The following is a 115,343-nucleotide window of genomic DNA, read 5'->3' on the forward strand; positions in this document are numbered from 1 at the left end:
TGTCGTTCGCCCTGGACCTGGCCGGTGTCGACAAGAAGCTGGTCGAGAGCAAGGTCAGCGAAGCGGCGCGCATCCTGGAACTGGGGCCGCTGCTTGAGCGCAAGCCCAAGCAGTTGTCCGGCGGCCAGCGCCAGCGTGTCGCGATTGGCCGCGCCATTGTGCGCAACCCGAAGATCTTCCTGTTCGACGAGCCCCTCTCCAACCTTGACGCCGCCTTGCGCGTGCAGATGCGCCTGGAACTGGCGCGCCTGCATAAAGAACTGCAAGCCACCATGATCTACGTGACCCACGACCAGGTCGAAGCCATGACCCTGGCCGACAAGGTGGTGGTACTCAACAGCGGTCGTATTGAACAGGTCGGGTCGCCGCTGGAGCTTTACCACCAGCCAGCCAACCTGTTTGTGGCGGGTTTTCTCGGAACGCCGAAGATGGGCTTCCTCAAGGGCAAGGTGACGCGTGTCGACAGCCAAAGCTGCGAAGTTCAACTGGACGCTGGCACCACCGTCAGCCTGCCGCTAAGCGGTGCCACCTTGAGCGTCGGCAGCGCGGTGACCTTGGGCATTCGCCCGGAACACCTGGAAATCGCTAGCCCTGGGCAGACCAACCTGACCGTCACCGCCGACGTTGGCGAGCGCCTGGGCAGCGACACCTTCTGCCACGTCATCACCGCCAACGGCGAGCCGCTGACCATGCGGATTCGCGGCGATATGGCCAGCCAATATGGCGAGACGCTGCAGCTGCACCTGGACCCGGCGCACTGCCATCTGTTCGACACCGAAGGCAAAGCCGTGACCCGCCCACTGCGCGCTGCCGCCTGATTTCGCGAGAGTTTGCTGATGAAACTGAATAAACAGAACCTCACCCAACTGGCGCCGGAAGTGAAGCTGCCGGCCTACGCGATTGCCGACACTCGCCAGGGCATTGCCCATATCGGCGTCGGTGGTTTCCACCGTGCGCACCAGGCGTATTACACCGATGCGCTGATGAATACCGGTGTCGGCCTGAACTGGAGCATCTGCGGCGTCGGCCTGCGCAGCGAAGACCGCAAGGCCCGCGACGACCTGGCGGGCCAGGACTACCTGTTCACCCTGTTTGAACTGGGCGATACCGACGACACCGAAGTGCGCGTGATCGGCTCGATCAGCGACATGCTGCTGGCCGAAGACAGCGCGCAAGCGTTGATCGACAAACTCGCCAGCCCCGACATCCGCATCGTCTCGCTGACCATCACCGAGGGTGGCTACTGCATCGACGACAGCAACGGTGAGTTCATGGCCCACCTGCCGCAGATCCAGCACGACCTGGCGCACCCCAGGGCCCCCAAGACCGTGTTCGGTTTTATCTGCGCAGCCCTCACCCAACGCCGCGCCGCCGGCACCCCGGCATTTACCGTGATGTCCTGCGATAACCTGCCGCACAACGGCGCCGTGACGCGCAAGGCGCTGTTGGCGTTCGCCGCCCTGCACAACGCCGAACTGCATGACTGGATCAAGGCCAATGTAAGCTTCCCGAATGCCATGGTCGACCGCATCACGCCCATGACCAGCACCGCCCACCGCCTGCAATTGCACGACGAACACGGCATCGACGATGCCTGGCCGGTGGTGTGCGAACCCTTTGTGCAGTGGGTGCTGGAAGACAAGTTCGTCAACGGACGCCCGGCGTGGGAAAACGTCGGCGTGCAATTCACCGACGACGTTACGCCCTATGAAGAAATGAAGATCGGCCTGCTCAACGGCAGTCATCTGGCGCTGACCTATCTGGGGTTCCTCAAGGGTTACCGGTTTGTGCACGAAACCATGAACGACCCGGTGTTCGTGGCGTATATGCGTGCCTACATGGACCTGGACGTCACACCGAACTTGGCGCCGGTGCCGGGTATCGACCTGACGGACTACAAGCAGACGCTGGTGGATCGCTTCTCCAACCAGGCGATTGCCGATCAGTTGGAGCGCGTATGTTCCGATGGTTCGTCGAAGTTTCCCAAGTTCACGGTGCCGACGATCAACCGGTTGATTGCCGATGGCCGCGAGACAGAGCGTGCAGCGCTGGTGGTGGCTGCCTGGGCGCTGTACTTGAAGGGCGTGGATGAGAATGGCGTGAGCTACAAGATCCCGGACCCGCGAGCGGAGTTTTGCCAGGGGCTGGTGAGTGATGACGCGTTGATCAGCAAACGGTTGCTGGGGGTGGAGGAAATTTTTGGCACGGCTATTCCCCAGTCGGCTGAGTTTGTGGCAGCGTTTGAGCGGTGTTTTGTGAGCTTGCGCGACAAGGGTGTGACCCAAACCCTGCAAATCCTCCTGAAAAAACTGGTTTAAAACTGTGGGAGCGGGCTTGCTCGCGAAGGCGGTGTGTCAGGCGACACATCGGTAACTGAACCACCGCCTTCGCGAGCAAGCCCGCTCCCACATTTTGATCGGGTTATCAGTCCATAAAATAATACTGCTGAGCAAACCCTCATGACCCAGCAAAACCTGTTCCTCGGCATCGACTGCGGCACCCAAGGCACAAAAGCCATCGTCCTCGACGCCACCAGCGGCAAGGTACTGGGCCTGGGCGCTGCCGCGCACACCCTGATCAGCGGCGCCAACGGCCGTCGCGAGCAATACACCCAGGAATGGCTGGATGCCTTTACCGAGGCCACCCACCGCGCCCTGCAACAGGCGGGCGTCGACGGCCAGGACATCCTCGGCATCGGTGTTTCCGGCCAGCAACATGGCTTGGTGCTGCTGGATGAACAGGGCCAGGTGTTGCGCCCAGCCAAACTGTGGTGCGACACCGAGACCGCCCCCGAGAACGACCGCCTGCTGCAACACCTGGGCGGCGAAAGCGGTTCGCTGGAACGCCTCGGTGTAGCGATTGCTCCGGGGTATACCGTGTCCAAGCTGCTCTGGACCCGCGAACAACACCCCGACGTTTTTGCGCGCATTGCGCATATCCTGCTGCCCCACGACTACCTCAACTACTGGCTCACCGGCCGCGCCGTCGCCGAGTACGGCGATGCCTCGGGCACGGGTTACTTCAACGTCCGCACGCGTGAATGGGATGTGGACCTGCTCAAGCACATCGACCCCAGCGGTCGCCTTGAGGCAGCGCTGCCGCAACTGATCGAGGCGCATCAAAGTGTCGGCACGCTCCTGCCGGCCATCGCCGAACGCTTAGGCGTCAACCCCAACGCGATCGTCGCCAGCGGTGGCGGCGACAACATGATGGGCGCCATCGGCACCGGCAATATCGCACCGGGCGTGATCACCATGAGCTTGGGCTCATCGGGCACCGTCTATGCGTTTTCCGATCAACCCAACGTCAGCCCCCAAGCGTCGGTCGCGACGTTCTGCTCATCCAGTGGCGGCTGGGTGCCATTGATCTGCACCATGAACCTGACCAACGCCACCGGGGTGATCCGCGAGCTGTTCGAGCTGGACCTTGACGCCTTCAACGCACTGGTCGACCAGGCACCCATCGGTGCCGAAGGCGTAAGCATGCTGCCCTTCCTCAACGGCGAGCGCGTACCCGCCCTGCCCCACGCCACCGGCAGCGTGCACGGCCTGACCATGACCAACCTGAGCCGCGCCAACCTGTGCCGCGCCGTGGTCGAAGGCACGACCTTTGGCCTGCGCTACGGCCTCGACCTGCTGCGCCAAACAGGTTTGCAGAGCCAGAGTATCCGGCTCATCGGCGGCGGCTCGAAAAGCCCAGTGTGGCGCCAGATGGTCGCCGATATCATGAACACCGAAGTGATCTGCACCGAACAAAGCGAAGCTGCTGCCCTGGGCGCGGCAATCCAGGCGGCGTGGAGCCAGTCCGGCGAGTCTCTGGCCAGCCTGTGCGACAAATGCGTGAGCGTCGACCCGGCCAGCCGGACCCTGCCGGTGGCGGCCAGCGTCGGCGCCTATCAACAGGCTTACGAGCGCTATCAGCAGCTTGTGGCAACCCTTTAAGAGCGAACGACTATGTATCTGGTGTGTGGTGAAGCGCTGTTCGATTTTTTCAGCGAGGAAGATGCCAGCGGGCAGGCTTCCAAGGTCAATTACAAAGCGATTGCCGGCGGTTCGCCGTTCAACGTGGCGGTGGGCTTGCGCCGCCTGGGTATTGAGGCCGGGCTGTTGGGTGGCTTGTCGACCGACTACCTGGGACGCCGCCTGTTGCAGGTATTAAAGGATGAAGGCGTGAGCGAACGGTTCCTGGTGGAATTCGCCGCGCCCACCACCCTGTCGATGGTTGCCGTGGGCGCAAATGGGTCACCGCAGTACAGCTTTCGCGGTGAAGGCTGCGCCGACCGGCTGCTGGAAGTCGCCCACCTGCCCGAACTGGGCGATGACATTCGCGGCCTGCATATCGGCTCGTTCTCCCTGGTGGTACAGCCGGTTGGCGACACCCTGCTCACCCTGGTCCAGCGTGAAAGCGGCAAGCGCCTGATCAGCCTCGACCCCAACGTGCGCCTGAACCCGCAGCCGGATATCCAGTTGTGGCGCGACCGCGTCGCCCAGTTGGTGCAGCATGCCGACCTGATCAAGGTCAGCGACGAAGACTTGCACTTGCTCTACCCCGACCAAGCGCCGGAGAGCGTGCTGCAGGGCTGGCTGCAACACCGTTGCCAATTGGTGTTCCTCACCCGCGGTGGCGACGGCGCCACCGTGTTCAGCCGCCAACATGGCAGTTGGTCTGCATCGGCGGTCAAGGTAGTGATGGCGGATACCGTCGGCGCTGGCGACACCTTCCAGGCCGCATTGATTGCCTGGCTGACCGAGCAACAGCTTGACTCAGTGGGCGGCCTGCAACAGCTCACGCGGGCGCAGATCGACGCCATGCTGGCCTTCGCGGTCCGCGCCGCCGCACTGACGTGCACCAAGACCGGACCGGACTTGCCGTATCGTCGTCAGTTGGACTGAACGCCGCGTTTATGAAGGTTTTGTCAGCCAGGAAAAAATTAATCGATGGTTAATCCCGCAAGTCGACAGTGAAGTTGTACCCACTTGCGGAGCACCCTCATGAAACTGCGCACTTTAATGCTTGGCGGCGCACTGGCCCTTGCAGCAATCTCGGGCCTGGCCCAGGCCGACAGCCAACAGACCAACATCAAACCCGTGCCTTACCAATACGGTATGCCGATGAATATCGCCAAAGTCATTTCGATGAATGAAGCCCAGACCAATGATTGCAAAGTCATCAATGCGGATATCAAGTTCGTGGACAAGGCGGGCAAAGTTGAAGACGTCAGCTATCGCAAGATGTCTGAAGCGTGTGACTTCCAGAATTGAACCGGTAGTAAACCCAGAGAACTCCTTGGGAAAGCCATCATCAAACATGTAGGACTTTTCCGAAAAAGCCTTAATTAATCAACAGTTAAGGTCAAAAGCCAACAGTGAGTTCGACCGCACTTCTTCCGCTCCCGGCGGAAGGTGCGGCCACTGCTTCATCACATCGATGAACCAGACCACTGACGGAGAACCCACATGAAACTGCAAAGCCTATGCTTGCATGGATGCGCCCTGGCCTTTAGCTCCCTGTCGGGAATGGCAATCGCCGAATCTAAGCCCGTGCCTTATCGCTATGGCATGCCTATGGATGTCCATAAGGTGATCGCCATGAACGAGCCACAAACCAGTGAATGCAAGGTGATCCAGGCTGATATCAAGTTCGTGGACAAGGCCGGGGAAGTGCAGCACGTGAGCTATAAAAAGCTGTCTGACGCCTGCCTGTTTCAGAACTGAAAACGGTGCTGACAAAGGGCAGCGCAATGACTGCGCACGCGGTATCCTTGCACGCTTGTCAAACGGCTGAAAGGATTCGCCCCGCAATGCGCTTTCATACGCTCGCCCTCTTTACTGCCCTGCTCTGCTTCGCCCTCGCCCTGGTGTGGGGCCTGCGTCCCGACTGGCTGCTATGGATGTGGAGCGTGGAATACTCAAGCGCCACGGGCTTGGTCGCTAGGCGCAACGCTGCACTGTTCCTGGCCATCGGCATCATGTTCTACCGCGCCCGCCACACGCCTCCCTCCGACGCACGACGCGCCATGACCACCGGATTTATCGCCGGTTGCCTGGTTCTGGCTGTCTTGGGGTTCGGTGAGTGGATCAATGGCAATGCCGGCCCCGGCATTCTACTGGCGGTGGCAACAGAAACCGTATTGGGCCTGGCGTTTATCCAGGCCCACAGGTCTTCGGTCACTCAAACTCAAGCTTCGGCCTAGTAGTAGGCTCGCCCTGCCGCTCTTCGCAGGGCGGGGGCATGGGTGTGCTTGAGGTCTTCACGCAACCCGGTGATCAGGTTGCAAATGGCTCGACTGCTGTCGAGTTTATCGGCGTTTATACCTTTGACTTCCAAATCCACTCGGTCACGGTCGCGGTCGTCATACACCTTGATCGTCAACGAAGCATCTTCGGCTTTGGTGCACTCGCACCGTTTGGGCAAGAAACTGGTTTCAATTATGCCGCGTAGTTCTAGTTCCGAAAGCATGGCCGACCTCTCCTTTCATGAGACTGCCAATCGATTTTTGTGGGTCTGGCGGGCACTTGCCCACCGCGTCTTGCCAGCCTTGGAAGACGCTCGCAACAACCAGCCTACTCGGCAAAATTCGATGTCGTTGTAACCTTTCCTCATAAGTCGCTGCGCTTGTTATATATCTAACGACGCTTCAAACATCCAATGAGTAAATCCTCGTCGAACAGCCGGGATTAAACGTTTAACCCTGCACTGGCTGCGACTCTTTCAGCAACATGTCGCAAACTATCAAAATTGATATTGGCACCGGAATTCACCGCTACCAAGGTCTGCCCATGAACACCTTCACGTGCCACGTACTTACGAATGCCCGCTACCGCCAACGCGCCGGAGGGCTCGGTGATAGACCGCGTGTCGTCGTAGATCAGCTTAATGGCGCTGCACAGTTCGTCGTTGCTCACGGTCACCACTTCATCCACCCAGTCGCGACAGATTTCAAAGCCATACGCGCCGATCTGCGCGACCGCCGTGCCATCGGCAAACCCATCGACACTCGCCAACACCACGCGCTCGCCAGCGCGCATTGCCGCCAGCAGACAACTGGAGCCTTCGGGTTCGACACCGATGATGCGCACTTCGGGGCGCAGGTATTTGACGTAAGCGGTGATTCCCGCGATCAGCCCGCCGCCACCCACCGGCACGAAGATCGCATCCAGTGGCCCCTGCTGTTGGCGCAGGATTTCCATGGCCACGGTGCCCTGGCCGGCGATCACGTCCGGGTCGTCGAAAGGCGACACGAAGGTACACCCGGATGTCTGCGCCAGTTGCAATGCATGGGCCAGGGCAAACGGGAAACTCTCCCCGCGCAACACGGCTTCGGCGCCACGGGAACGCACACCCAATACCTTCAGTTCCGGAGTGCTGCACGGCATGACGATACGTGCCTTGATCCCCAATTCCCGCGCCGCCAGCGCCACGCCTTGGGCATGGTTGCCCGCTGAGGCGGTGACCACGCCCCGGGCTTTTTCGGCTTCACTGAGCTGCACCAGCTTGTTGTAAGCGCCGCGAATCTTGAAGGAAAACGTCGGTTGCAGGTCTTCACGCTTGAGCAGCAGCGTGTTGCCCAGCAAGGCCGACAACGCCGGCGCCGCTTGCAGGGGCGTACGCACCGCCAGGTCATACACCGGCGCAGCGAGGATCTTTTTCACATAGTGTTCAAGCAGTTCCGTGCCGGCGGTTCGGGGCGTGGGACAGGTGCTCATGGGTGTCTCCTGGCTTCGTGTAAAGGGCGCTGGAGACGGAAAAACAAAACCCGCCTCTAGGGCGGGTTTGGGTGCAGCCGTGTGCTATCCCGCCAAATGAGGAATGGCGGTAATAATGCTCGGCTGGCTACGGAATGCTTGAAATGTCATGTCACGAAATTAACCGGCGATTGGCGGGCAAGTCAATGGCCAAGCGCCATTTAGCGGCTGGGGGTTCACGCTGAATATATGAAACGTATACGCTTTGTATATCAACATCCCACAGTGAATCCCATGGGCATCGTCAAGATCACCGACCAACTGCATGAACAATTGCGCCTGGCCAGCGCCACGATGGACCGTTCCATCAACGCCCAGGCCGAATTCTGGATCAAGATCGGCCTGCTCGCCGAGCTGAACCCCAGCCTGCCCTATAACGAATTGATCAACAAACTGTTGCTCGACAAACCCGACCTGATCCGGGGGCGCAGCTGATGATCAAGACTGCCGAACAACTCGCCGTGATGCGCGAATCCGGGCGCCTGCTCGCCCAAGTGTTCACCATGCTCGACGGTTTTGTGGCCGCCGGCCGCTCTACCCTGGAGCTGGACAGCGCCGTCGAAGCGTTCATCCGCAATGACCTCAAGGCCCGCCCCGCCAGCCTGGGCCAATATGACTACCCCTTCTCGATCAACACCTCGATCAATGAGGTGGTGTGCCACGGCATGCCCAGCGCGAAGGAAGTGCTGAAAGACGGCGACATCATCAACATCGACATTACCCTGGAAAAAGGCGGCTACATCGCCGACTCCAGCAAGATGTACATGATCGGCACCGTCGCGCCCAAGGCTCGCCGCCTGGTCGAGCAGACCTTCGAAGCGATGTGGGCCGGTATCCGCCAGGTCAAGCCCGGCGCACGCCTGGGAGATATCGGCCATGCGATCCAGAGCCACGCGCAAGCCAATGGCTACAGTGTGGTGCGTGAATACTGCGGCCACGGCATCGGCCGACAGATGCACGAAGAACCCCAGGTGCTGCACTTCGGCCGTCCCGGTACCGGGCTCGAACTGCGCGAAGGCATGGTGTTTACCGTTGAACCGATGCTCAACCAAGGCAGCTCCAAAGTGCGCAGCCTCAAGGATGGCTGGACGGTCGTGACAGAGGACAACAGCCTGTCGGCGCAGTGGGAACATACCGTGGCGGTGACGGCGCAGGGTTTTGAGGTGCTGACGCTGCAAACCATAGCCAGCGCCCACACTTGATCCTCAGCGTCTGCTCGTCCAGTTACCAAACCTGGCCTTGGCGTTTGAGTTCCAGGCGCCGTACGAACTCTTCCAGCACCAGTGCATACAGGTCGTCTTGCAGGTAGGCATCCTCAATCCCTGCATCCATGTTGGGGTTGTCGTTGACCTCAATCACCACCACCTTGTCGCCGGATTGCTTGAGGTCCACGCCGTAGAGGCCGTCGCCGATCAAGTTGGCGGTCTTCACCGCTAATTCAACTACGGCCTTGGGTGCTTCGTGGACGGCCAGCGTACGGCATTCGCCGTTGATGTCCTGGCCGATCGCCTTATGGTTGTAGATCTGCCAATGGCCCTTGGACATGAAGTATTGGCAGGCAAAGATCGGCTTACGGTTGAGCACGCCGATACGCCAGTCGTACTCGGTGTAGAAAAATTCCTGCGCCAGCAACAGCACCGAATGCTCGAACAACTCGGCGGTGGCCTTGAGCAACGCTTCCTGGCTTTCCACCTTGATCACGCCACGGGAGAAACAGCCGTCGGGGATTTTCAACACCAGCGGAAACCCCAGGCGCTCGCCAACCCGTTCGAAATCTTCCGGGCGCTCCTTGTAGAGAATCTCGGTAGCGGGCATACCCAGTTGATGGCTGTTGAGCAAGTCGGTGAGGTAGACCTTGTTGGTGCAGCGCAAAATCGACGCTGGGTCGTCCATCACCACCAGCCCTTCGCTTTCGGCTTTCTTGGCAAAGCGGTAGGTGTGGTTGTCGACGCTGGTGGTCTCGCGGATCAGCAAGGCGTCGTATTCGGCCAATCGGGCGTAGTCCTTGCGTTCGATCAGTTCCACATCGATGCCCAAGCCCTTGCCGACCCGTACGAAATTTTCCAGGGCCTTGGCGTTGGACGGCGGCAGTTGCTCCTGGGGATCGTGCAGGATTGCCAGGTCATAACGGGCCAGGCGGCGTGAGCGCGGTTGGCGCCAGATCTTGCGACTGAAGTTATCGAGGGCGTGGGCGAATTGATCTTCCTGATCATCACGCAACTTGTGCAACACCCCCGACTTAACGCCTTCGATGTGCCAGCCGTTATTCTTCCTGAACTCAACTAACAGGATCGGACACGGGAACGTTTCAAATAACTGACGGGCCAAATCCTGCAACGGCTCTATATTGGTTCGGCCAAAATAAAGTGTCAGGGTAAAGCCTTCGGTATTACTGTAAAGGTGATGACTCAAGGCTTTATCGAGGGTTTTATCCAGGTCATCCAGGGCCAGCCCGTACAGCGATTTTTTGGTCAACTCGCTGATGGTGCGCACCGACGGAATCACCTTGTGCCCACGCGCTTCGGCCAGCAGCGAGCAGTAGTAGCCGTGCCCAAGGTACTTGTAGCTGCGACACAGGTTGATCACCTGCACACGCTTGCCACTCTCGCTTTCCCGGGTCTGTTCCAGGTATTCCTGGGCGGTCACGATGTCTTCACTGGGGAAGTAGGAGGCCCAATCTTCCTTGCGCTCGACAATGATCACCACTTGACTTGAACTTCGGGGCGGCGCAGAAAAATAACCTTTGGAAGTTATTGTCGCCGCGACGGTTTGCTCGGATACTTCACGCCAATGACCTTGAACCGCCGACATAATATTTGATCCGCTTTAGAGAACTCGACCTTTTCTATTAAGCACGATCTTTTAGAGAAGTCCCGTTTCATTACGCAACTTTTACGGCGGTCATATGGCTCTTTTCTTTCGCGTTGCAACCCTCAGCGATGTGCCTGAATTGGTGGCACTGGAACAACACTGTTTCACCACAGACCGGCTCTCCACCCGCAGCTTTCAGTGGATGGTCAGCCGCGCCCACGGCCAGTTGCTGGTGGCGGACAATGACGGGCAATTGCTCGGCTATGCGCTGGCGCTGTTCCATCGCGGCACCTCGTTGGCGCGCCTGTATTCCATCGCCATCGCCGAGCACGCACGGGGGATGGGCCTGGGCAAGCAGTTGCTCAGCCGCATCGAAGCCATCGCCCTGGACCACGATTGCGCCTACCTGCGCCTGGAGGTCCGCACCGACAACCCCGGCGCCCTGGCCCTGTACGAGCGCAATGGCTACCGTCGCTTCGCCCTGATCAACGACTACTACGAAGACCACACCGCCGCCCTGCGCCTGGAAAAACGCATCCTGCAGCACCAGGTGGCGCGTCCGCAAAGCGTGCCGTATTACCAACAGACCACCGACTTCACCTGCGGCGCCGCGTGCCTGTTGATGGCCATGGGTGCTCTGGTGCCTGACCGCGCGACATTGCGCCGCGAAGAGCTGCAGATCTGGCGTGAAGCCACCACCGTATTCATGACCGCCGGCCATGGCGGTTGCAGCCCGCAAGGCTTGGCGTTGGCGGCTTGGCGCCGAGGGTTTGAGGTACGCATGCAAGTGAATGTGCGCGGGCCATTGTTTCTCGATGGCGTGCGCGATCAGCATAAAAAGGAGGTGATACGTGTGGTGCACGAGGCCTTCGAAGAGGAGCTGGCGGGCAGCGATGTCGAGCAAATACTCGGCGGCGCATTGGACCTGCCCCAAGTGCTACAGGACGGCGGACAGCCGCTGGTATTGATCAGCAGCTACCGCCTCACGCGCTCAAAATCGCCACATTGGGTGATAGTCACCGACTGCGACGACGACTTTGTCTACCTGCACGACCCCGACGTGGACCACAGCCAGCACCGCCAGCCCCTCGACTGCCAGCACCTGCCGGTCAGCCATGGGGAGTTCGAGCGCATGTGCCGGTTTGGCAACAACAAGCTGCGCGCGGCGGTGGTGCTGTTCAAGCCACCTGCTTGATCGCGGCCTTGGCTTCCAGTTCACGCACCAACGGCAATACACGCTTGCCGAAGTACTCCACTTCTTCCTGGAAATGCAGGAAGCCCGCCAGCACCAGGTCCACGCCCACGGCCTTGAGCGCGACGATGCGCTCGGCGATCTGTTGCGGCGTGCCGATCAGGTTTGTCTTGAAGCCGTCGTTGTACTGCACCAGGTCTTCGAAACTGGACTTGGCCCAGTTGCCCTCGCCTTCAGGTGACGCCTTGCCCGCCTGTTTGGCGGCGTCGCCGAATGCATTCACGGCTTCCGGGTCGGCTTTGTCGATGATCTCCGCGAGTACGGCGCGGGCTTCTTCTTCGGTGTCGCGGGCGATTACAAACGCGTTGACGCCGACTTTGACCGAATGGTTGTTCGCCGCCGCCTTGGCGCGGATGTCGTCGACCTGGGCCTTGATGCCTTCGGGGGTGTTGCCGTTGGTGAAGTACCAGTCGGACACCCGTGCGGCCATGTCCCGTGCCGCACGCGAGCTGCCGCCCTGGAACACTTCCGGCTGGCCAATGGGCTTGGGTTTGAGGGTGTAGTTGTTGAAGCGGTAGAAGTCGCCCTTGAAGGTGAAATCGTCTTGGGTCCAGATGCCTTTGAGGGCGCGGATGAATTCCTCGGAGCGCCGATAGCGCTCGTCGTGTTCCAGCCAGTGTTCGCCGATGGCTTGGAACTCACCCTTGAACCAACCGCTGACGATATTCACCGCGATACGGCCATTGGTGAGCTGGTCGATAGTTGCCAGTTGCTTGGCTGCCAGCGCTGGTTTCCAGGGGCCGGGCAGGATCGCCGCGATCACCTTGAGCGTGGTGGTTGCCGCCAGCAGTGCATGGCTGAACGCCACGGACTCATGCTGGTTTTCGGCGCCATAGCCGGCGGTGAAGCGGATCTGGGTGAGCCCGTACTCAAAGCCCGCGGCTTCGGCCAGTTGGGCCAGTTTGCGGTTGTAGTCGATGCCCCAGTGGGTGCGCTGCTCGATCTTGCTGACCACCAACCCACCGCTGACGTTGGGCACCCAATAGGCAAATTTCACGGGCTGCTGACTCATCGGACGGTACCTCACACATAAGGAATGTACGGGGTGCTTGAGCAGCAAGTGTGCCAGCGCGGGGCAAACGCCCACGCCACGGGGCCCGCCGAGAAGAACCGCCCCCATAAAGCCGCGAGCGCAAATGTCGTGGATTGCGTCGGTTTGTCCATCCACTGTTGCCCAGGCAACAGCTGACAGGGTGAATCCCCCGTAAACAGGGCCTCGGGCTCCCGGCACGGACCGTGCAATAGCGCCTGTCATTGATCACTGCCCAGGAGCCGTCACCCATGACCGAACACCACGTCATCAACCCGCTGTCCACCGGCGTCGACTACCCCGCACTGGCTGCGCGTTTCCGGCCGATATTCCAGCGTATCGCCGATGGCGCGTTAGAACGCGAACAAACCCGCGCCCTGCCCCACGAGCCCATCCAGTGGCTTAAAGAGGCAGGCTTCGGCGCGGTGCGGGTGCCGGTGGAATACGGTGGCGGCGGCGCCTCGCTGCCCCAGCTGTTTGAACTGTTGATCGAGTTGGCCGAAGCGGACTCCAACATCCCCCAGGCCCTGCGCGGGCACTTTGCCTTTGTCGAAGACCGCCTGAATGCGCTACCAAGCGCCGGTCGCGACCTGTGGTTCAAGCGTTTCGTTGACGGCGACATTGTCGGCTGCGCCTGGACCGAGATCGGTAATGTCGCGATCGGCGATGTGGTGACTCAGGTCAGCCCTGACGGCGACCAATGGACACTCAACGGTGAAAAGTTCTACAGCACCGGCAGCATTTTTGCTGATTGGATCGACGTCTACGCCCAGCGTAGCGACACCGGCGGCGATGTCATTGCCGCAACCCGCGCGCGCCAGCCTGGAGTGGTGCTCAGCGATGACTGGGACGGTTTCGGCCAGCGCACCACCGGCAGCGGCACCTCGCGTTTTACCGACGCAGTGGTGGAAGCAGAAAACGTGATCGACTTTGCCACCCGCTTCAAATACCAGACCGCGTTCTACCAGTTGGTGCTGCTGGCGAGCCTGGCAGGTATCGGTCGTGCAGCCGTAAGGGACGTGGCGCACGAGGTGCGCAGCCGCAAACGCATCTACAGCCATGGCAATGCCTCGCATGTCAGCCAGGATGCGCAGATCCAACAAGTGGTGGGCGAAGTCGCCGCACTGGTCTATGCCGCGCAAGCCAGCGCGTTGAAGGCAACGGAGCCGGCACAACGGGCGTACGTGGCGCGATTTGGTGGGGATGAGGCGGTTGAGCGTGAAGCCAACGTGGCCGCAGAAATTGAATCGGCCACGGCGCAGGTGGTGGTGTCGGAGTTGATCCAGCGTGCCACCACCGAACTGTTCAACGCATTGGGAGCCTCGGATGTGCGTCAGGGCAAATCCCTCGACCGACACTGGCGCAATGCGCGGACCGTGTCGTCGCATAATCCGGTGATCTACAAGGCGCGCATTGTCGGGGATTGGGTGATCAATGCTGCCGAACCGCCGTTTGTGTGGCAGATCGGTAATGGTCCAGCAAAAGCTTAAGGACGGTAGCGGTTATAAATGTGGGAGCGGGCTTGCTCGCGAAAGCGGTGTATCAGTGAAGGATATTTCGACTGAACCACCGCCTTCGCGAGCAAGCCCGCTCCCACATTTGAACGGTGTACAGCCTTAAAAGGCGAGTTTGTAGCCAATGGTCATCAACATGATCGCCAGGCACGGACGCAACACACCGTCCGGGACTTTGCCGGTCATGTGGCTGCCGAGGTAGATGCCCGGCAACGAACCCATCAGCAAAAAGCCCAACAGGTGCCAATCCATATTCCCCATGCTGGCGTGGCCCAGGCCCGCCACCAGCGTCAGTGGCACCGCGTGGGCGATTTCGGTGCCGACCAGGCGGCGGGTGGCCAGGAACGGGTACAGGATAAACAACGCCACGGTGCCGAGGGCGCCGGCGCCGATGGAGGTCAGCGCGACCATGGTGCCGAGGATCGCACCAGTCACCACGGTCAGCGCATTCAAGTTACGCGGGCTCATGTGGTAGTCATCGCCGGCATGGCGCTGGGCGAAGGCCAACAGGCTTTTCTTGAACAGAATGGCCAACGCCGTCAGCAGCAGCACCACACCGAGGGCCTGCTTGATCACCGCGTTCATTGCGCTGGGGTCGGTGTGCAGGCTGGCGAGGAACCACAGGGTCAGCAGCACGGCGGGCACGCTGCCCAGGGTCAGCCAGCCGGTGATGGTCCAGTCGATATTCTTGTTCTTGCTGTGTACCAGCACCCCACCGGACTTGGTGATGGCGGCGTACAACAGGTCAGTGCCCACGGCGGTGGCCGGGTTGATGCCGAACCACAACAGGATCGGGGTCATCAACGACCCCCCACCCACACCGGTCATGCCCACGATAAAACCAACGATCAGGCCCGCAACTACAAAACCAACGTTACCCACATCCATTACTGCTACCTGCGGCCTTATAAATTTCTGGCCGCAGGATAGCGATTTTTCTTATAACGACTTATATCAATATGATCTGACTTTATGCCTTTTACGTCAGTCGCTGACAAACATAAGCCTGGGTCTGATACGGAAACGCCACGGTGTCACGCCCGCGCAACTCCGGGTGGGTATCGATAAGCGCCTGCAATTGCGCGGTAACCGTGGCTTTTTGCGCAGCCGGCAGCGCGGCAATGAAGCTCACCGAGAGAAAGCGATCCATGATCACCTCCTGTGGGCTGCCCACATGGTGATAAGGAAAACACGTCATTTCAGGGTCAGAAAAATATTGGCCCGTGAAGGCCTCGCGCCAACGCCCGGTATGAAAACGCGGCGTATCACCTTCATAGGGCGTGATGATCTCGGTGATCGCCGCCACCCACCCCACTGATTCATCACGCACGTTCCACACCAACCCCAGGCGCCCATCGGGTTTGAGTACGCGGTGGATTTCCGCGAGCGCAGCCTCGGTGGAGAACCAATGGAAGGCTTGCGCGCAGACCAGTGCATCGGCACTGGCAGGCGGCAGGGGAATTGCTTCGGCGGTACCCTCAAGCAAGCGCACATCCGGCAGCAACCGGGTCAACTGCGCGCCCATCTGCGTCACCGGCTCGACGGCAATCAAGGTCGGCGCCAGGGTGCTGAGCAGGCGGGTGAACTTGCCGGTGCCAGCCCCCAGGTCGATGATCGTTGATTGCGCATCAATGCGCAGCGTGTCGGTGAGCCAGCCAGTGAGTTGCCGGGGGTAATCCGGCCGGCCTTGGGCGTAGGTCACGGCCTGGGTCGAGAAACCTTGTTGAGCAGACGTATGAACACCGGTCATTGCCAATCTCTCCTCGGGTAAAGCGGGGGCACAGTGTGCGCCCTCACAGATTTATTTTCTAATCGGTGCATCCAATCCCGCGCGCGCGGGGTAGTCCTTTCAGTTATCCCGCTGTTTTACTGAAATGGAGCAACACCCATGAACGCTAAAGCACTGTTCTGCCTCACCGCCCTGCTCGCTGCTGCACCCGCAGCGTTTGCCCAGACCGGCTTGCCCGACAACATCAAGGTGCCTGACGGGCACAAGGTCACACTGGAAACCACCGGCGTCGGCGAAATCACCTACGAATGCCGTGACAAGGCCAACGCCGCTGGCCAGACCGAGTGGACCTTTGTCGGCCCGAAAGCTGTGTTGAATGACCGCAGCGGCAAGCCAGTAGGTACCTACTTTGGCCCGCCGGCCACCTGGGAGGCCAAGGACGGCTCGAAAATCACCGGTACTCAATTGGCCGTGGCGCCGTCTAGCCCGGGCAACCTGCCCTATCAACTGGTCAAGGCCAACCCGGCTGAAGGCAAGGGGGCGATGAGTGGCGTGAGTTATGTCCAGCGGGTTGCGCTCAAGGGCGGTGTTGCACCGAGCAGCGCCTGCACCGTGGCCAACAAGGGCAAGCAGGAAGTGGTGAAATACCAGGCTGACTACATCTTCTGGGCCGCCAACTGAGCAAAGTCGGCTACCCTCCTGGGGTGCGTTGGTCTTTGGGGGATGTGCGTGTTTGATTATGAAGCCTGTTTGCTGGCGTGTGCCCGTGGCGATCAACAGGCCTTGCGCCGTTTATATGAGCAGGAAAGCAGCCATCTGCTCGGCGTGGCCTTGCGTATCGCCCGGGACAGGGCCCTGGCCGAAGATATCGTGCATGACGCGTTTATCAAGATCTGGCGCGGTGCCGGCAGTTTTGACCCCAGTCGCGGCTCGGCCCGTGGCTGGGTTTTCAGCGTGACCCGCCACCTGGCGCTCAACCTTGTGCGCAACGGGTACCGCGAAGTGCCGTTGGACGACCAGCACGAACAAGGCGCCACCGACACCTTTGAATTCAGCGCGCGCACCGGGCAGGTCCACACCTGCCTGGAGCAGCTCGACCCGGCTCGTCGCACGTGCATCCTGCATGCGTATGTCGACGGTTATTCCCACAGCGAAATCGCGTTGAAACTGGGCACCCCACTGGGGACCGTCAAAGCCTGGATCAAACGTAGCCTCGCCGCGCTGCGGGAGTGCATGGCATGAGTGAAACACTTGACGAACTGGCCAGCGAATACGTCTTGGGCACCCTGCCCGCCGAACAACGCAACGAGGTGGAGCAACGCCTCCAGCATGACGCCGAGCTACGTGCAGCGGTTGACGCCTGGGAACAGCGGCTGCTACCGCTGACCGCGCTGGCCGAACCCGTGCCGCCGTCGGCGCAACTGTGGCGACGCATCGAACACAGCACCGCCAGCGCCCGCAGCACACCCTGGTGGGACCTGCTGGCCGTTTGGCGTGGCCTGGCCGGCGCCGGGCTGCTAACGACACTGGTGCTGGCCGCGCTATTGCTGACCCGTCCACCCACAACCGAACCCAGCTTTGTGGTGGTGCTGGTCGCGCCACAGGACAAGGCGCCCGGCTGGGTGATCCAGGCCAGTAACCATCAGCAGATCCAGTTGATCCCATTGGGGGTGATGGAAGTCCCGGCCGACAAAGCCTTGCAGTTCTGGACCAAGGGTGATGGCTGGCAGGGCCCGGTGTCTCTCGGGTTGGTCAAGCCTGGGCAGACGTTGTCGGTGCCGCTGGATAAACTGCCGCCACTCACGCCGAACCAATTGTTCGAGCTGACCCTGGAAGACCCGCGCGGCTCACCCACCGGAAAACCTACTGGGCCGATCCAGGCCATCGGCCGAGCGGTCAAGGTGCTGTGATCAACCGACGTTGGGCAACCACACCCGGAAACGCGCACCGCCCAGCGGCGACGCCAAGGCTGTCAACGTACCGCCCTGGGCCTCCAGGGCGCGTCGGCTGATGGCCAGGCCCAGGCCGAAACCGCCAGTGGCCCGGTCACGGCTGCGATCAAGGCGGTAGAACGGTTCGAAGATACGCTCGCGCTGATCCAGCGGAATGCCGATGCCGTCATCGTCCACCCAGATTTCACACCCCTGGGCGCCGACCTGGACCCCCACCTGGATGCGCTTGTCGCAATAACGCGTGGCGTTGCGCAGCAGGTTCTGCAGGGCGCGGGCGGTCAGGCGTGGATCGAGGCTGAAGCGTTCGACGGCGCAGTCCAGCGCCACATCGATGACGATCTCGGGGTGTTCCAGCTCATCGTCGACACTGCCGAGCACGCTGTCGATAAACTCATCGAGCACCACTTCAACCCGCTCTGGAAGTTGCGCCGGGTTTTGCAAGCGGCTGTAAGACAACAACTCCAGCACCAGCTCATCCAACTCGCGAATATGCGCCACCAGGCTTTGCAGGCGCTCGCGGCTGGCCTGCGGCAAGTCTTCGGACAGCGCCAGCGCCAGGCCGAAATCCAGGCGCGTCAGGGGCGTGCGCAACTCATGGGACACTGCATTGAGCAGGTCGCGCTGCTGGTTGAGCAGCGTCTCGATATCGTCGGCCATGGTGTCGAACACCGACGCCAGGCTGCCAATGTTCGAGCTGGGCGGAATCTGCGTGCGCGCCTCCAGATTGCCTCGGCCCAATTGCGCGGCCGTGCTCTTGAGACGCTCCAGGTCACGCCAGTGGGGGCGCAACCACACCAGCAGACACGCGAGCAACGCCGCACCGATCAGCACGTTCATCGACCAGTACAACAGGTTCATGTCCAGTGGGTCCGGTGGCACGGTCAGCTTGACCACGAACTGCTCGTTGATCGGCGAGCTGATGTCCTCTGCCCACCCCCACTCCCCCAGGCGAATCACTGATTTGCCTTGGGCCAGCAGTTGTTCTTCGTGCGGTGTATAGCTGGCGTCCTGGCGCAGCAGCAGTTGCACTTTGAGCGGGGCAAAATCCTGGCTCAACTGCTCGGTAACCTGTGACCACCGCGACACTGGCGCACGCTGGTATTGCTTGACGATCAGCTTCTGCATGCCCCGCGATTGCTCGACGTTGTAGTCCAGGTAACGGTGTTCAAACAGCTGGATCACCAACTTGGGGATCAGGAAAATCGCCGCACTGTAGGTGATGATGGTGATCAGGTAGAGGCGCAGCAGTACACGAAACATCGATCAGCATTCCCACTCGGAGCGGCTGAACAGGTAGCCCTTGCCCCACACGGTCTTGATCTTGCGCGCCTCGCCGGCGTTGTCGTCGAACTTGCGGCGCAGCTTGGAAATGGCCACGTCCACCGAGCGGTCGGTGCCGTTGAACTCGATACCGCGCAACCGTTGCAGGATCTGGTCGCGGCTGAGCACTTCGCCGGCATGCCGCGCCAGTACCACCAGCAGGTTGTATTCGCCGCTGGACAGTTCCACCGGCTGCTCGCGCCAGGTCACTGTGCGCTCGGACAAGTCGATGCACAGGTTACCCATGATGATCTGGTCGTTGGCCACCTGAGGTTCGGACAAGCTGCTGCGGCGCAACAGCGTGCGCACCCGCGCCAGCAACACGCGTGGCTCGCAGGGCTTGGTGACATAGTCGTCGGCGCCCATTTCCAGGCCCAGCACCTGGTCGTGGCTGTCGTCGCGGGCAGTGAGCATCAGGATCGGCAAGCCCGCCGAATCTGCACGCAATAGACGGCACACCTGCAGGCCGTCGAGCCCCGGCAGCATCAAATCGAGAATCACCAGGTCCGGCGGGTTGAGCCGCGCGCGTTCGCGTACGTGATCGCCACGGCTGAGCACGCTGACGTGGTAGCCATTGCGTTCCAGATAGCTGGCAATCAGCTCGGACAGCGCGGCGTCGTCTTCCACCAGGAGGATGTTGGGCATGAAGGTGTTTCCAGAAAAATACAATTATTGGCAGTACACAAATCCAATGTGGGAGCGGGCTTGCTCGCGAATGCGGTGTTTCAGTCGATACATAGTTCACTGAACCAGCGCATTCGCGAGCAAGCCCGCTCCCACATTGTATCTTTGGTGTTGCAGTTTTTTTGTAAGGATATACATCCTCGGCGCACTATGCGCCGCACCTTACATTTCTTCACACACCACCTACACAGCTTCACAGCACCAAGGCGCAGGTGACTTTAGGATGCGCCAGTCATTATTGGGATAAGAGCATGTCGAAGAATCTGTTTGCGCCGTTTTGCCTGCTGGCCCTGACCCTCGCCCTCAGCGCTTGCGACAAATCGGCAGCCCAGGCACCGGAAGCGCCGCTGGCCAAAGTCCGTATCGAAACCCTGCAAGCCAAGCCTTTGTCCATCAGCAGCGAGCTGAGCGGGCGCATTGCCGCGCCGCGCATCGCCGAGGTGCGCGCGCGAGTGGCCGGCGTGGTGATGCAACGGGTATTCAAGGAAGGCCATGACGTGAAACAGGGCGACGTGCTGTTTCGTATCGATCCGGCGCCCTTCAAGGCCGACCTCGACAGCGCCGAAGCCAACTTGAGCAAAGCCGAAGCCAATGCGTTCCAGGCGCGCCTGCAAGAGCAGCGCTATAGCCAGTTGGTGGAAGACAAGGCCATCAGCGGCCAGGACTACGATAACGCCCGCGCCGCCGTGCGCCAGACCAACGCCGAAGTCGCCGCCAACAAGGCCGCTGTCGAACGCGCCAAGCTGAACCTGGGCTACGCCACCGTCACTGCGCCGATCTCCGGACGCATTGGCCGTGCGCTGGTGACCGAAGGTGCACTGGTGGGCCAGAACGAAGCCACGCCGCTGGCGATCATCCAGCAACTGGACCCGATCCACGCGGACCTGACCCAATCCACCCGCGAACTCAACGACCTGCGCCGTGCCTTTCGCGCTGGCAGCTTGAAACAGGTCGGCCAGGACCAGGCCAAGGCCACGTTGATCCAGGACGACGGCAGCCTGTACCCGCTGCCGGGCAAGCTGCTGTTCGCCGAGATCAGCGTCGACCCCGGCACCGGGCAGATCATCCTGCGCAGCGAATTCCCCAACCCCGACCTCGACCTGTTGCCCGGCAGCTTTGTGCGGGTGCGCCTGGAACAAGCGGTCGACAAGCAAGGCATCAGCGTGCCGCAACGCGCCATCACCCGTGACAGTGCGGGTATCCCGATGGTGTTGCTGGTGGACGCCGACCAGACCGTGAGCCAGCAACCGGTTGAACTGGGTGCAGTGGTCGAAGACCGCTGGGTGGTCAGCAGCGGCCTTAAAGCCGGTGACCGCATTGTCGTCGAAGGCCTGCAACATGCGCGCCCCGGTGAAAAAGTCCAGGTAGAGGAATAACCCGCCATGCCGCAGTTCTTTATTGACCGCCCGATCTTCGCCTGGGTGGTGGCCCTGTTCATCCTACTGGCCGGCGCACTGGCCATTCCGCAGTTGCCGGTGGCCCAGTACCCCAACGTTGCACCGCCCAAAGTCGAGATCTATGCGGTGTACCCCGGTGCCTCGGCGCAAACCCTGGACGAAAGCGTGGTCAGCCTGATCGAGCAGGAGCTTAATGGCGCCGACCACCTGCTGTATTTCGAATCCCAAAGCAGCCTGGGTTCCGCGACCATCACTGCCACCTTCCAACCTGGCACCGACCCGGAAATGGCCCAGGTGGACGTGCAAAACCGCCTCAAGGCCGTGGAGCCACGCCTGCCCCAGGCCGTGACGCAGCAAGGTTTGCAGGTAGAGAAAGTCTCCGCCGGCTTCCTGTTGCTGGTCACCCTCACCTCCAGTGACGGCAAGCTCGATGACGTAGCGCTCAGCGATTACCTGGCGCGCAACGTGATGAACGAGCTCAAGCGCCTGGACGGCGTGGGTAAAGCGCAGCTTTACGGTGCCGAACGTGCGATGCGTATCTGGATCGACCCGCAAAAATTGATCGGCTTCAACCTCACGCCAGCCGATGTGAACGCCGCCATCAGCGCGCAGAATGCCCAGGTGTCAGCCGGCAGCATCGGTGATTTGCCGGGCACCAACACCCAGGAAATCACCGCGGCGATCCTGGTCAAGGGCCAGCTCTCGACCCCGGCAGAATTCGCCGACATCGTGCTCAAGGCCAACCCGGACGGTTCTACCGTGCGCATAGGTGATGTGGCGCGGGTAGAAATCGGCAGCCAGGAATACCAGTTCTCCACGCGCCTGAACGGCAAGCCGTCCACCGCCGTCAGCGTGCAATTGGCGCCGGGCGCGAACGCCTTGAACACCGCCACCCTGGTGCGGGCAAAGATGGACGAACTGTCGCGCTACTTCCCGGCCAATGTGGAATACAAGATCCCCTACGACACCTCCCCTTTCGTAAAGGTCTCGATCACCAAGGTGGTCTACACCCTGCTCGAAGCCATGGCTCTGGTGTTTGCGGTGATGTTCCTGTTCCTGCAGAACGTGCGCTACACGCTGATCCCCACATTGGTGGTGCCGATTGCGCTGATGGGCACCTTTGCGACCATGTTGCTGCTGGGTTTCTCGATCAACGTGCTGACCATGTTCGGCATGGTGCTGGCCATCGGCATCCTGGTGGACGATGCGATTGTGGTGGTGGAGAACGTCGAGCGCATCATGGCCACCGAAGGCCTGTCGCCCAAGGACGCAACGAAAAAAGCCATGGGCCAGATCACCGGGGCTATCGTCGGTATCACGTTGGTGCTGGTGGCGGTGTTCCTGCCGATGGCGTTCATGCCGGGCTCGGTGGGCGTGATCTACCAGCAGTTCTCGCTGTCGATGGCGACTTCGATTCTGTTCTCGGCGTTCCTGGCGCTGACCTTGACCCCGGCCCTGTGCGCGACCTTACTCAAGCCCATTGCCAAAGGTGATCACCACGCCAAAGGCGGTTTTTTCGGTTGGTTCAACAAACGCTTCGAGCAACTCACCGACCGCTACGAAGGCTGGGTGGCCTACGCCCTCAAGCGCAGCGGCCGTTATCTGTTGATCTATGCCGTGTTGCTGGTGGGCCTTGGCTTGATGTTTACGCGCCTGCCCTCCTCGTTCTTGCCGGTGGAAGACCAGGGCTACACCATCACCGATATCCAACTGCCGCCCGGTGCCAGCAAGAACCGCACGGTCCAGGTGGCCGAGCAAATCGAGGCGCATAACGCCGGGGAACCGGGGGTGGGCGATACCACCATGATCATGGGGTTCAGCTTCTCGGGTTCCGGGCAGAACGCGGCGCTGGCGTTTACCACGCTCAAGGATTGGTCGGAACGCGGCAGCGATGATTCGGCGGCATCGATTGCCGACCGCGCCAACATGGCATTCAGCGAGCTCAAGGATGCGATTGCCTACGCAATTCTGCCGCCGCCAGTCGATGGCCTGGGGACCTCCAGTGGTTTCGAATTCCGCCTGCAAGACCGCGGTGGCGTCGGCCATGCTGCGCTGATGGCGGCGCGTACCCAACTGCTGGCTGCCGCCGAACAAAGCCCGATCCTGGCCAACGTGCGCGAAAGCGCCCTGGCCGAAGCGCCCCAAGTGCAGTTGGAGGTGGACCGCAAGCAAGCCAACGCACTGGGTGTGTCGTTCGCGGATGTGGGCAACGTGCTGTCTTCGGCAATTGGCTCGGCCTATATCAACGATTTCCCCAACCAGGGCCGCATGCAGCGGGTGGTGGTGCAGGCCGAAGGCGACCAACGCAGCCAGGTGGCGGACTTGATGAAGATCAACGTGCGCAACAACGCTGGCAAAATGGTGCCGCTGTCGGCCTTCGTCGAAGCCAAGTGGACCCAGGGCCCGGCGCAGTTGACCCGCTATAACGGCTACCCGGCAATTGCCATCAGTGGCGAGGCCGCGCCGGGCCACAGCACAGGTGAAGCGATGAACGAGATCCAGCGCTTGGTCAACGAGCTTCCGGCCGGGCTGGGCCAGGAATGGACCGGCTTGTCGTTGCAGGAGCGTTTGTCCGGCGCCCAGGCGCCGATGCTGCTGGGCCTGTCGCTGCTGATCGTGTTCCTGTGTTTGGCGGCGCTGTATGAAAGTTGGTCGATCCCGACCTCGGTGCTGCTGGTGGTGCCATTGGGGGTACTCGGCGCGGTATTGGCAGTGACCTTGCGCGGAATGCCCAACGACGTATTCTTCAAGGTCGGCTTGATCACCATCATTGGTTTGTCGGCGAAGAACGCGATTCTGATCATCGAGTTCGCCAAGGACCTGTACGACAAGGGCGAAGACCTGATCAGCGCCACCTTGAAGGCGGCACGGCTGCGCTTGCGGCCGATCATCATGACCTCGCTGGCGTTCATCCTCGGCGTGGTGCCGCTGGCGATTGCCACCGGGGCCAGTTCGGCAAGCCAGCAGGCAATTGGTACCGGGGTGATTGGCGGGATGATCACCGCGACGCTGGCGGTGGTGTTTGTGCCGGTGTTCTTTGTGGTAGTGATGAAACTCGTTAAAAAAGACCCAAGGTAGACGCGGTCAAATGTGGGAGGGGGCTTGCCCCCGATAGCGGTGTATCAGCTGAAATATTTTTCACTGACCCACCGCTATCGGGGGCAAGCCCCCTCCCACAGGGTTATTGGTTATATTCGAGATCAGCTACAGTCTGCTGACACCCAGCCAGCCGTGAGCCACCATGCCGTTCCTAGCCCGCACCCACCCTCGCCTCTCAGCCGCTGCCGTGCTCGGCATTGCCATAGGCCTACTGGCACCGGCCGACACGGTCGTCAGCAAAATCCTCATCGGTTGGAACGCTGGCGTGTGGACCTACCTGATCTTGATGCTATGGCTGACCATCCGCGCCAAAGCCCCAGACGTCAAACGCATCGCCGAGATCGAGGATGAAAACGCCGGGTTGGTGCTGTTTGTGGTGTGCATCGCCGCTATCGCGAGCCTGGCCACCATCACCTTCGAACTGGTCGGCAGCAAAGACCTTGCCACCACCGAACGCCTGTTGCACTACGGCTTCACCGGCCTGACGGTAATCGGTTCGTGGCTGCTGATCGGGGTGATTTTCAGCGTGCACTATGCGCGGCTCTATTACACCTGGAACGGCAAGGAACCCGCGCTTCGCTTTGCCGAAGGGCTACTCACACCCAACTATTGGGACTTCCTGTACTTCTCGTTCACCATCGGCGTTGCGGTGCAGACTTCGGATGTGGGGGTGGCCACGCGGGGTATGCGCAAGGTGGTGCTGGGGCAGTCGTTGATCGGGTTTCTGTTCAACACTGCGATCCTGGGCTTTTCGATCAATATCGCTGCGGGCCTTTTTGGCTAGGGCTGTCGGGGGTCAACCTGGCTGAGTACGTGGGCTTAGGAGGCGGGCGATTCCGACGAATGGGAGGAGCTACCTGTTAGTTCTGACAGTTGTCATTGGGCCGTATCTGGCGCGAAATGGACGTATCCAAAAGTTGAGTCGCCGGAGATTGACCATGTCCGCAAAGACCGCCCTGACAACTAACCTCCTACTGAACGGTAATTTCAGTGACGGTGGAAAATACTGGGATACGCTAGGCACGGTGGACTACACCAGACAATCCTGCCGGGTTATCACAGGGCAGGCCTCTCAACGTGTCAACGTTACACCGCTGGTTCCTTACAACCTGCGTCTTTGGACTCAAGTGCTGTTCAAGGGCCGCGGCGAACTGCTTATCCGACCAAACCCTCCTGCCACAGATGAACGCATCCTGTTGGATAGTTTTCATGTGTGGACCCCGCGAGATATCCGGTACATCCCACCTGCGGGCACGGTGTTTATCACCATCGCGGTCATCGGCAATGAGGGTGAGGTGTTTACCGATGAGATGCATCTATCGCAAGACGGCTCAACACCGGGTCAACCGGAGCTGATAGATAATGGAGATTTTTCTGCGTTCAATTCCCATTGGAATACCTCTGCTTCCCCCATTAACTCCCGTACTCATTTTGACGGGAGTACTTTTGAGGCCACAACACTGGGGCAGGCACGCCAGGATGTCAGCGTCACCGGCGGCCAGACCTACGCCTTTTCCGTACGATCACGTTGCGATTTCGGCGGGACGGGGCGTGTCGTGTTTCAACTGCAACCCTCTGGTACGTTGCCCACGCTCACAGTGACAGATGCCAGCTGGACGCTTCATCCGAGAGACTTGGTGATGCCGGCGGGTACCACAGGATGCAGCGTGATACTTATCGGTGACAACGGTGCAATCTTTTTTGACGATGCCTCAATGAAATTGAAAGTTTGATCCAAAATAACCACCCCCCTCCTCGTGGTTGTCCAGGCCAAGCACCAATGCCTTGCACGGGACCTGCAACACTTAGCCCAAGGAGACACTCCAATGACATTAGTTCTGCAACACCCCAAAAAAACCAAGCCACGTGTCGCCGTTCAGTATCTAAAGGGCGAAGTGAGTACGGTAGATTTTACGGCCAAGGTATTTACAAGCGAGCTGAAAAACGGCAAATGGCGGTTGGCCGGGAGCTACATTGAAACGCTGGCAACCACTAACAAGGTTCAACACGCCAGACCCAAAAGCTCTAAAAAATGCGAGTGCAACCCGCAAGCCTATACGGGCATTATCAATCAGGTAATCACTTACAAGATTCAACTCGACATACCCGAAAGCTACACAAAAGGCGTGTACAAACTGCAAGACCATCCGGACATTGTCATTACCTACACCACCACTGACCTGGACAATCCCCTTCTTAAATATATTGGAGAGGGCCTGCTCGATTTGGTTGTGGTTGATCCTGCCAATGGCCATATACAGGGTGGACTCTCGGGAGGAGTGACGCTGGAGGACGGTGATGGGTTGGTGCTGAACATTACCTTTTTGTTCAGCTTTGGCTGAATTCAAGTGTGTAGGGCCATGTCCCAAAAAACAAAAAGGAAGCATAAGCTTCCTTTTTGTTTACCTCAAAAACGCGTCACCAGGAATAACGTACCCCAACGTTCATGCCCCAAGGCTGATCCACATGCTTACCTTTGCTGTGTTCGAAGTCGGCATGTAATTGCAGGTTTTGTGACAGCGACACTGCCACCCCCGCGCCCAATTCGACACGTGAACCCGACAGGTCGTTGTTAAACACATGGCCATTGACCTTGGCTTTGTTAGCCTTGGCAAATTCATGGGCCACCGCCGTACGCAAGTAAGGCTGGACGATGCTGCCATTGTCCATGACGAAATCACGCCCCACCGTCACGCCCAACTTGCCCAGCACCGACTGTGTGTTCTGACCCTTGGCTTGCAGGCCATTGTCCAGCTTGTAGTCCTTGCCCTTAACGACGACCGTGGAGGCCTGGGCAAACGGCTCGACAAAGAACTCATTGTCCAACTTGATATTGCGGCCGACCTCCACAGATGCGCCGATGCCGTTAGTACCGTAGTTGCCTTTGGCTTGTGCACCATCACTCAAGCCGACCTTGGAGTCGTTCTCAAAGCGGTTGGCTTTCACTACACCGTCAAAGTAGTAACCGCTGTCGTCATCCATCCAGGTGGCATAAAGGCCTGCGTAGTAGCTCTTGACCGTGCCGGATGTGCCACGGCTCAAGTCCAGGTCCGAGTTGCTATGCCCCGCCATGACGCCCACCAGCCATTGGCTGTCTTCACTCAGCGGCGCGTCCGCACCCAGGGAGAAACCACGCTGGGTCTGTTTGAACCCCACGCCATTGGCGTCAGACACCGAGTATTTGTTGCCGTAACTGCGAACCCAACCACCGGCCTGGGCACCATTGTGACGCAGCTCGCCCATACGGCTGCGCAACGAGGTCATCTCGCCGTACCATACCGTCGGCGCAGTGTTGAACAATGCCAGCACCGAACGCGTACCTGGGCTAATGGTGCGAGCACTCGGATCCAGGAACCAATCGTTGCCATCCTGCTTGAGCCCATAGGACCACGCGCCAATGTCCACGGCGCCCCCGACCAGGGAAAACTCTGCGTCACCACCACCGGTATGCACAATGTGCACATCACCTGGGGACACCGGCTCCAGGCCACTGCTGGCCACCAACAAGCTGTGTTGCCCCGTGGCGTCACCCGCTATGTTCAAGAAATCATTCAGGCCAGCGGCAAAATCGGCGCCCATCACAAACGTGCCATTGCCACTCAAGGTGTCCAGGTTCAGTTGGTAGAACGCGTCGGCCTCACCAAACTTTACCGTTCCGCCCGCCAGATCCAGCGCGCCGACCATGCTGTTGCCGGTCAGGATCCAGAACGAATGATCACCAATGCTGAGGCTGTCGACGTTCAGCAGGGTGCCCGTGAGCGAGGCATTGTTCTGCAAACTCAGGTTGGCACTGCTGCCCGCTTCGACCAACACATTGCCATTGAGGTGGCTGTTGTTGACGCTCATGTTCGCTGTCGCGCCGCCCGTGACTTCAAGCAGGTTGCCGTTGCCGCCGATCAGTTGCGAGCCGTTGTTCACTTCAATGGTTGCAGTAGGGATTCGTCCTGGTCTCCCCGCCACCAAAATGGCCGCGCCCGTCTTGCCTTCTACCGTTGTCTGATCCAGCACCAGCGACCCATCACCGGTCACGCCTGCTGCGCGAGCAATTCGCACACCGTTCTGTTCGCCGACCAAGGTGCTGCGCAGAGCAAAGGCGGAACCGCCGTTCAACTGGAGCGCCGTACTACCAGCAGCAGTGCCTAGCACTTCGGTATCATTCAAATACAATTCACCATACTGGGTGACCGAAGCCCCTGCCTGGGCGCCTTTGATCGTACTGTTGAAAACATACGCCTGCGAGCCACCTGTCCCAGCAAGGTAGCGGTTGAGCACCAGACCGATCGATTGCGAGCCTTCTATATGGCTGCTGGTGATGGTGGCAACACTGTCCGTCAACTCAAAAGCAGCCGCAGTGGCACTGTTGGTTTGGACGGTGGCGTTAGCGACTGTAACGTTGGAACCTTCTTGGGCGACGATGCGCTCTACTGTACTGCCGGTGTTAACGCTCAGTTGCGCGCCAAGGCCACGAATAGCGCCGGTCGTTGCGCCATTTACGGTGAGTTCAGAGCCCGCCAAAAGGGCCCAGTCTTTTACCGCCTCGCCCGCGTCAATGATTTTCGACTCGCCTGGCCCTACTGGTTCCGGCGTAGCATGCGCCTGCGCTCCTACAGCCAATAACAAACCAAGGGAGGGAGCTTTGATGGCAGCACTTAAAGGTGAAAGTTTAAAAAAATGTTTAATGGACATGCTGTAACACTCGCTTTGACTGATATGCCTGAATCAATGGCATGGCTCGTTCCAAAGGAGTGGAGCCAGACCTGTAGAGGCCGCGAGGTTATAGTTGGATGGAGTAAGCGTAAGTAGGATAAATCTGAAGATCAAAATCGAAATTTGGGCCTCCAGAGAAAGAAAAAGAGTGTCGAAAAGAAATCTCCGACACTCTTTCAGCACATTGACCTGCCCACTCCCAAGCGCCTAAGGCAGGGGTGAAAGTTCGCACGGGTCATTGGACGAGTACATCCTGACCGGTATTACTGCCGGGACGGATCTGGCCCAAGTCCCGCCAAGATCAATGGAATACCGCAGCCAAGAGGACGCGTAGGGCGCCGTGTACCCCTCTAGAGGTTTCAAGAACGGAATGTACGGACCATATCGGAACACGAACCCATTGGCTGCCGTAGTCGGATCCAGTCTAATCGTCTGCGACCCCGTGGTGCCTGCAACAGCCGGTAGCGCCCCCGCCAACCCCAGCGACCCATGAAACTCAATAAGCACATCAACGCCATCAGCGAAATAGAGCGGTTGGGGTGGAATCTGCACTTCGATGTACCTGCTTGCCCATGGCAATGCAGGCCCGCCCATCACCCCAGTGCAGGTGATTCTTCCACGGGGGTCTTGGGACCAGGCAACCTTGTTCAGGAAAATCGCTTCGTCCATAACATGCTCAATAGCATCGTCGACCTCGACAGAGGTGGGCGGCGACAAATTGTCATTCATAGAGCCTGGCTCACTGACCGTGTAGAACAGGTCTTTGAAACCGTTGCCCAACGTCGCCAGCGCCGTCTTGTCCAGATCAATCACAAACGTTGCACCAGGCCCTTCGGAACCAAGGGATTTTTCACCAACCAGCAGCGATTTGCTGCCCCAGTACACCCGGATCTCGTCATTTGTGCGCGGCGATGGTGTCGTCCAGAGGACAATGCGTGCCTGAATCGGGCCAGCGTGATCGAAGTCCGCTTTCACCAAGTAATTAGGCGTTGGATCCGAGGCAGGGCCGAACAGTTGCGCCGGGTTGAAAAGAGGGTTTTCTCCCCCCGGAGTCGGTGGAGTGGGGCCGGGCGCCCACAAGTTCACATCAATATCGGTTGCGGTGGGCGGGGAGTCAGTGCCTCCGCTGCGGTGTATCTCATAAGTTGCCGGCGTGGTAACTGTCACTGTACTTGTGCCGAACTCATCGACAATTTTCTGCCTAGGAAACGGGATATCAAAATCGAATACGCCACTGAGAGCATTAGGACCATAGGTCTGACTGCCCCATTTGACCGTGTAATTATCACCCGGTTGATACGCATAGGACGGAATCGCCACTACCACACCCGCTTCCAACTCAGGAATGTTGATCAGCCCGTCAACAACCTTTTCACGCACGATCAACGGAAGCAGGACCAAGCCAGAACTGCGCTTGAGAATGCGCCCTTGTGTCCGTGACAACTCGCTACGGTTACCTGCGGCATCCAACAACATATAGACAAAAAACCAAATACCATCTAGCACGCTGGGATTTGCAAAGAATGTATTAGGCAAGTCGACGATGAGACCTGTTTGCGGAATAGGTAATGTAAACAAGGGAGGCCCGTTGTCTGCGGGGGTGTCCTGAGTCCACCAGCACATAAGCGTATCGCCCGCTTCCCAATCAGGGTAAGGGAATATCTCGAATGGAAAATCCGGGTTCGCATCGATAACGGGTTGAGTAATGATGTCGGCGCTGCTGGCCAAGAAGTCTGGAAAACCAACGATAGGAGGTTTCACCGAACTGCCCAAGCGCTTGAACGGTGCGAACAGGTCGATATCAGCCAGACCCACCTCTGAGAAGTCGGTAAATACCCCTCCCAGACCATTTTTAACCTTGTACCTGAACTCGTACTTACCATGACTTAGTATCGACATGGGGATAGTACGCTCAATGGTCGGGTCGGTTATCTGTACCGGAAAATGGAGGGTTGTGAGCTCCGTCCACGTGTCTATTCCTACCGGGCTCCATTCAATGGTGACATAGTCATCATCGTCCGGCGCCAGCCATGTATTCATTAAAAATTTCAGCCCATTATTGGCATCCAGATTCGGGCGGAAGATTTTTCCATCCACACCATTCAATGCGTCAGGGAACTCAGGCGGTGGCAAATTCGGATTATCGAAGCCGGCGATAACAACGTTTTTGCTTTTTTTAGTGGGCATTTCACTTTCTCCTTGCCAGGTTGATGCGGCGTAAAGATCAACATTTCAGCAACACCCACTGCTCGGCATCACAGATGCCGGGGATAATACAACTCAACGTAGATCATGCGTCGCCTAGAATGACGATAGACAGCACAAGTCGGTTTACTATTTTTCGGGGCCATTACCATTCGGCCCGCAATACACAATCGGATTGCTTGCAAAAACACGATCAAACTTTAAATAACGCGGCTGAATAGAACTACCGATCAATACATTCCCTCTCCAGACACTGAACTCCGCACTACCACCTGCACTGTTCTTCAGTGGCTGCGTGTTGGGGTAATAGGGAATGACAAAGATATGGGAGCCCGTTTGGTCATCCCCAACACTCCAATACTCTTTAAACTCCCCAACGGTTTCAGGTATTACCACCCCACCGCCGGCAAATCCGGTTGTTCCGATCCATTTCAAGCGTATTTCATCGCCGGGCCTGATGGCCGTGTGCTTATTGACGCTTATCCGTACACCATTCCAGATCTTTGGATTACTTTGGCAATTGAACCAGCCGTTTACGGCGTCCGGTGCATCGGGCCTTGGGAAGGACACCGGTGCAGTGATATCCACTTCAACCGGAGTAGGCACTGACAAATTGGTATTCAGCGAGCCAGGTTCGTTGACGGTATAGAACAAGTCTTTGAAGCCATTGCCCAATGACGCCAGTGCGGTCTTGTCCAGGTCAATCGCAATCGGCGCGCCGGGCGCTTCTGAGCCCAGGGTATGCTTACCTACCTGAAGCGATAGGCTGCCCCAGTACACCTTGATAATGTCGTTCATCCGAGGCGACGGCGTTAGCCATAGGATGATATGCGCGACGATCGGGCCAGCATGATCGAAGTCTGCTTTGGCCAAGTAATCGCGAGTCGGCTGCGACGCTGGGCCTTCTAAATGGACTCTGGGTAGTGTTGGGTTTACCTCTCCTGGCTTTGGCGGAGGGGGGCCTGGCACCCAGAGGTTTACAAAAATGTGAGTGGGCGTGGGCGGAGAATCCGAGCTGCCACTGCGCAGTATCGTATAGGTAGTCGCGGTTCTGACGGGCAAGGTACTGGCGCCGAAATCATCAATAATCAATTGAGTCGGGTAAGGAACTTCAAAATCGAATACACCGTTGAGGGGAATAGGGCCATGGGATTGGCTCCCCCACTTGATATTCGCATGGTCACCGGACTGGAACGCATACTGTGGAATTGCCACCCTGACACCGGCGACCAACTCAGGAATATCAATCAGCCCGTTCGGAATACGCTCCCTGACGATCAATGGGCCAAGCACTAAACCAGAGCCACGTTTGAGTATGCGCCCTTGAGTCCGGGACAACTCACTTTCATTGCCGGCGGCGTCAATCAGCATATAAACAAAAAACCAAATGCCATCCAATACCAGTGGGTCGGCGAAAAACGTAGTGGGCAAATCTATCCTAAGGCCTCCCGCGGGAATCGGCAGCGTATTTGAAGGAGGCCCATTGTCGGCGGGGTTATCTTGGGTGAACCAGTAACGAACCCGATCACAGTCCTCCCAGTCGGTGTAGGGCAACACCTCAAAGGGAAATACCGCATGTGCATTGATCAGTGCCTGAGTGATGATGTCCGCAGAGGTAGCGAGAAAAGCTGGAAACTTCACAATTGGCGGTTTTACGGAGCTGCCCGGGCGTTTGAACGGCGCATACAGGTCGATATCAGCCAAGCTGGCAAAAGAGAAATCTGTGAATGGCCCGCCCGTGCCATTCTTTACCTTATACCTGAACTCATATCGCCCATGATTGAGTATGGTCTCTGGAATTACGCGCTCAACGGTCGGCGTGGTGATTTGCACCGGAAAGTGCAACGTATCCAATAACGTCCACGTATTAACGCCAACAGGGCTCCATTCAATGACAACGTAGTCATCATCATCAGGTGCCGCCCATGTTTGCATCAAAAACCGCAGCCCTTTACTGGCGTTATATAACAGTCGATTAATCTTTCCATCTCGCCCGTTGAGTGCGTCAGGAAATTGTGGCGCGGTCAAGTTTGGATTATCGAACCCCGCCACAACCACATTCTTACTGGGCATTGGAATTTCTCCTGATCTGTCTGAGACGGCTGACGGGCAACGCTCTGGCAAAGAGGCGGGCGATGCTGGCGCACCCTATCCATCGCAGGCTTTGAAAGTTGGCATGGCTAACCCCACCAATTGAAAAAAGCGGTATCTGCAAAATTTTCAGATGGACTCTTGGGTAAAATTAAACGCTTGAAACGGCGACCTGAATACTGTCAGAACTCACAGGTAGATCTATCCATTCATCGGAATCACGCAGGTCCACTTCTTGACCGGCCCTATGAAATAGAGTTTTATGAAACCGGTTTCAAAGCAGCCGGATTCAACACCCAATAAGAAAGGCCCGCTACCGTGACTTCTTTTTCTGCCGCCCAACGCACCCGCGTCACCATGCTCGACGTTGCCCAACACGCCGGCGTCTCCAAGGCCAGCGTTTCGCGTTTTATCGGCGACGACCGCGCCCTACTCTCCGATGCCATCGCCCAGCGCATCGAACAAGCCATCGAACACCTCGGCTACCGCCCCAACCAGATGGCTCGTGGCCTCAAGCGTGGGCGCACGCGGCTGATCGGCATGCTGGTGGCGGATATCCGCAACCCCTATTCCATTGCCGTGATGCACGGCGTCGAAACCGCCTGCCGCCAGCACGGCTACAGCCTGGTGGTGTGCAATACCGACCGCGATGACGAACAGGAGCGCCAGCACCTGGCGGCGCTGCGCTCGTACAACATCGAAGGGTTGATCGTGAACACCCTCGGTCATCACCTCGACCAACTGCTGGAACTGCAACGGGAAATGCCGCTCGTGCTGGTAGACCGCAAGGTCGAGCCACTGCACAGCGACCTGGTGGGGCTGGATAACCCGGCGGCGGTGCGTATGGCGGTGGAGCATTTGCAACAGCAGGGTTATCGCGAGGTGTTGCTGGTGAGCGAAGCCACCGACGGCACCAGTTCGCGGTTCGAGCGTGTGGAAAGCTTCAAGCATGAAATTGCCAGCCGCCCGCAGTTGACCGGCGCGGTGTTGGAGTTGAACGCCGAACTGGATCACCACCTGCAAGTCTTCCTGGCCAAACCCGGCCCCAAGGCCGTGTTCTGTGCCAACGGTGTTGCGGCGTTGGCCTGTACGCGCGCGCTCAAAACCCTGGGCTGCAACCTGTTTGAAGATATCGGCCTGATCGCCCTGGATGACCTGGATTGGTACCCGCTGGTGGGTACGGGTATCACCGCCCTCGCCCAGCCGACCGAGGCCATCGGTGCCACTGCGTTCGACTGCTTGCTCAAGCGCCTGCGCGGCGATACCGAGCCGACGCGCACCCTGGATTTCCTGCCACAACTGATCATCCGCGGTTCCACCACCCCTTGTAGGAGCGAGCTTGCTCGCGAAAATCGCTAACGGTAACGCGGGCATCCTGAATGTACGCGGCGTGCTCAGGGTTTTCGCGAGCAAGCTCGCTCCTACAGAGAGCGTATTTTTTTGCACAAAAATGAAACCGGTTTCAGAGGTAAATAACAATGTACAAATACCCCGTCTCCATCAGCCTTTCCAGCTACGGCGCCGACTTGGTTCGCCAACAAGGCCAACTCAGTTTTGTCGAACTGCTCAAGGCCGCCGGTGCCCAGCGCATCGAGTGGCGTGAAGAGTTGCTCACCACAGAGCACCCGGCGCAATTGGCCCAGGCAGCCGCTCAACACCAGCTGCAATCGGTGTTCTCATCGCCCCTGGAGCTGTGGGTCGCTGGTCGCGCCCAGCCCAATGCTGAACTCGCCGCCACCCTGGACCGCGCACAAACCTTTGGTTCCCGCTGGCTCAAAGTCTCCCTCGGCTACTTCACCGACACCAACGACCTGGAAAGCCTGCACGCCCTGCTCGCCCGCCAGCCGGTGCAGTTGCTGGTGGAAAACGACCAGACCTTGCACGGCGGGCGTATCGAACCGATGCAGCGCTTTTTCACCGAAGTGGAGCGTCTGTGCCTGCCGGTGAAGATGACCTTCGACATCGGCAACTGGCAGTGGCAAGACCAGTCAGCCCTCACCGCCGCGCGCCTGTTGGGCCGGCATGTGGATTACCTGCACTGCAAAGCCGTGGCTCGGCGTGCAGACGGCAAGCTCGTGGCACAACCGCCCGGCGCCACTGACCTGCACCTGTGGGAACAACTGCTCAAGCACATGACTCAAGGGATTACCCGGGCTGTGGAATTCCCATTGCAAGGTAATGACCTGATAGACGTCACAGCGCAACAGGTCAACGCCCTCGCCGTCCTTGGCCAACCTCGCGTGGAAAGCGCCCATGTCTGAGATCGATATCCTCTCGTTCGGTGAAACCATGGCGATGTTTGTCGCCGAGCAAACGGGCGATTTGGCCCAGGTGGCGCAGTTTCATAAACGCATTGCGGGCGCCGACAGCAACGTCGCCATTGGCTTGTCGCGGCTGGGTTTCAACGTCGCCTGGCTCAGCCGCGTTGGCAATGATTCCCTGGGACGCTTTGTGGTCGACACGCTGCAAAAGGAGGGCCTGGATTGCCGGCATGTGGCGGTTGATCCGTTGCACCCTACCGGCTTCCAATTCAAGTCTCGCGAGGAGGCTGGCGCCGATCCGCAGGTGGAATACTTCCGCAAGGGCTCGGCGGCCAGCCATTTGTCCATCGCAGCGATCAGCCCGGCGCTGTTGCAGGCGCGTCACCTGCATGCCACCGGTATCCCGCCTGCGTTGTCCGAGCCTACCCGCGAGCTGTCCACCGAGCTGATGACGCAAATGCGCAAGGCTGGGCGCAGCGTGTCGTTCGACCCGAACCTGCGCCCATCGCTGTGGGCCAGCCAAGCCCAGATGATCCGCGAAATCAATGCCCTCGCCGCCCTCGCCGACTGGGTCTTGCCAGGCCTGGGCGAAGGTCGCCTGCTCACCGGTTTCGATGACCCGGCCGATATCGCCGCGTTCTACCTCGACCAGGGCGCTGAAGCCGTGGCGATCAAGCTCGGCGCAGACGGTGCCTACTACCGCACCCAACTGGATTCAGGCTTTGTCGCCGCCGTGCCGGTGGAAAAAGTGGTGGACACCGTAGGCGCCGGCGACGGTTTTGCGGTGGGCATGATCAGCGCCCTGTTGGAAAACCTCAGCTTCCCCGAGGCAGTACAACGCGGCAACTGGATCGGCAGCCGCGCCGTGCAGAGCCGCGGCGATATGGAAGGTTTACCCACCCGTTTGGAGTTACCCGTTCGATCCGTTGCCTAACCCACACCCTGTTGCCACAACTACAACAAGCTCAGGAGCAACCCCATGGAAACCGTGAAACTCGCCACCCGCCGTTGGTGGTACATCATGCCCATCGTCTTTATCACCTACAGCCTGGCCTACCTGGACCGCGCCAACTATGGCTTCGCCGCCGCCTCCGGGATGGCCGAAGACCTGATGATCACCCCTGGCATGTCGTCACTGCTGGGGGCGCTGTTTTTCCTCGGCTACTTTTTCTTCCAGGTGCCGGGGGCGATCTACGCGCAGAAGCGCAGCGTCAAGAAGCTGATTTTTGTCAGCCTGATTCTCTGGGGCGGCCTGGCCACCCTCACCGGCGTGGTCTCAAACGCCTACATGCTGATCCTGATCCGCTTTATGCTCGGCGTGGTCGAAGCTGCGGTGATGCCGGCGATGCTGGTGTACCTGTGCCACTGGTTCACCCGCGCCGAACGCTCGCGTGCCAATACCTTCCTGATCCTCGGCAACCCGGTGACCATGCTGTGGATGTCGGTGGTGTCGGGCTATCTGGTGCAGCATTTCAGCTGGCGCTGGATGTTTATCATCGAAGGCCTGCCCGCCGTGCTATGGGCGTTTATCTGGTGGAAATTGGCAGATGAACGTCCCAAGGACGCCAAGTGGCTAAGCGACGACGAAAAATCCGCGCTGGAAAGCGCATTGGCTGCCGAACAGGTGGGCATCAAAGCAGTTAAAAACTACGCCGAGGCCTTCCGTTCGCCCAAGGTGATCGTGCTGGCGCTGCAGTTCTTTTGCTGGAGCATCGGCGTGTACGGCTTTGTGCTGTGGCTGCCTTCGATTCTCAAGGCAGGATTGAAGATGGACATGGTCGAAGCGGGCTGGCTGTCGGCGCTGCCGTACCTGGCGGCGGTGATCGGCATGCTCGTGGTGTCTTGGGGCTCGGACAAGCTGCAAAAGCGCAAGCGCTTTGTGTGGCCGCCGTTGCTGATCGCGTCCATTGCGTTCTATGGCTCCTACGCGCTCGGGGCCGAACACTTCTGGTGGTCCTACACCCTACTGGTGATCGCCGGGGCCTGCATGTATGCGCCCTACGGACCGTTTTTCGCCATCGTTCCAGAAATCCTGCCGGCCAACGTTGCCGGAGGCGCCATGGCGCTGATCAACAGCATGGGCGCCCTCGGCTCGTTCGGCGGTTCATATCTGGTGGGGTACCTCAATAGCAGCACCGGCTCGCCCGGTGCCTCGTACCTGCTGATGAGTGGCGCGTTGCTGCTGTCGGTGGTGCTGACGATTTTCCTCAAGCCCGGCGCAAGTGACCGCTCACCGGCGTCCACCCTCGAATTAAAGGTCAAGACCGCATGAAAAAGTCTGTCGTGTTGTACAAAAAACTCTCCGCGCCGCTGATGGCCCGCTTGCATGAACAGGTAGACGTCACGCTCATCGAGGCACTGGACGAAACCGGCCTGGCCAAACTGCGCGATGCCCTACCGACGGCCCACGGCCTGCTGGGTGCCAGCCTGCGCCTGGATGCAAAATTATTGGACCTGGCGCCGCAGTTGGAGGCGGTGGCCAGTGTGTCCGTGGGCGTCGACAACTACGATATCGACTACCTGTGCGCGCGCGGCATCCTGCTCAGTAACACCCCCGATGTGCTGACCGAAACCACCGCCGACACCGGCTTTGCCCTGATCCTGGCCACCGCCCGCCGCGTGGTGGAGTTGGCCGACATGGTGCGCGCCGGCCAATGGCACAAAAACATCGGCCCCGCGCACTTTGGCAGTGATGTGCATGGCAAGACCCTAGGCATCATCGGTATGGGCCGTATCGGCGAAGCCTTGGCCCAACGCGGGCACTTTGGCTTTGGCATGCCGGTGATCTACCACAGCCACTCGCCCAAGCCGTTGGTGGAAAAACGCTTTGGCGCACAATACCGCAGCCTCAATGAATTGCTGCAACAGGCCGATTTTGTCTGCCTGACGCTGCCGCTCACCGCTGAAACCGAAAAGCTGATCGGCGCCGAAGAGTTTGCACTGATGGGCCCGGAGACGATCTTCATCAACATCTCGCGGGGCAAGGTGGTGGATGAGGCGGCGCTGGTGCAGGCGTTACAGCAACGAACGATACGGGCGGCGGGGTTGGATGTGTTTGAGCGTGAGCCGTTGGATCATGATTCGCCGTTGTTGCGTTTGAACAACGTGGTGGCTACTCCCCACATTGGTTCGGCGACCCATGAGACGCGGGAGGCGATGGCTAAGTGCGCGGTGGATAATTTGCTACAGGCGTTGGCCGGGGAAAGGCCAAAGAATCTGGTGAATGCCGCGGCCTGGAAGCAATAACCCCTGACACAACACAAAACCAATGTGGGAGCGGGCTTGCTCGCGAAGGCGGTATGTCAGTCACACCTATGCAAACTGATACACCGCATTCGCGAGCAAGCCCGCTCCCACTTTTTTGATCGCATTTCAGATTAGATGACGAACCTGGCCACCATCCCATTCAAATCCACCGCCAGGCGCGACAGCTCATGGCTGGCCGCGCTGGTCTGGTTGGCACCCGCTGCCGACTGGGTGGCCAGGTCGCGGATATTCACCAGGTTGCGGTCCACTTCGCGGGAGACCTGGGCCTGCTCTTCGGACGCGCTGGCGATCACCAGGTTGCGTTCGTTGATCAGGCTGATGGACTGGGTGATCTGCTCCAGGGCCACACCGGCGGCGCGGGCCATTTCCAGGGTGTTCTGGGTGCGCTGGTTGCTTTGCTGCATGGACTGAACCGCCTCACCGGTACCATTTTGGATGCCAGCAACCATCTTCTCGATCTCCTGGGTCGACTGCGCTGTGCGATGGGCCAGGGCTCGTACTTCGTCTGCGACGACCGCAAAACCACGCCCCGCTTCGCCGGCGCGGGCAGCTTCAATGGCCGCGTTAAGCGCCAACAGGTTGGTCTGTTCGGCAATCGCACGGATAACGTCCAACACCTTGCCGATGTCACGCCCTTGAGTGGCCAAGCCTTCGATCAGCACCGCCGTATTTTGCACGTCCTGGGTCATGGTCTGGATCGCACCGACGGTTTCCACCACACGGTCGCGGCCTTCGCGCGCAGCCTGGTTGGACTGGCCGGACGCCTCGGAGGTGGACACCGCATTGCGCGCCACTTCTTCCACCGCTGCGGTCATCTCGTTGACCGCCGTGGCCGCTTGGTCAATTTCGTTGTTCTGTTGTTGCAGGCCTTTGGAGGCCTCCTCGGTGACTGCGCTCAGTTCCTCGGCGGCGGAGGCCAACTGTGTGGCGGAACCGGCAATGTGCTGGATGGTCTGGCGCAGGTTGGTTTGCATGGCGGCCAGGGCTTGGAGCAGCCGCGCTGGCTCATCTTTGCCAGCATCTTCGATGGTTTTGGTAAGGTTGCCCCCGGCAATGGTTTCGGCCACTTCCACGGCTTTGCGCAGTGGCGTGACGATGCTGCGGGTGAGCAGCCAGGCCAGCAACACCGTAAGCAACGCAGCCGCAACCGACACGGCGATTACACCGGTGATGGCGCTTTCGTAGCTGTGCCCGGCTTCAGCGTCGGCGTCCTTGGCGTCAGCCGCATTGATGGCAATCAGCTTGTTCAACTGCTCGCCCATCAAGTCAGTGCCGTCCTTGATGCGGGTGTTGATCAGGTTGCGCATCTCCTCGACCTTGCCTTGCTTGGAGAATGCCAGCATCTCGGCCTGAGCCTGGAAGTAGCTATCCAGGGTCGTGACGAAGGTTTTGTACAACGTGGCTTCCTCAGTACCGGCGGGCAACGCCGCATAGCGGGCCTGGGCCGCCTTGACCTTGTCGGCCAGCGCGCTCATGCGGGTTTCAGCTTCTTGCAGGGCGGCAGGCTCGCGGTTCACCAGCACACGAAACGACAGAATACGCAGGCGCAGCACGTTTTCCGTGATGATGCCCAAGTTCGTCACACTGGGCACTTGGTTGGCACTCATGTCCACCGAAGACTGGCGGATCAGCGTCATGCGATTGACCGCAAACACCCCTAACAAAACCACTAACAACGCAATGAAGGCGAAACCGAGAAACGCGCGCGGGGCGATATTCAGCTGACGTAGGGACATAGGGGGGATGCTCTCAGAAGTAGTGTTTGCAAGCGTCCCTGCTGCGAAACGATCAGCCGGCGTCAACGCGCCGTCCTGACCTGTGGTCACCACTGTTGTCATTGGAATGTGGGCCTATACGAGGTATCGGCAGGGCTTGGGGTTTCCCGCAGGGCGTTGATAAATATTTTTTTACACTTCTGACGACTGGCGCTTTCTGGCATCCTGCGCCTCCCATTTCTGACCCGAGCCCGCATTTTGTCTGACGCTCAAGCCCCCCGCCCCCGTTATAAATCCGACCTGATCTACGGCCTGGAAGACCGCCCGCACTTCACCGCAGCAATTTTTGCAGCGCTGCAGCACGTGCTCGCCAGTTTCGTCGGCATCATCACGCCCACCCTGATTGTCGGCGGCGTACTCGGCCTGGAAAGCGAAGTGCCCTACCTGGTGAGCATGGCGCTGTTCGTGTCGGGGCTGGGTACCTTTGTGCAGGCGCGCAAGTTCGGGCCTATCGGTTCGGGGCTGTTGTGCCTGCAAGGCACCAGCTTTTCGTTTATCAGCGTGATCCTCAGCGCAGGGTTCATGGTCAAGGCGCGGGGCGGCGGCACCGACGAAATCCTTTCGACGATCTTTGGTATCTGCTTTTTTGCGGCGTTTATCGAAGTGGTGCTCAGCCAGTTCATCGGCAAGCTGCGCAAGCTGATCACCCCGGTGGTCACCGGCACCATCATCACCCTGATGGGCTTGTCGCTGATCAAGGTGGCGGTCACCGACATGGCCGGCGGCTTTGGCGCCAAAGACCTGGGCGCAGCCGGCAACATGGGCCTGGCGGCGCTGGTGCTGCTGACCATCGTGGTGCTCAACCGCTTCAGCAATCCGTTCCTGCGCCTGGGTTCGATTGTGATCGGCCTGACGTTGGGCTTTATCGTCGCCTGGATGATGGGCCGTGTGGACCTGGCGGCGTTGCCCCAGGTGCCCCTGGTCAGCGTGCCGGTGCCGTTCAAGTACGGTTTTTCGTTCGACTGGGTGGCGTTTATCCCGGTGGCGGTGATCTTCCTGATTTCGCCTTTGGAAGCGGCCGGTGACCTGACGGCCAACTCGATGATTTCCCAGCAGCCGGTCAAGGGGCCGCTGTATATCAAGCGCATCAAGTCGGGCTTGTTGGCTGACGGCCTCAACTCGGCAATGGCCGCGACCTTCAACAGCTTGCCGATGGTGACCTTCGCCCAGAACAACGGCGTGATCCAGTTGACCGGCGTGGCCAGCCGTTACGTGGCGTACTTCATCGCTGGCCTGTTGGTGCTGCTGGGGTTGTTCCCGATGATCGGCGCAGTGCTGCAACTGATGCCCAAGCCGGTACTGGGCGGTGCCACCCTGATCATGTTCGGCACCGTGGCCGTGGCGGGGATCAAGATTCTCGCCGAAGCCGGGCTGCATCGCCGCAATGTGCTGATCGTAGCCATCTCCCTCGGCATGGGCCTGGGCGTCGCTGCCGTGCCGGAAGTGCTGCGTGACCTGCCCAAGGCGCTGCACAACATCTTTGAATCGCCGATCACCGTGGGCGCGTTCTGTGCAATCCTGCTGAACATTTTCCTGCCGGAAGAGTTCATAGAGCTGGAAGAAGATGAATTTGATCCGGAGTCCTCTACCCTCAAAGTGATGCAGGACCCGGACGTCACGAAATAGGAGCACCTTTTATATGCGCAAGCTCATGGTTCTATCGCTACTGCTGCTGACCTTGAGCTCCTGCGCGCTGTTCCCCAACCGCGACCCGGTAAATATCACGGTGGTGGGCATCGAGCCCCTACAGAGCCAGGACCTGGAAGTGCGTTTTGCCGTGAAACTGCGGGTGCAAAACCCCAATGAAACGGCCATCGACTACAACGGCGTGGCCCTGGACCTGGACGTCAATGGCCGGCCGTTGGCGTCGGGGGTGAGTGATCAAAGCGGCTCCATCCCACGTTTTTCCGAGACGGTTCTGACGGTACCGGTGAGCGTTTCTGCGTTCACTGTGTTACGCCAGACCCTGGGCCTGAGCCAAACCCAAAGCCTGAACAACCTGCCCTACGTGCTGCGGGGCAAACTGGCCGGTGGCCTGTTTGGCACGATGCGCTTTATCGACCGTGGCACCCTGGACCTGCCAAACACTGCCACCTGGTGAACGCCATGCAACCGACGCTGTACACCGAGCGACTGATCCTGCGTCCATTGACCCTCGACGATGCCGAGGCCACCCAGCAGCAATTTCCCCATTGGGAAGTGGTGCGCTACCTCAACGCCGTGGTGCCTTGGCCCTACCCGGCCGACGGCGCGCGCAGCTATCTGGAGCACGTCGCGTTGCCCGCCATGGCGCGCGGCAAGGAATGGCATTGGTCGATCCGCCTCAAAAGCGCACCTGAGGTGCTGATCGGCAACGTCTGCCTGTCGGATACCGTGGACGACAACCGTGGTTTTTGGCTGGGCCCGCAATGGCAGGGCCTGGGGCTGATGACCGAAGCCAGTGCGGCGGTGACCGATTACTGGTTTGGCGTGCTCGAACGCCCGGTATTGCGTGTGCCCAAGGCAGCCCCCAACCTGGGTTCGCGGCGGATCTCCGAGCGTGAGGGGATGCGCCTGATCAGGACCGATGAGGGCCAGTTCGTTGAAGGCACCTTCCCCCGGGATATTTGGGAGATGACCCGCGAGGAATGGCTTGAACTCAAATCCCCCAGTCGATAAAGATCCAATGTGGGAGCGGGCTTGCTCGCGAAAGCGGTGGGTCAGTCGAAATATAGGTAACTGAAACACCGCTTTCGCGAGCAAGCCCGCTCCCACATTTGAACTGCGTTTAATCAGTGATGAAGCGAACTCCAGGCTTTTCCCGCTCATCCACCACCAACTCGAATACATCCGGCCGCGCATAGTGCCCCACCACGTCATAGTCATACCGCGCCCGCACCAGGTCATCGGTATTGATCTGCGCGGTCAACAACCCCGCCTCTCCCACCAAGGGCCCCGCCAGAATGTCGCCCATCGGCCCGACAATCACGCTGCCGCCAGCGATCAGCGGGCGCTCTGCCGGCCAATTGGCAATCTCCAGCCCCAGTTCTGCCGGTGATGCCTGCACCTGGCATGCGCTCACCACAAAGCAGCGGCCTTCGTGGGCCACGTGGCGCATGCTCACCTGCCACATCTCGCGTTCATCCACCGTGGGCGCGCACCACACCTCCACACCCTTGGCGTACATGGCGGTACGCAGCAGCGGCATCATGTTTTCCCAGCACACTGCGCCGCCGATACGTCCTACGGCTGAGTCGATCACTGGCAAGGTCGAACCGTCGCCCTTGCCCCAGATCAGCCGCTCGGTGCCGGTGGGCATCAGTTTGCGGTGTTTGGCCACTAGGCCGCCTACCGGTTCGAAATACAGCACGGTGCAGTACAAGGTGTTGCCACAGCGTTCGATCACACCCAGTACCAAGCTCGCGCCGGTGCGCGCTGACAGACCCGCCAATGCGTCGATCTCGGCGCCGGGTACGTCGATGGCATTGGCAAAATAACGGGCGAATGCTTCGCGACCTTCCGGCAGGCGGTAACCCAATTGCGTGCCGAATCCTTCACCTTTGGGATAGCCACCAAGCAAGGCCTCGGGCATCACCACCAATTGCGCGCCGCTGCGTGTGATTTCCCCTTCATAGCTGAGAATTTGCGCCAGGGTTTCGCCCTTACCGCCTGGCAAAGAACCGATCTGCAGGGCCGCCACAGTAGAAACAGACATCACGATGACTCCGAAAAAATGGGGTTGCCCATTCTCCAGCCAGCCTCGATCATGAATAAAGCCCACTTCACTGCTGAATGATATGAGCCAAACAAATATCGCCCAGGTCGATCTCAACCTGCTCAAAACCTTTGAAGCGCTGCACGATGACTCCAGTGCCAGCCGCGCGGCGTTGCGCCTGGGGGTAACGCAATCGGCCATCAGCGCCGGGCTGCGGCGCCTGCGCGAGGTGTATGGCGATCAATTGTTCGTGCGCACCGGCCGTGGGTTGGCGCCGACCTTGCGCGCCAACCAGCTGAAACCGGTGATTAGCGAAGCGCTGGAGCGCTGCCGACAAAGCCTGGCGATGGTCAATCCGGACAACCAGCAGTACCAGGGCCGCTCAGTGGTACTGGGGTTGTCGGATGATTTCGAGATTGCCTATGGTCGTCGGCTGATGGACGAAATCGCCCGGCGTGCGCCGAAGCTGAGGGTGATTTTCCGTCAGACCCACAGCCAGATTGTCGCGGGTGCCCTGCTCGACCGTAGCCTGGACCTGGCGATTACCGCCGGTGGTTTTGCCCAAGGCAGGCTGAGTCGTCAAGTCTTGGGGGAAGGTGATTACCGCTGCCTTTTGGACTCGGACCAGACAACCATCAGCCTGGACGAATTCGTCACCCGCGAGCATGTGCTGGTGTCATCCGGCGGGTTTATCGGGATTACCGATGAAGGCTTGGCAGCGCAAGGGCTGAGCCGCCAGGTGTGCGCGTCCACCAGCCACTTTGCCGCGCTGCCCTATTTGCTCAAGGGTAGCCAGGCGGTGGCGACCATTCCCGGGCATGCCGCGCAAGCCATTGCTGTGCTGACCGGCCTGCAGGTGTTGCCCTGCCCGCTGGCGCTGCCACGCTACCCGGTGGAGTTGGGCTGGCGCACCCAGGCGCAACTCGACCCGCTGCTGCTCAAAGTGCGTGAAGCGATTGTGGCGAGCTTTACTTCGCCGCCGCCATCAACTTGTTGACCTCGCTGCGCACCATGTTGGAGAACTCCGGCGGCGACATGCCGTCGAGTTCTGCACGCACCCATTCGGCCCACTTGCCTTTGCGCTTGGCGCGCTCGCCGAACAATCGGGCGGCTTCGCCCTTGGCCTTGCCCAGGTTGGTTTGCCACAGGTCGTAGAGCCGGGACTTTTCATCTTCCAGCTCGGCGCGTTCGGCGAGGGTCTTGTTGGCCAGATTGAAGCTCATGTTGAATTACCTGCTGCACAAATAGGCGACATCTTACACTGTAGGTCGAATTTTCCTGTTTCGGATTTCGCTCAAAACCAGCCACCAGCAAAAAAACTGCAACTTTTGCCGACGCCCGCCACTCCATTGTTCACTGTCACATTCACCTGCAAGGAGTTACCCAATGGCCCGCAAATCTGCCGCCCAAGCCGTCGAAGAACAAATCAAGGATCAGGCCTTCAGTGAACTGACGGCGTTGATTGAAGAGTCGGACAAACTGCTTAAAAGCAGCGCCTCCCTGGTGGGCGAAGAAGGCGAGACCCTGCGTGAACAGGTCGCCATCAAGCTCAAGCAGGCCCTGGACTCGGTGTCCAACGTGCGTGAACGCAGCAAGCCGGTGGTGGATGCCACCGAAACCTACATCGGTGGCCACCCGTGGCAGACCGTGGCGATTTCCGCAGGCTTTGGCCTGGTGGTGGGCCTGCTGCTGGGCCGTCGCAACTGAGTACAAATGGCTGCGCCCCGTGCGCAGCCTTTTTCAGGCGTTTGCCAGGTCGCGCAAGTGCTGTAATTCGTCAGCATCCACCAGTATCCCTTCCTGTTCGGCCTTGGCCCGTGCCCGATGTCGCCGGTCTCCCGGTAACCGTCGCAACCCCGCCGCATGCATCTGCCGCACCAATTCCTGGCTGCGCTCGGCGAACGCCTGGCCGCTGGTTTTGCTCGGGTCGATGACGATCAACAGTTGACCGGTCCATGGCGTACGCGCACCGGGATGGTCCGACCAGTCAAATTCAAATGAGAAGTTGCCCCCCGTCAGTGCTGCCGCGAGCAACTCGACCATCATCGACAGCGCCGACCCTTTGTGCCCGCCAAACGGCAGCAACGCGCCGCCTTCCAGGATGGCCTTGGGGTCTTGCGTGGGCTGGCCCAGGCCATCGACGCCCATGCCCGGCGGCAAGCGCTCGCCTTTGCGCGCCGCGATCTGCACGTCGCCATGGGCGATGGCGCTGGTGGCCAGGTCAAACACGATCGGCAAGCCATCGGCACGCGGTGCGGCGAAGGCAATGGGGTTAGTGCCAAACAACGGGCGGTCGGCGCCGTGGGGCACCACACAGGTCATGCTGTTGACCACGCTCAATGCCACCAGCCCCTGCTCGGCGAACGGTTCGACATCCGGCCACAAAGCCGCAAAGTGATGGGAATTGTGAATCGCCAGCAAGGCGATCCCGGCGCTGCGGGCTTTTTCTATCAGCAGCGCCCTAGCCGCTTCCAGCGCGGGCTGGGCAAACCCATTGCCGGCGTCCACCCGCACAAACCCACTGGCCACATCCGTGACCTGGGGCACTGCGCGGCCATTCACCCAACCGCTGGCCAGGGTGCTGATGTAACCGGGAATACGGAAAATACCATGGCTATGGGCACCATCGCGCTCGGCGCTGGCGCAGTTGTTGGCGAGGATCGCAGCCACCTCGGGTGATGTGCCATGGCACACGAATACCTGCTGCAGCAACGCCACCAGCGCACTGAAGCCTATGGAGACATTGGAACCCTCAACGACCTTGGACGGCGTAGACATCTGAAGCTCCGAATTATGATTGGAAGGGGCAACAAGACGGGTAATTCAAGCCCGTGATTAAACAACGCGCCCGCGGCCTGCTGTCAATCGACTTTGTGCAGGGGTGGTTTCTGCGGCAGCTATCTACCGCCTGAACGGCGCGATCGCTCCCTAACGTGCTGCTCTTCATTAATGCCGCCCTCGGCCCAGATAAAGAGCAAGTCATGGCCCATGTAACGCCGCCGTATTTTTTTGATGAGTACCTGCGCCCAATCACTCGCAAACACCCCACCGACCGCGAACGCGCACTGGGTTTGACCCTCAAGGATGTCAACTGGCTCGGCACGGTGTACATCGCCAACCATAGCGGGCGCCAGGATCGCGACGAACCGATGACCGTAGAAAGGCTGATAGTGGAAAGGCCCGGCATGCCTTCAATTGCACTTGCCGGCGCATTCATGATGAGCCCGACCCCTGATGAGAAAAAGGCTGTGCTGTACACCCCCTACGGCGGTATCGAGGTATTCGAGCAGCGGGACGAATGCCTTTCCGAGTTAACGCAACGCTTGAAAAACCCAACTCTATACATTGATTTAATTAGATTTTTACCCATAGGTCAGCGCAATGCGTTCACTCCTACAAGCACCTTCACCCTCACCACTGCCACGGTTGAGCACTGGGTGTTTCAAGACCAGCAAAAAACCATCATGGCCAATCAGGCGCACGATCTGCAACGCATGCATGAAGCGCTGCGCACCCTGCCCACGCTCCCCGAGTGGATCGATGCCGTGCTCGAAAGTATCGGGACAGGAACCTTATATTTTCAAGGCCTCCCCCTTAACGACACGCGGGTCAACAGTTTCATGGCCTCAACGGATGACTACCCAAACGACCTACCACGCTGGGTGGGCTCGGCCACCTTGGCAGAAACCCTGCTGCAGTACTATGCCAAGTCCGCGTGGCCAGAGGACCGTACACGCACCTTCGTCAACCCCAAGCATGACACCCGCAGTTTTACCCCGGCCCAACGCAAGCAAGACGTGGAGCGCTGGGAAAGCCTGGTGCAGCATGGCGCCGCCGTCCTCACCAAGATACTGAGCTTTTTGTTGGAAGCGTGGTGGCACTCCCCAATCACTCAAGACGAGTCTCACCCGGAACAGTCCCGCATGGAGTTCTTCGCACAGGTGATGAGCGACAAGTTCCGTGTGGACCTGCTGTTCAAGCGCCAGAGTGAAAGCAACATCCTTTCTTCAGAAGAGGCCCGCGGCTTGCTTGCCGTTTTTATTCCCGACCGGACAGCTCGTCGTGCCTGGAACACCACCTTGCATATCGAGAAGGTCAACATCTACGCGCCCTACCAGCATTATGTGGAGCTTGCCGCCACCTTGCTGATGAGTGACGAGCATGCCTACTTGTACACCCAGTCGCGCGGGCTGCAAGTGCTCAAGGATGTCGATGACTTGAACGACACGCTGTTGAGCATGCTCAAGGCCGCCGGGCATCAGGACGAACTGCTGAACTTCCTGTCCCTGGAGGAGCGCAGCGTGTACCTCGCCATGCGTGGCGTGCAGGTCAGCGGGCAACCGGTAGAGGGCAGTGTGTTCGGTGAGATGGTCAGGGGTATTTACGACAAGCACATCAGTAACCTGGAGCACGCGCTCACGCTGTTCCGCCGCAGTGAAGGCACGGTGAACCTGACCGCCCTGCTCGACTGCTCCCTGGACATACGCCATATGCTCGACAGCCGCCTATTGGAGCTTGATACCCAAGGGCGTTGGAGCCTGCACCCGGTCAACAGCGGCAACGGCCGACCGTCAACCGTGTCAGCCGAGCGCGCCAAGCTGCACTTGCAGGCGCTGACCGTGGATGAAGACAGCTTGCTCAAACTACGTGCAAAGCACCCCACCTTGCGCAGCCTTGCGACAAAAGCCCTGAACGAGGAAATGAAAAAGCGCTACCTGGAGCTGGATGCCAGCAACGTCTACATCAACACCTACCCCAGCGAAGCGCAGGACAGGGAAGAACGTCTGCCGCAGTCATCGGTGAACATGGTCGAGCATTTCATCCAATACCTGGCCAATGCCGCCGGGGATGTTGGCAGCACGCCTCGTATCGGTTTTTATGCCGCCCGTGATGCGGGTGCAGCCCTGAGCTGGAATGGCATCAATAGTCGCGTTTTCAATGCGGTGATCAAGCAGGTCGCAGCCTCTTTCGTCGAGCGAGACGTACGCATGCTGCCCAAGCGGTTCCTGAAAAACCACGATGACGTGATGGTCAAGGCCTTTATGCACGGCCTGCGTAGCGAGGCCGAGTTGCGCCAGCTCAATCACACCTTGAGCCCAGACCATTACGCGATCCTTGATACGGTATTGCGCCCGGACAGCATGACCCGCGACAAGCGCCATGGGCTGAAAGGCTTTTTGCCGGACGCCTTCGAGTTGACGGTGACGCTCAACGAGGGCAAAAAACTTCACCCGCTGGCCAATTGCTTTGTACTGACCGAGCGCGGCGGTCTCGACCCGCATCTCTCAGGCAAGGTGGTGCTGTGGACACCGCAGTACGGCTATGAGCCATTCACTTCGCTGATTACTCTGCGCCAGACACTCGAACAGCGCCTGAAGCACTCCAGCCAACGCACCGCACTGCTGATGAACCTGCCCATCAGCCTTCGTCCGCCTCACCAGCAGTACCTTCTGGGGCCATTACAGCGTATCGACGAGCATTTTTTACACAACCGCCAACAGAGCCAGCTCGCTCACCATCTCGATACCCTCGATTACTGGCTTGCCATGTCGCTGGGGCCAAAACAATTGCAAGACCGCCTGGATGATGAGATGGGACGAATGGCACCCTCCAATATCGGCAGGGCCAAAGCCATTGCGACCGCCATGGTTCAACAACAGGGCCTGCCCGCTTGGTTGGGTATGGCGTCGGTCGCGGATCAGTTGCTGCATGCCGAACTGCTTGAGCAATACCGTTTAAGCGCCCCCGACAACCTGGATTACCTGCACAGCCTGCCGACCTTGCATGAACACGTCGCCGAACGCTTGGGCGCCTTACTCCAGGCGCGCTTCCCCGACGATGCGCTGGCCCCTGAAAACATCCTTATCCCCGCACGTGTGCTGCTCAACGGGCACACCCAAAGCCTGGTCGATTTTGCCCAACGCCATTTGCCCGACCTGCAACCCGACAACCTCACACCCAAGGCGCGCGGTACCGCGCCCTTGCCAACCTCGCTGGATGGCCATTCGATTGTGCAACTGGTGCGCCAGCTGGACATCGGCAAAACCTACCGCGACTTGCTTACCACCCACCTCACCGCCGATACCGAAGACGCCCGCCAGCGCCGCGATCTGTTTTGCCAACAACTGCCCTGGCAAGTGCTGCGCCATGCCCATGAGGAATACCTGGAAGAACGTCTGAGCCCATCGTCCTGGGGGTTTATCCAGCAAATCTTCGATATGCCGGACGCCGTTGCCCGGGATGCCGTCATCGGCGCAACGGCGATGATCCGCCCGATGGAACTGATCGCCACACCTGGGGCGGTACCGGCGAAGGTGCAAGGTGTGTATGTGATCGGCCCAAAAGCCAACGCCACCGGCCCGCTGGTGCTCTATGCGCCTTATGCCCCGTTCAGCGTATTGAAGGAGTACGGCACCGAGGAAGAACTGCTGGACGATATCAACGCCGCTGGCCCGCTGCAGGAGTGGATCCTCCGCCAGTTGGGCGACCCCGATCAGGCGACGTTTCGCAATCGCTTCAAACAACCGACACGCCCGGAAGAAAAAAAACCTGAACCGGTCAACCTGGCATCGAACCCCATCATAGGTAACATCCTGCGCCAACTGTTCCACGACAATGCCGAGCAATTGCTGGACATGCTTTCCTGCCAATTCAAGGAAGGTGGCAGGCATCCGTGGGATGGCATGACCAGCCTGCTGCGCAAGGGCATTCCCATGGCACTGCAGTTTATTGGGGGCAAACTCAAATTCCCCCTAGTGGTATGGCGCAGCTTCAAACTCTTCGAGGCCAGCGCCGAAGACCTGCAAGAGCAGCGCTTTAGCGCCGGCTTGCGCAAGTTTATCCAGGGTGTGGCAACCATGGCCTCGCTGCGCAAGGAGCTCGATGCGTTGCTCCCATCTGACACCGGACCTGTACCGCCCGGCGAATCCGCTGCCCCGCCAGGCCCATTGCCGGCCACCACGGTCGACACGCTGGATATAACCAACCCGGTGCGCACGCGAATGCGGCGGTTCGAGGACATGACAGTGGCACTGACCGACCTGAAATTGGACCCACGCAGTCATGTGTATACCCAGCCGGTCAACAACCGCACCTACGTCCCTGTGGCCGGGCGGGTTTACCCGGTGACAAGAAGCGGTGACGGTTGGCGCATAAGCCTTGCCAGGGAACTGGGCCCGTTTGTCGAGCGCACCGCGCAGGGCCAGTGGGTGCTGGACTTGTCCGAGCGTGAACCCCGCTTCGGCCCAACGCTGTCGCGCTACAGAGGCCTGGCGGTCACCCGTAGAACAGAGCGCGACTCCATCAATATTGAAGCGGAAGGCATGCCGGCCATTCGAGGGCTGAGCCGGGATATGGGGCTCGCCATCGACAGGGCACTTACCACTGCGCTGTATTACACCAACACATGCCAACGCAACCTGACGTTGTTTGCTCAACAACGCGATCCCAACTCAACAGTCGGTCGGTTCTTGGGCGAAATGTTCGGCGTTGTTACCTTGAGCCCGGACCAGGCAGCAAGAATACAAAATCGCGTCGCACAGATCATGGCGGTGCTGACCGAGGAAGACTTGCTTGCCTTGAACTCTGATCGTTTCGTCTATGGCCGTGCCCGTTGGCCCGAGGATGATGCCTACGCATTTGTGATCCCGGAGGATGCAACGCGAAGAATTTACTTGCTGGACCCCTTTTTCGAGACGGGCATGGAAATCTACCAAGGGCTCCTGCAAGACAACGCCTTCGACGTACACGACCACGCACGGGCCGCCACCCTGATTCATGAAATCAGCCACTTGGCGTACATGACCGAAGACTTCGCCTACCTAGACACCGTGCGGCCCTTTGTGGACCTTATCCGGGTCAGCGACGCACAGGGACTGCGTCTGCATACGGCACTGTCCAACCTGCGAAGCACAGCGTTTTCAGTGCTCACACCGGCAACGATGCTGTTCAAGACCTGGGATAACTTGCAACAGCAATGGCACGATATTGGGCATACGGGATCGACAAAGGTGCGCGACAAGATATTGCATCTTACCGGCGCCAGGACACTGGACGATGCCCGGCACATATTCATGAGCAATATTGACCGCCGAATAGACATCATCCTGGGTAACGCAGACTCGGTGACCTTTCTGATTACGCACTTGGGAAGGCAGTTGGAACCGGGGGCCTGAACAGGCCCCCGGGAGCGTGTCAGTCTTTCTGATCGCGCAGCACATTGCCCGAGGCACCATCGATGCGCGCCTCGTACACCGTGCCGTCGGACTTGCGCCCTTTGACTTCCCAGTACCCTTTATCGTCGGCCTCAGCGGCGTAGACCTCGACATAACCGGCCTTGGTCTTCGCCACTTCAATCGCCTTCTCGATAGGGATCCAGCCGGCGCCCGGCTTATCGGCCAGCGCGGCACCTGCGCTGAGCAGGGCGGAGGTTGCACACAGGGCGACTAAGGTTTTCTTCAGCATGTTCGTTCTCCATTGTGGGAATGTCCTGAATGATTAGGAGGCGCCCAAACGAGAATAAGTTCCAATTGATGTGCAATCGCCATGATGGCTGTTCTCGCCACCTGCCTCGGAGGTTAGAATGCGGGAAATCAGGACGTTTAAATGACAGAAAAGTCTCTTTCAGAAGCCGAATATGACGCCATCACCGACGCCGCTGCGCATTGGTGCATGCGTTTGCATGCGCACGATTGCACCGCTGCCGAGCGCCAGGCTTTTGAACAGTGGCACGATGCCCATCCGCTGCACGCCTTTGAATACGCGGCGATGCTCGAAATCTGGGACGTTGCCGACCACCTGCCACGCGTTGAACCCACTGCAGTGGTGGTGCCGTTCACACCCCGCAGCCGATTGCGCACCTACGCCATCGCGGCGGCCATTAGCCTGGTTGCGTTGCCTCTCGCCGCGTTTACCGGCTGGGAAGCCGGCTGGTTGCCAAGCTCATACGAACACTATGACGCCGCCAACGGTTTGCGCCAGGTCACCCTGGGCGATGGCAGCCAAGTGGAGCTCAACCTGGGTACCGAACTGGTCTACAGCAACTACAAGGACCAGCGCCGCGTCACGCTGAAAAAAGGCGAAGCGTTTTTCAAGGTCAGCCATGACAGCGCCCACCCGTTTATCGTTCACGCGGGCGAAGGCCAGGTGCGAGTCACCGGTACCCAATTCAACGTCTGGAAATATGAAGACCACGTGCGAGTGATGCTGCTCCAAGGCTCGGTACAGATCTCCAGCGACCGAGTACACGGCAGCGTGCCTCTCACCCCCGGCATGCAGGCAAGCTACCGCCAGGGCGATGCGACGCCATCCGTGCAGGCGATCAATCCCAACGACACCGCCTTGGCGTGGCGCCAGGGCAAGCTGATCCTCGACAACCTGGCCCTGGCCGATGCGTTGCCCCTGATCAATCGGTACCTGAACAAACCGGTCATGCTGGCAGACGCCAACACCGGAGCGATTCGTATCGGCGGCATCTACAACATCACTGAGGTCAACAACCTCGTGCCCTCCTTGCCCAAAGTCCTGCCGGTCTACCTGACCCAGAACCAGGACGGCAATCCCGTACTCAACTCGATTCCGCGTAAAGCCCCCAAAAGCTGAGCCTTGCCCTGCTGGGCCGGGCCTTTTTTGCGCCTGCAGTGTCCATTTTTTTTACACACCCCTGCCCTGGACCGCCCACGTTGAGCGGATTCATCGTTTTGTCATGCGCGGTGTTTCAGTGCTGAGACAAACGGGTGAACCGTTTGCGCTGTGGTCAGGTCGGCGTGGATTCACAGGGTGCTGTCTCACAGCTGATACAGCGTTGCCATCACTTTGCCCTGCATTAATTGCAAGCCATTGAAAAACTAATACAAATAAAAAGCGGCACGCCTTCTGCTCTATCCCTTACAGCGCTGTTTAGGGTCAGCGCGAAGAATAAGGAATATTGCCGTGGTCACTCACACACAAGGTTCATTGAGCCTCCTCCTGATCAGCTGCGTACTGAGTACCAGCGTGAGCCTTCCAGTGCTCGCTGCGGGTGATGGTGTGATTGTGATCCAGCGTCAGGTGCAGGGTCACATGTATGGCCGTACCGCCGGCACCGACCCGAACCCCACTACCGCCAATGCCAACCCGTCCGGCCAAATCCTGCGTGCAACCAGTTTTGAACTGAACGATAGCGATATCGCCGGGATCAGCAGTGGCGCCAGCATCACTCGCACCATTATGCCGGGCGGCAACCTCCCAGGTTTCAGCAACAACGGCGGCGGGGTCGGCCTTGGCGCAGGCGCAGCAGCCAGCCACAGCGGCGGCAGCAGCATCTCCGGCACTGTCAACAGCGCGGTCTCCAGCGGACTCGCGCCCCTGAACAACATCGGTAGCATGGTCGGGGGGCGTTGAGATGAACCGTTCCTGGATATTTCTTGCACTGCTGGGCTGCGGGGCCGCGATGGCCGACAGCAGCACCAACAATGCAACCATCGATAACTCCGGCAAGCAGTACAACGGCGTAGTCACGATCAACCAGGCCGCCGGTGACCAGCAGCAACTGAGCAACAACGTTGCCATCGCAGTGGGCCACAACGCCCAGGCAAACATCAATGTCACCCAGAACATCAGCGGCGCACCCGCCGACCGCTCCCTGAACGCCAAGGCGTCGATCCAGGGCAACTCCTTCAGCAACGGCAACGGCGTACTGAGCATCAACCAGTCCGCCGGAGCCCAGAACCAATCAATCAATGCCGTGCGCATCAGCATCAATGCTGGCCCGCAAAGCATCGATGACAGTGTCATGTCGCAACAGAACGTTGCGCTTGCAACAGACTCAGGGTCGACCCCTACCACTGGCAGCCGCCAGGTCGTTACCAGCGACCAGGCCTTCACCGGCAGCCGTGGAGTGGTACAGGTCGTCCAGAGCGCCGGGGTGGGGAACCGAGTGGCTAACACCCTGAACTTACGACTCAACTGATGGAGCTGAGTCGGATAGCTAGACCGTACCAACACTTAACCAACTAAATAGAAGCAAGGAGAAACACCATGAAACCTACAATGGCTCTCAAACCACTGGTTTTCGCTCTGACTGCTCTGATGGCAATTGCTGCACAGGCCCATGGTGGTGGCGGTAGCACCCCTCCTCCAACCACACCGGCCCCGACTTCGGCCAGCGCCACCTCCAACGACGGCCAAAGCAACCATGGCAACGTGGTGCTCAATGACAAGACCAAAAACAACGCTTCGGCCAATGACTCGTTCAACCACAACAGCGGCGTGAACAACGCCAACGTTCTGAGCGGTGACAATAACCAAGGCAAAAACGACGTAGTCGTCCAAAATGCCGATGCTGATTTCGTGTTCGCCACCGTGAACTCCGCGCAATCGAACACCGGTAACCTGGTGATCAACAGCGGCACCAAAAACAATGCTTCGATCAACGACAGTGGCAACAACGCCTCGGGCATTCAACAGCTGAACGTTGCGGCGGGCACCTCTAACCAAGGCAGCAACAGCACTGTAGTTCAGTCGAACAAAGACGGTACTGGCGGCGCTGCAACCATCAATGGTGTGCAGGATGTATCCGGCAACCTCACTGTTAACCTGAGCAGCGGCCATGGCTGGAACACCAAGCCAGTCACCAACAATGCCAGCGTGAACAACTCGATCAACTACGGTTCTGGCGTGTTGAACTCCAACACTCTGGCGGGCAGCAACAACCAAGGTCAGAACAACGTAGTCGTGCAGTCCACCACTCGCTTCTGATCCAGATAGGGCCTTGGCAACAAGGCCCTTTTTTCATTCCAGTGTCCAACAGGTCATACGATCATGCGCCTCGTTGCCTTCCTCCTCCTGCTAGCACTCACCGGCCCGACCTGGGCAGGGAACATGGCGATTGTCATGCCCGGTGGTGGGTTGATCTACAAGAAGGTCGAGAGCATCCGCGAGCGCAAATTCGCAAACCTGGTGGAACAGAAAACCGATTTCAGCTGTGGCGCTGCCGCACTGGCGACCATCCTGCGTCAGGCCTATTGGATGGATGTGGACGAAGACCACGTTATCAAGGGCATGCTGGTCAACGCCGACCAGGACCTGGTGCGCACCCAAGGCTTCTCGATGCTCGACATGAAGCGCTATCTGGAAAGCATCGGCATGCGTGCCAAGGGCTACCGGATCAATGCGGACGTGCTGGTCACTGTCAAAGTCCCCGTTGTGGTGCTGCTGGATATTCGTGGCTACAAGCACTTCGTGGTGTTGCAGCGCGCCGACAAGGACTGGGTCTACATCGGCGACCCCGTGCTGGGCCACAAGCGTTACACAAAGGACGACTTCATCAAGGGCTGGAACGGCATCGTATTCGCCGTACTGGGTGAAGGCTACGACAAGGCCAACGCCCTGCTCTCTCCACCGACCCCACTGACCGCCAAGAACCAGCTGAACGAGTTCAGCCCTGTGCGTGACAGCGAACTGATGGACTTCGGATTCATTCAAAGCGACTTCTTCTAGAAAGAGGCGCAATAAGGGGCAGGACGCTCCAGGAGCAGACGATGAACACTTACCGTTGGCTGACGGTCATGTGCCTGGCAGCCTCAATGCCCGCTTACGCGTCATCGGCCTTCAAGCCTATCGAACTCAAGGATTCGGAAATGGCTGACCTGCGCGGGCGTTATGTAATGCCTGGGCGGATCATCAGTTTTGGCATTGTGATGAGCACCACCTGGACCAACTCCGCAGGTGACAGCATCACTGGCACCGCCAACATGCAGATCAACTCGTCGACCGTTACCCCGCAATTCTATGTCACCACCACCAGCACCACCGGCAACGGCTCTACCCCCAACACCGGCACCGGCACCGTCGTCGGCGGCGCAGGCCTGGGTAGCGGCCAGGGCGTGACACAAAGCGTGCGTGCGGCCGGCGACGGCAACACCGCCAACAACGGCGTAGACATCAATGTCACGCAAAACGGCTTCGCGGCAGCGAATGTCGTGCAGTCGGGCAAGGCATTGGTGGCCGGCCAGACCATCACCGGTGATAGCGGCGCTGGCCAAGTCAGTGTCTCGGCCAAGAATGGCGGGCTGCAAATGGCCGTCCTGGCCAGCAATAACCAGGGCAATGTGCTGCAGCAGATTGGGGGCGGCAACGTCAACCAAAGCACGCTGATCACCGGCAATCTCAACGCGATCACCAACCTCACACAGATCAACGTGGTGATGGGCAACAACAACCTCAACACCATCACCCGCAGCCTTAACCTTGATCAACTCAAAGGACTACGCACTATCGGTTATTGAACTACGCTGAGCCACGACACTTACGCATTAAAAAGGGACGGCTTACTTCATGCATCGATCTTTATCGTTACGTGCCGTGGTTTGTTTGAGTACGCTCCTACCGGCAACAATGCTGTATGCCGCGCCGGACGCCGATATTGAAACGCTTAAACAGGAATTGCTGGAACTCAAGCAACGTTACGAAGTGCAGCAAAAAGCACTGGCGGTATTGGAACAACGGGTCAGGCAAGTCGAAGATCAGCCTGCAACACCGGCCCCCAAGCGCTTGGCCAAGTCCCCTGCTGATTTCAGCAAAGGGACCACTGTGGCCGGCGCGCCGGGCGTAGGTGCGGCGGCGGCCTCGGGCGGTGCCGGCGGCGGCAGCTCCTATGGGCAAAGCCTCAAGGACGACTCGGCACCCGCGCAGAGCGTGAGCAACTTGTACAACGAGGCCAGCGGCTTTTTCGGCGATGGCAAGTTCAGCTTTGAAACCGGCATCACCTATGCCCGCTACGATGCGAGACAGTTGACGCTTAACGGCTTTTTGGCGCTGGACTCGATCTTTCTCGGCAACATCAACCTGGACCGGATCAAGTCCGATAACTGGACCCTGGACCTGACCGGGCGCTATAACCTGGATAACCGCTGGCAGTTCGACATTAACGTGCCGGTGGTGTACCGCGAATCGACTTACCAGTCAGGCGGCGCCAATAACAGCGGCACCACGACCTCCGAAGGGGACGTCACACGTGACCCCACCATTGGCGACGTTAACTTCGGCATTGCTTACAAGTTCCTCGACGAGTCCGACAGCCTGCCGGATGCGGTGTTCTCGGTACGGGTCAAGGCGCCTACCGGTAAAGAACCCTATGGCATCAAGCTGATCGCCTCGCCCAACAACGACAACCTCTACGTGCCGGAAAGCCTGCCGACAGGTAACGGCGTCTGGTCGGTCACACCGGGGATCTCCCTGGTCAAGACCTTCGACCCGGCCGTGCTGTTCGGTTCGTTCTCCTATACCCACAACTTCGAAGATTCGTTCGACGACATCAGCTCCAACGTCGGCCAGAAGGTGGGGGGCAAGGTCAGCCTTGGCGACAGCTTCCAAGTGGGCGTCGGTGTAGCGTTCGCGTTGAACGAGAAGATGAGTATGTCGTTCTCGGTGTCCGACCTGATCCAGCGCAAGAGCAAGCTCAAGCCTGACGGCGGGGACTGGCAATCGGTGGTTTCAAGCGATGCCAACGCGGGTTATTTCAACGTCGGCATGACCATCGCGGCAACGCCGAACCTGACGATCGTGCCGAACTTGGCAATTGGTATGACAGACGATGCGCCAGACTTTACGTTCAGCCTGAAATTCCCGTATTACTTCTGACGGAGTTCATAACAAAGGAAAAGCCCCGCAACGATAAGGGTCGTTGCGGGGCTTTTCGGTTTACCCGCCCTAGCGGATCTGGTGTTTGTGCAGCAATCGGTAGAACGTCGGTCGGGAAACCCCCAAGACTCGGGCCGCGACACTCAGGTTGTCGCTGTGTCGATTGAGCACATCGCACAGCGCCTGACGCTCGGCACGGTGCTTATAGTCTTCCAGTGTAGCCATCGGCGGTGAAATTGCCTGTTCAGCCTGTAATCCCAGATCAACGGCTTCAATCTGGCGCCCCTCGGCGAGCACCAGGCCGCGTCGTACGCGGTTGGCCAGCTCACGCACGTTGCCCGGCCACGGGTGTTTGCCCATGGCGTCGAGCGCTTCTTCACTAAAACTTCGAGGGCGGCGGCCGGTTTCCTGGCTGTAGAACCGGGCAAAGTGGTTGGCCAGCATCGCCACATCGCCATGACGGTCGCGCAATGGCGCGGTCACCACTTGCAGCACATTCAGCCGGTAATACAAGTCTTCACGAAACGTGCCTTTGGCAACGGCAGCCTCCAGGTCGACGTGGGTCGCAGCCAGCACACGCACGTCCACAGGAATGGGCTGGCTACCACCGACGCGCTCGATCTGTTTTTCCTGAAGGAAACGCAGCAAGTTGGCCTGCAGTTCCATCGGCAGATCTCCGATTTCGTCCAGGAACAGTGTGCCGCCGTTGGCCGCTTCAATTCGCCCGACCTTGCGCTGATGGGCGCCGGTAAACGCACCCTTCTCATGGCCAAACAGTTCGGATTGAATCAAATGTTCCGGGATCGCCCCGCAGTTGATCGCCACAAACGGCTTGGCGTGACGCTGGGATTTGCGATGCAAAGTCTTGGCTGCCAGCTCTTTGCCGGTACCGCTGTCGCCACGAATCAACACCGGGGACTCGGTGGGCGCCAGCTTCGCCAACAATTTGCGCAATTCACGGATGGAGCGGCTGTCACCCAACAGTTCATGTTCCGGCTCATCCACCGGGGTGCTGCCCTTGCCGCGCAGTCGTGCCATGCCGAAGGCACGGCCCAGGGTGACCTGCACGCGAGCCACGTCGAAAGGCAACGTGTGGAAGTCAAAAAACCACTCGCAGACGAAATCACCGACGTTTTGCAGGCGTAGCACATCCTGGCTGAGCACAGCGATCCACTCGGTGCCACTGCGGCCAATCAGCTCTTTGACCGCCTCCGGGCGTTCCAGGTGATAGGGCTGCAAGCGCAGTAAGCCGACGTCACAGGAACGGTCACCGACTGCTGCCAAGGCACAACTGTCGACCTCCCACCCGGCGGTGCGCAAACCGGGCAACAGCCCATGACAGTCGTCACACGGATCGACCACAAGCAAGCGGCGCTGGGGAGGTGTAACAATCATGACTATTCCTTGGCGCCAAAATTGTTAAAGTTATTTAGAAACAATGATTTGTGACGCCTGGCGCTAACACTAGCAAGGTCTTGACGCGACGCTTGTACCGTTTCGCTATAAGTGTGGGCAAAAAGCCACTTACCCGTGTTTTCAGCGAAAAAGTACCGCGGTGGCGAAACTTTCATTCAGCTTTCAAAACAGCCGCTTACATGACACCAATCAGAAAAAGTTAAAAAATATTGCACTAACATGTGACCCGTACCCCGCCATCGTGCATCAGTACAAGTAACCCGCCGCACGGTCAGCCCAACCGCCGGCACTCACTTGAATGGGCAATGAGAGAGACAACCCACATGAACGCCCCGCTCCGCATCAACGAAGCTCTTTTGATCGCAGACCGTGCCTTCCAGCCCTTTCAGTGCGTGGCCTGGCATGACGGCAATGGCGCCCTCAGCCTGAGCGTCATCGACCGCACCAATACCCGCATCGGCAGCAAACAACTGTCATCGAGCGCCTATACCGACCCGGCGCAATTGGAAGACTTGTTGTTGCAGGCCCGCGCCGAACTCGATAAAAGTGGCTACCGGTTGCAGTCCTGGGCAATGCCCAAGTAACTCACGCTGAGGTGGGTTCGACGTCTTCGGTAAAAAACACCGTTTCCGCAACTTCATGATCAATGTTCGAACGCAGGACATTGATCAGAAGTTCAGGGTTGGTGGCACGCCGTTTCAACTTCTCATAGCTAATGCCACGTTCGGTAAAGCGCTTTAGCAATCCCTGGCTAAAGTGATAACCGACATCACGCGCCTCCTTCCCGTCGTAGGTAAAATGAGCTTCCCAGAAGGGGCGGCCCGTGGCGCTCTCTCGGATTTCAAAGCGCCGAGCCAGTGGATCGTGCGTTGCCACCTCCACCACATCGATCAGCCATGACTTGTAAAGAATCAACAGGTTCTCGGACGAGGGTGGGCTACGCATGATCATGCGCTTGCGCGACAAGTTAGCCTGCTCCTGGAAACGCACGATTTCGTTATACAGCATGCCCGGCGAGTGTTTGAAAAACTCCAGCAAGTCCTGGTGTCTAGCCGAAGCAGCCGGCACTTTTAATGCATCGATCAACAGGTCTCGTTGCCTGATCATCTTGTTCGCGAAATTCACCCACTCGCTGCGCACTCGACGGGGCGACATGCGGGGAATGGCCTCAAGCGAAGTGATCTGGTCGAACTGACGGCCCGCGATACGCCAAAGTCGATTTGCTTCGCCGCCGATGTCCGCCAAGTGCTCATGGGCAGGCACATCGGGCGCGACCACCGGTTGCGGTTTTGGGACTTCCTGCCACACCGGCTCCTTGTCACTGCCCATACGCTTGAAGGACCAAACGCTACGATGATCGAACGGCTCAAGCACATCGACATATTCCTGTGGCTCCCCCCGTTCAACAACGCTGCGCCAATTGCCAACCACAAGACCTGCCAGGGCATCATCGATTATCTTCTTGGAGCCAGTAGCGGCCGTCCGCATCAGTGGCGCGGCTTCGTACACCCTATAGGCCGCAATCAAATCCGCTTCCAGGTCTTCCAGCAGGCTGCGCATGAAGCTGCGGTAGTTACCCATCGCCCAGGCATTGATGTAGCGCGGATACGTTCCCAACTGATAGGACAAGCGACTATTGGCTAGAACCAATGCGTCCAGCACATCGTTCAACACCCGCAATTGCTGTCCCAAATTGAAACGCCCCACAGTGAAGAGCTCGCGCCGACTCAGCAGTTTCAAGCTGCACAACGAGGAGACGTCTTGAATCAGGTCAAGGGTGGTGTCTCTGTAACAGGTGGCACTGGAATCGAAGCACATCAGCGCCAGGGTGCGCAGTTGCAACTCCTGCCATTTCAATGAAATCCGCCGCCCCGTCCAGGTGGGCAAGTCAAGGGCGGCCACCGACGTGTCGGCGAGACGACCATGGTGTTTCATCTCTTCAAAACGTTGTTCCGCCTCCAGGCAAGCATCAATGGCTTTATGTTGCAGCAACGCGTAGTCGGGCAACCTGGCAGCCACCTGCCGCAACGTCGCGGGTGTCAGCACGACCTCCGTGAGCTTCGACGCATCAAAGGATCTCACCTGGATCAGGTCATGCATCAACATCACGTTGCGCTTGCCGCCATACAGCGTCACCTGAACACGCCGCGCCTTGACGGCACCTGCGGAGATTGAATTCGACAAGGCGCTGAAATCCCGAACCAGCAACAATTGCCGGCGACGCACCAAGGCATCGAGCAATGTCGTCGCGCACCAGTGGGACGCGTCGGCCTTGAACAACTCATCGTCAATCAGCGCCAGGCTCCCAGGTTCGGCAAAGCGGCGCGTGATGCCCTCCAAGGTGTCATTGTCGGTAAAAACCAGGCTGTCGAACTGCTTGGTCAACGTGTCGTACTCAAGGTCCAGCTCAATCCGTCGCTGCTCATCGCTTTTTAGCTGACCAAGGCGCAGTTGCTCCAGTTGCAGGGCCTGCTTCAGATCTTCAGGCTGCTTCGGTTCGGGCGCGAACCCCCACAGACCCGTGCCCGCAGAGATCAGTGCAGGCCCCTCGCGGGTTGCCATTTCATCGCTGACCACCCGTACAACGCCGTCGTGCTCTTCAACCTTGAACCAGTCACCTGCAATATCGACGTACATATTGCCGTTGGCACGGTACAGCCCGCGGAAATTGCCAGTGTGAATACGCTGCGCGTAGGGCAGCACTCGCACCCGGTACAGCGCCAGCTCCGCCTGGCGAATCACCGAGAGACGGCTGTATAGACCACTCCAGGTCTGTTCCAGCCCCACATCGCCACGCACCAGCAGGGATGAAGTCTGTTCGGTGGGTAATCGCTCCTGGGCGGCACGACTGGTATTGCCCCCTTCGGTTAACCGTTGCGCAGGCTCCGACCAGCCCAGCTCGAAGGAGCGCTCAAAATCGGCCTCCTGGGAGATTGCCAGCAATGTGTCCGCTGCCACGGGCGCTTCAACCGCCGTGGAAATACGGCCTCGACTCAATAGGATCAAACCGATGTTCAGCAGCAGGTCCACGATTGAGCCGGCATTTGCTTGGGTATCATCAGCTGCAAGCTGAGACACATCTTGTACAATCGCCCACGCCGCAAGCAACCAGCCAGCGGCCTCGCCCGCGGGGCCACCATAGAGGCTGAGTATCAACGCCAGGCCCAAGCCGAAGTGGCGCTTGATCCAATCCCACAGACGTTCCATACCTGTCAGCGACTGCCTCGGCTCAAGGCCGGACATGGATTGCACGGCGCTGACGAACAACGCCTCCAAATAGTCCCCCTGCACCACGTCCTGTGCCAGGATGACGGGATTTTTCGTCCACACACCGACGTTGAAATCCAGAAACTGAAACATTTGCGGCCCAGGCGTCGGCAGGCCTGGCGCAAGATAGCGACTTCGCGCAGGCTCGGTCATCCAGGCCAGTACCTGGTATTGCAACGGTCCGGGCTGGCGGATGGCGCTGAGGATCGCGTCCCAACTGGAAAACTCGATGAGCTTCACCTGAGCCATCGGTCGATACAGCAGATGGCGGCCGGCATTGACGTCCAACGGGCCAATCACAAACATGTTATTGACACAGTCAGGCCCACCGTCACTGGTCTTGAATGCCAAGGGGCGCAGGACGATGGTTTGCTCATTGACCTTGCGTTCGCTTGCCCTGGGCGCGACCACCGCGACCACCGCGTTATAAGCCCAGGCCGAAAAAGCCTGCGGATACTTAAGGTGATACTCCAGTGCCAACATCGGCAGTTGCAGCCGCAGTTGTTCGATGAACCGAGCCTTGCGCCAATCGGCCTGCGCCTGATCCTTGAAGGTATCCACAATCAGTTGAGCAAAGCCGGCGCCGATACTGGCATTGGCCACCAGGCTCAGGGCATTCTCGACCGTCAACCAGCGTCCGTTGCCTTCAGGCTCGCCCGGGGCCAGGGACAACCGCTCTGGGTCCAATTCGCTCAAGCCCAGCCACGCGAACGCCGGCAATGTCCATGCAACTTGGACCAGCAACGGCGGCACAGACCAGAAGGGTTTTACCGTACCCGAGCGATCGGGCTCATCGAACCCCATCTGCAGCTTGATCGTTGTGGGGTCCAGCGCCGGTTCGTGCGGAAAATCCTTGGTTATCTGTGCAGACAAAGCGCTTGTGGCGAATGCCTCAAGGGACGCAATGCCCTCATCAAAAGGCTTCCAGCCAGGTTGGCGCAAGGTCGCCGCCAGATCCATGGTGTAGCGAGCCATGTCCATCTGTAACTGCGGCGGCGCCTGCAACAACCAGCGAGGCAATGCGGCGCGCAAGCGCGCCATCCGCGGTGAGTCGAAGCGCACCGTATCAAAATCACCGGTTACCACCCGCAGGGCACGCTCCAGTACACGCAACTCGCTGCTGTAGGGCCTGACCAAGGGTAAAAGCGCCCTGATGTCCGATAGCTGTTTGGCGAGGAACGTCAGGCTGAAACTGTAAAATATGTTGCCTTCAGGAGCATACAGGCGCCATTGCATTTGGTGCCCGGGGGCGATGTCGCTCAGTAGGCTGACCAACCCATCACCCAAGTTTTGCAGTGAGTCAAACACCTGGATGCCCCGCGCCAGGGTGAACAACAACACAATGGTGGTGTTCCCCCGCTGCCTGACTATTACCAGGCCGCGCAACATTTCCAGGTTGGCGGCCCCCGACTCGCCCCACTGGTCAACAATGTAGGCGCGCGTAGCAGTGGTGGGCCGGGAGGCGGCAGCTACGTCAATGATCATATCCAACTGTTCATGAGTGATTGGCGCGCTGCCGGCGGCCAACAGCAAGGCATTTTTCAGAAACTCCGCCAGCCATATGAATCGCACCATGCCGTTGGCATCCCGGGCCATCCAGTAGTCCACCAGTGCCTCCCGGTAATCCTCGAGCAACGTGGCGCCGCGCTGATTGATCACCTGCTCAAGGTCACTGTTCTGGACGTGCAACGGGATCGGCGAACCGTCATCTGGCTTCTGTACCAAAAACTGGCCCTGGCTGTAATCCACGAACTTCCCCGTGGCGCAACGCTCAATCAAGGCATCGACCACGGTCAGGCTGTTGTGGCCTTCAAGCTTGAAGGCTTTGCCATCAAACCTGTAAAGCGGCTCCATCAATACTGGTTGGGTCTGGTCGATGATGAGCCAGCGATAACGTTCGCCCAGGCTGCGCTGCAAGGTCTTGATCGCAACATCCTGCAAGCTGGGACACGCAAGAAAATAACGTCGCAGCACCTGCGCCTGGTACAGCGAGGGGGAACTGGGGGACAGGGAGGCTTCGGTGGTCATGGCACGCTTCCTTTAATACAACAGCGCCCCGAAAGTCGGGGCGCCAAGGTCGGCCATCAGTATTGAGGAAGTGCCAGACAGGCAGGCGGTAATGGGCTATTGCACGCCCGGGGACAAGATCAATCGTTCAAACGCTTGCGCCGCGCCGTCTTCGACGTTGCTGGCGGTAACCACACTGGCCTCGCGCTTGACCGCCTCTTCGGCCTGGCCCATGGCAATCGACAACCCGGCCACCTGGAACATCGCCGGGTCATTACCACCGTCACCGATGGCTGCCGTTTGTTCCAACGGCACGCCAAGGTATGCAGCGATTGTCTTCAATGCCTCACCCTTGTTGGCCAGCATCGCCGTCACGTCCAGATAGACCGGTTGCGAACGCGACACGTGGGCCAAGCCTTGTACCTTGGGCTGCAACTGCGCTTCCAGTTCAATCAGCCGCTGACTGTTGAGGCTAGCGCCGACGATTTTGTCGATGCGGTCCAGATACGGCTCGAAGCTATCTACAACCACCGGCCCGTAGCCCAATCCATCGGCTTCGCGCTGCACCATCAGCCCGGGTGGGTCGCGGCGCAACCAGTCACCGTCGGCAAACACCCAAGTTTCCACGTCCGGTTCGGCCGAGAACAGCGCCAGGGTCACCAACGCTGCCTCTGCTGGCAAATGATGGGCAACCAGGATGCTGCCATCCGGGTTGATCAGCGTGCCGCCATTGAACCCAGCCACCGGCACATCGATACCAAAGGTTTCGATCAGGTGCAGCATAGCCTTGGGTGGACGCCCACTGGCCAGGCTGAAAAACACCCCACTGTCACGCAAGGCGCGCACGGCATCGGCGGTGCGTTGGCTCAGGCGGTGATCCGGATGCAACAAGGTGCCGTCCACGTCACTGAGGATAAAACGGATGGGATGGATCGCTGCGTCACTCATCCGAGGCTATGCCAGGTACGGCCATCACGGGCCAACAATACATCGGCGGCGACCGGACCATCTTCCCCGGCCTTGTAGGCCTGGATCCCGTCATCTTCCTTCCAGGCATCGAGGAATGGCTGTACTGCGCGCCAGCCGTTTTCGATGTTATCCGCTCGCTGGAATAAGGTCTGGTCGCCGGTCATGCAGTCGTAGATCAAGGTTTCGTACCCCGTCGACGGCTGCATCTCGAAAAAGTCCTTGTAGGCGAAACCCAGCTGGATATTGGCCATGTCCAAGGTCGGCCCGGGCTTTTTCGCCAGCAGGTCGAACCACATGCCTTCATTCGGCTGGATCTGGATCTTGAGGTAGGTGGGCTTGAGTTCATCCACTTCAGTGTCACGGAACTGCGCATACGGCGCAGGCTTGAAGCAAATCACGATCTCCGTGTCGCGTACGCTCATGCGCTTGCCGGTGCGCAGGTAGAACGGCACGCCAACCCAGCGCCAATTGTCGATCATCACCTTGAGGGCGACGAAGGTCTCGGTGCTGCTATCTGGGGCGACGTTGGCCTCCTCGCGATAGCCGGGCAGCTGCTTGCCGCCGATTTCACCCGCGGTGTACTGGCCTCGCACCGAGTTGGCCCGTGCCTCCTCCAGGGACCAGGGACGTACCGCACCAATCACCTTGGCCTTTTCACCGCGTACGGCGTCGGCACCAAAGGCGGCCGGTGGCTCCATCGCCACCATCGCCAACAGCTGGAACAGGTGGTTAGGCACCATGTCGCGCAGGGTGCCGGTTTTTTCGAAGAAGTTGCCCCGGGTCTCCACGCCGACGGTTTCTGCGGCGGTGATTTGCACGTGGTCGATGTAATGGTTATTCCAGAACGCTTCGAACAGCACGTTGGAAAAACGGCTGATCAGGATGTTCTGCACCGTTTCCTTACCCAGGTAATGGTCGATGCGATAGATCTGCTTTTCGCTCATGACCTTGAGCAGGCAGGCGTTGAGCGCCTCGGCGGTGGCAAGGTCCGAACCGAAGGGTTTCTCGATGACCACGCGGCGGAAACCATCCTCGGTTTCCGCCAGCAGGCCGGCGCTACCCAGGCGCTGCACCACTTCACTAAAGAAACGTGGCGCGGTCGCAAGGTAGAACACGGCGTTGCCGGTGCCACTGTCGGCGATCTTCCGGGCGATGTCCGCATAGGTGCCGTCGTCGAGGAAGTCGCCCTCGACGTAGCTGATGCCCTTGGCCAGTTGGGCCCACAACTGTGGGTCCAACGCGTTATCGGCATTGCCTTTGACCTTGCTCGCGGCCTCGGTGCGAATAAAGTCCTCAAGCTTCTTGGCGAAGTCCGCGTCACTGACGGCGTTGTGATCAACACCCACAATACGCAGGCCATCGCCCAGCAAGCCGTCACGGCTAAGGTTGTACAGCGCCGGCATCAGCAGGCGCTTTACAAGATCACCATGGGCACCAAACAGAAACAAAGTGGTGGGCGGAGCGGGTTCGGCCTTTGGTTTCTTGCCGTTAGCGGTCATTTTTTGGAAGTCTCCACATGGCCGCCAAAGCCGAAGCGCATGGCAGAGAGCATCTTGTCACCGTAAGTGCTCTGCTGGCGCGAACGGAAACGGGCGAACAACGACGTGGACAGCACCGGCACCGGTACCGCTTGTTCCATGGCGGCTTCGATGGTCCAGCGGCCTTCGCCACTGTCGGCCACGGAGCCTGAGTAACCGTCGAGTTTCGGGTCGGTGGCCAGCGCATCCGCAGTCAGGTCCAGCAGCCAGGACGACACCACGCTGCCGCGACGCCAGACTTCGGCGATATCCGCCACGTTCAGGTCGAAACGCTGGTCTTGCGGCAGGTTTTCCGAATTCTTGGTCTTGAGAATGTCGAAGCCTTCGGCAAACGCCTGCATCATCCCGTACTCGATGCCGTTGTGGATCATCTTGACGAAATGCCCGGAACCCGCAGGGCCGGCGTGGATGTAGCCTTGCTCGGCGCGCGGATCGGCACTGGCAGACCGGTCCTTGGTCCGTGGGATGCTACCCAGGCCAGGGGCCAGGCTGGCGAAGATCGGGTCCAGACGCTGCACAGTCTCGGTGTCACCGCCAATCATCATGCAGTAGCCGCGCTCCAGGCCCCAGACGCCGCCGGAGGTGCCGACGTCGACATAGTGCAGGCCCTTTTCCGCCAGTGCCTTGCCACGACGTACGTCATCCTTATAGTTGGTGTTGCCGCCGTCGATGATCACATCACCGTCTTCCAGCAATTCGCTCAGTTCATTAATGGTGTTTTCAGTGGGGTCGCCCGCCGGCAACATCACCCACACGGCGCGAGGCTTTTGCAGCCCGGCAACCAACGCCTTGAGGTCGGCAACGCCAGTGGCGCCCTCCTCGCTCAGGCCTTTGACAAATGCTTCGTTACGGTCGTAAACAACGGTGGTATGCCCATTGAGCATCAGGCGCCGTGCAATATTCCCGCCCATGCGGCCTAGTCCGATAATCCCCAGTTGCATGTGCTGATGCTCCCAACTACTAAATAAATGTGTGACATAGTTTATAGCGCAATGAGGCTAATGAGGGTTAGTCAGGTGCAGATCCGTGTAGTTTCATGACAAAAAGTTGCCATCGTTTCACCATCACGGCTTAAAAAGTCACACGACCGCCAAAAATAAAAAAGTTCCATTGCCTCAAAAAAGAATTCAGAATTGCTTCCGACTGCTGCCGAGAACCTCGACTCAAGCGTTCTGGCACACCGCGACACACCGGCTATTTGCGAGGTAAGCAATGAGCACTGCACAGATGACCCGTCCTCCACAGACCCTCTACGTCACTATCCGTCGCGATGAATTGCGCCAATTGAAAGACGAGCGCGATCAACTGCAGCAGGAAGTCCTGCGCCTGCGCTCACACCTCCTGCAAGCCCAACTGGATCAACCGTCCGGCACACAGCCTGCGCTGTGCTAAGCCTTGTCATGACCTTGTAAGATTATGGCTACATAAATCTCACAAAGTTTTCACACACCCTTCTCGATACTCCCGCCCAAAGGGCCGCCCCATGCATGGGTGGCCTCTGTTGCGTGCACTTCTGCGCGTCGACTGAAAAATTACCGGGTTGGAGCGCTGGATGGCGATGTTCAAACGCAGCACTACGTCTGCGAAAGGCTTTGATTGGGCCGGTCTTGGCCTGTTGTTCGTGTTTTTCTGGTACTTCTCGGGCATTACCCAACTGCTGATTCAGCTCAGCGGCACTTCCGGTTTCAGTGGTTTCCGCCAAGCGTTCTTCATGAGCGCACTGTGGCTGGCACCTGTGCTCGTCTTCCCGCGTCGTACGCGCTTGCTCGCCGCCTTGATCGGTGTGGTGCTATGGGCCTGCTCCATGGCCAGCTTGGGTTATTTCTTCATTTACCAGCAGGAGTTTTCCCAAAGCGTCATCTTCATCATGTTCGAGTCGAACATCTCTGAAGCCGGCGAGTACGCCACTCAATACTTCGCCTGGTGGATCGTCCTCGCGTTCATTGCCCACACCGCTTTCTCCATTTTCCTGTGGACCCGCGTACGTCCTGTGTACCTGCCACGCGGGCAAGCGATATTGGCCGCCGTCGCGATCCTGGTAGCCATCGTTGGCTACCCATTGGTCAAGCAGATTGCCCGCAGCGATACCATGGAAGACGCCATCGACCGCTTCGAGGCGCGTATCGAGCCGGCGGTTCCGTGGCAGATGATCGTCGGCTACCACCGCTACACCCAGCAATTGGACAACATGCAGGACATGCTCGACAGCGCGAGTCAGATCCCGCCCCTGACCAACCTCAAGGACAGCATGGCCGGCCAGCCTTCAACCCTGGTGTTGGTTATCGGCGAGTCCACCAACCGCCAGCGCATGAGCCTCTACGGCTACCCGCGCAATACCACACCGGAACTGGACAAGCTGCGCGACCAACTGGCGGTGTTCGATAACGTCATCACCCCGCGCCCCTACACCATTGAAGCGCTGCAACAGGTGCTCACGTTCGCCGATGAGGAAAACCCGGACCTGTACCTCAAGACGCCGTCGATTGTCAGCGTGATGAAACAGGCCGGCTACAAAACGTACTGGATCACCAACCAGCAGACCATGACCAAGCGCAACACCATGCTCACGACCTTCTCCGAACAGGCCGACGAGCAGGTGTACCTGAACAACAACCGCAACCAGAACGCTCGCCAATATGACGGCGATGTGCTGGAACCGTTTTCCAAGGCCCTGGCCGATCCGGCAGAGCGTAAGTTCATCGTGGTGCACTTGCTCGGCACCCACATGAGCTACCAGTACCGCTACCCGCCGACGTTCGACAAATTCACCGATCGCCAAGGCGTCCCTGCCGGGGTCACCGACGATCAGTTGCCGATCTACAACAGCTATGACAATGCGGTGCTGTATAACGACTTCGTGGTGTCGAGCCTGATCAAGGACTACGCCAAGACCGATCCGAATGGCTTCCTGCTGTACCTGTCGGATCACGGTGAAGATGTGTTCGACTCGGCCGGTCACACGACCCTGGGGCGCAACGAAGGCAAACCGACCGCGCCGATGTACACCATTCCGTTCATGGCCTACGCCTCGCCGAAATGGCGTGAAAGCCATGATTGGAAGTTCGCTGAGGACCTGCAGCGGCCTTACAGCAGCTCCCAGTTGATTCACACCTGGGCCGATCTGGCCGGGCTGAGCTTCAATGAACTGGACCGCAGCAAGAGCCTGGTGAGTGACAGCTTCAAGGCCCGACCACAAATGATTGGTAACCCGTACCTGCGCCAGTCGAAGCCGTTGATCGATTTCAGCATGCTCAAGCCGAAGGCGAGCGGTAGCGCCGACGTGGTCATCCAGTAAGCGGCAGCCCCCGATCTATTTGATAAAAAATATTTCAGGGGCGACGCTTTTCATAAAGACGTGGAGTGCTGCAACCCCCGCACTCTAACGCTTGCGCCGTGGTTAACACGTTAAATTCCTCCCCAGCACGGCCCCGAAACTTAACGACATTGTTAAGTTTCGAGGCGGACTAGTTAAGCCTCACTTAATCAAGTCTCCACATAATCGGCCCCACGAGTCTGATCCAACGGAACAGACACCGATCACACTTTATGGGAATACCGACAATGAAACTCTCGACGCTGATGCTCGCTGGCTTAATGACCCTGACCACCACCGCCGCCTTCGCCGAAGGCGGTTCAGAGCGCTCGAAAGAGTTCTACGCCAACTTCAAGTTCATGCAAGACAAAGCTCAAGACAGCGCCCAACAAACCGCTTCCAGCGGTGCTAAAACCTTGAAAGCTGATGACACCCAACAACCTAAAAGTTGAACCGCTGCAAAATACTTTGCCTGCCCGCTCCGCTGGCAAAGTCCAACTTGGCGCCATGCAATGGCGCCTTTTTTTATTTAGAGTGGTTTATTCCAAAACAACATATTCCCGTAAGCAGGATCAAACTTAGAATCATCAAACCCGAACTTTCGATAGGCCGACTGAGCCACATCATTCCCCTCAAGTACTTCAAGGGTTATCTTGCAGCAGCCGCGCTGGCGGGCGATCTCCTCAACCTTCTGCAGCATTTTCTGACTCAAGCCCAAACCACGAAATTGGCTCATGACCGATACGTCATGGACGTTGATCAGCGGACGGCAGGCAAACGTCGAGAAACCTTCGAAGCAATTCACCAACCCTGCCGGCTCCCCATTAACAAACGCCAATACGCTGAAAGCATGCGGGCGCTTGGCCAACTCGGCCGGCAGTTGTTGCAGCAAATCAAGCGGCAGGCTGTGCCCACCGCCCATTGGGTCTTCCGCGTAGTGGTTGAGCACCCGGCCAATGGCTTGGGCATGCACAGGGTTGGTGTAGCTGGCTTGCAGCACCAGGATATCTGGGGTGTCCATTTCCGTCCTCGATTGCGACTACAAGGGATTCAGCTCCCCATGAGGGTCACGATTGTAGGCGTCAAGCCGACGCCGGATGAAGAAGATTAACGACAAAAATGTGCGTGAAAGCACGACCAGCCTATTCCGAGTTTTTTGCGCTCACATCTGCGCCGAAGCGTTGCAATTGCATTTCTCTAAGGCGACTCAAGGTGCGGCGAAAGGGAAACTCCAGATAGCCCTCGGTGTAAAGGTCCTCCAACGGCACCTTGGCCTCGATGAACAACGGCACCTTACGGTCGTAACATTCGTCCACCAACGCAATAAAGCGACGAACGCTGTCATCGTGCACCGACAATTCCGGCAGCTCGCGATCACCGGCTACCACACGCTGGGCGCCGTCTTCAGTGCCACGCGCGATCCGTGCAGGACGCTTCTGGGCACTCAGGTTGGGGACTTCCCCGAGCAGGATCACCTTGAAGCGATCACACAGCAGCATGAAGTCCATCGCCGCCAAGGGTTGCTCACAAAGGTCGGCATAGCGGCACCAGAGCACCGTGTCGCAGGCCTGCACGGCAACAATAATGCGATGACCAACAGTAACCGGCCCGCTGCGCGCCAACTGCCCTTCGCACAATTGCTTGAACACCTCGGCCAGGGCCTCGGGCTGATTTACCCAATAGCGCCGCACGCCCACTCCCGGATGCAGGCGATGGTCTTCTGCGCCGTCCACCGCCACCACCTGCATATGCTGCTTGATCGCGGCAATTCCCGGCAAAAAGCGCTCACGATTGAAGCCGCCGGCATACAGTTGGTCCGGTGGCTGGTTGGAGGTACAGACCATCACTACACCCTCCTCGAACATCACTTGGAACAGCCGGCCGAGGATGATTGCATCGCCGATGTCATTGACGAACAACTCATCGAAACACAGCACACGCACTTCCCCGCTCAGCTCCCTCGCCAGGGCCTGCAAGGGGTCGTGAGTGCCGGTGAGCTGAAACGAACGCTGGTGCACCCACCCCATGAAATGATGAAAGTGCTGTCGCCGCGCGGGCACCCGCAGGCTTTGATAGAACTGGTCCATTAACCAGGTCTTGCCACGCCCCACCGGGCCCCACAGGTAAACGCCATCGATCGGCGAACGCCCTTGGTGCAACGCCTGATGACAGGCTTGCAGGGCATCCACCGCGCGGCGTTGGGCGTCGTCGGCAACAAAGCCCTGTTGGGCAATGGCGTGTTGATAAGCAGCGAGGGGCGAGTCAAAAGTCATGCCCGCCAGTATGACGCAGAGGCCAGCATTGGGACGCAAAAAATGCCACTTGACCGAATACATTACTGAGATCATATTTTATACATGTTACTAAACATGTAAAAACCACTACCTCAGGAGTTTCTGTATGCGCAATAAAGTCTTTGGCCGCCGCAGCGGTTTGCAGGTATCGGAACTGGCCTTGGGTACCGGTAATTTTGGTACCGGATGGGGTCACGGTGCTGAACGTGATGAGGCCAAGCTGATATTCGACGGCTACCTGGAAGCCGGCGGCAACTTCTTGGATACCGCCAACGGCTACCAGTTTGGACAGGCCGAAAAGCTGCTGGGAGAATTTATCGCCTCGGAGCGCGACAACCTGGTAGTCGCCACTAAATACACCCTGCGCACCCAGCCGTCCGACGAAGGCACGATCAAACTGGGCAACAACCGCAAGAACCTGGTGCGTGCGGTCGAGGAAAGCCTGAAGCGGCTGAACACCGAGCATATCGACCTTCTGTGGGCACACATGAGCGACAACGTCACGCCCATGGAAGAGATCCTGCGCGGCTTCGATGACCTGGTGCGCGCCGGCAAGATCCACTACGCCGGCCTCTCCAACTTCCCCGCTTGGCGCATCGCCCGCGCGGACCTGCTGGCGGAAGTCCGTAACTTCGCCCCCATCATTGGTGTGCAAGTGGAGTACAGCCTGGCCGAACGTACCGCCGACCGCGAGCTATTGCCGATGGCTGAAGCCCTTGGCCTGGGCGCGACACTCTGGTCGCCACTGGGTGGTGGTTTCCTCACCGGCAAATACCGCAATACCCAGGACGATAACCGCGCCAACAAGCTCGGCATCCTGGTACACGCCGAGAACAGTGCCCGCGAAACCGCGGTGCTTGACGCCCTGCTGGCGGTCGCCGGTGAACTCGACGCCACGCCCACCCACATCGCCATCGCCTGGCTGCGGGAAAAAGCCCGGCGCTCGACCACTGCGCTGATACCAATCCTTGGCTCACGTACCCGCGCGCAATTGGATGCCACGCTCGGAGCGCTGAACGTGCAGCTATCAACTGAGCAAGTGACGCGCCTGGACAACGCCAGCGCCATATCCCTGGGCGTGCCCCACGGGATCATCGCGGAGCGCTTCCCCCTCGACACCGGCCACGACGCCCCTCGCCCACCGGTTATCTGAGGCAAAAAAAACGGCCTGAACAGGCCGTTTTCTATTTAGCTCTCGTGATCAAGCAAGACTCTTGCTGACCACTTCGAACACATCACTCGACAGCTCACCAGACGCCCGAATGCGCTCCAACTCCGCCTTCATCAGCGACTGCCGCGCGCTGTCGTATTTACGCCAGCGGGTCAACGGCGCCAACTGACGCGAGGCGATTTGTGGGTTGAAGCCATTCAACTCGATCACCAGGTCCGCCAGGAAGCGGTAACCCGAACCATCCGCCGCATGGAAGTTGATCAGGTTCTGCCCGGCAAACGCGCCAATCAAAGCGCGCACCTTGTTGGGGTTCTTGATATTGAACGCCGAGTGCTCCATCAGCGCCTTGACCCGCTCCAAACCGCCCGGCAACGTGCTGCCGGCCTGTACGCTGAACCACTGGTCCATGACCAGCGGGTTGTCCTTGAAGTTCTCGGCAAACACCGCCAGCGCCTGGGCCTTTTCCGCCTCAAACGGCGAGTTCACCAGCACCGCCAGCGCAGTCAGACGCTCGGTCATGTTGTCACTGGTGTCGAACTGATCGAGAGTCGCAGCCAGCACCTCCGGCTTGCCGCTGAGCATCAGGTACGACAGCGCAATGTTTTGCAATGCGCGACGGGCAAAGTGTTCTGCTGCTGCGACGTACGGGGTTTTCTTCGACAGCTCACGGTTGGCCTGGTAACGCAGCCACAGAGCTTCGAACAGGTGATCCGCAAGTTGTTTACGGGCGAATTCACGGGCCGCGTGGATGGCATCCACATCCGCCACCTCGCTGATTTCGGTCAAGTAAGCTTCGCTTGGCAACGAGAGCATTTCGGCGACCATCGCCTGGTCCAGCGATTCATCGCTCAACACTGTGCGCAGTGCGTCGATCAGGCGTTGATCCAGCTTCAGCGCCTGACCTGCCTGATGCTGACCAATCAACTCCTGCAACACCTGCACGGCCAGTTGCTGGCCAGCATCCCAACGGTTGAAACCGTCGCTGTCGTGCTGCATCAGGAACATCAGCTGGTCGCGGCTGTACGGAAAGCTCAGTTTCACCGGTGCCGAAAAGCCACGCAGCAGCGAAGGCAAAGGCTGCTCTGCGATATCAACGAAGGTGAACGTCTGCTCGGCCTCGGTCACAGAGATGACACGTGAGGTGGCTCCTGCGCTCGATTCACCGGCCAAACGCAAGGCAATTGCCGCGCCCTTCCCGTCCAACAGGCCCAATGCCACTGGGATCACGAACGGCAGCTTTTCCACCTTGTCCGGGGTTTGCGGGCAGCTTTGGCGGAAGGTCAGGCTGTAGGTCTTGGCCGCCGCGTCGAAGGACTCGCTCACCGCAAGGCGCGGCGTACCGGCCTGGCTGTACCAGCGTTTGAACTGGCTGAGGTCGGCACCGTTGGCGTCTTCCATGGCCTTGATGAAATCGTCGCAGGTCACGGCTTGGCCGTCATGACGTTCGAAGTACAGGTCACTGCCTTTACGGAAGCCTTCGGCGCCGAGCAAGGTGTGGATCATACCGACGACTTCCGAACCCTTTTCGTACACGGTCAGGGTGTAAAAGTTGGAGATTTCGATGAAGCTGTCTGGGCGTACCGCGTGAGCCATCGGGCCGGCATCTTCGGCGAACTGGTGGGTACGCAAGTACGCCACGTCCTGGATGCGCTTGACCGTGGCCGAGTTCATGTCGGCAGAGAATTGCGAGTCACGGTAGACGGTGAAGCCTTCCTTGAGCGAGAGCTGGAACCAATCACGACAGGTCACGCGGTTGCCCGACCAGTTGTGGAAGTACTCGTGAGCGACAATCGCCTCGACCCGCTGGTGCGCAGCATCGGTGGCGGTTTCGGCGCGGGCCAGTACGGCGCTGGAGTTGAAGATGTTGAGGCCCTTGTTCTCCATGGCACCCATGTTGAAGTCGTTCACCGCGACGATCATGAAGATGTCGAGGTCGTACTCACGGCCGTAGGTTTCTTCATCCCAGCGCATGGATTTTTTCAAACTGGTCATGGCGTGCTGGCACTTGTCGATGTTTTCCGGCTCGACATAGATGCGCAGCGCCACTTCGCGCTGGGTCATGGTGGTGAAGCTGTCTTCAACGCACCACAAATCACCGGCCACCAATGCGAACAGGTACGCCGGTTTCTTGAACGGGTCTTCCCAGGTTGCCCAGTGACGGCCATCTTCACCTGGACCGCTGGCAATCGGGTTGCCATTGGACAGCAACACCGGGTAGCTGTGTTGCTCGGCGATCACCGTGGTGGTGAAGATGCTCATCACGTCCGGGCGGTCAAGGTAGTAAGTAATCTTGCGGAAACCTTCGGCCTCGCACTGGGTGCAGAACATGCCGCTGGATTTGTACAGGCCTTCCAGGGCGGTGTTGGTTTCCGGGTGGATCTTCACCGTGGTGTCGAGGGTGAAGGTCTCACTCTTCGGGTGCACTGTCAGGTGGCTGTCGGTCAGCTGATAGTCAGCGGCGGTCAGCTCATGGTCGGCCAGGTTCACACTCAACAGTTCCAGTTGCTGGCCATCCAACACCAACGGCGGCAAGCCTGCGCCGCGCTCGGGGTTGCGGCGCATCACCAGTTGCGCGTGGACCAGGCTGTGGTCCTCGAACAACTCGAAGGTCAGGTGCGTCTCTTCGATCAGGTAGTCCGGCGCCTGATAGTCCTTCAGGTAGATCATCTTCGGTTGTTCGGTGCGCATGGGTGGCATCCTTCTACTGATGCACGGCGAGCTGGTAGGCCGTGTATTTGCGAATATTGATAACGCCGGTGTCGAAGATCAGGTATTGGCCCTTGATCCCCAGCAGCGTGCCTTCGGCAATCGGGTTCTTGTCCAGGTTGAAACTGACGATCTTGGCCGGATACTGCTCCACCGGGTAGCGGATTTCGATCGGTTCGATATCGCTCACCGGTTGGATGGCCTGCAGGCCGAAGCGTTCCTGCAAACCCAGCAGGCCTTCGGCGCAGGAGGCGAACAGGTCGTCGCGTACGCTCTTGAGGTCGACGGGCTGGGCATCGCCTTTTAACAGCGCACGCCAGTTGGTCTTGTCGGCCACTTGGCTACGCAACACATCTTCGACAAAGCCGGACTGCTGACGCGTGGCCACGCGCATGATCGGCAGCGCCTGGCTGGCGCCCTGGTCCAGCCAACGGGTGGGCAGCTGGGTAGCACGGGTGATGCCGACCTTGATCCCCGACGAATTCGCCAGGTAGACCACGTGGTCAGTCATGCAGAATTTTTCACCCCAGCCCGGCTCACGGCAGGTACCGGCGTCGTAATGGCAACGCTCGGGGCTCATGATGCACAGGTCGCACTGGGCCAGCTTGGTCATGCACGGGTAGCAATAGCCCTGACTGAAGCTGGTTTTGGTCTTGCGGCCGCAATGGCTGCAATGAATGGCACCGAGATACTCCAGGCGGATCTGGGTACCGATCAACGGGTTGACCGGCACCTCGGTATCGCCCAGGCGAAACGCGTATTGAACGGTCGACTCACCGAGTGTCGCCGACATTTTACTGACTGCACCACGACCAATTTCAATCAATGGATCGCATCCGACTTGAACAGGATGTTCGGTACCGGTGCCGATTTGGACGCGCATTCCTGCGGGCCCATGTAGCCGGTGCGCTGGTCTTCCGGCAGGTTCTGGATTTCCCAGGCGATGACCGCTTGCAACGACAACTCACGCTGCTCGGCGGTGAGCTTGCGGCCGTCGGACCATTTACCGATTTCCACCGCGAGCTTGAGGCTCTCGTAGATATCCGGGGTGATGTTTTCGATCATTTCAGCAAAAGAGGACATAAGGCTCTTCCTTATCAAATAGAGGCTTTGCGGCGGCTGTACAGCCCGCCCAGCAAACCCGTCAGGCAACCGATAACCAAACCGCCGACATGGGCAGCGTTGGCGATTTCGCCGAAGCCGATCATCGAGACCAACCCCGACAGGCAGAGCAGCAGCCACACCAGCATCATCACCAGCACCCCACGGGGCAGGCGATAAGCCGGGTTAGGCGACAACAATTGAAAGATCCAGCAATGCCCGAGCAGGCCATACAACACGCCGGACAACCCGCCAAACAGGCCGGGGCCGCCATAAGCGTATTGAGCGTAGTTGGAGACCAGGCTGAACAACAGCGTCAGGCCGAGCAAGTTGATGCCGCCTTGGCGCGCCTCAATGCGGCGCCCCAGCTCCCAGTACCACATGCCGTTCATGGCCAGGTGCAGGATGCCGAAGTGGATCAGCATCGGTGTGATCAAGCGCCACCACTGCCCCGACGCCAGGCTGTCGGCCAGCGGGGTGAACTGGATGTACTCGCCGACGATGCGAAACTGCAGGAACGTCAGCCAGCTCATGGCTTGCAGGTTCTCACCGAGCAAGGTCACCGCACCGACGATGATGCTTGCCAGCAACACCAGCGCCGTCACTGGGCTGTGGCGCAGTTGCTGGACAAAACCCGGGCGCTTGACCGGGGCCTGCTCGGGAATGTCCAACTGCTTGTCCGGGTCACCGGCGGGAAAGCGCTGGTACAACACGCGCACGTCGTCGCTGATGGATTCTGGCACCCACAACACTTGCTCGCCCGCCTCTTCGCTGACGCGATGGGGCACTTGCATGCGTTGCAGCAGCTGGACAAAACCGCCCAGGTCGACGCTCAGGGGCAAGCGCAATACAGCCACGGCACTCATTTGATGACCTCGGGTCGCTCAACGTCGACCCATACAAATTTACTCGGGTCCAGGCGTGTTTCCTGGTCCAGGCGGTACGCCACCAGCTTGCCGTACAGCACGGCGCTGTAGTCCAGGCAGGCCAGGTTCGGGCGGATCGGCGCCGGTTTGCCGCTGCGCCAGTAATGACCGACAAACAGCAACGGCTCGTCGACGCCATAGCGCAGCAGGGAATTCTTTTGGCTGGACGACAACGGTGTGCGTGCCACCGGCTCCGGCAGCGCGTCGGGCTGGAACACGATATCGCCGTAGGTTTTAGGGTCGTCTTCCCAGAACTTGGTGCGAAAGAACGAACGCGTCAGGCCATCGCCACCGGTAAGCGTCAGGCCATCCGGCAGGCGCATATCGGTACCGCGTAGCAGACGGTCGAAAGCGTTGCAGGCAAAACTGCCCGGCACGGCGGCGGCCTGCAGGAAGTGCTGATCGATGCAGCCATCCGGGAACGTCGCGCGCAGCGGCTGGATAAAACCGTCATCCCAGCACGCATGCACCACGCGAAAACGCCCGGCGTCGACAAACAGCGGCATGTCGTAGAACCAGCCGAGGAAGTCGTGCCAGTCGGCCGGGTGGTGTTCGAACTGGGTCAGGGTTTCGTGAATCAACCGCTCATGCCGCGGGTTGTGCTCGCGCACGAACTGCTTGCCACTGCCCGGTGGCGCGGGTGTGGTCCAGCCCAGCGCATTGAATTCATGGTTGCCCATGATGCACAGCGCCTGCCCGGCTTCGGTCATGTCGTGGACAATATGCAGCGCCTCGCGAATACGCGGGCCACGGTCGATGATATCGCCGAGGAACACCGCCATTCGCGACGGATGACGCCAAACGCCGCCCTGCTTGTGGTAGCCCAACTGGTCGAGCAAGTGCTCGAGGGTATGGGCGCAACCGTGCACGTCACCAATCAGGTCGTAGCTACGCGCGGGATCGAGCATCAGTCGCCTCCACCCCCCAAGCGGCTGCCCCAGCCCAGCTTGGTGCGGCACACTTCGTAGTAGTTGTGGTCCAGCGGGTGGATCAACCGCAGCTTCTGCGCCTTCTTGCTCACGGTGATGGTGTCACCGGGGGCGCACGTGAAATGGTTCTGCCCATCGCAGGACACCTGCGGGTAGATCTGCATGTCTTTGGACACCACGATTTTCAGCTCACTGTTGCCGTCGACCACAATCGGCCTGCTGGACAACATATGGGGGTACATCGGCACGATCACAATGGCATCCAGCTTGGGATGCATGATCGGGCCACCCGCCGACAGCGCGTAGGCGGTGGAGCCGGTGGGCGTGGCGACGATGAGGCCGTCGGCCTTCTGGCTGCACACGAACTGGCCGTCGATATACAGCTCGAACTCGATCATCCGCGTGGACTTGCCGGGGTGCAGCACCACGTCATTGAGGGCGTCGCCCTGGCCGATGGCTTCACCGTGGCGGCGCACTTCGGCTTGCAGCAGGAAGCGGTTCTCCACCAGGTAATGGCCGTCGAGCACCTTGGCCACTTCGACTTCCAGGTCATCGGGGCGGATGTCGGTCAGGAAACCCAGGCTGCCACGGTTGATCCCCAGCACCGGCACGTTATGCCGCGCCAAGGCCCGGGCTGCGCCCAGCAGGCTGCCGTCGCCACCCACCACAATGACCATGTCGCAGACTTCGCCGAGCATCTTGCGCGATGAAGTTTGCAAACCGTGGCCCGGCAGGATTTCAGCGATGGTGTCTTCGAGGATCACATGCAGGTGGCGTTCCAGCAGGAATTTTTTCAGCCGGCGGACGGTGTCCAACACCTGGGTACTGCCCAGGCGACCGATAATGCCGATATTGCGAAATTGCTCCATGGGGCTCCTGCGGGATTTGGGGTGTGGCAAAAAGAAGGATTATGGGCGAAAGGCCGCCCCAGGCAAAATCCTTTGTCGCCGTGAAGCCTTGATGACAATGGTTCTCAGCGCCCTATGCAACCGGTAAACGGCTATGCTCGGACCATGACTGTGTTCCCGGATTTGCACAACCTGCCCCGCCAACTGCGCCACCCCGAGGTGCGCGACTTGGCGTGGGTGATGCTCGCCCCGCCGATGCTGGCGCAAACACCATGGCCGCAACGCCACCCGCTGGCCGGCAGCGACTGGGTGCAGGCGCCCCATCTGCTCGAACACTGGCTGCGCACGCTGGACCAAGACAGCAGCGCCCTGCTGCAGTGGCTGAGCCAGGCACGCACCCGACGCCTGGGCCTGTATTACGAGCGGTTGTGGCAATTTGCGGTACAGCATGCGCCAGGCGTGGAGCTATTGGCCGCCAACCTGCCGATCCGCCGCGCCGGGCATACCTTGGGTGAACTGGACATGCTGATCCGCGACCGCGACGGCGTGCATCATCTGGAATTGGCGATCAAATTGTATCTGGGCCCGCAGGACGGCAACGGCCAAGACCCGGCCCTGTGGCTCGGGCCTGGGTGCCATGACCGGCTGGACCGTAAGCTGGCGCATCTTGCCCAGCATCAACTGCCGATCTCTGCACGCCCGGAAAGCCGGGAAGCCTTGGCAGCGCTGGATATCCAACAGTTCGATGCGCATTTGTGGCTCGGCGGGTATTTGCTGTATCCGTGGCCTGGCTTGGCAGAATCCCCCCGAGGCGCGCACCCGCAGCACCTGCGAGGCCGTTGGCTGCATCAACGCGACTGGCCGGACTTTGCCAGCGCCAGCGCACCCGGCCGTTGGCAACCACTGCCCCGCCATGCCTGGTTGGCGCCTGCGCATTACCCGGCGGATGAAGTCTGGAGCGAGGAACGGATGCAAGGCTGGCTGTCGGAGCTGGACCCGATGGCGCCGGCGCAGTTGCTGGTGCGGATGGTTCAGAACGGCGCGGATTGGGAGGAAGCTGAGCGGTTGTTTTTGGTGGCGGATCTTTGGCCGAATGTGCCGGGGGCTGGCTGAGGTTTTATCAGTGCGCTTTAGGGCCTCTTCGCGAGCAAGTCGAATGCGGTGGGACAGGCACTACAACTGGTCGATATGCCGATAATCCAGCTGCAACCCAGCTGCCAATTCCTGTGCCCTCCCCAACCTGATCGGCCCCCGCTCCATATCCACCAACAAACCCGGACACTCCAGCACCGGCAATCCGGCGATGTCCTTGAGCCGCCCATCAGTAATTACCAGCAACCGCTGCTGCTCCGCCGGATAGCGCTTGCGCCGAGCCGCCAGCCAATCTGCGGCTTCTGTCAGCGCCGCCACCAACGGTGTACCGCCGCCGGCGCCAAGCTGATCCAGCCAACCAGCCAAGCCTTTTGCGGCTTTCAACCCTTGAACCTGCCACTTCGGCGCGTGCCCACTGGCCGTCAATAACGCCATGCGCGCGCGCTGGCGATAAGCATCGTCAAACAACTGCGCCAGCAAGCCCTTGGCATCTGTCAACGCACGGTGCCGTCGGGTGGACGCCGATGCATCGACAATCACCAGCCACAATTCATGGGCCGAGCGGCTGCGCAGGTGAAACAGCAAATCCGCTCGCGATTGCGGCCGACCACCGAGCAGCGTACCCGGCCAGTTGATCGCCCCCTGCTGTGCGCTGCGCGCCTTGCCCTGCCTGCCTCTGTCCAGCCGACCCGCCTTAGGCCGTGCATCCGCCCCCGCGTCAGGTCGAGGGCGAATGCCTAGGGCTTTTTTGGCCAGGTGGGGACTTCGCGGCGTGCGCCCGTGGGCAAAGCCGGCGCGGGCATGTCGCCCCATTGGCCTTGGCCGGGCGACGTATCGGAGGGCTTGGACGATTGCCCGTCACTCGGCGGGTTGGCCGGTGGCGATTGTTCCTGGCGCCGATGGCGCAAGGCAAACTCGGCCACGGCGTCGATGTCTTCCTCGGCGATCGCATCAGCGCCGCGCCAAGCGGCATGGGCCCTGGCGCCGCGCAGCCAGACCAGGTCCGCACGCAAGCCGTCGACACCGGCGGCAAAACAACGCTCGGTGATCTGGGCCAAGGCCTGGTCATCCAGTTCAATGTTGCCGAGTCGCGCACGCGCCTGGGTGCAACGCTCACGCAGCGCCGCTTGTTGCTCGGCCCAGTGTGCGCAAAACGCCGCCGGGTCGCTGTCGAAATCCAGTCGGCGCCGAATGATCTGCCCGCGTTCGGCTGGCAAGGTCTGCCCGCTCAGCGCCACATTAAAACCGAAGCGGTCGAGCAGTTGCGGGCGCAACTCGCCCTCCTCCGGGTTCATGGTACCGATCAGCACAAAGCGCGCCGAGTGGCGGTGGGAAATGCCGTCACGCTCGATCAGGTTGATGCCGCTGGCCGCCACATCCAGCAGCAGGTCGACCAAGTGATCCGCCAGCAAGTTGACTTCATCGACGTACAGCACGCCGCCATCCGCCTTGGCCAGCACGCCGGGAGAAAACTGCGCACGGCCTTCGCCTAGCGCGGCATCCAGGTCCAGGGTGCCCACCAGGCGTTCTTCGGTCGCGCCCAACGGCAAGGTGACAAACTGCCCGCTGGCCAACAGGTCCGCCAGCCCTCGCGCAAGGGTGGACTTGGCCATGCCGCGCGGGCCTTCGATCAGCACGCCGCCGATTTTCGGGTCGATGGCGGTCAGGCACAACGCCAGTTTCAACTTGTCGGCGCCGACCACGGCGGACAGCGGGAAATGGGGAGTATCAGTCATCAGCTGTCTTCTTCTATATCCAGCAACAGGTTTTCCAACGCTTCTTTATAAGCGCCAGGTTCCTGCCACATGCCGCGCTGCTGGGCTTCAAGCATGCGCTCGGTCATGTCGCGCAGGGCTGCCGGGTTGTGCTGTTGTACAAAGGCCCGGGTATCGGGGTCGAGCAAGTAGGCGTCGGCAAGCAACGCATATTGGTGATCGTCGATCAGCGCGGTGGTGGCGTCGAACGCGAACAGATTGTCCACCGTGGCAGCCATTTCAAACGCGCCTTTGTAGCCATGGCGTTTCACGCCTTCGATCCACTTGGGGTTGGCGGCGCGGGAACGAATCACCCGGCTCAGCTCTTCCTTCAAGGTGCGAATCTTCGGCAAGTCTGGCTGGCTGTGGTCGCCATGATAGCTGGCGGCCTTGTCACCGCTCAGGGTTTCCACGGCAGCAAGCATACCGCCCTGGAATTGGTAGTAATCGTTGGAGTCGAGCAGGTCATGCTCGCGGTTGTCCTGGTTCTGCAAAACCGCCTGCACCTGGCTCAGGCGTTGAGCGAATTGCTGGCGAGCGGCAGTGCCTTCGTCGGAGCCGCCGTAGGCATAGCCACCCCAGTTCAGGTAGACCTCGGCCAAGTCCTCGCGACTTTGCCACAAACGACCGTCAACCGCGCCCTGCACGCCCGCGCCATAAGCACCGGGTTTGGCGCCGAAGATGCGCCAACCCGCCTGCTTGGCGGCGGTTTCATCGTCCAGGCCGGACTCACGCAACGCCTCACGCTCGCTGCGCACCTTGGCCGCCAGCGGGTTCATGTCATCCGGCTCATCCAACGCGGCCACGGCCTGCACCGCCGCGTCAAACAGGCGAATCAGGTTGGCGAACGCATCGCGGAAGAACCCCGACACCCGCAACGTCACGTCGACACGCGGGCGGTCCAGCAGGCTGATCGGCAGAATCTCAAAGTCATCCACTCGCTGGCTGCCAGTAGCCCACACCGGGCGCACCCCCATCAGCGCCATGGCTTGGGCGATATCATCACCGCCGGTGCGCATGGTCGCGGTGCCCCACACCGACAAACCCAGCTGGCGCAGGTGGTCGCCGTGGTCTTGCAGGTGCCGCTCAAGGATCAGGTTGGCCGACTGGAAACCAATGCGCCAAGCCGTCGTCGTGGGCAGGTTGCGCACGTCGACGGTGAAGAAATTGCGGCCCGTAGGCAGCACATCTAGCCGTCCACGGCTAGGCGCACCGCTTGGCCCCGCCGGTACGAAACGACCGTTCAAGGCATCCAGCAACCCACGCATTTCTGCCGGGCCGCAAGCATCCAGGCGCGGCGCTACGACGATGCGCAGGCTTTCGATCACCGCCTTCACCTCTTCCCAGCCGGGCTCTTCCAGCTGTTCAAGTGGGCCTTCCAGCGCCTGCTCGATCAGCCGCGCCGCATACAACTCCAACCGCTCGCGGGTGTCGCCAGCGGTGCGCCACAACTGCGCATCGATCTTCTGCAGCACCATCGGACGGCGACCGGTCCACGGTTCAGCCAGGGCACAGTCCAGCGGGTCGAAGCCCAGCTCGAAAGCCTTGGCCAACACCCGCAGCAAGCTGGATTGTGGGCCACGGCCATCGCCACGGGGAATACGCAGCAAAGCCAGCAAGGTGTCGATGCGCAAGCGGCCTTCGGGCGACTCACCGAATATGTGCAGGCCGTCGCGGATCTGCGATTCCTTCAGGTCACACAGGTAGGTGTCCAGGCGCGGGAGCCAGATAGCGGCGTCGGCATCACTGTCCAGCTCCAGCTCTTGGTCGATACGGGTTTCGCGCACCAACTTGAGGATGTCTTTTTGCAGCTCAAGGGCGCGGCGTGGGTCGAGTAACTGCGCCTCGTAATACTCGTCAGCCAGAAGCTCAAGGTTGCGCAGCGGGCCGTAGGTTTCGGCGCGGGTCAACGGCGGCATCAGGTGATCGATGATCACCGCCTGGGTGCGCCGCTTGGCCTGGGCGCCCTCGCCCGGGTCGTTGACGATGAATGGGTAGATATTGGGCAGTGGACCCAACAGAGCATCGGGCCAGCAGTTTTCCGACAGACCCACGCCCTTGCCCGGCAGCCATTCGAGGTTGCCGTGTTTGCCCACGTGAATCACGCCGTGAGCGCCGTAGGTATGGCGCAACCAGAAGTAGAACGCGAGGTATCCGTGGGGCGGCACCAAGTCCGGGTCGTGGTAAACGGCGCTGGCGTCCACTTGATAACCGCGAGCGGGCTGGATACCAACGAAGGTCAGGCCCAGGCGCAGCCCGGCGATCATCATGCGCCCGTCGCGGAACATGGGGTCGTTATGCGGCGCGCCCCAGCGCTCCATCACAGCTTGGCGGTTGGCTTCGGGCAATCGGCTGAACATCGCCTCGTAGTCGGTGAGGCTCATGCTTTGGTGGCATGGCCGCAGGTCGAGGCTGTCCAGGTCGTTGGTAACGCCGCCCAGCAAATCGTGGATCAACGCAGTGCCGGTGCCGGGCAACTCGCTTGGCAGCGGATACCCTTGAGCTTGCAGCGCACGCAGGATATTCAACGCCGCCGCTGGCGTATCCAGGCCCACACCGTTGCCAATACGACCATCGCGGGTCGGGTAATTGGCGAGGATCAACGCGATGCGTTTGTCGGCATTCGGCACCCGGGCCAGTTCGACCCAATGCCGCGCCAACTCGGCGACAAAGTCCATGCGCTCGGGGGCGGCGCGATAACACACCACGTCCGACTGGCTGCGTTCACTGCGCCAGGCCAGGTCTTTGAAACTGATCGGACGGCTGATGATGCGCCCGTCCAACTCCGGCAACGCGATATGCATCGCCAGATCACGCGGGCCCAGGCCTTGCTCGCTGGCCTGCCAACCCGGCTCGTTGTCTTGGGCACAAATGGCTTGGATCACCGGGATATTGCGGCGAAACGGGCGCAAATGCGGCGCTTCGGGGCTGGATTGCGCAAACCCGGTGGTATTCAGAATCACCGCCGCGCTGACTTCATCCAGCAAGTCCTCGACCACCGTCAGGCAGCCAGGCTCCTTCAAACTGGCCACCGCCATCGGCAACGGGTTAAGGCCCGCCGCCTGCAAGCGCTGGCAGAACACATCGATAAAACTGGTATTCGCGGCCTGCAAATGGGAGCGGTAAAACAGCACCGCTGCCACCGGCCATTCGGCGTTCCAATCCGCCTGCCAGTCGTTCAAGCGCGGATTGGCTTTGTGCGGATGATAAATCGCGGTGCGCGGCAGGGTTTGCGGCTCGGCCCAGGCGTAGTCGCGGCCCAGGTAAGCACTGGCCAGGCAGCGATAGAAATCCAGCGCGTTGCCCAGGCCGCCTTGGCGCAGGAAGTGCCAAAGACGGTCGCGGCTTTCGGCGTTTACCGTGCTAAGTCCGCTGAGCTCAGGGTCTGGGCGATCATCGCCCGGCACCAGGATCAACGTGACGCCGCGCTCGGCCAACTCCACCAGGCGCTCGATGCCGTAGCGCCAATAGCCAATACCGCCATGCAGCGAGATCAGGATGACCTTGGCATGGCGTAGTACCTCATCCACATAGAGGTCGACCGAGGCATGGTTCTGCACCTGCATCGGGTTGGCCAGTCGCAGGCTTGGGTAGTCGTCGGGCAACTGCTGAGCCGCCTCGGCCAAAAGCGCCAGGCTGGAATCGCCGCTGCACAGGATCACCAGTTCAGCGGGGGTTTGTCCAAGGTCGGCAATATTGTCGTCCGAGACGAAACCACCGGGCTGGGTCCTGAGCAGGTGCATGGGTTAAACGCTGAGGGCGGCGCGCAGTTGCGCTTCGAGGCCCGCCGCATCAAGGTCCTGGCCGATCAGTACCAGACGCGTGACGCGGGCTTCATCAGCCCCCCAGGCGCGGTCGAAGTGCTTGTCAAAACGCGTGCCCACGCCCTGGATCAGCAGGCGCATCGGCTTGTTCGGGATCGCGGCAAAACCTTTGACGCGCAGGATGCCGTGCTGGACAACCAGTTGCGTCAGTGCGTCGAGCAGCAGCGCTTCGTCGGCTTGGGGCAGATCGATGGAGATCGAATCGAAGGCATCGTGATCGTGATCGTCCTCACCTTCGTGATGATGATCGTGATGGCTGTGGCGACCGTCGATGTGCTCTTCGGAGCCGGCACCCAGGCCGATCAGTACGTCCAACGGCAGGCGACCGCTGCTGGCTTCGATGATTTTTACGGCTGGCGGCAGTTCTTCGGCGACTTCCAGGCGTACGCGGGCCAGGTCTTCGGGGCTGATCAGGTCGGTTTTGTTGAGGATCACCAGGTCGGCGCTGGCCAGTTGGTCGGCGAACAGCTCATGCAATGGCGATTCGTGATCCAGGTTCGGGTCGAGTTTGCGCTGGGCGTCGACTTGGTCCGGGAACGCGGCGAAGGTGCCAGCAGCTACGGCCGGGCTGTCGACCACGGTAATCACCGCGTCCACGGTGCAGGCGCTGCGAATTTCCGGCCACTGGAAGGCTTGTACCAACGGTTTTGGCAGGGCCAGGCCCGAGGTTTCGATGAGAATGTGGTCGAGGTCACCGCGACGGGCGACCAACTCACGCATCACCGGAAAAAATTCTTCCTGCACGGTGCAGCACAGGCAACCGTTGGCCAGCTCGTAGACGCGACCGTTGGCTTCTTCCTCGGTGCAACCGATGGAGCACTGCTTGAGGATTTCACCGTCGATGCCCAGTTCGCCGAATTCATTGACGATCACCGCAATGCGACGGCCCTGGGCGTTGTCGAGCATATGGCGCAGCAAGGTGGTTTTGCCCGAACCGAGAAAGCCGGTAACGATGGTGACGGGGAGTTTGGCCAGTGTTTTCATCGGATGCCCTTTGGGGCGGGCATACGGGACGATAGGCCCTGCGACAGTGCGCAGCAGCGGATTTCGTCACCGGATCACCCCGCCCGGTTGAATTGAAAATCGGTTGCGAGGCAGGTCTCCTGGCTTGGGGCGTGCGGGTCTTGCGACCGGCGCTGGCTGCGCCTTCCCGCCTTGTCGGCAGTGGCGTGGCAGTCAGCTGAACCCTTTACAGTTGCGGGGGCAGCCGCGGCTTGGACCGCGTTCCCTTCTTAGCTTCGGCTGGGGCCGAAGAACCTCGAGGGTGCAAGGCTACGCAGTGCTTGGGGGATGGTCAATGATGGGGTTTGGTTGGTGTGTATATCCGTTATTTGGATGATGGCTGATATTGGTTCCGCCCTTACGGCGGCTCACTTTGGAAAAGCCGGAATGCCGGCCCAGCCCAAAGTAAGCAAAGGGCTCTTGCCCCAACACTCGGTGTCTCGCCTAGGCTCGGCATGCCCGTAATCCGATATGGATTTGGGGAGGGGGCGCCTAAGATCAAGATCAAAAGCCAAGCGCGGCGGCCTAGTAGCCGACCGGTTTTTAAGTGGTGCTCGGTTAAAACTGTGGGAGCGGGCTTGCTCGCTCCCACATTTTGATCTCCATTCATCAGGTACATGGTGATCTGCTCTGGCTTTTGATCTTAGGCGCCCCGTCAAACACGCTGGCCGTTACCGAAGAAACGGATATGTACACCATCACCACCATCAAAAACCACATCCCAATTGACTCCCCATCACCCCCCATGCTCTCCTACACATCTTGTTTCGGGTGCCCTGCAAAGGGTGAAACGGGAAACCGGTGAGCCATACACCTATGGCAAGTCCGGTGCTGCCCCCGCAACGGTAAGCGAGCGAAACGTCATATCCACTGTGCCCCGGGCATGGGAAGGCGACGTTTTCAGGCATTGAGCCCCTCGCAAGCCCGGAGACCGGCCCGAAAAAATCAGATAACAAACCCGCGGTGGGCGGGCGCTGTTCAAAACCCTGCGTGCCTGGCTCGCGGGGTTTTCATGCGCTCGTGTCACCCCGAAACCCAGAAGGGACGCGCCATGTCGATCATCAGCAGCACCTCGCACGCCAACAGCAGCACCTCGACCCTGAGCCAACGCCTGACCGCCGCCATCGGTGCGTCGATCCTCGGCGCGTGCCTGGTGTATTTCGCCGGGTTCTCGCACATCGAGGCGGTGCACAACGCTGCCCACGATACCCGCCACAGCGCCGCGTTCCCGTGCCACTGAGACCTGTCGACATGATCAAGCGTATTGCTCAAACCGCAGGTTTTACCGGCCTTGCGGCCGCCCTGCTGCTGACCCTGCTGCAAAGTTTCTGGGTGGCCCCGCTGATTTTGCAGGCGGAAACCTTTGAACATGCCCCGACTGCCACCGAAGTGGCCCATGAACATGCCGCTGGCGCCGCAGCCCACACCCACGACGCCGAAGCCTGGGAGCCGGAAGACGGCTGGCAGCGCGTGCTGTCCACCACCGGCGGCAACCTGGTGGTTGCCGTGGGGTTTGCCTTGATGCTGGCCGGCCTCTACACCCTGCGCGCGCCAACCCGTACCGCCCAAGGCTTGCTGTGGGGCCTGGCCGGTTACGCGACGTTCGTGCTAGCGCCGACCATGGGCCTGCCACCTGAGTTGCCGGGCACTGCCGCGGCTGACCTGGCACAACGGCAAATCTGGTGGATCGGCACCGCTGCGTCCACTGCCGCCGGCATCGCCTTGGTGGTGTTCGGTCGCAACTGGCTGCTCAAGGCGCTGGGCCTGGCAATTCTGGTGGTGCCGCACGTGATCGGCGCGCCGCAGCCGGAGGTGCATTCGATGCTGGCCCCGGAAGCCTTGGAAGCGCAGTTCAAGATCGCTTCGCAGTTGACCAACGTGGTGTTCTGGCTGGCCCTGGGCCTGATCAGCGCCTGGTTGTTCCGCCGCAATCGTGATGATCAATACTCGGCATGACGCGAGTGGTCGGCCTGGGCTGCCAACGGGGTTGTGATGTTCATACCCTGCTGGAGCTGTTTGATGCAGCCCTCGCCGAGGGCGGCATTGAGCGCGACAGCATTACTGCGCTGGCCAGTATCGATTTAAAAAAAGACGAGCCGGGAATACTGGCATTGGCCAATGCGCTAAATCTGCCGTTGCACTGTCTCAGCGCTGAGCAATTAGCAGCCTTTGCAGACCGCTTGAGCCACAAATCCGATGTGGCCTTTGCCCATACCGGCTGCTACGGCGTCGCCGAAAGTGCAGCCCTGGCCCTCGCCGAACACCTCGCCGGCAGCCCTTCTCGCCTGCTGATTACACGTAAAAAGAGCCTCCAAGCCACCTTTGCATTGGCTTGCGCGGGATAAATTCTCGATAATTGCCGCCCCCGATCATGAGCAATCTTCATGCTCGCCCGTTTTTCAACAGGAATTCCCATGACCGTCTACTTCATCGGCGCAGGCCCCGGCGACCCGGAATTGATCACCGTCAAAGGCCAGCGGCTGATCCGCAGTTGCCCGGTGATCATCTATGCGGGCTCGTTGGTGCCGGCGGCGGTATTGGAAGGTCATCAGGCAGAAACACTGGTCAATAGCGCCGAACTGCACCTGGAACAGATCATCGACCTGATCAAGTTGGCGCACGCCAAGGGTCAGGATGTGGCGCGAGTGCATTCGGGGGATCCTAGCCTGTATGGAGCGATTGGCGAGCAGATCCGTCATTTGCGCGAGCTGGGCATCCCCTTCCAGATCATTCCCGGCGTTACCGCTGTAGCAGCTTGTGCGGCGCTGCTGGAAACCGAACTGACCCTGCCCGACATCGCCCAGAGCGTGATCCTGACCCGCTATGCAGACAAAACCAGCATGCCGGCCGGTGAAGATTTCGGCAGCCTGGCGCAGCATGGCACGACCATGGCGATTCACTTGGGGGTCAACCACCTGGAGAAAATAGTTGCTGAACTACTGCCACATTACGGCGCGGATTGCCCGATTGCCGTGGTGCACCGCGCCACGTGGCCGGATCAGGACTGGGTGGTGGGCACGCTTACTGATATTGCCGACAAGGTCGCCGCCAAGGGGTTTCGGCGCACGGCGCTGATCGTGGTGGGCCGGGTGCTGGACAGTGACAGTTTTAGTGAATCGTCGCTGTATCGCGCTGGCCATGCGCACCTCTACCGGCCCTGAATAGTAAACGCGGTCAAAACTGTGGGAGCAAGCCCGCCCTCACAGTTGATGTACTTTGTTAGATAGATAAAACAAGCCACTGAATTTAAAGCATAAAAAAACGGCGCTCACGGGGCGCCGTTTTTTTGTTCGCAGCGAACGCCTTACTCAGTAGTAGGCATTTTCTTTCTGCGTGTGGTCAGTCACGTCACGTACGCCCTTGAGCTCCGGGATACGCTCGAGCAAGGTGCGCTCGATGCCTTCACGCAGGGTCACGTCGGCCTGGCCGCAGCCCTGGCAACCGCCGCCGAACTTGAGTACGGCGATACCGTCTTCCACCACATCGATCAGGCTGACCTGACCGCCGTGGCTAGCCAGCCCCGGGTTGATCTCGGTTTGCAGGTAGTAGTTGATGCGCTCGTTCACCGGGCTATCGGCGTTGACGTTCGGCACCTTGGCGTTCGGCGCCTTGATGGTCAACTGGCCGCCCATACGGTCAGTGGCATAGTCAACCACGGCGTCGTCAAGGAAGGCTTCGCTGAAGTTGTCGATGTAGGCGGTGAAGCTTTTCAGCCCCAGGGCGGTGTCTTCAGGTTTCTCTTCCCCAGGCTTGCAGTAGGCAATGCAAGTCTCGGCGTATTGGGTGCCGGGCTGGGTGATAAAGACGCGGATGCCGATACCCGGGGTGTTCTGCTTGGACAGCAGATCAGCCAGGTAATCGTGGGCGGCGTCGGTAATGGTTATGGCAGTCATGGAAACTCCTCACAGGCTTGCCGGCAGTTTACGCCAAAATATTACGCAGGTACAAAGTCCTAGTAATTTTGTCGGAAAAGACTAATCCGCCCTGTCAGAGGTTTTCATAGCGATTCATATCCAAAACCCCTTCTTCCACCGGCGAGGTTTCACGGATGTACTGCGATAAATCGTGGAAGTACTGCCAGAACAGCGGGTGGCTGCGGCGCACACCCCAGCGGTCGACTATCTTTTCAAAGCGGTTGGCGTCCTTGGCCCGCTCCATCTGAGCCACAAACTCCGGCACTTCCTGGGCAGGAATGTTGAACATGAAGTTCGGGTAGCTGCTGAGTACGCCGGGGTAAATGGTCACGGTGTCCAGGCCAGGCTGATAGCGATAGGCCTCACCGAGCAGGAATGCCACGTTACTGTGGGCACGGTTGCGCAACATGCTGTAGACCACGCGTTTGCCGCTGGTGGTTTCGATGCGCAGCAGGGTCGCTTCGGGCAATTGGTCAATGACCTTGAGCCCCGCCGCAGGGCGTGAAGTCAGGCGGCTCAGGGCCTGCTCGGCATCCTGCAACGCCGGATCGATGCCATCGCGTGAACAATAGGCGCCGCTGCAACGGTTGATCGGGTCCGGGCTGGCATTCAGGTCACCATAACGGGTGAGCAGTTGGTTGGCGAAATCACGCTTAGGGTCTTTTTCGTTCAGGTGCAGCCCCGTGGGCTTGTCATCGTCGATGGCCTCGTAATCCAGCCATAGCTTGAGTTTGCCGCTGTTCTGGTACCAGTCATCAAGGAAATCATCACGAGAATCTGCCGGCATCAGGCGCAGGAAGTTCTGCTCGGCGCCATTGCGGATCAGGTCGAAATACAGCCGGGTCTGGGCCTGGTGCGACACGTTGCCGAACACGTCAAAGTTCACCGCCAACTGATAATAGGTGCGCTCCAGCAACGGGTAGTCGAACAGCCACATCGTCTGCGGCACTTCACCGATCAGGCCTTTGGTCACAGAGGCGCTGTCGAAGTGGCGGAAGATAGTGAGCAAGGCGTTGTCGTTGCCGGCCCACAGGCTCGACCAACTCGGCGGTGGCACCTCTGCATAGCTGTCACGGCGCAGGGCCTCGTATTCATTGCGCTTGTCACGGTAGGCCAGCCACAGGCTCAGCACACTGCCGACATCATCGTTCTGCCCCGGCATCGCCAGCAGCGGCGTGGCCTGGCCGCGATAGCGCGCATCGGTGATGTAGAGGTCGTGATCCGGGTCTTGGAACAGGGTCCAGAAGTTGTCGCGGATCACGTCCGTGGCGATCTGCCCACGGCACACCGGCCCACGAATGAAGGTGCGCACGAAGTACTCGGCATTATCCAGCATGAACTGGTAGCGCGCCTTGGCCGGGATGGCTTCGAAAGTGTCGAACGGGTTGGCGCGGCGGCCCGGGCCGTAGCCCGGCAAGGCGTTGACCTGCCAATTACCGCTGTAGAACAGTTCTTTGATGCGGGCCATTTTCTCGGCACTGAACGGGTACGTGATGTGGGTCTTGTGCACGATCACGCCCTGCACGGGCCATAGGCGGTAGTAGACCTGGGTACCTGGGTCATCATTGGGACGACGTGTGGCGATCAGGTCTATCGGCTGGCCGCTCGGCGTGCGCGAGCGCACCCACTGGAAGAAATGCCCTGGCTCGCCGTTCTCGAAATAGATATGAGCGAGGAACAAGTGCTCGAACAACCAGCGTGCCACCAGGCTTTCCCGGGCACCGGGCTGGTTGAACAGATTTTCCCACTGCTGCACTTGCAGCGCTTCCTTGGCGCTCGGCGCCAGGCCTTGCTCATCAATCGGCGCACCGGACGCGAGCCAGCGTTGCAGCGTCTGGTATTGCTGGTCAGTCAGGCCGGTAACGGCCAGTGGCATGCCTTCCTTGGGATGGGCACCCGCGTAGGCATTGAATTCGCCGGGCATGGCGCACATGTTTTCGCGGTTGAGGCCCAGTACGATCTCTTCGGGCAGTTTGGCATTGGGTGCCAGCGGGGCGTTGTGCCCCAGCTCCAGCATCCGCGCCATCAGTGCAGCCTGGCTGCCTTGGGCGTCCAGCACAGAGTAAAAGCCTTTTTGCTGCCAGGCCTGCTTGCCGAAGGCGTCGTAGAACAAGCGTGTTGTCGGCGTGGCCTTGCTGCGCTCGCCATCGTAGACCGGCATTTTGCTTGCACCCCGGGCCGCGCCTTCGGCACTGCCCAGGTTGAGCTGGCAGGCGGAGTCGTAGCAGGCATGGCAGGCCACGCATTTCTCGGTGAAGATGGGCTGGATGTCACGGGTATAAGAAATCGCAGGGGCGGACTCTTGTGCCTGTGCGGTGCTGGCGATCAAGGCCAGGACGGCGCTGATGATGAGGCGAAGTGACATGTATCCGGTCCCGATTCAATGCGTGCGCTGAAAAATTTGCCGGTGATTCTACCGGGCCACACCCTTGAACAACATGAACGATATTCATGCAAAACCTGCACATGCTCTAAATCGGCACAGGTTTGCTATGATTCACGCCCTCCGAAATGCCTGACCAGAGTAGTCCCATGTCCGATCGTAGCGTTCGTCTGCAAGCCCTTCATCAAGCCCTCAAGGACCGTATCCTGATCCTCGACGGCGGTATGGGCACGATGATCCAGAGCTACAAACTGGAAGAAGTCGACTACCGTGGCAAACGCTTCGCCGACTGGCCAAGTGACGTCAAGGGTAACAACGACCTGCTGGTGATCACTCGTCCCGACGTGATCGGCGGCATCGAGAAAGCTTACCTGGATGCCGGTGCCGACATCCTCGAAACCAACACCTTCAACGCCACCCGCATTTCCATGGCCGACTACGGCATGGAAGAACTGGCCTACGAATTAAACGTAGAAGGCGCACGCCTGGCGCGCAAGATTGCCGACGCCAAGACCCTGGAAAACCCCGACAAGCCGCGCTTTGTCGCTGGCGTGCTCGGCCCAACCAGCCGCACGTGCTCGCTGTCGCCCGATGTGAACAACCCTGGCTACCGCAACGTGACCTTCGATGAGCTGGTGGAAAACTACACCGAAGCCACCAAAGGCCTGATCGAGGGCGGCGCCGACCTGATCCTGATCGAGACCATCTTCGACACCCTCAACGCCAAGGCCGCAATATTCGCCGTGCAAGGCGTGTTCGAAGAACTGAACATCGAACTGCCGATCATGATCTCCGGCACCATCACCGACGCCTCCGGCCGTACCCTGTCGGGCCAGACCACCGAAGCGTTCTGGAACTCGGTTGCCCACGCCAAGCCGATTTCCGTAGGCCTGAACTGCGCCCTGGGCGCCAGCGAGCTGCGCCCGTACCTGGAAGAGTTGTCGAACAAGGCCAACACCCACGTCTCCGCACACCCGAACGCCGGACTGCCCAACGAATTCGGCGAGTACGACGAACTGCCCTCGGAAACCGCCAAGGTCATCGAAGAATTCGCGCAGAGCGGCTTCCTCAACATCGTCGGCGGCTGCTGCGGCACCACGCCGGGCCACATCGAAGCCATCGCCAAGGCCGTGGCCGGTTATGCGCCGCGCGTGATCCCGGATATCCCGAAGGCCTGCCGCCTGTCGGGCCTGGAGCCGTTCACCATCGATCGCAGCTCGTTGTTCGTCAACGTCGGCGAACGTACCAACATCACCGGCTCTGCCAAGTTCGCCCGCCTGATCCGTGAAGACAACTACACCGAAGCCCTGGAAGTCGCCCTGCAGCAGGTGGAAGCCGGCGCCCAGGTGATCGACATCAACATGGACGAAGGGATGCTGGATTCGAAGAAGGCCATGGTGACCTTCCTCAACCTGATTGCCGGCGAGCCGGACATCTCCCGTGTGCCGATCATGATCGACTCCTCCAAGTGGGACGTGATCGAGGCCGGCCTCAAGTGCATCCAGGGCAAGGGCATCGTCAACTCCATCAGCATGAAGGAAGGTGTGGAGCAGTTCATTCACCACGCCAAGCTGTGCAAGCGCTATGGCGCTGCCGTGGTGGTAATGGCCTTCGATGAAGCTGGCCAGGCCGACACCGAAGCGCGCAAGAAGGAGATCTGCAAACGCTCCTACGACATCCTGGTGAACGAAGTCGGCTTCCCCCCGGAAGACATCATCTTCGACCCGAACATCTTCGCGGTCGCCACCGGTATCGAAGAGCACAACAACTACGCCGTCGACTTCATCAATGCCTGTGCCTACATCCGTGACGAGCTGCCGTACGCGCTGAGCTCCGGCGGCGTGTCCAACGTGTCGTTCTCGTTCCGGGGCAACAACCCGGTGCGTGAAGCGATCCACTCGGTGTTCCTGCTGTACGCGATCCGCAATGGCTTGACCATGGGCATCGTCAACGCTGGCCAGCTGGAGATCTACGACCAGATCCCGGCCGAGCTGCGTGACGCCGTGGAAGACGTGGTTCTTAACCGCACCCCGGAAGGCACCGACGCCCTCCTCGCCATCGCCGACAAGTACAAGGGCGACGGCAGCGTAAAAGAAGCCGAGACCGAAGAATGGCGCGGCTGGGAAGTGAACAAGCGCCTGGAACACGCGCTGGTCAAGGGCATCACTACCCACATCGTCGAAGACACCGAGGAGTCCCGCCAGTCGTTCGCGCGCCCGATCGAAGTGATCGAAGGCCCGCTGATGTCTGGCATGAACATCGTCGGCGACCTGTTTGGCGCGGGCAAAATGTTCCTGCCGCAAGTGGTGAAGTCTGCCCGAGTGATGAAGCAGGCCGTGGCCCACTTGATCCCGTTCATCGAGCTGGAAAAAGGCGACAAGCCGGAAGCCAAGGGCAAGATCCTGATGGCCACCGTAAAAGGCGACGTGCATGACATCGGCAAGAACATTGTCGGCGTGGTGCTGGGTTGCAACGGCTATGACATCGTCGATTTGGGCGTGATGGTGCCGGCTGAGAAGATCCTGCAGGTGGCCAAGGAGCAGAAGTGCGACATCATCGGGCTGTCCGGCCTGATTACGCCTTCCCTGGATGAAATGGTGCACGTAGCCCGTGAAATGCAGCGCCAGGACTTCCACCTGCCGCTGATGATCGGTGGCGCCACCACTTCCAAGGCCCACACGGCGGTGAAGATCGAGCCCAAGTACAGCAACGATGCCGTGGTGTATGTCACCGACGCCTCCCGCGCGGTCGGCGTTGCCACCCAACTGCTGTCCAAGGAACTCAAAGCTGGCTTTGTGGAACGTACCCGCGAGGAATACGTGGAAGTGCGTGAGCGCACCGCCAACCGCAGCGCCCGTACCGAACGCCTGAGCTACCCGGCGGCCATCGCCAAGAAACCGCAGTTCGACTGGAGCACCTACACCCCGGTCACGCCAACCTTTACCGGTGCCAAGGTGCTGGACAATATCGACCTCAAGGTGCTGGCCGAGTACATCGACTGGACGCCGTTCTTTATTTCCTGGGACCTGGCGGGCAAATTCCCACGCATCCTCGAGGACGAAGTGGTCGGTGAAGCCGCCACCGCGCTGTACGCCGACGCCCAGGAAATGCTCGCCAAGCTGATCGATGAAAAACTCATCAGTGCACGTGCAGTGTTCGGTTTCTGGCCGACCAACCAAGTGCAGGATGATGACCTGGAAGTCTACGGCGACGATGGCCAGCCAATTGCCAAGCTGCATCACTTGCGCCAGCAGATCATCAAGACCGACGGCAAGCCGAACTTTTCCCTGGCCGACTTCGTGGCGCCCAAGGACAGCGGCGTGACCGACTACATCGGTGGTTTTATCACCACCGCCGGCATCGGCGCCGAAGAAGTGGCCAAGGCTTACCAGGACGCGGGCGACGACTACAACTCGATCATGGTCAAGGCCCTGGCCGACCGCCTGGCCGAAGCCTGCGCCGAGTGGCTGCACCAGCAAGTGCGTAAAGACTACTGGGGTTACGCCAAGGACGAGCAACTGGACAACGAGGCGCTGATCAAGGAGCAGTACAGCGGCATCCGCCCTGCCCCCGGCTACCCCGCGTGCCCGGACCACACCGAGAAAGGCGCGTTGTTCCAATTGCTCGATCCCGAAGCCCGCGAAATGCAAGCCGGCCGCAGCGGCGTGTTCCTCACCGAGCACTACGCGATGTTCCCGGCCGCGGCCGTCAGCGGCTGGTACTTCGCCCACCCACAGGCGCAGTACTTTGCCGTGGGCAAGGTCGACAAGGACCAGGTGGCGAGCTACACCGCGCGCAAAGGCCAGGACTTGAGCGTGACCGAGCGTTGGCTGGCGCCGAACCTGGGGTACGACAACTAACCCGCCGACACCGCCGCTTCTGTAGTGAGCGGGCTTGCCCCGCGCTGGGTGGCGAAGCCGCCCTAAACCCAAACATCGCGGTGTTTCAGGAATACCGAGGTGTCTGGATTTGGGGTGGCTTCGCCACCCAACGCGGGGCAAGCCAGCTCACTACACGTCGGCTATGCTGTCTCTCACACACCTTGTGTCGAGGGATGTATGGACGATCCAGTCAACAACAAGCCCCCTACCTTCTGGCAGATGCTCCACAGCGTCATGGCCGCCGCCTTTGGCGTGCAGAGTGGCAAGAACCGCGCCCGCGACTTTACCCACGGCAAGCCCAGCCACTTTGTGATCCTGGGTATTGTGTTCACGGCGGTATTTGCACTCACGCTATTCGGCATTGTGCAGTTGGTGCTGCACGTTGCCGGCGTCTAGCGCAGCAACAGCTGCAGGCTGAACGGATAGCGATAGGATGCCGGCTTGCCCACTGCGGACAACGCGCGAAAGTCCACGGGAGTCATTGGCTGCAGTAAACGTCGTGCCTGGGCGGCATCGATCAGCTGGAACAAGGCCTCTTTGCGGTCCCGTCCCCCTAACGCGCCGATGTCCAGGCCCTTGGCATCATCGTTGATCAACACCATCGCCCACCCGCCCAGGGTGAAATGCCCTGCGACCAACGTTGTCAGCCGCCCATCCAGGCGCGCTTGCAACACTTCTGGAGGGCTGTTGACCGCACTGAACAACGCGTCTTTGCCCGGCACCCGCCCCGCCTCTTGCAACGCCTGCATGGCACCCAGCGCCATCTCGTCGTTGGCTGACCAGACTAACGCGGTTTGCGGGTAGCGATTGAACAGCTGCGCGGCTTGCTCGAGCGCCCGTTGGCGGCTCCACTCCCCGTATACCAACTGGCGCAGGCGCACTTCGGGATGCTCGGCCAATGCACGGTGCAAGCCTTGCTCCCGCAACTGCGCGGCGGGGGTGTTCTTGACGCCGGAGAACGCCAGCAGGTCAATGGACTGGCCAGGCGCGAGCTGGCCGTGCTGGCGCAGCAGGTCGGTTAGCATCAGGTAGCCGGCGTCTTCGTCGTTGGCCACTAGGCTGCCAACCCAAGTGGCGTCCTTGCCGAGCAATTGCACTTGGTCGGTGGTCAACGCGTTGTTGACGATCATTAACTTGACCCCACTGCCCTGGGCCATCCGCAGGATCTGCGGCGCGACGTATTGCTCGTTCACCAGCACCAGGTAATCGGGCCGACTACTGCCTTGTAGCGCTTCGCGGGCCTGGGCCAACGTTGTATGTGCATCGCGCTCGGAGTAGCGCACGCGCAAATCCAGGCCGAGGTCCTTGGCGGCGGCCTGCATGAATTGCGCGTAACTGACCCAGAAGGTTTCCGTCGACATGCCAGGGTTGAGAAACACCACCGACGTCGCGTGAGCCATCGCTCCGTACGCCGCCCCCAGCAACCACATACACGTAATCAGAACCTTCAACATGGTGTTCAAGCCTTGAGTATTGACCGCCATGATAGTGGCATTGCGACAGTCAATCGAGGCTCAATCAGCCAGTTTTATTGGTGGCTAACCCAGAACACCGCAGTTCCCACCACCAGGATTATCAGGAACAGAATGGCCCAGGCGTCCACGGTACTGTCGGGTTTACGGGCTTTGGTTGAATTGCTCATCGCATCGCCTCTTATCGGTTTTATAGGTGACTGCATCAAGACTCGATCACAGTAAAGTTCATGATTGTCCGCGTGACAAATGTGGGTATCGCGAGAATCAGTCTCATTAGTCAATTTGGTTATTTGCATATACTCAAACATCACTTTTGCGCATAAACGCAAACTGGTATCGTGCGCCGGCTCCGTTGGGAGTGCGCGGCCGTGCGCGCAGATTTGCCGAGAACAGGACCTATATGTACGTATACGACGAATACGATCAGCGCATCATCGAGGACCGCGTCAAGCAGTTCCGTGATCAGACCCGACGCTACCTAGCAGGTGAACTGAGCGAAGAAGAGTTCCGCCCTCTGCGCCTGCAAAATGGCCTTTATGTTCAGCGCTTTGCGCCGATGCTGCGGGTTGCCGTTCCCTATGGCCAACTGACTGCTCGCCAGACGCGCATGATGGCCAAGATTGCCCGAGACTTCGACAAGGGTTATGCCCACATCAGTACCCGCCAGAACGTGCAGTTCAACTGGCCGGCGCTGGAAGATGTGCCGGATATCCTGGCTGAACTGGCCACCGTGCAGATGCACGCCATTCAGACCAGCGGTAACTGCCTGCGCAACGTGACCACCGATCAATTCGCTGGCGTTGCCGCCGACGAGTTGATCGACCCACGCCCGTGGTGCGAAATCGTCCGTCAGTGGACCACCTTCCACCCGGAGTTCGCCTACCTGCCACGTAAGTTCAAGATCGCCATCAATGGCTCGACCTCGGACCGTGCGGCCATCGAAGTACACGATATCGGCCTGGAGCCGGTGTACAACGAAGCGGGCGAGTTGGGTTTCCGTGTCTTGGTGGGTGGCGGCCTTGGCCGTACCCCGGTGGTCGGCGCCTTCATCAACGAGTTCCTGCCGTGGCAGGACCTGTTGAGCTACCTCGACGCCATCCTGCGGGTCTACAACCGCTATGGCCGTCGTGACAACAAGTACAAGGCCCGGATCAAGATCCTGGTCAAGGCACTGACCCCTGAGGTGTTCGCCCAGAAGGTCGACGCCGAGATGGAACACCTGCGCGGCGGCCAGACCACCCTGACCGAAGCCGAAGTACACCGCGTCGCCAAGCACTTCGTCGACCCTGAGTACAAGGCCCTGAGCAATCAGGACGCGGAGCTCGCAGCCCTCGACCTGGAACACCCAGGTTTTGCCCGCTGGCGTGGCCGCAACACCCTGGCCCACAAGAAGCCAGGCTACGTTGCCGTGACCCTGTCGCTGAAACCGACCGGTGTTGCCCCAGGCGATATCACCGACAAGCAGCTGGATGCTGTCGCCGACCTGGCCGATCGCTACAGCTTCGGCCAACTGCGCACTTCCCACGAGCAGAACATCATTCTGGCGGACGTTGAGCAGAGCCAACTGTTCACCCTGTGGGGCGAACTGCGCGAAGGCGGTTTCGCCACGCCGAATATCGGCCTGCTGACCGACATCATCTGCTGCCCGGGTGGCGACTTCTGCTCCCTGGCCAACGCCAAGTCGATCCCGATTGCCGAATCGATCCAGCGCCGTTTCGACGACCTGGACTACCTGTTCGACATTGGCGAGCTGGACCTGAACATCTCCGGTTGCATGAACGCCTGTGGTCACCACCACGTCGGCCACATCGGCATCCTGGGCGTGGACAAGAAAGGCGAAGAATTCTACCAAGTGTCCCTGGGTGGCAGCGCCAGCCGCGATGCGAGCCTGGGCAAGATCCTCGGCCCGTCCTTCGCCCAGGAAGCCATGCCCGAGGTGATCGGCAAACTGATTGATGTGTACATCGAACAGCGCACCGAAGATGAGCGTTTCATCGACACCTACCAGCGCATCGGCATTGACCTGTTCAAGGAGCGCGTCTATGCAGCGAATCATTAAGAACAACGAAGTCCTCGACGAAACCTGGCACCTGCTGCCCAAGGACGCGAGCTTCGACGGCATTTCCAACTGCGATGACCTGATCGTACCGTTGGCGTTGTGGCGCGAACATGGCCACGCCCTCAAGGCCCGCGACGGCGGCCTGGGTGTGTGGTTGGACGCCGATGAAGAAGCCGAAGAAATCGGCGCCGACGTGGAGCATTTCCAAGTCATCGCGCTGAACTTCCCGGCCTTCACCGACGGTCGCAACTACTCCAACGCCCGCCTGCTGCGTGACCGTTATGGTTACAAGGGCGAGCTGCGCGCAATTGGCGATGTGCTGCGCGACCAACTGTTCTACCTGCGCCGCTGCGGGTTCGATGCCTTCGCCCTGCGCGCCGACAAAGACCCGTACGAAGCGTTGGAAAGCCTCAAGGACTTCTCGGTGACGTACCAGGCCGCAACGGATGAACCGTTGCCGCTGTTCCGTCGTCGCTAAGCACTCGCTTACGAAAAACCCTGGCATGCCAGGGTTTTTTTATGGGTTGAGTTTGATCGACGCCAACACTTGCTTCTGCCCCATGCTGCACGGCACACCTTCGGGCTGCGCCCGCACCGCTTCGATCACACCCAGCAGCTGGGCCCTGCTGTGGGCCAGCTGCGCTTGCATCTGTTCGATCTGCTCGACCTTGCGCTCCAACGCCTCAATCAACTCCTCGCGCTTGTGCTCCCCCGGTGCCGGCATCAACGCCTTGAGTTCCTGCAGGGTAAAACCGGCCTGCTGCGCACTCTGGATCAGTTGCAAGGTCTGCAACGCTTCCGTCGAGTAACGACGATAACCGTTGGCCTGTCGCCCCACTTGGCTGATCAAGCCTTCGGCTTCATAAAACCGGATACGCGAGGCCGCCAACCCGCTTTGTTTCGCCAGCTCACCAATATTCATCGCAACGCCTGCTTGACATTAAAGTTAACTTTAAGCTTAGCCTGAGGCCTCCCCCGCTCAGGAGTCAACCCATGTCACCCTTTGAAGCCTTGCAACTGCCCAATGGCCAGGTCCTTTCCAATCGCATCGCCAAGGCGGCGATGGAAGAGAACATGGCGGACGCGCAGCAAGCACCGTCCCGCGCATTGAAGCAGTTGTACAAAGCCTGGGCCGACGGTGAGCCCGGCCTGTTGATCACCGGCAACGTGATGATTGATCGTCGCGCCATGACCAGCCCTGGCGGCGTAGCGCTTGAAGACGAACAGCAATTGCAGCGTTTTCGCGAATGGGCCGATGTAACGCGGGGTAAGCCCGTGCACTTTTGGGTACAGCTCAGTCACCCGGGTCGCCAGACGCCCGCCAATTTGCGCCAGCAAGCCGTGGCACCTTCCGCGGTCGCCCTCGACCTGGGCGGCTTCTCGAAGATGTTTGCCAAACCCAAAGCCATGACCGAAGACGATATCCAGGACGTGATCCAGCGTTTCGCCACCAGCGCACGCCTGGCTGAAAAGGCCGGTTTCACCGGCGTGCAGATCCACGGTGCGCATGGTTACTTGCTCAGTCAGTTCCTCTCGCCGTTGAGTAACCAACGCACCGACCGCTGGGGTGGTTCCCTGGAAAACCGTGCGCGCTTGCTGCTGGAAGTGATCCAGGCCGTGCGCGCCAGCGTCAGCCCGTCGTTCTGCGTAGCGGTCAAGCTCAACTCGGCGGACTTCCAGCGTGGCGGTTTTGAAGAGGCCGATGCCCGCGCCGTGGTCGAGATGCTCAACCCATTGCCCATCGACTTGCTGGAATTGTCCGGCGGTAGTTACGAAGCGCCGGCCATGCAAGGCGACGCGCGGGACGGCCGTACATTGGCCCGCGAGGCCTACTTCCTGGAGTTTGCCAGCCAACTGGCGACTGTCGCCAAGATGCCGGTGATGGTCACCGGCGGTATCCGCCGCCTGCCTGTCGTGCAACAGGTGCTGGACAGCGGCGTCGCCATGGCCGGTATCGCCACGGCGCTGACGCTGGAGCCGCAATTGATCCAGCATTGGCGCGAGGGGCGCGACCCCAACCCGCAACTCAAGCCCATCGACTGGAAGCGCAAACCCCTGGCCTCCCTCGCCGTGCTCGCCGTGGTGCGCTACCAGATGCGGCGACTCAGCCTTGGCCATTTGCCCAAGGCCAAGGTTGCGCCGTGCGTGGCACTGGTGCGCGATCAATGGTTTATCGCTCGACGCACCCGCCAGTACCGCGCAGCCATGACGCAATCTTCACATTAAAGGCGGAGCATTCGCCGTGATCGAACTGTCCCCTATTGATCAGCAGTTTTTAACCTCACTGACGATTGGAGTTCTTCATGGCGAAAATCAACCTGGCCCAGCAGCTGGCGACCACCCTTGAACAGGCGGGCATCAAGCGCATCTGGGGCCTGACCGGCGACAGCCTTAACGGCCTCACCGACGCACTGCGCACCATGGACAGCATCGAGTGGATGCACGTGCGCCACGAGGAAGTCGCCGCGTTCGCCGCCGGTGCCGAAGCCGCCGCCACCGGCGAACTGACGGTGTGTGCCGGCAGTTGCGGGCCGGGCAACCTGCACTTGATCAATGGCCTGTTCGACTGCCATCGCAACCATGTGCCGGTGCTGGCAATCGCCGCCCAGATTCCGTCCACCGAGATCGGCCTGAACTACTTCCAGGAAACTCACCCCCAAGAGCTGTTCAAGGAGTGCAGCCACTTCGTCGAACTGGTGACCAACCCAGAACAGATGCCCCACGTGCTGCACCGCGCCATGCGTTCGGCAATCCTCAATCGCGGCGTAGCGGTGGTGGTGATTCCAGGGGACGTATCGTTGCTGGAGGTGGAAGACAAACTCAAGCCTTGGCCCACCCTGCACGCGCCACGCACATTGCCGGCGGAGCAGGACCTGCAGCGCCTCACCGAGCTTCTCGACAGCAGCCAGAAAGTCACGCTGCTGTGCGGCAGTGGCTGTGCCGGCGCCCACGACCAAGTGGTGGCCTTGGCCGATGCACTCGGCGCCCCTGTGGTGCACGCATTGCGCGGCAAGGAACACGTGGAATGGGACAACCCGTTCGACGTGGGCATGACCGGCCTGATCGGTTTTAGCTCCGGCTACCACGCCATGCTCAACTGCGACACGCTGATCATGCTCGGCACGGATTTCCCTTACCGTCAGTTCTATCCCACCGACGCGAAGATCATCCAGGTCGACCGCAACCCGCAGGCCCTCGGACGCCGTGCCACCCTTGACCTGGGGATAGCCGCCGATGTGGGCGAAACCATCGACGCCTTGCTCCTGCGCCTGACCCGCAAGACTGACCGCAGCTTCCTCGACACATCACTCAAGCACTACGAAAAAGCCCGCCAAGGCCTGGATGACCTGGCGCAACCGTCCAAGGCCAATCGGCCGATCCACCCCCAATACGTGGCGCGGCTGCTCAGTGAATTGGCGGACGATGATGCAATCTTCACCGCCGACGTAGGCTCGCCAACCGTGTGGGCCGCACGCTATTTGAAAATGAATGGCAAACGTCGACTGATCGGCTCGTTCAACCACGGTTCAATGGCCAATGCCATGCCCCAGGCAATTGGCGCCCAGGCGGCGTTTCCCGGTCGGCAAGTGATCTCGATGTCCGGTGACGGTGGTTTTGCCATGTTGATGGGGGACTTCATTTCATTGGCGCAGTTGAAGTTGCCGGTGAAAGTCGTCGTATTCGATAACTCATCCCTGGGCTTTGTCGCCATGGAGATGAAAGCCGCAGGCTATCTGGACACCGGCACCGAACTGAAAAACCCGGACTTTGCGGCCATGTCCAATGCCATGGGTATCCTGGGGATTCGCGTGGAGCAATCCGAAGACCTGGAGCCCGCCCTGCGCCGCGCCTTGGAGCATGATGGCCCGGTGCTGGTGGACGTGGTGACCGCGACTCAGGAACTGGTGATGCCGCCGACGATCAAGCTGGAGCAGGCCAAGGGGTTCAGCCTGTACATGCTCAAGGCGGTGATGAGTGGGCGTGGCGATGAGGTCATAGAACTAGCACGAACCAACTGGCTACGCTAAACCAATGTGGGAGCGGGCTTGCTCGCGAATGCGGAGTGTCAGTCGATGTATTTATCAACTGACAGATTGCATTCGCGAGCAAGCCCGCTCCCACACTTTTATCTCATTGCCAAGTCAGGCTTTTTGCTTCGCTACCCACTGGCCATAGGCATCGATAAACGCCTGCAGGAACGGCCTGGTCTTTTCCGACACCTTGCCATTCTCGTCAAACACACTCCCCGCCCCACCCAGGTAAGCTTCCGGCTGCTGCATGCAGGGCACATCCAGGAACACCAACGACTGACGCAGATGATGGTTGGCACCAAAACCACCGATGGCACCCGGCGACACACTGATGATTGCCCCCGGCTTGCCACTCCAGGCGCTTTTGCCATAGGGGCGCGAACCCACGTCAATGGCATTCTTCAGCGGTGCAGGCACCGAACGGTTGTATTCGGGAGTAACGAACAGCACCGCGTCGGATGAACTCACCTGTTGACGGAAAGTACTGTAGGCTGCCGGCGGTGCACCTGCGTCGATGTCCTCGTTGTAGAGCGGCAAATCGCCAATTTCGACAATGTTCAACGTGAGGTTGGCAGGGGCCAGTTCGGCCAATGCCAGGGCAACCTTGCGGTTGATCGACTCTTTTCTCAAGCTGCCAACCAGGACGGCAATCGTGTAGACCTTGCTCATGGAGGTTTTCCCGACGTCTGACTAAAGGAGATAGTAGTTATAGAGTCTTCGCGGCGTGTTCACCAGAAGGTTTTGATTACCCTGTCGGCGTTTGCTTTACACCCATCCGCGTAGGACATCTCTTCAAGCATCAGCGAATAGTATTTTTTCCACGTAGGTAAACTACCCCGCTCCATGACGGTCTACAGAACCGCAAATCGAGTGATTATCTCCAGAGGTTCTAAACAGATGGCAGCAGTATTAGTCGGACAGTTTCATGCCAGAGACGCAGAAGGACGCGTGTATTCGGTGCATGAGTTCCAGGAATCCAACCCGGCGCAAGGCGACCTGGCTGGCTCGGCACCTACCACCACCTACAAGCTGGCCATTGGCGATCGTGTAGAGAAACTGGAAGGCGATGAGTTCAAGTTGATTCAGTCGGGCACCATCCTCGTGCGCGAATCGCAAACTATCCTCGCGTCGTAAGATCTCGCCTTACCGACCTGCTCAGTCCTGGCCATTGATGGCATTGACTGGGCTGGGCGTGATCAAGGACGACGTATCTCGGTCACCTCGATCGCCGGCTCCCCCTCCACTGTCTTCAACGTCACCATCAAGCGTCCTCGCTCCCCCTCAACGGCGTACATCGAACGCGTGTAGCCCGCCGAGCTGTAGCTGGGGTGTGCAACGACCTGCCTGACCAACGCCACTTCCAGCACCGCGCCCACTTGCGCGCCGACCTGTTCTTGCGAGCGGATGAAGGCTTCAAGCGCAAGGGCTTCGGGCGTTACGTCGTCATGATTATTGAAGAGATAAGCAGCCACACACACCACGGTCACCAGGACCACAAGTTGCTTGGCCGTTACCCCGAAACGTAGCGAGGGTAGAGGCATATGAGACCAGACCTGTTTTTGTTGTATGTGCCGGGGGACCGGCTTTGGTCATTGATGATCAGAACGAGCCATTCTAATCAGGTCGATGGGTAATGCCAGATTATTCAGTGGTCGCCGTAGGTAATATCCTTGTTAACTCCGACGCCACCCAAGGTACGGTCTTTGCCGAACGAAAACAGGTCAAAGGGCGTCTGGGCCTGGGTTGGCGGGTAGTGGTACTGATAGGCAACCCCCCATGGGTCGGTCAACAAGTCGTCGCTGGTGTAGGGGCCCTTCCATCGCGTCTCGCCGGTGGGCTGCGTGATCAAGGCGTCCAACCCCTCATCGTCGCGGGGATAGCGGCCAGTATCCTGGTGAAACTGCTCGACCGCGTTGCCCAGTTCCGCCACCTGGGCCTTGGCTGTGGCAATTTCCGCCAGGGCCACATCGCCGAACAGGCGCGGCCCCACTGCCACGGCCAGCAGCCCGACAATGACCAATGCCACCAGTACCGCCCAACGGGTAAAGCCACGTTGGGCATGCACATTGCCAGTTATTGCGGTTTTACCGGGCATCAATGGGCTTCCTTAATGGGCGTCGGGTGACACGCTATTGATATCACCCGTGCGTTGCAACTGTGCTGCAGGGTTAACCGTAGACGACCTCGATGATCACGTGCGCTGTTTTTCTCCCACCCATTGAATCCCCGGCGCGCGCCCCCTAGACTCCGGCGATGCGTTTACGTCATATCGAAGTGATTCAGGCCATCTTGCAGACCGGACACCTCGGCACGGCCGCCGAATGGTTGCAATTGTCCGTGGGCGATGTAGAGGTTGCGCTCAAGGACGCCGAGCAACAGCTTGGCTTCATGTTGTTTGCCAGTGTGCGCGGGCGTTTGCAGGCCACCCGAGAAACCCTGGAGCTGCAAGCCGAAATGGCCCATGTGTACGAAGCACTGGAGCCGGTGCAACGCTTGGCCAGCCGCTTGAAACACCATCACGCCCCCACCCTGCGCGTGCTCTGCACTCCCCCCCTGGCCAATCAATTGCTGCCGCAGAGTATCGCGGTGCTGCGTCGGCGCTTTCAGGACACGCCGTGCAATCTGTCGAGCCAGCCGACTCGGGAGATCGTCAGGAGCCTGCTGCTGCACGAAGCCGAGGTAGGCCTGAGCCTGCATGATCCAGAGCACCCGCAAATCCACAGCAGCGTGCTGGCCCAAGGCAAGTTGCAGCTGCTCGCCCCCCACGGCTGGCTCAAGCCCAAGCAGAAGTACATTGCGCTGCAAGACCTGGCCGGCCAGTCGATGATCGGCCTGGAAGGCCAGGACCCGCTGAGTCGCCTGCTGGACGCCAAGCTGCAAGCCCTGCGCCCGCTGCCGGTGGTGCAGACACGCGTACAAACCTACCAGATGATGCGCAGCATGGTGGAAGCCGGCGAAGGCTTGGCGATTGTCGACCCATTCACCGCGTTCGGTGCTCGGGAGGCCGGGCTGGATGCGTGCCCGGTATCGCCACCGATCATGGTCAGCCTGTATGCGCTGACCCTCAATGAGGGCACAGTCACCCCGGCGCTGAATGCGCTGCTGGAGATTGTCACGCAAAAAGCCGAAGGCCTGCTGGCGGGTTAAGGCTGATCGACCTCGGTCTTGAACAGTCGATACCAGAAAACCGCCACTTCACGGGTTTGTGGATCAATACCGCGATAGCGCAAGTGGTCGACGCCGCCCATCACATAACCGCAACGCTCATACAGACGGCAGGCCCCCAGGTTGTTGTTCTGGGTTTCCAGCATCATGCCCGGCAGGTTTTTCTTGCGGCTCCAGAACTGCGCCACATCCAGCAAGGCCTTGGCAACGCCGTGGCGGCGCGCTGGCAAGGCCACTGCCAGCTCATCGACATGGGCAAAACCGTTCCAGTTGGTGCTGACCACGATATGCCCCACCGGCTGATCGTCCAGGTAGGCCATGAAAATCGCACTGTCTGGCGCATCGCGAAAACTGGCGAACTCTTCAGGGTCAATCCCATAGCACTTGCGGTACGGCAGGATGCGCTCCACAGGCCATTGATCGACCCGCTTGCCCATCTGCGGCTCGCCGTAGGCGCTGACCTCAAAGCTGAAGTCATTGCCCCACACGTAGGCATCAAAGCCCTCGTCGGCGACCCGTACACTGAGCCCCGGATACTTCGGGTTCATTACAGCTTGCATAACCATCCTTAACCCTTGATGCAATCGACGGTGTAACAACGACCACTGCCGTCATCTTCGTGTTGCAACCCATGCACGTCAGCGACGAACCCAGGAAAACTGCTATCGAACGTCCGGGCAAAAGCCAGGTAGTCAATGATCGAACGTGTCGACTCGGTAAAGCGCTCACCCGGCATGATCAACGGGATACCGGGCGGATAAGGTACCAGCATCACGGCTGCGACACGCCCTGACAAGGCATCGATGGACACCGCTTCAACCTCGCCTCGCACCAACTGGTCGTAGGCATCGGCCGGTTTCATCGCGATCTCCGGCAATACGGTGTACATGCGCTTGAGGTGCTTGGCCGTGGCATTGCTGCGGTAACAGCTGTGCAGTTGGTTGCACAGGTCGCGCAAACCCAGGCCTTGATAACGCAGCGGCCCCTGCGCAAACACCGACGGTAAGCAACTGGCCAAGCTGACATTGGCGTCGTAGCTGCGCTTGAACTCCAGCAGTTCGGTGAGCAAGGTACTCCATTTCCCCTTGGTGATGCCCATGGAAAACAGCACCAGGAAGGAATACAGCCCGGTCTTTTCCACCACCAGCCCACGCTCCCAGAGGAATTTACTGACCACTGCGGCGGGAATTCCGCACTCGCTCAAGGCGCCGCCAGCGTTGAGGCCGGGCATCACCAGGGTCACTTTGATCGGGTCCAGCAGCACATAGTCTTCGGCCACATCGCCGAAGCCATGCCAGTCATCTTGCGGGTGCAACAGCCAATCGGCAGTGGCCACACGATCGATGCCAGCCACTGACGGCGGCTGCCAGATGGAGAACCACCAGTCTTCAGCGGCGATGTGCTGGCGCAGGTTGGCGAGGGCGCGGCGAAAGCTCAGGGCTTCATCGAACATTTCCTGCAACAACGAGCGACCTGCCGGGCCTTCCATCATGGCCGAGGCCACATCCAAAGAGGCAATGATGCTGTACTGCGGCGAGGTGGAGATATGCATCATGAACGCTTCGTTGAAGCGGTCCCGGTCGAGCTGGCGCGCGCCGCCGTCCTGCACATGAATCATTGAAGCCTGGCTGAATGCCGCCAGCAATTTGTGCGTGGAGTGCGTCGTAAACACCAGCGGGCTGTCGGAGGTACGTGAAGTCCCCATGCCGTAGCGCCCGGCAAAGAACTCGTGAAACGCCGCGTAGGCGTACCAGGCTTCGTCGAAATGCAACACCTCGACACTGCTGCCCAATTGCTGCTTGATCAGTTCTGCGTTGTAGCACAGGCCGTCGTAGGTGGAGTTGGTGACCACCGCCATCTTCACTGTCGGCGGGCGGCCTCGGGTCAGGGGGCTGGCGTCGATTTTGGCGCGGATCGACTCGGGGCTGAATTCGCTCAAGGGAATCGGGCCGATGATCCCCAGTTCGTTACGCTCGGGGCACAGGTACAGGGGGATGGCGCCGGTCATGATGATCGAATGCAATACCGACTTGTGGCAATTGCGGTCGACCAATACCAGGTCGTCACGGGCGACCATCGAGTGCCACACGATCTTGTTGGCGGTGGAGGTGCCGTTGATGACAAAGAACGTGTGGTCGGCGCCGAAGTTGCGCGCGGCACGAGCTTCGGCTTCGGCAAGCGGCCCGGTGTGATCGAGCAGCGAGCCCAGCTCGGGCACCGAGACAGACAAGTCCGAGCGCAGGGTATTTTCCCCAAAGAACTGGTGAAACGCCTGCCCCACCGGGCTTTTGCGATAGGCCACGCCGCCGCCATGGCCGGGTGTATGCCAGGAATAATTGGAGTCGGCGGTGTGCTGCACCAGGGCCTTGAAGAACGGCGGCAGCAGGCCATCCAGGTAGGTGCGGGCTGCGCGCGCCACTTGCCGCGCCAGAAAGGGAACCGTGTCTTCAAATAAATAGAGAATGCCGCGCAACTGGTTGAGCTCGCTCATGGCATCGGCCGGAGCGTTCTCTAGGGTGACTTGCTCGCCCAGGGCAAAGATCGGCAGGTTGGGCGCCCTAAGTCGTGCCAGGCGGATCAGTTCGACCATGTTTTGCAGCAGATGGGTATTTTCGCCGGCGCCTTCGGCGGCAATCAGCATGCACGCCAGGCCGTGATGGGTTGAGGCCACCAGCCGGCCTTCAGCGTAGTCCACGGCAGAAAAGATACTGAAGCCCTCTTGTTCCAACTCCCGGGCAATGCCTCGCACCCGATCACCGGCGACAGTGTCGGCCTTGATGTCGCGGTGCACGATCAGAACGGGGAACTTCAGGTCTTTGTACATGAGTGCGTTCAGTCCTGAGGGCTATGCACTCAAGGGTAGAAGCTGGGCGGCGATGATGCGAATGAAGATTTGACTGGTGACGAAGATCAAACGGTGGGGGCAAGCCCCACCAGCATTTGACTGCACTCGGCTGGATTACTGCTCGGTCAACTGAGACCACAACGCCGGCGCACCCGCCGACTTGGCAATCGCCTCCAACCGCGCCGCGTGCTCAAGCATATCCTGCTCGCTGGCGCGGATAATGACGCTCGGCTTGCGATCCGCCGGCAGGCGGCGGATTTCCGAAGGTCGGTTGCCCGAGCCTTCCGCCGAGCCGCTGCCGTCGGAAGCGTTACCGGCCAGGGACAGGCTGGTCTGGCCACCGGTCATGGTCAGGTAGACGTCGGCGAGAATCTCGGAGTCGAGCAAGGCGCCGTGCAGTTCACGGCCGGAGTTGTCGACGCCATAACGTTTGCACAGGGCATCGAGGCTGTTGCGCTGGCCCGGGTGACGCTCACGGGCCATCATCAATGTGTCGAGGATCGAACAGTGCTGGGAAATATCCGCACGGTCCGCCTGCCCCATCAGGGCAAATTCATTGTTGATGAAGCCGACGTCGAACGCCGCGTTATGGATGATCAACTGGGCGCCGTTGATGAATTCGAAGAACTCGTCGGCCACCTCGGCAAAACGTGGCTTGCCCTTGAGAAATTCGTCGGTAATGCCGTGGACGCCAATCGCGCCTTCGTCACTGTCCCGATCGGGTTGCAGGTACACGTGGAAGTGGCGACCCGTTAGGCGTCGACCCATGAGCTCGACACAGCCGATTTCGATGATCCGGTGGCCATCGGTCACCGGCATGCCGGTGGTTTCGGTATCGAGTACAACAGATCGGATGGCCATCAGGGTTCAGCTCTCAGCGGTGTGGTGTATTTCAAGGGGCGGGATATTAGCACGTCATGCCCCAGGCCGCCCAAGGCGGGTCCCGAGCATTGAGGGTTCGACAGTTTCTTACAATCTTTAGCAAAGCTGCAGCAGTTTGGCAGAGGCGCCCTTGTTAGCCTGCGCGCCCCACCTATTGCGGACCTCGCAGAAACATGAACATGCCAAAAACGCTGTGTGCGCTGCTACTGATCAGTAGCACCTGCACGGCACACGCCACCAGCTTCGTGATGACCACCGACTTCCTGGTCAGCCTCTCCATGAGTGCCACCAAGGGCACCAGCTCGTCATTCAAGGATGACAAGATCGTGCAGGCCGCACGCGATGACGCCGAAGCCTTTGTCGCCAGCGATGGTCAGATCCATGGCGTGCGCCTGGAATCGGCGCTGGTGCATATCCGTGAATGCCTGCCAGGGCAAACCTTTACCGACATGCAACTGGCACAGGCCATCGCGGCACTTTAATCGTCAGCTCTGTTTATAACCGCGTACATCGTCCACGCCACGGTTGGCCAACTGATCGGCCCGTTCGTTGCCTGGGTGGCCGATGTGCCCGCGCACCCATTTCCAGGTGATGTTATGGCGATTGCACTGTTCGTCGAGCAGTTGCCACAGGTCGGCATTCTTGACCGGTTCTTTTGCAGCGGTTTTCCAACCGCGTTTCTTCCAGTTGACCATCCACTCGTTGATGCCCTTCATCACGTATTGCGAGTCGGTCACCAGCACAACGTCGCAGCGACGCTTGAGTTCTTCGAGGCCGCGAATGGCGCCCATCAGCTCCATGCGGTTGTTGGTTGTGTTGGGCTCGCCGCCCCACAGTTCCTTCTCGACGCCTTTGCACACCAATAATGCGCCCCAGCCGCCAGGGCCCGGGTTGCCCTTGCAGGCGCCATCGGTGAAGAGTTCTACGGTATCGGTCATCGGTTGCTCGGTCAGAAATCAAAAAAGGTTTTACGGTTCGCTTTGCTTGCGGTTGACCTTGGCCATTGGCATCGGCACCAGCTTGCCCATGGGCTGGCGTAGCACTTGGCGCACGGGACGCAAGCCGACCACTATCTTGCGCGCGACCAATAAATAGAAGCCGCCACCGGACAATTGCCAGGTCCCCGCACGGCGTTCCCAGCCGGCCAGGCGGGCCTGCCACTTGGTCGAGGCAAGCGGCGGACGATAGCACCCGAAGCGGCGTTTCTCCAGCGCGAAGCCAAGCAGGTTCAGCCAGTCGCCGACCCGCGACGGCGAGATACAGCGCGCCTGGCGCAGCGCGTCGTGGGCAAATACATGGCGCAGCCCCCAACTGCTCCAAGGGTTGATGCCAATAATGAGCAAATGGCCACCCGGGCGCACACTGCTCGCGGCTTCACGCAGCAAGCCGTGGGGCGACA

101 protein-coding genes and 2 riboswitches (2 of these 103 cut by a window edge) are annotated in these 115,343 nt (G+C 59.7%); of the genes, 56 read left to right on the plus strand and 45 right to left on the minus strand.

The genetic code is table 11. From position 1 onward, the window contains the following. From HF257_RS26400 to HF257_RS26430, 7 genes are all read left to right on the plus strand, one after another. Positions 1–818, plus strand: the 3' portion of a protein-coding gene (locus HF257_RS26400) for an ABC transporter ATP-binding protein (protein WP_185709074.1). It extends 286 nt beyond the left edge of the window; 818 of the gene's 1,104 nt are visible here — the last part of the coding sequence; its start codon lies off the left edge, out of view; it ends in the stop codon at positions 816–818. A gap of 18 nt (positions 819–836) precedes the next feature. Continuing rightward, the gene (locus HF257_RS26405) at positions 837–2,318 is read left to right on the plus strand and encodes a mannitol dehydrogenase family protein (RefSeq protein ID WP_185709073.1); all 1,482 of its coding nucleotides are present in this window, start codon (positions 837–839) and stop codon (positions 2,316–2,318) included. A 141-nt stretch (positions 2,319–2,459) separates the two neighbouring features. After that, entirely contained in the window at positions 2,460–3,941 is a 1,482-nt protein-coding gene (gene xylB / locus HF257_RS26410) for a xylulokinase (RefSeq protein WP_185709072.1), read from the plus strand. Positions 3,942–3,953: 12 nt separating this feature from the next. Continuing rightward, positions 3,954–4,892, plus strand: coding sequence for a carbohydrate kinase family protein (locus HF257_RS26415; protein WP_185709071.1), 939 nt, complete (start codon positions 3,954–3,956; stop codon positions 4,890–4,892). 99 nt (positions 4,893–4,991) lie between these two features. Continuing rightward, positions 4,992–5,261 (plus strand): DUF2790 domain-containing protein, encoded by a 270-nt coding sequence (locus tag HF257_RS26420; RefSeq protein ID WP_185709070.1) that lies wholly within the window; start codon positions 4,992–4,994, stop codon positions 5,259–5,261. A gap of 195 nt (positions 5,262–5,456) precedes the next feature. Beyond that, positions 5,457–5,714: a DUF2790 domain-containing protein gene (locus HF257_RS26425; RefSeq protein ID WP_185709069.1), complete on the plus strand. Its 258-nt coding sequence runs from the start codon at positions 5,457–5,459 to the stop codon at positions 5,712–5,714. A gap of 86 nt (positions 5,715–5,800) precedes the next feature. Then, positions 5,801–6,193, plus strand: coding sequence for a hypothetical protein (locus HF257_RS26430; protein ID WP_185709068.1), 393 nt, complete (start codon positions 5,801–5,803; stop codon positions 6,191–6,193). Here the strand turns inward: HF257_RS26430 and HF257_RS26435 are convergent. Together HF257_RS26435 and ilvA are read right to left on the minus strand one after the other, a co-directional pair. After that, complete coding sequence (locus tag HF257_RS26435) at positions 6,190–6,459, minus strand: DUF1652 domain-containing protein (protein WP_185709067.1); 270 nt, start codon at positions 6,457–6,459, stop codon at positions 6,190–6,192. The two genes, HF257_RS26430 and HF257_RS26435, sit on opposite strands and share 4 nt — an antisense overlap. 218 nt (positions 6,460–6,677) lie before the next feature. Further along, positions 6,678–7,706 (minus strand): threonine ammonia-lyase, biosynthetic, encoded by a 1,029-nt coding sequence (gene ilvA, locus HF257_RS26440; RefSeq protein WP_185709066.1) that lies wholly within the window; start codon positions 7,704–7,706, stop codon positions 6,678–6,680. A 273-nt stretch (positions 7,707–7,979) separates the two neighbouring features. On the opposite strand from ilvA, the gene HF257_RS26445 reads away from it, so the two are divergent. Continuing rightward, positions 7,980–8,180, plus strand: a complete 201-nt coding sequence (locus tag HF257_RS26445) for a ParD-like family protein (RefSeq protein WP_150762133.1) — start codon at positions 7,980–7,982, stop codon at positions 8,178–8,180. Then, complete coding sequence (gene map, locus HF257_RS26450; protein WP_185709065.1) at positions 8,180–8,947, plus strand: type I methionyl aminopeptidase; 768 nt, start codon at positions 8,180–8,182, stop codon at positions 8,945–8,947. The genes HF257_RS26445 and map overlap by 1 nt, the downstream gene beginning before the upstream one ends. Positions 8,948–8,969: 22 nt before the next feature. Here map and HF257_RS26455 read toward each other — a convergent pair whose 3' ends face one another. Then, positions 8,970–10,556, minus strand: a complete 1,587-nt coding sequence (locus tag HF257_RS26455; protein ID WP_198914039.1) for a RimK family protein — start codon at positions 10,554–10,556, stop codon at positions 8,970–8,972. A gap of 94 nt (positions 10,557–10,650) precedes the next feature. Between HF257_RS26455 and HF257_RS26460 the strand changes: the two genes are divergently transcribed. Beyond that, positions 10,651–11,751, plus strand: coding sequence for a peptidase C39 family protein (locus HF257_RS26460; protein WP_185709064.1), 1,101 nt, complete (start codon positions 10,651–10,653; stop codon positions 11,749–11,751). On the opposite strand, the gene sfnG is transcribed toward HF257_RS26460, so the two are convergent. Then, the gene (gene sfnG, locus HF257_RS26465; RefSeq protein WP_185709063.1) at positions 11,735–12,820 is read right to left on the minus strand and encodes a dimethylsulfone monooxygenase SfnG; all 1,086 of its coding nucleotides are present in this window, start codon (positions 12,818–12,820) and stop codon (positions 11,735–11,737) included. The two genes, HF257_RS26460 and sfnG, sit on opposite strands and share 17 nt — an antisense overlap. Before the next feature lie 269 nt (positions 12,821–13,089). Between sfnG and HF257_RS26470 the strand changes: the two genes are divergently transcribed. After that, positions 13,090–14,328 (plus strand): acyl-CoA dehydrogenase family protein, encoded by a 1,239-nt coding sequence (locus tag HF257_RS26470; protein WP_185709062.1) that lies wholly within the window; start codon positions 13,090–13,092, stop codon positions 14,326–14,328. Positions 14,329–14,454: 126 nt separating this feature from the next. On the opposite strand, the gene HF257_RS26475 is transcribed toward HF257_RS26470, so the two are convergent. Then, positions 14,455–15,240, minus strand: a complete 786-nt coding sequence (locus tag HF257_RS26475; RefSeq protein ID WP_185709061.1) for a sulfite exporter TauE/SafE family protein — start codon at positions 15,238–15,240, stop codon at positions 14,455–14,457. Between the two features lie 91 nt (positions 15,241–15,331). Beyond that, positions 15,332–16,102, minus strand: coding sequence for a class I SAM-dependent methyltransferase (locus HF257_RS26480; RefSeq protein ID WP_185709060.1), 771 nt, complete (start codon positions 16,100–16,102; stop codon positions 15,332–15,334). 138 nt (positions 16,103–16,240) lie between these two features. On the opposite strand from HF257_RS26480, the gene HF257_RS26485 reads away from it, so the two are divergent. The 3 genes from HF257_RS26485 to HF257_RS26495 are packed head-to-tail and all read left to right on the plus strand — an operon-like array spanning position 16,241 to position 17,991. Beyond that, positions 16,241–16,762: a DUF3455 domain-containing protein gene (locus HF257_RS26485; protein ID WP_185709059.1), complete on the plus strand. Its 522-nt coding sequence runs from the start codon at positions 16,241–16,243 to the stop codon at positions 16,760–16,762. Positions 16,763–16,804: 42 nt separating this feature from the next. Further along, complete coding sequence (locus HF257_RS26490; RefSeq protein WP_185709058.1) at positions 16,805–17,323, plus strand: sigma-70 family RNA polymerase sigma factor; 519 nt, start codon at positions 16,805–16,807, stop codon at positions 17,321–17,323. After that, on the plus strand, positions 17,320–17,991 hold the full coding sequence (locus HF257_RS26495; RefSeq protein ID WP_185709057.1) for an anti-sigma factor: 672 nt from the start codon (positions 17,320–17,322) through the stop codon (positions 17,989–17,991). Before HF257_RS26490 ends, HF257_RS26495 begins: the two co-directional genes overlap by 4 nt. Here the strand turns inward: HF257_RS26495 and HF257_RS26500 are convergent, their stop codons facing one another. Further along, on the minus strand, positions 17,992–19,293 hold the full coding sequence (locus HF257_RS26500) for an ATP-binding protein (protein WP_185709056.1): 1,302 nt from the start codon (positions 19,291–19,293) through the stop codon (positions 17,992–17,994). A gap of 3 nt (positions 19,294–19,296) precedes the next feature. Then, positions 19,297–19,998 (minus strand): response regulator transcription factor, encoded by a 702-nt coding sequence (locus tag HF257_RS26505; protein ID WP_010210801.1) that lies wholly within the window; start codon positions 19,996–19,998, stop codon positions 19,297–19,299. A gap of 290 nt (positions 19,999–20,288) precedes the next feature. Between HF257_RS26505 and HF257_RS26510 the strand changes: the two genes are divergently transcribed. The 5 genes from HF257_RS26510 (at position 20,289) to HF257_RS26530 (ending at position 26,875) form a co-directional block, all read left to right on the plus strand. Next, positions 20,289–21,413 carry an efflux RND transporter periplasmic adaptor subunit gene (locus tag HF257_RS26510; protein WP_185709055.1) on the plus strand — a complete coding sequence of 375 codons (1,125 nt, stop codon included), beginning with the start codon at positions 20,289–20,291 and terminating at the stop codon, positions 21,411–21,413. 6 nt (positions 21,414–21,419) lie between these two features. After that, positions 21,420–24,512: an efflux RND transporter permease subunit gene (locus HF257_RS26515; RefSeq protein WP_185709054.1), complete on the plus strand. Its 3,093-nt coding sequence runs from the start codon at positions 21,420–21,422 to the stop codon at positions 24,510–24,512. Between the two features lie 163 nt (positions 24,513–24,675). After that, on the plus strand, positions 24,676–25,317 hold the full coding sequence (locus HF257_RS26520) for a DUF1345 domain-containing protein (RefSeq protein WP_185709053.1): 642 nt from the start codon (positions 24,676–24,678) through the stop codon (positions 25,315–25,317). A 154-nt stretch (positions 25,318–25,471) separates the two neighbouring features. Beyond that, positions 25,472–26,266: a hypothetical protein gene (locus HF257_RS26525; protein ID WP_185709052.1), complete on the plus strand. Its 795-nt coding sequence runs from the start codon at positions 25,472–25,474 to the stop codon at positions 26,264–26,266. A 93-nt stretch (positions 26,267–26,359) separates the two neighbouring features. Further along, the gene (locus tag HF257_RS26530; protein WP_185709051.1) at positions 26,360–26,875 is read left to right on the plus strand and encodes a hypothetical protein; all 516 of its coding nucleotides are present in this window, start codon (positions 26,360–26,362) and stop codon (positions 26,873–26,875) included. 76 nt (positions 26,876–26,951) lie between these two features. On the opposite strand, the gene HF257_RS26535 is transcribed toward HF257_RS26530, so the two are convergent. The 3 genes from HF257_RS26535 to HF257_RS26545 form a co-directional block, all read right to left on the minus strand. Then, entirely contained in the window at positions 26,952–29,219 is a 2,268-nt protein-coding gene (locus tag HF257_RS26535) for an autotransporter outer membrane beta-barrel domain-containing protein (RefSeq protein ID WP_185709050.1), read from the minus strand. A 228-nt stretch (positions 29,220–29,447) separates the two neighbouring features. Then, entirely contained in the window at positions 29,448–31,427 is a 1,980-nt protein-coding gene (locus HF257_RS26540; RefSeq protein WP_185709049.1) for a hypothetical protein, read from the minus strand. Positions 31,428–31,574: 147 nt separating this feature from the next. Continuing rightward, entirely contained in the window at positions 31,575–33,518 is a 1,944-nt protein-coding gene (locus HF257_RS26545) for a hypothetical protein (RefSeq protein ID WP_185709048.1), read from the minus strand. A gap of 336 nt (positions 33,519–33,854) precedes the next feature. Between HF257_RS26545 and HF257_RS26550 the strand changes: the two genes are divergently transcribed. The 5 genes from HF257_RS26550 (at position 33,855) to HF257_RS26570 (ending at position 39,043) form a co-directional block, all read left to right on the plus strand. Next, positions 33,855–34,895, plus strand: a complete 1,041-nt coding sequence (locus HF257_RS26550; protein WP_185709047.1) for a LacI family DNA-binding transcriptional regulator — start codon at positions 33,855–33,857, stop codon at positions 34,893–34,895. Between the two features lie 119 nt (positions 34,896–35,014). Beyond that, entirely contained in the window at positions 35,015–35,797 is a 783-nt protein-coding gene (locus HF257_RS26555; protein ID WP_185709046.1) for a TIM barrel protein, read from the plus strand. Continuing rightward, positions 35,790–36,731 (plus strand): sugar kinase, encoded by a 942-nt coding sequence (locus tag HF257_RS26560; protein WP_185712125.1) that lies wholly within the window; start codon positions 35,790–35,792, stop codon positions 36,729–36,731. Before HF257_RS26555 ends, HF257_RS26560 begins: the two co-directional genes overlap by 8 nt. A gap of 45 nt (positions 36,732–36,776) precedes the next feature. Next, positions 36,777–38,069 (plus strand): MFS transporter, encoded by a 1,293-nt coding sequence (locus HF257_RS26565; protein ID WP_185709044.1) that lies wholly within the window; start codon positions 36,777–36,779, stop codon positions 38,067–38,069. Further along, on the plus strand, positions 38,066–39,043 hold the full coding sequence (locus HF257_RS26570) for a 2-hydroxyacid dehydrogenase (RefSeq protein ID WP_185709043.1): 978 nt from the start codon (positions 38,066–38,068) through the stop codon (positions 39,041–39,043). The genes HF257_RS26565 and HF257_RS26570 overlap by 4 nt, the downstream gene beginning before the upstream one ends. Positions 39,044–39,174: 131 nt before the next feature. On the opposite strand, the gene HF257_RS26575 is transcribed toward HF257_RS26570, so the two are convergent. Then, positions 39,175–40,902 (minus strand): methyl-accepting chemotaxis protein, encoded by a 1,728-nt coding sequence (locus tag HF257_RS26575; protein WP_408635737.1) that lies wholly within the window; start codon positions 40,900–40,902, stop codon positions 39,175–39,177. 135 nt (positions 40,903–41,037) lie between these two features. Between HF257_RS26575 and HF257_RS26580 the strand changes: the two genes are divergently transcribed. Genes HF257_RS26580 through HF257_RS26590 form a run of 3 tightly spaced genes read left to right on the plus strand, consistent with a single transcriptional unit; the run spans position 41,038 to position 43,497 of the window. After that, on the plus strand, positions 41,038–42,465 hold the full coding sequence (locus tag HF257_RS26580) for a nucleobase:cation symporter-2 family protein (protein WP_185709041.1): 1,428 nt from the start codon (positions 41,038–41,040) through the stop codon (positions 42,463–42,465). 13 nt (positions 42,466–42,478) lie between these two features. Beyond that, entirely contained in the window at positions 42,479–42,940 is a 462-nt protein-coding gene (locus HF257_RS26585) for an LEA type 2 family protein (protein WP_185709040.1), read from the plus strand. Between the two features lie 5 nt (positions 42,941–42,945). Next, positions 42,946–43,497, plus strand: a complete 552-nt coding sequence (locus HF257_RS26590) for a GNAT family N-acetyltransferase (RefSeq protein ID WP_185709039.1) — start codon at positions 42,946–42,948, stop codon at positions 43,495–43,497. Between the two features lie 109 nt (positions 43,498–43,606). On the opposite strand, the gene HF257_RS26595 is transcribed toward HF257_RS26590, so the two are convergent. Next, entirely contained in the window at positions 43,607–44,533 is a 927-nt protein-coding gene (locus HF257_RS26595; RefSeq protein ID WP_185709038.1) for a carbon-nitrogen hydrolase family protein, read from the minus strand. Between the two features lie 82 nt (positions 44,534–44,615). On the opposite strand from HF257_RS26595, the gene HF257_RS26600 reads away from it, so the two are divergent. Continuing rightward, positions 44,616–45,530, plus strand: coding sequence for a LysR family transcriptional regulator (locus HF257_RS26600; RefSeq protein WP_185709037.1), 915 nt, complete (start codon positions 44,616–44,618; stop codon positions 45,528–45,530). Here the strand turns inward: HF257_RS26600 and HF257_RS26605 are convergent. After that, a complete protein-coding gene (locus tag HF257_RS26605) occupies positions 45,502–45,756 on the minus strand; it encodes a hypothetical protein (protein WP_003190904.1) in 255 nt (84 codons plus the stop codon). The genes HF257_RS26600 and HF257_RS26605 overlap by 29 nt on opposite strands. Before the next feature lie 163 nt (positions 45,757–45,919). Here HF257_RS26605 and HF257_RS26610 point away from each other — a divergent pair, with 163 nt between their 5' ends. Next, positions 45,920–46,240: a DUF883 family protein gene (locus tag HF257_RS26610; RefSeq protein ID WP_010172915.1), complete on the plus strand. Its 321-nt coding sequence runs from the start codon at positions 45,920–45,922 to the stop codon at positions 46,238–46,240. 33 nt (positions 46,241–46,273) lie between these two features. On the opposite strand, the gene HF257_RS26615 is transcribed toward HF257_RS26610, so the two are convergent. Further along, positions 46,274–47,311 (minus strand): Ldh family oxidoreductase, encoded by a 1,038-nt coding sequence (locus HF257_RS26615; RefSeq protein ID WP_185709036.1) that lies wholly within the window; start codon positions 47,309–47,311, stop codon positions 46,274–46,276. A 203-nt stretch (positions 47,312–47,514) separates the two neighbouring features. Here HF257_RS26615 and HF257_RS26620 point away from each other — a divergent pair, with 203 nt between their 5' ends. Then, positions 47,515–52,707, plus strand: coding sequence for a dermonecrotic toxin domain-containing protein (locus HF257_RS26620; RefSeq protein ID WP_185709035.1), 5,193 nt, complete (start codon positions 47,515–47,517; stop codon positions 52,705–52,707). A 19-nt stretch (positions 52,708–52,726) separates the two neighbouring features. Here the strand turns inward: HF257_RS26620 and HF257_RS26625 are convergent, their stop codons facing one another. After that, positions 52,727–52,996, minus strand: coding sequence for a PepSY domain-containing protein (locus HF257_RS26625; RefSeq protein WP_185709034.1), 270 nt, complete (start codon positions 52,994–52,996; stop codon positions 52,727–52,729). Between the two features lie 141 nt (positions 52,997–53,137). Here HF257_RS26625 and HF257_RS26630 point away from each other — a divergent pair, with 141 nt between their 5' ends. The 7 genes from HF257_RS26630 (at position 53,138) to HF257_RS26660 (ending at position 59,152) form a co-directional block, all read left to right on the plus strand. Continuing rightward, positions 53,138–54,133: a FecR family protein gene (locus HF257_RS26630; RefSeq protein ID WP_185709033.1), complete on the plus strand. Its 996-nt coding sequence runs from the start codon at positions 53,138–53,140 to the stop codon at positions 54,131–54,133. Between the two features lie 330 nt (positions 54,134–54,463). Continuing rightward, the gene (locus HF257_RS26635) at positions 54,464–54,913 is read left to right on the plus strand and encodes a hypothetical protein (protein ID WP_185709032.1); all 450 of its coding nucleotides are present in this window, start codon (positions 54,464–54,466) and stop codon (positions 54,911–54,913) included. Position 54,914: 1 nt separating this feature from the next. Then, the gene (locus HF257_RS26640; RefSeq protein ID WP_185709031.1) at positions 54,915–55,481 is read left to right on the plus strand and encodes an adhesin; all 567 of its coding nucleotides are present in this window, start codon (positions 54,915–54,917) and stop codon (positions 55,479–55,481) included. A gap of 68 nt (positions 55,482–55,549) precedes the next feature. After that, positions 55,550–56,269: a heme utilization protein gene (locus HF257_RS26645; RefSeq protein ID WP_185709030.1), complete on the plus strand. Its 720-nt coding sequence runs from the start codon at positions 55,550–55,552 to the stop codon at positions 56,267–56,269. Positions 56,270–56,332: 63 nt separating this feature from the next. Then, a complete protein-coding gene (locus tag HF257_RS26650; protein ID WP_185709029.1) occupies positions 56,333–57,010 on the plus strand; it encodes a C39 family peptidase in 678 nt (225 codons plus the stop codon). A gap of 41 nt (positions 57,011–57,051) precedes the next feature. Further along, positions 57,052–57,798, plus strand: a complete 747-nt coding sequence (locus HF257_RS26655) for a hypothetical protein (RefSeq protein ID WP_185709028.1) — start codon at positions 57,052–57,054, stop codon at positions 57,796–57,798. A gap of 49 nt (positions 57,799–57,847) precedes the next feature. Then, the gene (locus HF257_RS26660; protein WP_185709027.1) at positions 57,848–59,152 is read left to right on the plus strand and encodes a hypothetical protein; all 1,305 of its coding nucleotides are present in this window, start codon (positions 57,848–57,850) and stop codon (positions 59,150–59,152) included. A 69-nt stretch (positions 59,153–59,221) separates the two neighbouring features. Here HF257_RS26660 and HF257_RS26665 read toward each other — a convergent pair whose 3' ends face one another. Then, the gene (locus HF257_RS26665) at positions 59,222–60,547 is read right to left on the minus strand and encodes a sigma-54 dependent transcriptional regulator (protein ID WP_185709026.1); all 1,326 of its coding nucleotides are present in this window, start codon (positions 60,545–60,547) and stop codon (positions 59,222–59,224) included. A 344-nt stretch (positions 60,548–60,891) separates the two neighbouring features. Here HF257_RS26665 and HF257_RS26670 point away from each other — a divergent pair, with 344 nt between their 5' ends. Beyond that, positions 60,892–61,152 carry a hypothetical protein gene (locus HF257_RS26670; RefSeq protein ID WP_185709025.1) on the plus strand — a complete coding sequence of 87 codons (261 nt, stop codon included), beginning with the start codon at positions 60,892–60,894 and terminating at the stop codon, positions 61,150–61,152. Between the two features lies 1 nt (position 61,153). Here the strand turns inward: HF257_RS26670 and HF257_RS26675 are convergent, their stop codons facing one another. The 4 genes from HF257_RS26675 to gnd form a co-directional block, all read right to left on the minus strand. Next, positions 61,154–65,863 carry a dermonecrotic toxin domain-containing protein gene (locus tag HF257_RS26675; protein ID WP_185709024.1) on the minus strand — a complete coding sequence of 1,570 codons (4,710 nt, stop codon included), beginning with the start codon at positions 65,861–65,863 and terminating at the stop codon, positions 61,154–61,156. A 96-nt stretch (positions 65,864–65,959) separates the two neighbouring features. Further along, positions 65,960–66,790, minus strand: a complete 831-nt coding sequence (locus tag HF257_RS26680) for an HAD family hydrolase (RefSeq protein ID WP_185709023.1) — start codon at positions 66,788–66,790, stop codon at positions 65,960–65,962. Next, positions 66,787–68,310 (minus strand): glucose-6-phosphate dehydrogenase, encoded by a 1,524-nt coding sequence (zwf, locus tag HF257_RS26685; RefSeq protein ID WP_185709022.1) that lies wholly within the window; start codon positions 68,308–68,310, stop codon positions 66,787–66,789. Before zwf ends, HF257_RS26680 begins: the two co-directional genes overlap by 4 nt. After that, positions 68,307–69,335 (minus strand): phosphogluconate dehydrogenase (NAD(+)-dependent, decarboxylating), encoded by a 1,029-nt coding sequence (gene gnd / locus HF257_RS26690; protein WP_286835976.1) that lies wholly within the window; start codon positions 69,333–69,335, stop codon positions 68,307–68,309. Before gnd ends, zwf begins: the two co-directional genes overlap by 4 nt. Positions 69,336–69,561: 226 nt before the next feature. Between gnd and HF257_RS26695 the strand changes: the two genes are divergently transcribed. The 3 genes from HF257_RS26695 (at position 69,562) to HF257_RS26705 (ending at position 72,114) form a co-directional block, all read left to right on the plus strand. After that, complete coding sequence (locus tag HF257_RS26695; RefSeq protein WP_269835783.1) at positions 69,562–69,741, plus strand: DUF6026 family protein; 180 nt, start codon at positions 69,562–69,564, stop codon at positions 69,739–69,741. A 160-nt stretch (positions 69,742–69,901) separates the two neighbouring features. Continuing rightward, positions 69,902–71,644 carry a phosphoethanolamine transferase CptA gene (locus HF257_RS26700; protein WP_185709019.1) on the plus strand — a complete coding sequence of 581 codons (1,743 nt, stop codon included), beginning with the start codon at positions 69,902–69,904 and terminating at the stop codon, positions 71,642–71,644. A gap of 266 nt (positions 71,645–71,910) precedes the next feature. Continuing rightward, positions 71,911–72,114 (plus strand): hypothetical protein, encoded by a 204-nt coding sequence (locus HF257_RS26705; RefSeq protein ID WP_185709018.1) that lies wholly within the window; start codon positions 71,911–71,913, stop codon positions 72,112–72,114. Between the two features lie 77 nt (positions 72,115–72,191). Here the strand turns inward: HF257_RS26705 and HF257_RS26710 are convergent, their stop codons facing one another. Beyond that, positions 72,192–72,683: a GNAT family N-acetyltransferase gene (locus HF257_RS26710; RefSeq protein ID WP_185709017.1), complete on the minus strand. Its 492-nt coding sequence runs from the start codon at positions 72,681–72,683 to the stop codon at positions 72,192–72,194. Between the two features lie 121 nt (positions 72,684–72,804). Beyond that, complete coding sequence (gene zapE / locus HF257_RS26715) at positions 72,805–73,935, minus strand: cell division protein ZapE (RefSeq protein ID WP_185709016.1); 1,131 nt, start codon at positions 73,933–73,935, stop codon at positions 72,805–72,807. A 127-nt stretch (positions 73,936–74,062) separates the two neighbouring features. Between zapE and HF257_RS26720 the strand changes: the two genes are divergently transcribed. Next, positions 74,063–75,109, plus strand: a complete 1,047-nt coding sequence (locus HF257_RS26720) for an aldo/keto reductase (protein WP_185709015.1) — start codon at positions 74,063–74,065, stop codon at positions 75,107–75,109. A gap of 48 nt (positions 75,110–75,157) precedes the next feature. Here HF257_RS26720 and pepN read toward each other — a convergent pair whose 3' ends face one another. The 6 genes from pepN to HF257_RS26750 are packed head-to-tail and all read right to left on the minus strand — an operon-like array spanning position 75,158 to position 81,658. Continuing rightward, on the minus strand, positions 75,158–77,815 hold the full coding sequence (pepN, locus tag HF257_RS26725) for an aminopeptidase N (RefSeq protein ID WP_185709014.1): 2,658 nt from the start codon (positions 77,813–77,815) through the stop codon (positions 75,158–75,160). Between the two features lie 13 nt (positions 77,816–77,828). Then, positions 77,829–78,659 (minus strand): DUF2797 domain-containing protein, encoded by an 831-nt coding sequence (locus tag HF257_RS26730; RefSeq protein ID WP_185709013.1) that lies wholly within the window; start codon positions 78,657–78,659, stop codon positions 77,829–77,831. Further along, a complete protein-coding gene (locus tag HF257_RS26735; protein ID WP_016972751.1) occupies positions 78,656–78,916 on the minus strand; it encodes a YeaC family protein in 261 nt (86 codons plus the stop codon). Before HF257_RS26735 ends, HF257_RS26730 begins: the two co-directional genes overlap by 4 nt. Before the next feature lie 14 nt (positions 78,917–78,930). Beyond that, positions 78,931–79,800: a rhomboid family intramembrane serine protease gene (locus tag HF257_RS26740; protein ID WP_185709012.1), complete on the minus strand. Its 870-nt coding sequence runs from the start codon at positions 79,798–79,800 to the stop codon at positions 78,931–78,933. Then, positions 79,797–80,771 (minus strand): metallophosphoesterase, encoded by a 975-nt coding sequence (locus tag HF257_RS26745; RefSeq protein ID WP_185709122.1) that lies wholly within the window; start codon positions 80,769–80,771, stop codon positions 79,797–79,799. The genes HF257_RS26740 and HF257_RS26745 overlap by 4 nt, the downstream gene beginning before the upstream one ends. Next, entirely contained in the window at positions 80,768–81,658 is an 891-nt protein-coding gene (locus tag HF257_RS26750) for an NAD(+) kinase (RefSeq protein ID WP_010210870.1), read from the minus strand. The genes HF257_RS26745 and HF257_RS26750 overlap by 4 nt, the downstream gene beginning before the upstream one ends. Positions 81,659–81,802: 144 nt before the next feature. Here HF257_RS26750 and HF257_RS26755 point away from each other — a divergent pair, with 144 nt between their 5' ends. After that, positions 81,803–82,750, plus strand: coding sequence for a DUF1853 family protein (locus HF257_RS26755; RefSeq protein WP_185709011.1), 948 nt, complete (start codon positions 81,803–81,805; stop codon positions 82,748–82,750). A gap of 60 nt (positions 82,751–82,810) precedes the next feature. Here HF257_RS26755 and HF257_RS26760 read toward each other — a convergent pair whose 3' ends face one another. From HF257_RS26760 to cobW, 4 genes are read right to left on the minus strand one after another with little or no spacing between them, the layout of a single operon-like run. Beyond that, the gene (locus HF257_RS26760) at positions 82,811–83,413 is read right to left on the minus strand and encodes a vWA domain-containing protein (RefSeq protein WP_185709121.1); all 603 of its coding nucleotides are present in this window, start codon (positions 83,411–83,413) and stop codon (positions 82,811–82,813) included. A 53-nt stretch (positions 83,414–83,466) separates the two neighbouring features. After that, a complete protein-coding gene (locus HF257_RS26765) occupies positions 83,467–84,465 on the minus strand; it encodes an ATP-binding protein (RefSeq protein ID WP_185709010.1) in 999 nt (332 codons plus the stop codon). After that, a complete protein-coding gene (gene cobN, locus HF257_RS26770) occupies positions 84,465–88,226 on the minus strand; it encodes a cobaltochelatase subunit CobN (RefSeq protein WP_185709009.1) in 3,762 nt (1,253 codons plus the stop codon). Before cobN ends, HF257_RS26765 begins: the two co-directional genes overlap by 1 nt. A 3-nt stretch (positions 88,227–88,229) precedes the next feature. Then, on the minus strand, positions 88,230–89,291 hold the full coding sequence (gene cobW / locus HF257_RS26775; RefSeq protein WP_185709008.1) for a cobalamin biosynthesis protein CobW: 1,062 nt from the start codon (positions 89,289–89,291) through the stop codon (positions 88,230–88,232). 92 nt (positions 89,292–89,383) lie between these two features. Continuing rightward, positions 89,384–89,583: riboswitch (cobalamin riboswitch) on the minus strand. Between the two features lie 478 nt (positions 89,584–90,061). Next, positions 90,062–90,263: riboswitch (cobalamin riboswitch) on the plus strand. A gap of 97 nt (positions 90,264–90,360) precedes the next feature. On the opposite strand from cobW, the gene HF257_RS26780 reads away from it, so the two are divergent. The 4 genes from HF257_RS26780 (at position 90,361) to cobM (ending at position 92,470) form a co-directional block, all read left to right on the plus strand. Next, a complete protein-coding gene (locus HF257_RS26780; RefSeq protein WP_185709007.1) occupies positions 90,361–90,549 on the plus strand; it encodes a CbtB domain-containing protein in 189 nt (62 codons plus the stop codon). A gap of 11 nt (positions 90,550–90,560) precedes the next feature. Beyond that, complete coding sequence (locus HF257_RS26785; RefSeq protein ID WP_185709006.1) at positions 90,561–91,265, plus strand: CbtA family protein; 705 nt, start codon at positions 90,561–90,563, stop codon at positions 91,263–91,265. Next, complete coding sequence (locus HF257_RS26790; RefSeq protein WP_185709005.1) at positions 91,262–91,654, plus strand: cobalamin biosynthesis protein; 393 nt, start codon at positions 91,262–91,264, stop codon at positions 91,652–91,654. Before HF257_RS26785 ends, HF257_RS26790 begins: the two co-directional genes overlap by 4 nt. 69 nt (positions 91,655–91,723) lie before the next feature. Further along, complete coding sequence (cobM, locus tag HF257_RS26795) at positions 91,724–92,470, plus strand: precorrin-4 C(11)-methyltransferase (protein ID WP_185709004.1); 747 nt, start codon at positions 91,724–91,726, stop codon at positions 92,468–92,470. Positions 92,471–92,617: 147 nt separating this feature from the next. Here cobM and nfuA read toward each other — a convergent pair whose 3' ends face one another. Both nfuA and HF257_RS26805 read right to left on the minus strand, forming a co-directional pair. Further along, positions 92,618–93,202, minus strand: a complete 585-nt coding sequence (gene nfuA, locus HF257_RS26800) for a Fe-S biogenesis protein NfuA (RefSeq protein ID WP_017136914.1) — start codon at positions 93,200–93,202, stop codon at positions 92,618–92,620. A 94-nt stretch (positions 93,203–93,296) separates the two neighbouring features. Continuing rightward, complete coding sequence (locus HF257_RS26805; protein ID WP_185709003.1) at positions 93,297–95,588, minus strand: fatty acid cis/trans isomerase; 2,292 nt, start codon at positions 95,586–95,588, stop codon at positions 93,297–93,299. 167 nt (positions 95,589–95,755) lie between these two features. On the opposite strand from HF257_RS26805, the gene metH reads away from it, so the two are divergent. Both metH and HF257_RS26815 read left to right on the plus strand, forming a co-directional pair. After that, positions 95,756–99,466 (plus strand): methionine synthase, encoded by a 3,711-nt coding sequence (gene metH, locus HF257_RS26810; RefSeq protein WP_185709002.1) that lies wholly within the window; start codon positions 95,756–95,758, stop codon positions 99,464–99,466. Positions 99,467–99,664: 198 nt separating this feature from the next. Then, a complete protein-coding gene (locus tag HF257_RS26815) occupies positions 99,665–99,883 on the plus strand; it encodes a DUF2970 domain-containing protein (protein WP_185709001.1) in 219 nt (72 codons plus the stop codon). Here the strand turns inward: HF257_RS26815 and HF257_RS26820 are convergent. Next, entirely contained in the window at positions 99,880–100,941 is a 1,062-nt protein-coding gene (locus HF257_RS26820) for an ABC transporter substrate-binding protein (RefSeq protein ID WP_185709000.1), read from the minus strand. The genes HF257_RS26815 and HF257_RS26820 overlap by 4 nt on opposite strands. Positions 100,942–101,362: 421 nt before the next feature. Here HF257_RS26820 and HF257_RS26825 point away from each other — a divergent pair, with 421 nt between their 5' ends. Together HF257_RS26825 and HF257_RS26830 are read left to right on the plus strand one after the other, a co-directional pair. Next, positions 101,363–103,021: a nitrite/sulfite reductase gene (locus tag HF257_RS26825; RefSeq protein ID WP_185708999.1), complete on the plus strand. Its 1,659-nt coding sequence runs from the start codon at positions 101,363–101,365 to the stop codon at positions 103,019–103,021. Continuing rightward, entirely contained in the window at positions 103,005–103,499 is a 495-nt protein-coding gene (locus HF257_RS26830) for a DUF934 domain-containing protein (RefSeq protein ID WP_003235539.1), read from the plus strand. The genes HF257_RS26825 and HF257_RS26830 overlap by 17 nt, the downstream gene beginning before the upstream one ends. 39 nt (positions 103,500–103,538) lie before the next feature. On the opposite strand, the gene HF257_RS26835 is transcribed toward HF257_RS26830, so the two are convergent. Continuing rightward, positions 103,539–103,943, minus strand: coding sequence for a MerR family transcriptional regulator (locus tag HF257_RS26835; RefSeq protein WP_185708998.1), 405 nt, complete (start codon positions 103,941–103,943; stop codon positions 103,539–103,541). A gap of 71 nt (positions 103,944–104,014) precedes the next feature. Between HF257_RS26835 and HF257_RS26840 the strand changes: the two genes are divergently transcribed. Both HF257_RS26840 and poxB read left to right on the plus strand, forming a co-directional pair. Further along, the gene (locus HF257_RS26840) at positions 104,015–105,247 is read left to right on the plus strand and encodes an NADH:flavin oxidoreductase/NADH oxidase family protein (protein WP_185708997.1); all 1,233 of its coding nucleotides are present in this window, start codon (positions 104,015–104,017) and stop codon (positions 105,245–105,247) included. A 77-nt stretch (positions 105,248–105,324) separates the two neighbouring features. Beyond that, positions 105,325–107,049, plus strand: a complete 1,725-nt coding sequence (gene poxB, locus HF257_RS26845; protein WP_185708996.1) for a ubiquinone-dependent pyruvate dehydrogenase — start codon at positions 105,325–105,327, stop codon at positions 107,047–107,049. A gap of 114 nt (positions 107,050–107,163) precedes the next feature. On the opposite strand, the gene HF257_RS26850 is transcribed toward poxB, so the two are convergent. Next, positions 107,164–107,721: an NADPH-dependent FMN reductase gene (locus HF257_RS26850; protein WP_185708995.1), complete on the minus strand. Its 558-nt coding sequence runs from the start codon at positions 107,719–107,721 to the stop codon at positions 107,164–107,166. Positions 107,722–107,949: 228 nt separating this feature from the next. On the opposite strand from HF257_RS26850, the gene HF257_RS26855 reads away from it, so the two are divergent. After that, on the plus strand, positions 107,950–108,186 hold the full coding sequence (locus HF257_RS26855) for a hypothetical protein (RefSeq protein ID WP_185708994.1): 237 nt from the start codon (positions 107,950–107,952) through the stop codon (positions 108,184–108,186). Between the two features lie 62 nt (positions 108,187–108,248). On the opposite strand, the gene HF257_RS26860 is transcribed toward HF257_RS26855, so the two are convergent. Together HF257_RS26860 and gspG are read right to left on the minus strand one after the other, a co-directional pair. Then, positions 108,249–108,593, minus strand: a complete 345-nt coding sequence (locus HF257_RS26860; RefSeq protein WP_185708993.1) for a hypothetical protein — start codon at positions 108,591–108,593, stop codon at positions 108,249–108,251. A 104-nt stretch (positions 108,594–108,697) separates the two neighbouring features. Beyond that, positions 108,698–109,147, minus strand: a complete 450-nt coding sequence (gspG, locus tag HF257_RS26865; RefSeq protein ID WP_185708992.1) for a type II secretion system major pseudopilin GspG — start codon at positions 109,145–109,147, stop codon at positions 108,698–108,700. A 158-nt stretch (positions 109,148–109,305) separates the two neighbouring features. Here gspG and HF257_RS26870 point away from each other — a divergent pair, with 158 nt between their 5' ends. Continuing rightward, positions 109,306–110,199, plus strand: coding sequence for a LysR substrate-binding domain-containing protein (locus HF257_RS26870; protein ID WP_185708991.1), 894 nt, complete (start codon positions 109,306–109,308; stop codon positions 110,197–110,199). Here HF257_RS26870 and HF257_RS26875 read toward each other — a convergent pair. The 3 genes from HF257_RS26875 to dnaQ all read right to left on the minus strand — a co-directional run bounded on the left by HF257_RS26875 (position 110,196) and on the right by dnaQ (position 113,917). Next, positions 110,196–110,777 carry a GNAT family N-acetyltransferase gene (locus HF257_RS26875; RefSeq protein ID WP_233081504.1) on the minus strand — a complete coding sequence of 194 codons (582 nt, stop codon included), beginning with the start codon at positions 110,775–110,777 and terminating at the stop codon, positions 110,196–110,198. The genes HF257_RS26870 and HF257_RS26875 overlap by 4 nt on opposite strands. Before the next feature lie 8 nt (positions 110,778–110,785). Further along, positions 110,786–113,041 (minus strand): Orn/Lys/Arg family decarboxylase, encoded by a 2,256-nt coding sequence (locus HF257_RS26880; protein ID WP_185708990.1) that lies wholly within the window; start codon positions 113,039–113,041, stop codon positions 110,786–110,788. 135 nt (positions 113,042–113,176) lie between these two features. Then, positions 113,177–113,917 (minus strand): DNA polymerase III subunit epsilon, encoded by a 741-nt coding sequence (gene dnaQ, locus HF257_RS26885; RefSeq protein WP_185709119.1) that lies wholly within the window; start codon positions 113,915–113,917, stop codon positions 113,177–113,179. A 200-nt stretch (positions 113,918–114,117) separates the two neighbouring features. Here dnaQ and HF257_RS26890 point away from each other — a divergent pair, with 200 nt between their 5' ends. Next, positions 114,118–114,426 carry a DUF2388 domain-containing protein gene (locus tag HF257_RS26890; protein WP_185708989.1) on the plus strand — a complete coding sequence of 103 codons (309 nt, stop codon included), beginning with the start codon at positions 114,118–114,120 and terminating at the stop codon, positions 114,424–114,426. Positions 114,427–114,429: 3 nt separating this feature from the next. On the opposite strand, the gene rnhA is transcribed toward HF257_RS26890, so the two are convergent. Both rnhA and HF257_RS26900 read right to left on the minus strand, forming a co-directional pair. Further along, the gene (gene rnhA / locus HF257_RS26895) at positions 114,430–114,882 is read right to left on the minus strand and encodes a ribonuclease HI (protein WP_185708988.1); all 453 of its coding nucleotides are present in this window, start codon (positions 114,880–114,882) and stop codon (positions 114,430–114,432) included. A 30-nt stretch (positions 114,883–114,912) separates the two neighbouring features. Beyond that, positions 114,913–115,343, minus strand: the 3' portion of a protein-coding gene (locus HF257_RS26900; RefSeq protein ID WP_185708987.1) for a methyltransferase domain-containing protein. 328 nt of this gene lie beyond the right edge of the window; 431 of the gene's 759 nt are visible here — the last part of the coding sequence; its start codon lies off the right edge, out of view; it ends in the stop codon at positions 114,913–114,915.

This window comes from Pseudomonas cremoris (assembly GCF_014230465.1).

Bases quoted from the DNA above. Each gene is read 5' to 3' on its own strand.
- HF257_RS26405 (WP_185709073.1), top strand. From the start codon at position 837: ATGAAACTGAATAAACAGAACCTCACCCAACTGGCGCCGGAAGTGAAG.
- xylB (WP_185709072.1), top strand. From the start codon at position 2,460: ATGACCCAGCAAAACCTGTTCCTCGGCATCGACTGCGGCACCCAAGGC.
- HF257_RS26415 (WP_185709071.1), top strand. From the start codon at position 3,954: ATGTATCTGGTGTGTGGTGAAGCGCTGTTCGATTTTTTCAGCGAGGAA.
- HF257_RS26420 (WP_185709070.1), top strand. From the start codon at position 4,992: ATGAAACTGCGCACTTTAATGCTTGGCGGCGCACTGGCCCTTGCAGCA.
- HF257_RS26425 (WP_185709069.1), top strand. From the start codon at position 5,457: ATGAAACTGCAAAGCCTATGCTTGCATGGATGCGCCCTGGCCTTTAGC.
- HF257_RS26430 (WP_185709068.1), top strand. From the start codon at position 5,801: ATGCGCTTTCATACGCTCGCCCTCTTTACTGCCCTGCTCTGCTTCGCC.
- HF257_RS26435 (WP_185709067.1), bottom strand. From the start codon at position 6,459: ATGCTTTCGGAACTAGAACTACGCGGCATAATTGAAACCAGTTTCTTG.
- ilvA (WP_185709066.1), bottom strand. From the start codon at position 7,706: ATGAGCACCTGTCCCACGCCCCGAACCGCCGGCACGGAACTGCTTGAA.
- HF257_RS26445 (WP_150762133.1), top strand. From the start codon at position 7,980: ATGGGCATCGTCAAGATCACCGACCAACTGCATGAACAATTGCGCCTG.
- map (WP_185709065.1), top strand. From the start codon at position 8,180: ATGATCAAGACTGCCGAACAACTCGCCGTGATGCGCGAATCCGGGCGC.
- HF257_RS26455 (WP_198914039.1), bottom strand. From the start codon at position 10,556: ATGTCGGCGGTTCAAGGTCATTGGCGTGAAGTATCCGAGCAAACCGTC.
- HF257_RS26460 (WP_185709064.1), top strand. From the start codon at position 10,651: ATGGCTCTTTTCTTTCGCGTTGCAACCCTCAGCGATGTGCCTGAATTG.
- sfnG (WP_185709063.1), bottom strand. From the start codon at position 12,820: ATGAGTCAGCAGCCCGTGAAATTTGCCTATTGGGTGCCCAACGTCAGC.
- HF257_RS26470 (WP_185709062.1), top strand. From the start codon at position 13,090: ATGACCGAACACCACGTCATCAACCCGCTGTCCACCGGCGTCGACTAC.
- HF257_RS26475 (WP_185709061.1), bottom strand. From the start codon at position 15,240: ATGGATGTGGGTAACGTTGGTTTTGTAGTTGCGGGCCTGATCGTTGGT.
- HF257_RS26480 (WP_185709060.1), bottom strand. From the start codon at position 16,102: ATGACCGGTGTTCATACGTCTGCTCAACAAGGTTTCTCGACCCAGGCC.
- HF257_RS26485 (WP_185709059.1), top strand. From the start codon at position 16,241: ATGAACGCTAAAGCACTGTTCTGCCTCACCGCCCTGCTCGCTGCTGCA.
- HF257_RS26490 (WP_185709058.1), top strand. From the start codon at position 16,805: ATGTGCGTGTTTGATTATGAAGCCTGTTTGCTGGCGTGTGCCCGTGGC.
- HF257_RS26495 (WP_185709057.1), top strand. From the start codon at position 17,320: ATGAGTGAAACACTTGACGAACTGGCCAGCGAATACGTCTTGGGCACC.
- HF257_RS26500 (WP_185709056.1), bottom strand. From the start codon at position 19,293: ATGTTTCGTGTACTGCTGCGCCTCTACCTGATCACCATCATCACCTAC.
- HF257_RS26505 (WP_010210801.1), bottom strand. From the start codon at position 19,998: ATGCCCAACATCCTCCTGGTGGAAGACGACGCCGCGCTGTCCGAGCTG.
- HF257_RS26510 (WP_185709055.1), top strand. From the start codon at position 20,289: ATGTCGAAGAATCTGTTTGCGCCGTTTTGCCTGCTGGCCCTGACCCTC.
- HF257_RS26515 (WP_185709054.1), top strand. From the start codon at position 21,420: ATGCCGCAGTTCTTTATTGACCGCCCGATCTTCGCCTGGGTGGTGGCC.
- HF257_RS26520 (WP_185709053.1), top strand. From the start codon at position 24,676: ATGCCGTTCCTAGCCCGCACCCACCCTCGCCTCTCAGCCGCTGCCGTG.
- HF257_RS26525 (WP_185709052.1), top strand. From the start codon at position 25,472: ATGTCCGCAAAGACCGCCCTGACAACTAACCTCCTACTGAACGGTAAT.
- HF257_RS26530 (WP_185709051.1), top strand. From the start codon at position 26,360: ATGACATTAGTTCTGCAACACCCCAAAAAAACCAAGCCACGTGTCGCC.
- HF257_RS26535 (WP_185709050.1), bottom strand. From the start codon at position 29,219: ATGTCCATTAAACATTTTTTTAAACTTTCACCTTTAAGTGCTGCCATC.
- HF257_RS26540 (WP_185709049.1), bottom strand. From the start codon at position 31,427: ATGCCCACTAAAAAAAGCAAAAACGTTGTTATCGCCGGCTTCGATAAT.
- HF257_RS26545 (WP_185709048.1), bottom strand. From the start codon at position 33,518: ATGCCCAGTAAGAATGTGGTTGTGGCGGGGTTCGATAATCCAAACTTG.
- HF257_RS26555 (WP_185709046.1), top strand. From the start codon at position 35,015: ATGTACAAATACCCCGTCTCCATCAGCCTTTCCAGCTACGGCGCCGAC.
- HF257_RS26560 (WP_185712125.1), top strand. From the start codon at position 35,790: ATGTCTGAGATCGATATCCTCTCGTTCGGTGAAACCATGGCGATGTTT.
- HF257_RS26565 (WP_185709044.1), top strand. From the start codon at position 36,777: ATGGAAACCGTGAAACTCGCCACCCGCCGTTGGTGGTACATCATGCCC.
- HF257_RS26570 (WP_185709043.1), top strand. From the start codon at position 38,066: ATGAAAAAGTCTGTCGTGTTGTACAAAAAACTCTCCGCGCCGCTGATG.
- HF257_RS26575 (WP_408635737.1), bottom strand. From the start codon at position 40,902: ATGACAACAGTGGTGACCACAGGTCAGGACGGCGCGTTGACGCCGGCT.
- HF257_RS26585 (WP_185709040.1), top strand. From the start codon at position 42,479: ATGCGCAAGCTCATGGTTCTATCGCTACTGCTGCTGACCTTGAGCTCC.
- HF257_RS26590 (WP_185709039.1), top strand. From the start codon at position 42,946: ATGCAACCGACGCTGTACACCGAGCGACTGATCCTGCGTCCATTGACC.
- HF257_RS26595 (WP_185709038.1), bottom strand. From the start codon at position 44,533: ATGTCTGTTTCTACTGTGGCGGCCCTGCAGATCGGTTCTTTGCCAGGC.
- HF257_RS26600 (WP_185709037.1), top strand. From the start codon at position 44,616: ATGAGCCAAACAAATATCGCCCAGGTCGATCTCAACCTGCTCAAAACC.
- HF257_RS26605 (WP_003190904.1), bottom strand. From the start codon at position 45,756: ATGAGCTTCAATCTGGCCAACAAGACCCTCGCCGAACGCGCCGAGCTG.
- HF257_RS26610 (WP_010172915.1), top strand. From the start codon at position 45,920: ATGGCCCGCAAATCTGCCGCCCAAGCCGTCGAAGAACAAATCAAGGAT.
- HF257_RS26615 (WP_185709036.1), bottom strand. From the start codon at position 47,311: ATGTCTACGCCGTCCAAGGTCGTTGAGGGTTCCAATGTCTCCATAGGC.
- HF257_RS26620 (WP_185709035.1), top strand. From the start codon at position 47,515: ATGGCCCATGTAACGCCGCCGTATTTTTTTGATGAGTACCTGCGCCCA.
- HF257_RS26625 (WP_185709034.1), bottom strand. From the start codon at position 52,996: ATGCTGAAGAAAACCTTAGTCGCCCTGTGTGCAACCTCCGCCCTGCTC.
- HF257_RS26630 (WP_185709033.1), top strand. From the start codon at position 53,138: ATGACAGAAAAGTCTCTTTCAGAAGCCGAATATGACGCCATCACCGAC.
- HF257_RS26640 (WP_185709031.1), top strand. From the start codon at position 54,915: ATGAACCGTTCCTGGATATTTCTTGCACTGCTGGGCTGCGGGGCCGCG.
- HF257_RS26645 (WP_185709030.1), top strand. From the start codon at position 55,550: ATGAAACCTACAATGGCTCTCAAACCACTGGTTTTCGCTCTGACTGCT.
- HF257_RS26650 (WP_185709029.1), top strand. From the start codon at position 56,333: ATGCGCCTCGTTGCCTTCCTCCTCCTGCTAGCACTCACCGGCCCGACC.
- HF257_RS26655 (WP_185709028.1), top strand. From the start codon at position 57,052: ATGAACACTTACCGTTGGCTGACGGTCATGTGCCTGGCAGCCTCAATG.
- HF257_RS26660 (WP_185709027.1), top strand. From the start codon at position 57,848: ATGCATCGATCTTTATCGTTACGTGCCGTGGTTTGTTTGAGTACGCTC.
- HF257_RS26665 (WP_185709026.1), bottom strand. From the start codon at position 60,547: ATGATTGTTACACCTCCCCAGCGCCGCTTGCTTGTGGTCGATCCGTGT.
- HF257_RS26670 (WP_185709025.1), top strand. From the start codon at position 60,892: ATGAACGCCCCGCTCCGCATCAACGAAGCTCTTTTGATCGCAGACCGT.
- HF257_RS26675 (WP_185709024.1), bottom strand. From the start codon at position 65,863: ATGACCACCGAAGCCTCCCTGTCCCCCAGTTCCCCCTCGCTGTACCAG.
- HF257_RS26680 (WP_185709023.1), bottom strand. From the start codon at position 66,790: ATGAGTGACGCAGCGATCCATCCCATCCGTTTTATCCTCAGTGACGTG.
- zwf (WP_185709022.1), bottom strand. From the start codon at position 68,310: ATGACCGCTAACGGCAAGAAACCAAAGGCCGAACCCGCTCCGCCCACC.
- HF257_RS26695 (WP_269835783.1), top strand. From the start codon at position 69,562: ATGAGCACTGCACAGATGACCCGTCCTCCACAGACCCTCTACGTCACT.
- HF257_RS26700 (WP_185709019.1), top strand. From the start codon at position 69,902: ATGGCGATGTTCAAACGCAGCACTACGTCTGCGAAAGGCTTTGATTGG.
- HF257_RS26705 (WP_185709018.1), top strand. From the start codon at position 71,911: ATGAAACTCTCGACGCTGATGCTCGCTGGCTTAATGACCCTGACCACC.
- HF257_RS26710 (WP_185709017.1), bottom strand. From the start codon at position 72,683: ATGGACACCCCAGATATCCTGGTGCTGCAAGCCAGCTACACCAACCCT.
- zapE (WP_185709016.1), bottom strand. From the start codon at position 73,935: ATGACTTTTGACTCGCCCCTCGCTGCTTATCAACACGCCATTGCCCAA.
- HF257_RS26720 (WP_185709015.1), top strand. From the start codon at position 74,063: ATGCGCAATAAAGTCTTTGGCCGCCGCAGCGGTTTGCAGGTATCGGAA.
- pepN (WP_185709014.1), bottom strand. From the start codon at position 77,815: ATGCGCACCGAACAACCGAAGATGATCTACCTGAAGGACTATCAGGCG.
- HF257_RS26735 (WP_016972751.1), bottom strand. From the start codon at position 78,916: ATGTCCTCTTTTGCTGAAATGATCGAAAACATCACCCCGGATATCTAC.
- HF257_RS26740 (WP_185709012.1), bottom strand. From the start codon at position 79,800: ATGAGTGCCGTGGCTGTATTGCGCTTGCCCCTGAGCGTCGACCTGGGC.
- HF257_RS26750 (WP_010210870.1), bottom strand. From the start codon at position 81,658: ATGGAGCAATTTCGCAATATCGGCATTATCGGTCGCCTGGGCAGTACC.
- HF257_RS26755 (WP_185709011.1), top strand. From the start codon at position 81,803: ATGACTGTGTTCCCGGATTTGCACAACCTGCCCCGCCAACTGCGCCAC.
- HF257_RS26765 (WP_185709010.1), bottom strand. From the start codon at position 84,465: ATGACTGATACTCCCCATTTCCCGCTGTCCGCCGTGGTCGGCGCCGAC.
- cobN (WP_185709009.1), bottom strand. From the start codon at position 88,226: ATGCACCTGCTCAGGACCCAGCCCGGTGGTTTCGTCTCGGACGACAAT.
- cobW (WP_185709008.1), bottom strand. From the start codon at position 89,291: ATGAAAACACTGGCCAAACTCCCCGTCACCATCGTTACCGGCTTTCTC.
- HF257_RS26780 (WP_185709007.1), top strand. From the start codon at position 90,361: ATGTCGATCATCAGCAGCACCTCGCACGCCAACAGCAGCACCTCGACC.
- HF257_RS26785 (WP_185709006.1), top strand. From the start codon at position 90,561: ATGATCAAGCGTATTGCTCAAACCGCAGGTTTTACCGGCCTTGCGGCC.
- HF257_RS26790 (WP_185709005.1), top strand. From the start codon at position 91,262: ATGACGCGAGTGGTCGGCCTGGGCTGCCAACGGGGTTGTGATGTTCAT.
- cobM (WP_185709004.1), top strand. From the start codon at position 91,724: ATGACCGTCTACTTCATCGGCGCAGGCCCCGGCGACCCGGAATTGATC.
- nfuA (WP_017136914.1), bottom strand. From the start codon at position 93,202: ATGACTGCCATAACCATTACCGACGCCGCCCACGATTACCTGGCTGAT.
- HF257_RS26805 (WP_185709003.1), bottom strand. From the start codon at position 95,588: ATGTCACTTCGCCTCATCATCAGCGCCGTCCTGGCCTTGATCGCCAGC.
- metH (WP_185709002.1), top strand. From the start codon at position 95,756: ATGTCCGATCGTAGCGTTCGTCTGCAAGCCCTTCATCAAGCCCTCAAG.
- HF257_RS26815 (WP_185709001.1), top strand. From the start codon at position 99,665: ATGGACGATCCAGTCAACAACAAGCCCCCTACCTTCTGGCAGATGCTC.
- HF257_RS26820 (WP_185709000.1), bottom strand. From the start codon at position 100,941: ATGTTGAAGGTTCTGATTACGTGTATGTGGTTGCTGGGGGCGGCGTAC.
- HF257_RS26825 (WP_185708999.1), top strand. From the start codon at position 101,363: ATGTACGTATACGACGAATACGATCAGCGCATCATCGAGGACCGCGTC.
- HF257_RS26830 (WP_003235539.1), top strand. From the start codon at position 103,005: ATGCAGCGAATCATTAAGAACAACGAAGTCCTCGACGAAACCTGGCAC.
- HF257_RS26835 (WP_185708998.1), bottom strand. From the start codon at position 103,943: ATGAATATTGGTGAGCTGGCGAAACAAAGCGGGTTGGCGGCCTCGCGT.
- HF257_RS26840 (WP_185708997.1), top strand. From the start codon at position 104,015: ATGTCACCCTTTGAAGCCTTGCAACTGCCCAATGGCCAGGTCCTTTCC.
- poxB (WP_185708996.1), top strand. From the start codon at position 105,325: ATGGCGAAAATCAACCTGGCCCAGCAGCTGGCGACCACCCTTGAACAG.
- HF257_RS26850 (WP_185708995.1), bottom strand. From the start codon at position 107,721: ATGAGCAAGGTCTACACGATTGCCGTCCTGGTTGGCAGCTTGAGAAAA.
- HF257_RS26855 (WP_185708994.1), top strand. From the start codon at position 107,950: ATGGCAGCAGTATTAGTCGGACAGTTTCATGCCAGAGACGCAGAAGGA.
- HF257_RS26860 (WP_185708993.1), bottom strand. From the start codon at position 108,593: ATGCCTCTACCCTCGCTACGTTTCGGGGTAACGGCCAAGCAACTTGTG.
- gspG (WP_185708992.1), bottom strand. From the start codon at position 109,147: ATGCCCGGTAAAACCGCAATAACTGGCAATGTGCATGCCCAACGTGGC.
- HF257_RS26870 (WP_185708991.1), top strand. From the start codon at position 109,306: ATGCGTTTACGTCATATCGAAGTGATTCAGGCCATCTTGCAGACCGGA.
- HF257_RS26875 (WP_233081504.1), bottom strand. From the start codon at position 110,777: ATGCAAGCTGTAATGAACCCGAAGTATCCGGGGCTCAGTGTACGGGTC.
- HF257_RS26880 (WP_185708990.1), bottom strand. From the start codon at position 113,041: ATGTACAAAGACCTGAAGTTCCCCGTTCTGATCGTGCACCGCGACATC.
- HF257_RS26890 (WP_185708989.1), top strand. From the start codon at position 114,118: ATGAACATGCCAAAAACGCTGTGTGCGCTGCTACTGATCAGTAGCACC.
- rnhA (WP_185708988.1), bottom strand. From the start codon at position 114,882: ATGACCGATACCGTAGAACTCTTCACCGATGGCGCCTGCAAGGGCAAC.